Below are 115,343 nucleotides of genomic sequence, written 5' to 3' on the forward strand. Positions count from 1 at the left end.
TGGCGAAGACGGCAACACCGCCGTCGAAGCCAAGGTCAAGGCCGAGGTCGCAGACCTCTGCGCCAAGTTCCCTCTTTATCCGAACCTGTAAGACGAAGGACCCTTACCCATGAGCTTTCATAATATCGACCAAGCCCCTGCCCGCCTGAACCGCAGCGAACTGGCCGTCCCCGGCAGCCAGCCCGGTATGTTCGAAAAGGCCGCCAAGTCAGATGTGGACGTGATCTTCCTTGATCTGGAAGACGCCGTCGCGCCTGATGAAAAGGAACAGGCGCGCAAGAACATCATCGAAGCCCTGAACGATATCGACTGGGGCAACAAAACCATGTCGGTGCGGATCAACGGGCTGGATACCCACTACATGTATCGCGATGTGGTGGATGTGGTTGAACAGGCCGGCGAACGGCTGGACCTGATCATGATCCCCAAGGTTGGCACCGCTGCTGACGTTTATGCAGTCGACATGCTGGTGACGCAGATCGAGGACGCTAAAGGCCACAAGAAACGGATCGGGTTCGAACACATCATCGAAACCGCGCTTGGTATGCAGAATGTTAGCGAGATTGCAGCCGCCTCCAAACGCAACGAAAGCCTGCATTTCGGGGTGGCCGACTATGCCGCATCGACACGGGCCCGGACCACGATCATCGGCGGCGTAAACCCCGACTATTCCGTTCTGACCGACGCGGATGCTGATGGGGGTCGTATGACGCATTGGGGCGACATGTGGCACTATGCGCTGGCCCGCATGGTGGTCGCCGCGCGCGCCAACGGCCTGCGCCCAATCGATGGACCCTTTGGTGATTTTCAGGACCCCGACGGGTATCGCGCGGCGGCAAAACGTGCGGCGGTTCTGGGATGTGAAGGCAAATGGGCCATCCATCCCAGCCAGATTGCCCTGGCAAATGAGGTCATGTCGCCATCCGAGGCCGAAGTCACCAAGGCTCAGCGCATACTCGTCGCCATGGCCGAGGCTGAATCGGCGGGCAAAGGCGCTGTATCCCTGGATGGCCGTCTGATCGACTATGCCTCGATCCGACAAGCCGAAGTGCTGGTCGAAAAAGCATGCCAGATCGCAGCAGCTTAACCAGTAGGTTATTGGCTAAAAATCGAACAGCGCCAAATTGTTTTGTGGATCGACCACTGTTACAGTTTGGCGCTGCGCTTGTCGAGTCACTCAGCCAGAAGGCTCGAAAGCTTGCCAGCACCTTGCCGCAGCGTTTCCAGAAACGACATCAGGCTGCTGACATCATGGCGCTGGGTCGGAGCATGAACCGATAGCGTCCCTACCAACCTGCCCTGCCCGTCCTGTACGGGCACGGCAAGCGCCGACATCCCAGTCATGAATTCCTCATCATCCGTGGAATATTGGTTCTCAGAAACACGTTGTATTTCGGCCTTTACCGCCTCGGGCTCCGTCAAGGATCGCTCGGTCTGCGGATGTAGCTTTCCGGCCGAAAGAAACCCTTCCAGCGTTTTCTGTCGCAGCGTGGACAGGTACATCTTGCCACTGGCCGTGCAGTGAAACGGAACCTGCGTGCCCACAGGCAACTGAATACGCAGGGGCCATTTGGTTTCCACCCGATCCAGATAGATCATCCCCTCGCGGTCTGGAATGGCGAGGTTGCAAGTTTCGCCCACTTCCTCGGCCACGCTACGCAATATGGCCAGGCGCGCGGTCCGCAAATGTTCGGCAGACATAGTGTTGACGGAGAGCAGTCGCAAACGACGGCCAGGGCCATAAGACCGGCCGTCGAGATCGCGTTGCAGAAACCCCTCGGTCTCGGCCGTTTGCAACAGGCGGTGAACGGTGGGTTTTGCCAGACCCAATGCATCGATCAGGTCTGACGGTTTAACAGCTACCCCGCGCCGTGCCACCTCTTCAAGGAGCAGCAGCAGGCGCAGGTTCGTCGGGATCTGAGTTTCTTTTTCTTGTGTTTCCGCTTCGGCCATCCCGCAACATTCTAGTTATTTGGCAGCAGGATCAAGGCCAGATCGGGCACCAGCGATATCAAAATCCAGACAGACAACAGAGCCACCAGATAAGGCACCGTATAGCGCAACAGCCGGAAATAAGGCACGCCCGTCACACCCGACGCCACATAAAGGTTCAGCCCATATGGCGGCGTGATGAAACCGATAGAGGCACCCACAAGGAAGATCACCGAGAAATGGATCGGATCGATGCCAACCGAGGCCGCAATCGGTGCCAGGATCGGGGCGAGAATGATCGTAACCGGAAGACTTTCTAGCACCATTCCCGAGAAGAAGACGATAACCATCGAGGTGAACAGCACCGCGTGATACCCACCCATCGAGGTCACAAAATTCCCAATGGTTTCCTGCGCGCCAAGCAGCGACAGGATTTGCTGCATCACAACCGAAATCGCAATCAGCGGCGCAAGGATACCAGTGATCTGGGCTGAACGAATCACGATCGAGGGGATTTCAGGGATCGTGAAACCTTCGACAACAAACATCTCGGCATAGGTTTTTTCGGTCGGTGGAATGTCGTTCCTCGCGCCCATGATCCGGTTTATCGGGTAGCTGACCAATCCTGCGATGACGCAGAAACCCACGGTCACGCCCGCAGCCTCGGTCGGTGAGAATTTACCCGTGTAGATGCCCCACAATACCAGTCCGATGGCGAAAAAGCCCAACCACGCACCAAATGCGGTTTTCAGCACTCGGTTCAGCTGCAGAGGGATCAAGTAGCCCCAGCCGTTGATCCGGCAGATGATCCAACAGGCAAATTGCATGCCGAACACCATCAGCGCGCCGGGCAGGATACCCGCCACAAACAGCTCGGAAATCGGCAGGTTCATCAGAAAGCCATAGACGATGAAGATAATGGATGGCGGAATGATGATCCCAACCGTACCACCCGCCGCTGCGGTCGCGGCGCTAAATCGTTCGTCATATCCGCCCTTGACCATCTCAGGGTGCAGCATCGACCCGATGGTTGCGGTCGTAGCCGAGTTCGACCCCGAGATTGCGGCGAACAACCCGCAAGCCCCCAGCGACGCCATGGCCAGCCCGCCGCGTATCCAGCCCAGACAGGAATAGGCAAAATCGCTGAGCCGCCGTGCGATGCCGGATTTGTTGATCAAGTCTCCTGTCAGAATGAACAGCGGCATTGCCAGCAGGGCAAAGCCTTTGTTGAATACGTTCAGTAGCTCGGCCCCCATATTGTCCAGCGTCAGCCCCAGGACAAAGGAACAGCCAATGACCCAATAGCCGATAACCAGCAGCACCGGCACGCCCAGCATGAACAGAAAAGTGACCCCGATCGAGATCAGTGTGACCATGGTTCCGTCTGTCATCAGTCTGCTCCAATCACGGCTTGCTGGATCAGCGGTTCACCGGTTTTCCAGTTGTGCAAATCGTCGGCGAGGTTCTGAAACACCCGCCCGACCATCAGAAAGAACGACAGCGGCGCGGCCAGCAGGAACCACCACTGCATGATGTTGTCGGTACCCAGAACGATCTGAAAGTTTGATGCCGATAGCGCCACCAGTCTTGTGGTGGTCACGATGACGATCACCGCGAAGATGAACCATAGCACCGCGTCGAGGATCAGACAGGCCAATTGTCCTCCGCGGGGCATGGAGGTGCGGAATTCGCTAAAGCTTAGATGCGTACGTAGCCGCACGTTATAAGACGCGCCAAACCATGCCATCACCATGAAAAGGAGTGGAGGAATGGTGGTGGACCAAGGTTCCTGGTCATTAAATACGAACCGATCGATCACGCCCCAGAATATGATGAAGGCAATCGCAAGGTAGGAATAAACCATCACGGCACGTTCAAAGTGGCGGTCAACAAACGGCACTTTCCGGTAAATCCACATGATGAGGATCCCGCCCAGGGCCGAGACGATTGCGCCCACTACCCATGTTGCGTCGGATTCCAGCGCGGATTGAATTTCGAATGAATCGAAAGTGAGTAAAGCACTGAATATCGCGCCGACATCTGCCCAAAATGACATGAACCCCGTCCTCCCAGTCGGTGTTTAGTGGAACCGGCCCACATGGGCCGGTTCGTATAAAGCTTAGGTTAGGCTTCGCCTCTCCACCAACGGCGTGGCTCGACGTTTTCGGCGACAGTATCAGCGGGGATTTCACGCGCGATGTCGTAGATCTCCTGATATGTGTCGATGCCACCAGCCCATTTGTTAATCCGCTCGCGCCACTGAGCCCAAGGCTCGGGGTTGTAGTTGGGAGCACACATTTCTTCGGCCAGCTTGATCTGGTCGTCGGCCAGGAAGGCCGGGCGTACACCGTTTTCGGCGAAGATCGTGTTTGGAAGTTGCGGTTCCGAGAAGCCAACAGTGTTCAACAACGCGGCTTCGTTCGCGCCTTGGATCAGCGCCTGTGTGAAGTATGAGGACTCCATCACCGCATCCTGCAACTCACCACCCAGACCGTCAAAGACCTTGGCCGACATCGAGGTGTGTTCAGTGCCGCAGAAGAATTTCAAGTTCACCGACTGCGAGACCACCGGCGCCATGTTGGCGTAAGCCACGGCCGAGGCCCATGTCTCGGCACCGTCGATCAGACCGGTTTTCAGAGCGTCCAGTGTTTCTTCCCAAGCCACCGGAACTGGGTTCAGATTCAGCAGCTGCATGGCGATACGACCCAACTGAGTGCCCGTAACGCGGTTTTTGGTACCAAACAGTTCTTCCAGCTTTGTGACGGTTGGCTTGTCAGCAAAGTTCGCGCCCATTTGCAGGCCGCGCAGTTCACAATGGGTGAACAGGAATTTCAGACCGTGCCGTTTTTCCAGCGGATCGCGCAGGATGCGCTGGCTCGCCGGGCTGTAGAAGAAGTGATACTGCGCTGCGCGGCTGGGGAACATATAGGCATAGTCCAGCACGTTCAGATAAGGCGCGCCACCGGCCGAGTTCTGGGTCGAGGCCGCGTAGATATCGACAATTCCCTGCTGAGTCTTTTCAACACAGCTCAGCTGACCACAGATCTGATTGTCGCCGATGAATTCGATCCGAATCTCGCCGTCTGTGCGCTCTTCCAGATCACGCGCGAATTCGATGGCTCCGGCACGTTCGATCAACAGGTTGCGGGTGTTGAACCCTGATGCGCCGAATTTCAGCGTGTGCTTCGGCTCTTTCGAAAAGCGCTTTTCGTAGGTTGATTCGGCAGCCTGCGCCAGATTCGCGAGGCTCATCGCCCCACCGAACCCACCCGCAGCCAGCAGAGTCGAGCTCATGCCGTAACGGCCCGCCACACGGAAGAAATCCCGCCGCGAAATACCACTTAGTTTCCGTCCGATCTCCATTGCTTACCTCCCTGATCGCAAATAATGAGACGTTTTGTATCAAAAAAGGCTAGTATATTTCTCAACGTTTGGCTAGAACTTTTTGAAACCAGTTTCAGGGAGGTGATCATGGAAGTAGACTATGCAGTTGTCGGGGCCGGGTCTTCGGGCTGTGTCATCGCCAATCGCCTGAGCGCCGACCCCAACGTGACCGTCGCTTTGCTTGAGGCCGGTGGTCGCGACACCAACCCGTGGATTCACATCCCGGTGGGCTATTTCAAAACCATGCATAATCCCTCGGTCGATTGGTGCTACAGGACCGAACCTGATCCGGGGTTGAACGGTCGATCCATCGACTGGCCACGCGGCAAGGTGCTAGGCGGTTCGTCGTCGCTGAACGGTTTGCTATACGTGCGCGGTCAGAAAGAGGACTACGACCGCTGGCGTCAAATGGGCAACGAAGGCTGGGGCTGGGACGACGTGCTGCCCTTGTTTAAACGTTGCGAGGATCAGGAACGAGGCGAGGATGAATTCCACGGCGTCGGCGGACCTTTGTCCGTGTCTAACATGCGTATCCAGCGCCCGATCTGTGACGCCTGGGTCGCAGCCGCACAGGCCGCAGGGTATCCGTTTAATCCGGATTATAACGGGGCCGAGCAAGAAGGCGTAGGCTATTTCCAGCTGACCACTCGCAATGGCCGCCGCTGCAGCGCCGCAGTGGCGTATCTTAAACCCATCCGCGACCGGCAGAACCTCAACATCATCACGAATGCCTTGGTGACACGGGTCACCTTAGAGGGCAAAAAGGCAACAGGCTTAACCTACCGGGATCGTTCGGGTGCCGAGCAAACCCTGAAAGTCCGGCGTGAGATCATCCTGTCCGGTGGCGCGATCAACTCACCCCAGATTCTTATGCTATCGGGAATCGGCGACCCTGATCATCTAAAGGAAAACGGAATCGAGCCGCTGCACGCCCTGCCCGGTGTCGGCAAGGGATTGCAGGACCATTTGCAGGCAAGGCTGGTGTTCAAATGCAATGAACCCACACTGAATGACGAGGTACGCAGCCTGTTCAATCAGGCGCGCATTGCATTGAAATATGCTTTGTTCCGCGCTGGTCCGATGACTATGGCAGCTAGTCTTGCGACCGGGTTCATGAAGACCCGTCCCGACGTTGAAACACCTGACATTCAGTTTCACGTCCAACCTTGGTCCGCCGACAGCCCCGGTGAGGGTGTTCATCCGTTTTCGGCCTTCACAATGTCAGTCTGTCAGCTGCGGCCAGAAAGCCGGGGTGAGCTGCGACTGAACGGGCCGGACCCGTCAGAGTACGTCAAGATCATCCCAAATTATTTGTCGACCGAAACGGATTGCCGAACAATCGTCGACGGAGTGAACATCGCCCGAAAAATCGCAAAACAGAACCCGTTAAGCTCAAAGATTTCCTCGGAATTTCGGCCCTCGGCCGACCTGAGCTGTGACGATTACGACGGTACGCTGGATTGGGCCCGATCGAATTCAACCTCGATCTATCACCCGACCGGTACCTGTGCGATGGGCAGCTCTGAGGCGTCGGTTGTGGATGCGAAGCTGAAGGTGCACGGGATTGCCAATCTGCGGGTGGCGGATTGCTCGATCATGCCAGAGATTGTCAGCGGCAACACAAATGCTCCTGCAATCATGATCGGTGAAAAAGCCAGCGACCTGCTGTTGGCGGAGGCCTAACTGACAAAGCGGACTGTAGCTTCGGACGACCGGTGGCATCGGGTTACGAACAGCACTCTGGTACCGCTCTGTTTTCTAGTGATTGTCGACGATCTTCCAACCGGAGATAGGGCGACAATTGCGCGCTGCTTTGTTGAATGTCGTGAATTGTGTTCGGGCCAAGAGGTCAAATATTCGCGATTATTTTTGAATATTATGTAAAATGGGGCAAAAATTCTGGCAATGTCAGCGGATAGGTTTCATCGGTTAACCTATGTTGCGTTCGGAGGTTGGCTTGAAACCCACAATTTCGCAGGAAACCATCGCCAAATGGCAGCGGATCGTCGATCTGATCGCCCGGGTTGCCGACGTGCCTGCAAGTCTCGTGATGCGGACGCATGCGCCTCATCATTCTGTCTTTGTTACAAGCCAAAACACCGATAATCCCTACCCGGTCGGCTGCGGTTTTACCCTGAGCGAAAAACTGTATTGCTACGGTGTTCTGAAACGCGACGGCGAGTTGACGGTCGAAAACGCGACCAAGGACCCTGACTGGTGCGACAATGACGATTTAGAACTCGGGATGAGCTTCTATATCGGATATCCGCTCAAATGGCCGGACGGTACGATTTTCGGGACGATTTGCGTTTTGGATTCACGGCGGAACCAGCGTGCGCTGCTGTTTCGCGAAGGGCTACAGGAATTCGCAAGGGTTATCGAATCCGATCTTTCACTGCTGGTTGAAATCGACCGCCGCACCGCGCTCGAGGCTGAATTGCAAGCCACATTGGACCAGCTGGAGCAACGCGTGGCCAACCGCACCGCTGACCTTGAAGAGGCGAATGCCGCACTGCGAGTACTGTTGAACAGCGTCGAAACCTCCCGACAGGAATACGACGCGAAGATTTTAAGCCAGATCAAGGGGTTGGTCGTTCCGCATCTGGCAAAACTGCGCGGGCGGTTGGAAAGTGACCCTGCTGGCCGGATATATCTGGACCTTGCCGAAGAGAGTTTGAAAACCATCACGTCTGAGATGAGCGGACAGCTGACCACGGTTTTTGAAGATCTCACACCCACCGAACAAGAAATCGCACAGTTGATCATGCGGGGGCAGACAACCAAGGATATTGCGCGAACGCTGTCGCGCGAGCCCAGCACGATCGAGTTTCACCGCAACAACATTCGCGCAAAACTCGGGTTGAAACGCAGCGGAAAGAACCTGCGCAGCCTGCTGTTGTCTATTCAATAAAACATGGGGATTTACCCCATGTTTCCCCCCTGAATTTTCGATGCACTGATTATGAGGCCCCGTTGGTACCCTGTTTCTGTTCCGGCAAAGACCGGAAATAGAGACAACAGGGAATGCCAATATGGAAAGAGATGACCTAAACCTGAAGCCAACGCTGCTGCGTGGTGACAAGGACGATCTGACGCCGGGCCTGTCGCGCCGATCCTTCTTTATGGCAGCTGGTGCTGCCGGTGTTGGCGGGGCGGCCTCGCTGCTGACTACCACTTCTGCCAAGGCGCAATCCACCGACTGGACCCAACCCGGTAACAACAACGGCGTGATCGAGTTACAGAAAACCACGGGGCAATCCGTGGATGGAACTGTCGGGATCGACTTCTATGGACACTGCGCCATTAAGATCACCTCACCGGGCGGTGCAACTGTTCTGTTCGACCCCTGGCGCGACGACCCCTCGGGCGCTTGGGGTTTGTGGTTCAAGAACGAATTCCCTGAAACGCCGGTCGATATCTGCATGTCCACCCATACGCATTTCGACCATGACGCCATTCACCGCCCCGTCTCGACCATGGTACTGGACCGGATGGTTGGGAATTTTGAGTTCGCCGATATCAAGATCACCGGATTTGCGGACAAGCATGTATGCCGTGCGCCGGGTTGGTATGACTGGACCAACGCATTGGGAGAGTTCGGGGTACAAGCTTGCCCGCCAGACAATGTCAGCCACATGGACATGGTGGTGTACCTGATCGAAACCGGCGGTATTCGCACGTTGATCTGGGGTGACAACCGGCATAATCCGCCACAGGAATTCTGGGACGCAATAGGCCAGGTCGATGTTCTGACACTGCCCGTCGATGGATCGCAGCACATTCTGGACTATAAGCAAGGCAACGACATCGTCGAAAAGCTGAAACCCAAGATCATTATCCCGACGCACTATCTGAGCGAGACCACCAGCTATACGCTGACAACGCTTCAGGATGCGGATGAGTATGTGAAATCGCAGAAAAGCTACAAAATGCTGGATTCGGCCAGCCTGTCCCTCGAAGCAGGTGACGTGGCCGGAATGGATCGCGAGTTCATGTATTTCGGCAACCACGCACTCACAGCCTGACTTAGTCAAGTTGGTAGGGCGGCAACCCGCGCGCAGGCCGCCCTACCCCAAAGTCCTGAACACACCCAATTGGCTATGCCTTGGGTGTGTTCTGCTTTAGCCGTTCAGCCGCCGTTGAACATCTTCGTCATGTTCACCCGCGGCCATGCGCTTAAACGCCCTTTTCCACCCATCGGCCAATTCCGGCATCTGTGCCAATTCCTCGGCTTCGGACGGTGTCGCTTTCCTGAACAGCCGCGCCTCTGTGAGCCGCGCGACAGTCCAACCCGGTTGTGGCCGTTCGATCAGCGAAATGTTGTCCCCAATTGATACTTGCCCCTCTTCCAGCACCCTGTAATACCACCCTGTCCGGGGTGTCTTCTGGAACAAATAGGCCATCTTGGCGTTTTCCGTGTATTCGCTGACCTTCCAGCAAGGTTGCCGGCCCTGACTGATTTGCACCACAGCAGTCCCCAAACGCAGAACATCTGCCAATACACACATCCCATTCGGTCAAACCTTTCGTAGAAACGTTTTCTCCGAATGCAGCCGGGGTTGTACCTTCGGGGATTTGTCCTTCGTCTATCCAGGCCGAATAATGTTCGGCAGCATAGTGGTGAATGGCCTTGTCTACACCACCATGGTGTTCCGGGTCCGCCTGCTCATCTGACACGAAGCCAAGTTTTTGAATGTTCTGACGGTCAGGTGCAGGCAACTTGTGAATAGCTGACGGAGGGCAATCTTTCCACAAACTCTGGATTTCCCCGACAAAAAGGCCTTCAACCTTACCCGCTATGCCCTTTGAATTCATTGCCGATTACCCCGCCTAATTTTCGAAAACCTGTAATTGCATTTGCTTGGTCTTTGCGAGACATTTTCTGACTGCAAAGTCATTTGAGTGCAAGCAAGGCAAAAAATGCCTGTTTGTTTAATTGTCGGTACGATCTCCGGTACTCTATCGTCAGGCAACTCTGCAACAAGTGTGTTTTTAGACTGCCTACAATTTCGAATGCGCTAGCGAACCTATAAAAAACAAGCATCTCTGAACTGAAATTTTTATTAATCCAACTCAGTAGATTGCGTTGAGCATCACCAGAGAAACAACCAAAAACAAGATGGTCATAACCCCGCCCGAACGAACAAAGTCCATAACCTTGTAACCCGCAGGGCCCATGATCAGGGCGTTTACTTGATGGGTCGGAATGATAAAGCTGTTCGAGGTTGAAATTGCCACGGTCAGCGCAAAGACAGCGGGGTTACCTCCCGCCGCCACGGCAATCGAAATGGCTAGAGGTACAAGCAATACAGTCGCCCCGACATTTGACATGACCAGCGAAAATGCCGTGGCCAGTATCGCGACCCCGGCCTGTAGCGCCCAAATCGGCCAGCCGTTCAGAAGGACCATGATTTGCTGCGCAATCCATGCCGCCGTTCCGGTATTTTGCACCGCCTGCCCCAGCGGTATGAGACAGGCCAACAGAAACACCGTATTCCACCCCACTGCGCGATATGCCTCGTCCACGCTCAGTACGCGCGTAAGCATCATTCCGGCTGCTCCGGTCAGTAGGCACAGCGACAAACGAACGTCGGTGAACAATATCAAAGACAGGGAAATTGTAAAAAAGGCCAACGCCCAGCCGACTTTCTGCGGGCGCAACTCATCTTGCGGAAAATCCGTTGTGACGACCACAAAGTCCGGATCCCGCTTAATCCGCATCAGGTTGTCCCACCTTGTATGCGCGACAAGCATGTCGCCTGCGTGAAATTCCTCGAGCCCGATCTGAGTGGATTCGTGCGTTTCGGTCTCAACGTGGCTGAGGGTTTCTTCGCCTCGATGTATGGCAAGCAACGACATGCCATATGTCTTGCGAAACAAAAGCTCGCGCGGGCATTTTCCGATCAGCTTGCTATCAGGGGTCACGACAACTTCGGCAATACCGGCATTGGTAGGGGCGAATTCTTCTACAAAAATATCCAATTCCGGAAGAACAGTTAAATCGAACTTCTCTGCAAATTGCTCAACGACCCAGCGATTTCCAATGATGGCCAGCCTGCAGGGGGCAGCAATCTCCGCCGTCAGAACCTGAACCATTGAGGTTTTGCCGCGATAAAAGGTGGAGATGATATAAAGATGGTTTTCGTGATTGATATCGGCCAACACCTGCCCCACAAGCGGGCTTTTCTCGGGCACAATCACCTCGAAAACGTCTGCCTGAAGCCCGTAAACCCGTTGCAAGTATTCCTGCGTACCCTGCCCTGTGCCGGTGCTGTCAGATCCGGTATCCCCAGGTAACACCCATCTTCCAAGCAAAAGAAAGTATGCGATCCCGGTCAGGATCAAAGCCGCACCTATTGGTGTTACCGAAAAAAGACCAAATGGTTCGATCTTTTGCCCTTCAGGCAGTCCCTCATTTGCGGTCAAGACCAGATCATTAAGCAAAATCAACGGTGAAGAGCCAACCATCGTCATTGTGCCGCCCAAAATGGCGCAAAACCCCATGGGCATCAGCAGACGCGACAGCGGAATTCCGGACCTTGAGGAAATCCGGCTGACAACGGGCAAAAACAACGCGGCCGCACCGACATTCTGCATGAATGATGATATGACACCGACAGTGCCGGATATGATCGGAAGAACTCGGCCCTCGGCTGTGCCGCCATATTTCAAGATGACTGCCGCAACTTTGTTCATGATGCCAGTTTTATCCAGCCCGGCACCCACGATCATGACCGCGATGATAGAAATCACGGCGTTTGACGCAAATCCATCAAACAGATGCGCGACATTTGCGAGGTTCTCAAGCCCAGGTGCGTAGCTTAGCAGGCCGACAAGAACCAGAACCAATATGGCAGAAAGGTCAATTCTGACAACTTCGGATACGAACAGGAAAACGGTGAAGGCTAACAGAGCGCAAACCACTCCCATCTCAAACGTAAATACTACGTGTTCCACAGAATTCACCGAGTAAATTTTAGTCTAAAATGAACAATTAAACTATCACGCTCTCGCTGTCATGATGTTTCAGCATTAGCCGCCGAAACGACATAAAATTTCAACATACCGCTACACTCTCCCACCTTCCTATGTTTGTCGACCAACTGTTTCTAAGATCAACGGACACAGATTAGGCTTTTGAGAGTTGCTGCTCCGGGACAAGCGAAAGACGAATACATCACGCCCCAAATTTCGCGACAATAACCTATTTTTCGTCCATGAAGGCGACGCCTGTCCAATCATCCGTTGGAGGGTTAGCCAGCAAAGCAGATGCCCGTTCGATCATCAACACGGACACAGGATCACCCCCGCGCATTTTGTCCGCCGCTTCAAAGGCCGAGATCGCCTCGGACATCCGTCTGGCCCGGTAATGGGCAAGCCCCGTTTCATAGACCTCAATCCAGGGGGGCGGTTCTGCAACGCTGTCAGCCATAGCAATTAGTTCGAAAACAATCAGCTCTCCGGATCTGCCTGCGATTTCAAGTGTGTCCAGCTCTCGCGCGATAATCGCGTCCCCTGCTTGTCGCCGTGTTTCCGGGCCAATCAGGATCGCGCTGCCATAGGCTTTGTTGGCAACCTCAAGCCGGCTTGCGACATTCACCACGTCCCCAATCGCTGTGTAGTTCAATCTCTTCTCGGACCCTATGTTGCCAACCAAGGCTTCACCACTGTTCAAACCGACCCTGATATGCAAGGTATCGTCCGAGTCACTATGCAGGCCAGCACCTTCAACCATATCAACCAGCTCAAGCGCAGCACGGCAGGCATCTTCAGCATGGTTGACGTTTTCTCGAGGCGCACCCCAAAACGCCATCACCGCGTCACCAATGAATTTGTCGATCGTTCCATGATGGCGTTCAATAGTCGACGATGCGGCGCTAAAGAACGGCGCCATCAACTCGACAATCTTTGGACCATGCTTTTCAGTCAGGCCAGTGAAACCCGACACATCACAAAACAACACTGAGATCGTCTTTGTTTCACCTCCGGGCTGCGTCTTGATGCCAGCCGCAACCAGCATTCTTACTAGATCCGTTGGTACGTATTTGCGAAAGGCTGACAGGCCTGCCGCCATATTCGCTGTCGCGGCAGACAGATTGTTCAGTTCTTTCAGTCGCGAAGGACGGCTCGAAACCTGCTCGACATCAAAACGTTCGATCCGGCTCAGGTCTTCGGCGACGCGCGACAAAGGATTGGCCACAACTTTACGCATCAACCAGATGGCAAGCCCTGTGGCCACAACGACCACCCCTAGCAGCGCGTAAATCAGATTGACGAGAGTCTTGTCGATGCCCGACAGGAACGCAGCCTCGGGAATAACTGTGGCTACACGCCACCCGTAAAACCCAAGCGGGGTTAAGGCCACGGCGTAAGGCACGTCTTCATATACTACGCGGGTCGTCACACTGCCCGCGACATTTGTACCGGAGGTGGCCAGCAGTGTTTCCCCCGACATCTTAGCGACCTCATACAGCTCACCCTCACCCATCCGCGCTGGGGTAACCTCATCTGCTTCCGGATCGGGCACGGCGATAACCTTACCATCTGCGCTTAAAATATAGGCCGCACCAAACTCTCCTGGACGCAACGATCCCAAAAAGCGCGACAGGCGATCCGTTTCGATCGCCACCGTCAACACGCCTTGCCGTCTGCGGTTTACATCAATTGCCCCGGCAAAAGCATAGACCGTCTTGTCACTGCCCGGCAGGTCGCGGACCTCGATCCAGTCCGGCGTATCACGGTCTATAAAGTTCCCGTACCACGCATGATCGCGCGGGTCGTATTCCGTTGGCGAAAACGAGCGGGTTTCAAATTGGATGTCCCCAGGGATAAAGATGTAGCGATCCTTGCGTAGGCTCCGATCCTGAATCTCGTCGTTGATTTCTATCATCTCCAATCCGCTGTCACCCAATCGGTGAGCGGCGAAGAAATTGCCATCGGGCCAGCCAAAGGTAATCCACGAGATATTGGGCTGTGCCTGCAATTGCGAAAGGAAAACGAACTCGCGCTTGTCAGCTTGCCTTGTCTGGATGACATTCTGGATAAAGATTGTCCTGACCGCAGCCCAGGCCGCTTCGGCGGATCTGAGGGTCAGTCCCACTTCGATCCGGACGGTGTTGGCGATCTGACTGTTGATCTCGGCTGCCAGCATCCGACTGTTTTCGCGCGCGGTCGTCCACCACAGCGAATGCACCACAAAAGTCGACGCGCCAATCGAAAGCGCGACGAGTATTGAAACGGCAATTCCTACGCTGACTCGCACTTGGGGTCCAAAACGGTTGTTGGCGGTAAAAATTTTGGGTTAGATCGGCCTTTTGGTTAGCCGGAGCTTAGAGCGTGCAACTCCTTGTTTCCAGATGGTTGCAAGAAACATGCCGAATTGTTTACCCAGCGTTGAATACAATTGGGAAACAGCGCTCGCATCTCAATCCGACTTGCGGCCCTCTGAACAGAAAATACTCCTCAAATCGCTGCTTTCAGCCACAAGCACGTGATCGCGGCAGAGGGGGGGTTGGCACGCCCATCCCTCGTGTGTAACAGAGCGCATCCCGGTCGCAGCCTACCCGGGTATCAAAACAAGGGTTCAAAATATGAAAACGATCGTAATCTGCTCGGGCGGGCTGGATTCGGTATCGCTGGCGCATATGGTCGCCCGTGATCACCAGCTGACGGGCTTGATTTCCTTTGACTATGGCCAGCGTCACCGGAAAGAGCTGGACTATGCCGCGCTTTGCGCGCAGCGGTTGGGTGTGCCCCATGACATCATCGATTTGCGCCCGGTCGGGGCCGTTCTGACCGGATCGGCGCTGACCGACAATGTAGACGTACCGGACGGGCACTATGCCGAGGACAGCATGCGCGTGACCGTAGTGCCCAACCGGAACGCCATCATGCTGACCGTGGCGTTTGGCGCAGCGGCGGCACGCGGGGCCGATGCGGTGGCAACGGCTGTGCATGGGGGGGATCACTTTATCTATCCCGATTGCCGTCCGGAATTTACGGAAGCCTTCGAGGTAATGCAGAAACACGCGCTGGATAGCTACGCCGACGTGTCCCTGTTCACTCCGTTTGTGCACCGTAGCAAGGCCGACATCGTCACCGAAGGGGCGCGATGCGAAACACCCTTTGCCCAGACATGGTCCTGCTACAAAGGCGGCGAGCATCATTGCGGTCGCTGCGGTACCTGCGTCGAACGGCGTGAGGCATTCCATCTGGCCAATGTCGAAGACCCAACCATCTATGAAGACCCGGAATTCTGGGTCGAGGTCACGGCGCAAAAGGAATCTGCCTGATGTATCGGATCACCAAGGAATTCCACTTTTCCGCCTCGCATCAGTTGACCCATCTGCCTAACGATCACCAATGCGCCCGGATGCACGGACACAACTATATCATCGAGGTCGAGCTGGCCGCATCCACCCTGAACGCCGACGGGTTCGTACGTGACTATGGCGAACTGAAACCGCTCAAGACCTATATCGACGAAACGTTCGACCACCGGCACCTGAACGACGTGATGAACATCCTGACCACGGCGGAAAACATGGCACGTCATTTCTATGACTGGTGTGCCGCGCGCTGGCCGGAAACCGCGGCCGTCCGGGTCAGTGAAACGCCAAAGACTTGGGCCGAGTATCGCCCATGACCCGCCTGCGGATTGCCGAAATTTTTGGCCCTACTATACAAGGCGAAGGCGCGCTGATCGGGGAGCCTACTGTTTTTGTACGCACCGGCGGTTGCGATTATCGGTGCAGCTGGTGTGACAGCATGCATGCGGTCGACACCACCTTTCGCCACGACTGGGCCGCAATGTCCACGGATGCGGTGTGGGAACAGGTGCGCGCTTTGTCAGGCGGGCGACCTCTGACCGTTTCGCTGTCGGGCGGAAACCCCGCTATCCAGGATTTTGGCCCTCTGATCGCGCAGGGCCGAGCCGAGGGGTATCGGTTTGCATGCGAAACCCAAGGCTCGATTGCGAAACCGTGGTTTAGCGATCTGGATACGCTGGTTCTGAGCCCGAAACCGCCCTCGAGCGGCGAAACCGTGGATTGGGACGCGTTCACGGCTTGCCTCGACGCCGCGCAAACCGGCCCGAACGTGGTGATGAAAATCGTGATCTTCAACGAGACCGACTACGACTGGGCCCGCGCTGTAGCCGACCGTCACCCGGCGCTGCCCCTGTTTCTACAACCGGGCAATGCCGAGGTTGATCCCGATCTGCCGGTCGATCCACAAACCCTGTCGGACCGATTGTTGTGGCTGGTGGAGAAGGTAACCGCCGATGGCTGGTTCTCGCCTCGGGTTCTGCCGCAACTACACGTCCTACTGTGGGGTAACAAACGCGGGGTCTGACCCCGAAAGGAGTACATGATGGAAACCATTTACAGCGATCTGACACAGCTGGGCGGCAAAACCGAACTGCCGAAATCGCCCGAAGCGGCCGAGCTGGAGCGGGTGCAGAACCCGCAGGCCGACATTGACTATTGCGTGCGGTTCACCGCGCCTGAGTTCACCTCGCTCTGCCCGATGACAGGGCAACCGGATTTTGCGCATCTGGTGATCGACTATGTGCCGGGTGATTGGCTGGTTGAATCAAAATCCCTGAAACTGTTTTTGGGGTCATTCCGGAACCACGGCGCATTTCACGAGGATTGCACCGTGTCCATTGCCCGCCGTCTGGTCGAATTTCTGTCGCCCCGCTGGTTGCGGATCGGTGGGTACTGGTATCCGCGGGGCGGTATCCCGATCGACGTGTTCTGGCAGACTGGTGTCACACCAGAACATGTCTGGATACCCGATCAGGGCGTTCCTCCCTATCGTGGACGCGGTTAAGGCCTGAAGTAACTCTGGGAGCGGCTAGTGGATGGCCGCAGGCTCAGGCGCGCATATTGGCACCGTTGGCGTCGTAAATCGGCCCGCCCTGAACCGTGGCGTCATAGAATTCACCCAGAATTTCCACCTGCAGGATCGTTCCCGGCGCGGCATGTTCCGCTGTAACGTAACCCATCGCCATAGACGCCCCGACCCGATGCGCATAGCCGCCGGATGAGACATAACCGACGGCAGCGCCATCTTTCAGGATTGCCTCGTCATTCGACACATCAATGCCGTCGACGTCGATCGCCATGGTCACAAGTTTCTGTTTTACGCCCTCAGCGCGTGCGGCCTCAGTGGCTGCCTTGCCGACAAAATCCTTGTTCCAGTTGATAAAGGCATCCATGCCGCTTTCGAGCGCGTTGAAATCCGGTCGGAATTCAAGCGTCCAGACACCCCACCCTTTTTCCAGCCGCATCGACATCAGCGCGCGCGCCCCGTACCAGCGATAACCCAGATCTGCCCCGGCTTCTTCTACCGCTTCGGCCAGACGTAGCAGGTATTGCGGCTTGCAATAGATCTCAAAGCCCAGCTCGCCGCTGAACGAGATGCGGTTCAGGATCACGGGCACCCCAGCCACAAAGGTCTGTCGCAGATCGCGAAACTTGAAGGCTTCGGTCGTGACGTCCTCACGTGTCAGCCTCGCCAACAACGCGCGGGAATTTGGGCCAGACAGGGCAATGCCGTGCCAGTCATCCGACACATTGGCATAGGTCACATCGTCAGGCAGATCTTTTTCGAACCAGCGCCGGTGCGCTTCTTGCATGGCACCGGACCCGAACAGGATAAAGTGGTCATCGGTCAGGCAAGCCACCGTAAGGTCTCCGTAAAGCTTGCCTTTAGGGGTCAACATTGGCGTCAGCGTCAGACGACCCGGCTTGGGAACATAACCGGCCAGCACATGATCCAGAAAGGCCCGCGCGCCTGCGCCTTTAAACTCGTGCTTTGCAAAGTTGGCGATCTCGATGCCACCCACGGCCTCTTGCACAGCTTTCACTTCGCGGGCGACATAGTCGTGACTGCGGTTGCGTTCAAACGTCGGGTCTTCATGCGCGTCCTCGGGACCATCGGCAAACCAAAGCGCATTTTCTAGACCAAAGCCCTGCCCCATCCGTGCGCCTTTGGCCACCAACCGATCATAGAGCGCGGTTGTCTTTTGCATCCGGCCCTTGGGCAGCGTTTCGTTTGGGAAGGTCATCACGAAACGGCGCTCGTAGTTTTCCGAGGATTTGACCGTGCCCCATTCGGGTGTTGCGAACTCTCCAAAACGCGCCACATCCATGGCCCAGACGTCGATCGAGGGTTCACCGTCGATCATCCACTCAGCCATCGTCAGGCCCACGCCGCCGCCCTGGCAGAAGCCTGCCATGACACCCACGGCGACCCAATAATTCTTCATCCCCGGCACTGGGCCGATCATCGGGTTGCCATCGGGACCAAAAGTGAAAGGCCCGTTGATCATGTCCTTTATCCCGGCCTCACCAATGGTTGGAATACGTTCAAACGACATCTCCAAACGGTCGGCAATACGGTCGAGATCGGGTTGCAACAGTTCATGCCCGAAATCCCACGGTGTGCCACTTACCTTCCATGGAGTTGATTTGGGTTCATAGGTGCCCAGCAGCATCCCCTGCCGTTCCTGCCGGAAATAGATGTTGGCCTCATAATCGATCCCCGCCGGTAAACGCCCGGCCTCACCCATGGCTTCCATCCGCTCAGCGATCTGAGGGATTTTTTCTGTGATCAGATAATGGTGTTCCATCGGCTGCACCGGCAGGTGAATGCCGGACATATGCCCGACCTCGCGCGCCCAGAGGCCCCCACAATTCACCACATATTCAGCGTTGATCTGTCCTTTGGGCGTGGTCAGATCCCACGAGCCATCGGGACGTTGCGACATCGCGGTGACACCGCAATGGGTGAAATACTGCGCACCATGAACGCGCGCTGATTTGGCAAAGGCATAAGTCGCACCGGATGGGTCCAGATCACCGTCCTGATCATCCCACAGCGCGGCATAGTAATGTTTCGGGTCAACCAACGGGTGCCGATCGGCCAACTCGGACGGAGAAATGAACTCCTGATGCAGGCCCATATATCGAGCCTTCGACCGCTCCCGCTTGAGGTAGTCGTACCACTCCTTAGTCGAGGCCGCGTAGAACCCGCCGGTTATATGCAACCCGACCGAATGGCCCGACGTCTCTTCGATCTCTTTATATAGATCAATGGTGTAACTCTGCAGGCGGCTGATATTCGGGTCCGAGCTGATCGTGTGAATCTGCCCCGCCGCATGCCAGCTTGAGCCCGAGGTCAGTTCATCACGTTCGAGAAGCACAACATCCTTCCAGCCAAACTTGGCCAGATGAAACAGGATCGAGCAGCCAACAACTCCGCCGCCAATTACAACGACCTTTGCGTGGGACGGCAGCGGTTTGCCGGTGGCTGTTTCGTCTTTTTGAATCTCGGGCATGCGTGTTTTCCTTGGTTGACCGGCAAAGTTGAAAGGTCGAGGGATTTAATACCAAGCGTCGGGCAGACTCTCTTTGCGCTTGGCAACGAATGCCTCCAGCTCTTCTCTCAACGCCACATCTATCGGGGGCGCTTCATAGTCTTTCAGCATCTGGGTCCAGCGTTCATAAGCGCGGGTGCGCATGTCCTTGGCACCTTCATCCTCCCAGCTTTCGACGTTTTCGCTGTGGCTGAGGGCGGGTTCGTAAAACGCGCTTTGATAGTGGCGCATGGTATGACCGCAACCCAGGAAATGACCGCCGGGACCGACTTCTTCATAGGCGTCGCGGGCCAGAGCGCCGTCTGATGTGTCCAGCCCAAGGTCCAACACCTTTTGATAAGACCCAAGCCGATCCGCATCCATGATCAGCTTTTCGAACCCTGTACACAGACCACCTTCCAGCCAACCCGCTGAATGAAGCACGAAATTTGCCCCGGCCAGCATGGTTGAATGCATCGAATCCGCGCTTTCATAAGCAGCTTGCGCATCCTCGATCTTTGAGGCTGTCAACGATCCACCGCAACGGAGGGGCAGACCCACGCGGCGGGCCAGTTGTCCGATTGCGTAGTTTGAAATCACCGGTTCGGGCATGCCAAAAGTCGGCGCGCCGGATTTCAGCGACATAGAGGACAGGAAGTTCCCCAAAACAAAAGGCGCGCCCGGACGGAGAAGCTGAACATAGGCACAGACCATCATCGCCTCAGCCATCGCCTGCGCAACTGAGGCCGCGGTCGAAACCGGCCCCATCGCCCCGGACAAGATAAACGGCACCACAATCATGCCCTGTCCCCGGCTGCTGTAGACGCGGGCAGCTTCGGTCACCACCCGATCCACCAACAACGGCGAGTTGGTGTTTACGTTGCCCATAATGACACAGTTTTCCGCCATCACGTCCGCACCGAAAACAATCTCGGCCATGTCGACGCTGTCCTGTGCCCGGCTCATCTCGGTGATGGCGCCAAGATGTGGTTTGTCGCTGAGCGTCATATGGGCCAGCAACATATCCAGATGCCGTTTGCTGACCGGAACATCACAGGGTTCGCAGGTCACAAAGCCGCCGTGATGCAGGTTCGGGTGCATATAGGTCAGTCGGACAAGGTCCTCAAAGGATTTCAAATCGCCATAGCGCCGCCCACCTTTCAGGTCGCGCACGAAAGGTGCGCCATAGATCGGGGCGAAAACCTGATTTCGACCACCAATGAAAACGGACCGATCCCGATTGCGCGCCAACTGGGTAAACTCACGGGGAGCCTTGGCGCAGAGGGCGCGGATCCAATCTGCAGGGGCCCGTACGATATCACCGTCAACCCGGGCCCCTTCCCGTTTCCAAAGCACAAGTGCTTCGGGATCGTCGCGAAAGGCAATGCCCACGTCCTGCAAAATCCAATCCACCTGCTGTTCCAGACGGACGGCCTGTTCCTCATCCAGCAGATCGTAAAACGGGGCCTGACGCTGAATATAGGGCGAAGTGGGCACCGCCACGCGCGTGTCCTGCCGATTTCTGGATGCCCGAGCGCGACGTGCCATAGGAGCCCTCACCGTCTTGTTTCACCTTGAGTCATAGCGCCGAACTGCACCTCTGTGACGGTTGAAAATTTTGATGTTTTGCATAATCTGAATTTATGCAAAAACTCTGGTCCCTTCTGTCCTCACCCCGCCATCTGGTCGTCTTCGAAACTGCTGCGCGTACGGGGTCTTTCACCAAAGCGGCAGATGAATTGAACGTTCAGCAACCCGCGGTCAGTGCCTCGATCAAGCAATTGGAGACTTCTCTGGGAGTCGTACTGTTCCGGCGCAGCCATCGTAAGATCACTTTGACCAATGCAGGAGACCGCCTGTTTTCAGATGTCACCCGCGCGTTTGAGATATTGTCGCATTCCGCAGCCTCAATCCGGCAATTTGCCAGTAATGATCACGTGACACTCAGCGCGTCCTCGGCTTTCAACAACTATTGGCTCATGCCACGCATCGCGTCATTCCAGCAAAACCATCCTGATATCGAGTTGCGCCTGCAATCCAGCGATCGCGAACCGGATTTGAACGTGGAAACCATCAGCCTCGCCGTACGGCTTGGCGATGGCGAATGGCCTGATTGTGACGCGCAGTTGATATCAGATGAGATTATCTATCCCGTCGCCGCACCAAGGGTCATGGCCGCCGCCGTGACGCTTAAAAATGTACCCGGCCTGTTAAACCAGCGGCTTATTCACCTAGAGGAACCTATCCGCGAACGCCCAACATGGGAGCAATGGTTTCGAACCTTTGGCATCACCGAAGTCACCCCGCGCACAGGTCTGCGGCTGAACGACTATGCATTGGTTCTGCAGGCCGCAATGGCGGGTGAGGGTTTTGCCTTTGGCTGGCATCACGTCGTAGCGCCACTGGTGCGGCAGGGTATGCTGGCGGCGCGTCAGGATTGGGCATGGAAAACGGGCAAGGGGTTTTATCTGGTGTGGTCGAAAACCCGCCCTCTGACGCCCGAGGCCGAGATTGTGCGTGATTGGATTCTGTCCGCCCGAGCACATGATTAGAAATGACCGGATCAGGATCATGCGCTCCAACGGGCTGCGGTGGGGGCACACAGACGTAAGCTGTCGACCGCACGCGCCGCGATCTGGTCGATCACGTCGCTCAGGTCCTGCGGCTTGAGGTAAAAAGCCGGAACAGGTGGCATGATCACGGCGCCCATTTCCGTTGCAGATGTCATATTGCGCAGATGCGCAAGCGTCAGCGGCGCTTCGCGGGTCAGCAGGATCAGGGGGCGGCGTTCTTTAAGCTGCACACTGGCCGCGCGGGTCAGCAGGTTGTCATCCAGACCCAGCGAAATCGCCGCCAGCGTGCGCATCGAACAGGGTGCAACGATCATACCCGCAACCGGAACCGAACCAGATGCGATACTGGCTCCGACATCACTGGTGGCGTGGTGCCGTGTAGCCAGATTACACAGGTCATCTAAAGCATCCGCACCGCATTCCTGCGCCAACGTCAAATGAGCCGCCGGGCTGACGACCAGATCAATCTCAGCCCCCAATCCCGACAAATTGCGCGCCACCGCCAGACCAAGCGCCGCACCCGATGCACCGGACACGCCCAATATGACACGGGGGGTACTCATCGGCTCAACTCCGGCATGACCCGATCCAGCAGATCGGTAGCAAAGGCCGCGTCTGCCTCTGAGGTTCGCATGACCTCGCCCCATTCCCGGAACGTTTCCGAGCCAATCTTGGTGGTGGCGTCGATCCCCATCTTACCCGCCAATCCGGGTTGAGGTGAGGCAAAGTCGAGGTAATCCATCGGTGTATTCTCCAACACCGTCACGTCGCGCACAGGGTCCATGCGCGTGGCAAGTGCCCAGGCAATGTCGTCCCAATTTGCAGGATTGATATCGTCATCCACGACCACGATCATCTTGGTGTAGCTGAACTGCGGCAACATCCCCCAAAGCGCCATCATCACCCGCCGCGCCTGACCCGGATAGCGTTTATCGATGCTGACAACGGCCATGCGATACGAACACGCGGCAGGCGGCAGCCAGAGATCGCGGATTTCGGGGATTTGCACACGAATTGTGGGCAGCGACAGCCGGGTGAACACCTCTCCGATGATTGCAGGCTCATCCGGAGGCCGACCGGTATAGGTGGACAGGTACAAGGGTGCTTCACGATGGGTCACGGCAGTGACGTGCATTACGGGGAAAGGCTCGGCCGGATTATAGTAACCCGTGTGATCGCCAAACGGACCTTCGGGGGCAGTTTCGGTGAGCGAGACCCAGCCTTCCAGCACAATCTCGGCCTCGGCTGGCACCATCAAGGGCACGGTTTTGGCAGGTACCATTCGGGGGCGTACCCCGTTCAGAGCGCCTGCGAAGGTGAGTTCGGACACTGTTTCCGGCAGTGGCAGTGCCGCCGACAAAAGCGTTGCGGGATCGGCACTCAGAACGACGGCCACCGGCATCTTTTCAGCACGCTGGACCCAACTGCGGTGATGAGCTGCCCCGCCGCGATGGGGCAACCAGCGCATGATCAAACGGGTCCGGTCTAAAACCTGTACGCGGTAAATACCTGCATTATAACGGCTCACAGCCCCGGCATCGCTGTCATAGGGGCGCGTCACCACCACGGGCCATGTGATCAATGGCCCGGCATCGCCCGGCCAATGGGTTTGCACCGGCAACGCGGACAAATCGACATCCGCCTCTCTGCGGACCACATCCTGAACCGCAGCCGAACGGACAGTTTTCGGCCGCGCCGCAAGCACCGCCTTCAGCATCGGCCAGCGCGACAGGGCGTCGCGGAACCCATCCGGCGGAGCCGGGCTGCGCAGTGCCGCCAGAAACGACCCCAACTCATCCAGACCTTCTGGCGTAACGCCTAGCCCCGCGGCGACACGTTCGGCGGTGCCGAACAGGTTCACCACGACGGGAGTATCCGAACGGTCGCCCTGCGCAGTCACCGGGTAATCAAACTGCAGAACCGGGCCTTGCGCTTCCAAGACGGCGCGGTGCACAGCGGTCATCTGGTGGCGCAACGAGACCGGGTCGGACACCGTTTTGAATCGGCCAGCATCACGGCACCAACCAAGGAAATCACGCAGGGTGGGAAATTGCGGCAAGGTGCGAATGGGACAGCTCCGGTAATTTGTCCTTTCCCTAGCAACGAATTTGTCGCGCAGAATTGACAACCGTCAATTCTTGGGCACTTGCACCCGCTTAGGACAGCAGGACCAGTCGAAACAGCAGGAGGTCTGCTTGTCCGATCCCCACATCTCGATACCGCTCTGCCCCGCCCCAATGGCGGCGGCCCTGCGGGTGCTACCGCTTACACCACTGTCACTTTCGCTGACCGTGTTTGCGCGCAAGATTGCGCGCAAGACGCCCGGACTATTTGAGCGATTAGGAGAATATCGTCAGTCCCAATTTGTACTCGATCCTGTCGACCTGCCGATTGCCCTGTGCCTCAATCCCAACGACGGTCGGCCAAATGTGACCCTGACTCGCAATCAGGGAAACGGCGTGGCCCGGATATCGGGTCCGCTCGCGGCGCTGCTGGGTCTGGTGCACGGTGCTTTTGATAGCGATGCGTTATTTTTCTCGCGCGATCTGGTGGTTGAGGGCGACACAGGCGCAGCCCTCGCCCTGCGCAATGCCGTGGATGATGCCGAGCTGGACCTGGCACAGGAAGCCGCCGCGCTGTCCGGGCCCTTCGCTCGCCCGATGCAACAGCTGATTTCCCTAGCTCAGCGTCAGACCGGCCTCTGCCTGACCCGACCTGAGGATACCGCGATATGGTGATGGAGATCGTCTGCCCGGCAGGCACACCCGCCGCCCTGCGCGCCGCAGTCAAAGCCGGGGCGCATACGGTGTATTGTGGTTTCAACGACGAAACCAATGCCCGCAACTTTCCCGGCCTCAACTTCAATCGCACCGAAATGCGGGATGCGGTGAGTTTCGCGCATCAATATGGCTCAAAAGTGCTGGTTGCCATCAACACCTTTCCCCGCGCAGGGGATGAGGCGATCTGGCATCGCGCGGTGGCGGATGCCGAAAGCAGTAGTGCAGATGCTGTGATCCTGGCCGATCTTGGGCTGCTGGATCATACAGCCCGCACCCATCCCGGACTGCGTCGGCATTTGTCGGTGCAGGCCGCCGCAGCCAATGCCGATGTGATCAATTTCTACGCCGACACTTTCGGCGTCAAACGTGTGGTCCTGCCGCGGGTCCTGTCTGTGCCCGAGATCGCCGCCATCAATGCCGAAACCAACGTTGAGACCGAAGTGTTTGTCTTTGGTGGCCTGTGCGTGATGGCCGAAGGACGCTGCTCGCTCTCTTCATATGCTACCGGGCTGTCTCCAAACATGAATGGCGTCTGCTCACCGGCCAGCCACGTGGATTACGCCGAAGATCAGGGCGTTTTGGATGCGCGTTTGGGCGGTTATCTGATCCACCGGGTTGCCAAGGGGGAACCGGCCCCCTACCCCACCCTGTGCAAGGGGTGCTTCACCGCAGGCAGCCAAACGGGGCACCTATTCGAAGACCCAGTTAGCCTGAATGCCGAGCAGTTGATCCCTCAATTGCAAAAAGCGGGCGTCACCGCATTGAAGATCGAAGGGCGGCAGCGGTCGAAATCCTATGTCGCGCAGGTGGTACGTAATTTCCGCACGGCGGTGGATGCGCTTGAGGCCGGACGCCCGATGCCCGAAGGCATGCTTGCCCGCCTGTCCGAAGGGCAAGCCATGACGACTGGTGCCTATAAAAAGACGTGGAGGTAACGCGATGGAACTGACAGTTGGTCCCAGCCAATTCTTCTGGCCCGCTGAAATCTGGACCGGGTTTTATCAGGATCTGACCCAATCCCCCGTCGACCACGTTGTGATCGGAGAGCTGGTCTGTTCGAAACGCCTGCCCTTCTATCAGGACCGCATCCCCGATGCGATTTCTGTGCTGATCGATGCCGGGAAGCAGGTTTCCCTCACCAGCCTTGCGTTGGTCACGCTGAAACGCGAACGCAAACTGACCGCCGAACTGGCAGAGATGGGGGTGACGGTTGAGGTCAACGATCTGACTGCGCTGGCCCATCTGCCCAAGGGCTGCGCATTCACGGTGGGGCCGCTGGTTAATGTCTACAATGAAGGCACCTTGCAATGGTTGGCGGCGCGGGGCGCTCAGCGCGTGTGTCTACCCCCGGAATTACCGCTGGCTTCGGTTGCGGCACTGACGCGGAAAGCCAATGACCTGGGCATCGCGATCGAGGTCTGGGGGCATGGTCGGCTACCACTGGCCATCTCTGGCCGCTGTTATCACGCGCGTCTGCACGGGCGGACCAAGGACAATTGCCAGTTCGCCTGCGAAGATGACCCTGACGGGCTTGAGGTCCTGACCGGCGATGGCAGGCCCTTCATGGCGATGAACGGAGTACAGACCCTGTCCGACAGTTACGCCTGCTCCGACTATCAAATTGACCAATTGCGCGCCGCCGGAGTTTCGGCCCTGCGCCTGTCCCCGCAATCCAAGGGGTTTCCGCAACTTTGCGCACTGTATCGCAAACGTCTGGATCGGACCTTGCCGCAAGGTGGTATCGCACAAGAAATCATGACCGCTGACCCCAATTTGCGTCTAAGCGACGGGTTTCTGAGCGGGACGTGCGGCGTAGACTGGTCCGGGGCGTCATCATCGTGAAATCAAGCTACCCCGGTTGGCCGGTCTTCACATCCTTGTGCCCATTGCTTGCTCGCGAAAATCCCTAGTACTATTATCAGGTATTATAAACTGAAACGGCCTCAAACCCTGATGCAGGCAATCAGTCTAAAACCCGCCGAGGACCTTTGCCCTCCCCTGCCGCCCCAGCTGCGGGAGAGGACTGTTCAGATTATCAACCATCTGCGTATGGTTGCGCTGCAATGCCGCTCAGCCTCACGCGTGGATCTGGATCAGGCCTGTGCGCTATTGCTGGCCGATCCGGCAGATACCCGGATGCGCCACGCGGAAACGCTGATGCGGGGGTTCCGACATGCCGTGTCCAAACGCCCCATTTTCTTTCGCCCCGGCACGGTAGAACTGTCCTTTGATGAAGCCTGGCTGGGTAGGCTATTCGAAGCAGTCGATCAGAGTGATGATGACAGCTTCCGCTTCCTGATCCAATCCCGCGTGCCCCGCTGGACACAGCGGAATCTGGCCTTTCTAATCCGCTCGATTTCCACCCAATTTCATCAGAATTAGAATTATTCTAAAATCCTCTTGGAATTCTGTTCTGACCCTCTAAATAGGTTTCAGAAACCTGTTTTTTCTATCAGACAACATGACCAACCGAAGAATCAAAGGGATTCAATTATGACCCAAACTGCGATTGATCTGACCACCGATGCCCGGGCCACCATCGCCGACGCGCTGAACCAAAGCGTGGCCGAAACCACCGTCACCATGATGTTGGCACAGAACTTTCACTGGAACGTAACCGGCATGGCGTTTGGTCCGTTGCACGCCCTGTTTCAGGAAATCTACGAGGATCATTTCGAAGCACAGGACGATCTGGCTGAGCGCATCAAAGCACTGGATGCCCATGCCGAAGGCACACTGGCCGGGATGCTGAAACGCTCGAAAGTAAGCGAACATGAAGGCGACGCGACCGACAAAGAAATGGTCAAGATGCTACTTGAGGCTCAGGAAACTGTGGCTGCAACCCTCGCGGGTGCGGGCGAGCTGGCCGCCAGCCATAACGACTCTCTGACCGAAGACCTATGCATCAGCCGTGGTCAGACGCACGAGAAGTTCGCCTGGATTCTGCGCGCGCACCTGCGCTGAACTAGCCGATAAAGGTGATCTTCACCTTGACCTTCTTCTTTTTGAGTTTTTTCAGATAGGCCGGTCCCCAATGGGTGTACCGGCCCATTTGTTCCTGCTGACTGACAAGCATTTTCAGGAACGCCTCTTGCTGGTCAGAACGTTTGATCGTCTTGAACAGCTTTTTCTGGCTTTTGGTCATCGAACAGCCAATGCAATGACCCGCACGGTTGAACTTGCAAACGTCAATACAGGGTGAGGGGACTTTCTTGCCCATGAGAGGATCTCGCTGATGCGTTCACTTACCGGATGCGACCGGATGAACGTGTCATTTCGCAATCAGTCTACACTGTTGGGGCGGCCAAGCCGAGCATCCCGAAATTCACATTCGGGACAGAAGCGGGTCGGCACATCCTGAAACAGGTATGCCGACCCCGCAGGTCTTAGAAATGCGCCGACTTGGTGTTTTCCGGCGTTGTGGCCGGTGTAAACTTGGTCAGGTCAATGCCTTCCACAGCGGATTTGTACTCTTCGATCTTCGGCGTCCGGCCAAGGATCGCAGACAGTACAACAACCGGGGTCGAAGCCAGCAGGCTCTCGCCTTTCTTGTCGGGTGCATCAGCCACAACACGGCCTTGGAACAGGCGGGTCGAGGTGGCCAGAACCGTGTCGCCCTTGGCGGCTTTCTCCTGGTTTCCCATGCAGAGGTTACATCCAGGGCGTTCGAGGTACAGGATGTTCTCGTATTCGGTGCGTGCCTTCTCTTTCGGAAACAGGTCGTCGAATTCGAAGCCCGAGTATTTCTCTAGCACTTCCCAATCGCCCTCTTCCTTCAACTCGTCGATGATGTTGTAGGTCGGAGCCGCAACAACCAGCGGAGCCTTGAATTCGACCTTGCCGGTCTCCTTTTCGATGTTTTTCAACATCTGGGCGACGATCTTGATGTCGCCCTTGTGCACCATGCACGAACCGACAAAGCCCAGATCCACCTGTTTTTCAGCATTGTAGTACGAGATCGGACGGATCGTATCGTGGGTGTACCGCTTGGAGACGTCGGCGTTGTTGACGTCCGGGTCGGCAATCATTGGTTCGTTGATCTGATCCAAGTCGACAACAACCTCAGCGGAATACTTCGCGTTGTCATCGGGCTGCAGAGCAGGTTTTTCACCCGATTTGATCTCGGCAATGCGTGCATCAGCGATGTTGATCAGCTTCTGCAGCATTCCGTTTTCATGCTCCATGCCCTTGTCGATCATGATCTGAATGCGCGACTTGGCCAGTTCAAGCGAACCGATCAGAGTGTCATCGTTTGAAATACAAACTGAGGCTTTCGCCTTCATCTCGGCGGTCCAGTCGGTGAAGGTAAAGGCCTGGTCCGCCAGCAGCGTACCGATATGTACTTCGATTACGCGGCCTTGGAACACGTTGTCGCCATGCTGTTCCAGCATCTGCGCCTGGGTGGCGTGTACGACGTCGCGGAAATCCATGTGATCGGCCATCTTGCCCTTGAAGGTCACTTTGACCGATTCCGGAATCGGCATCGAGGCTTCACCGGTTGCCAGCGCCAGAGCTACAGTGCCAGAGTCGGCCCCAAATGCCACGCCTTTGGACATCCGAGTGTGGCTGTCGCCGCCGATGATGACCGACCAGTCATCCACGGTGATGTCGTTCAGCACTTTGTGGATCACGTCGGTCATCGAGTGGTAGACGCCTTTCGGGTCACGACCGGTAACGAGGCCGAAGTCATTCATGAACTTCATCAAGCGAGGTGTGTTTGCCTGCGCTTTGGCATCCCAGACAGATGCGGTGTGACAGCCCGATTGATAGGCGCCATCAACGCAGGGCGCCACAACTGTCGCGGCCATCGCCTCAAGCTCCTGCATAGTCATCAGACCGGTGGTGTCCTGAGAGCCAACAATATTGACCTTCACCCGCACGTCCGAACCGGCGTGCAAGGTTTTACCCGGCGTTGTGCCCACAGCGTTCTTGTTAAAGATCTTCTCAACCGCTGTCAGACCCTGACCTTCGTGACTGACTTCTTTCGACGGCGCAAAGACCAGCGGCGCCTCGACACCCAGCGTTTCGGCTGCCAATGCCTGAAGTTTCTTGCCAAAGACAATGGCGTAGGAGCCACCCGCCTTCATAAACTCCACTTTCTGCGGGGTGAAGGCCGAGGACACGTCCACCAGCTCGTCGCCCTCTTCGCTCAGCAGCTTGTGCTTTTTGGTGTTGATCTTCAGAACCGTGCCGGTTGTGACCGAATACTTCTCTTCCAAGATCGGGTTGCCATCATTATTCAGGATCGCATTGCCGTCTTCATCGACCTTCTTGACCCAGTTTTTCAGGTCCAGACCGATGCCGCCTGTCACGCCCACGGTGGTCAGGAAGATCGGCGAGATACCGTTGGTGCCAGCCACAATCGGTGCCATGTTGACGAAAGGAACATAGGGACTGGCCTGCTTACCGGTCCACAGTGCGACGTTGTTCACGCCCGACATCCGGGACGAGCCCACACCCATGGTGCCTTTTTCCGCGATCAGCATCACGCGCTTGCCGGGGTGCTGCAGCTTAAGCGCTTCGACCTCTTGCTGTGCCTTATCCGAGATAAAGCACTTGCCGTGCAGTTCCCGATCGGCACGCGAGTGCGCCTGGTTGCCGGGCGACAGAAGGTCGGTCGAGATATCGCCCTCAGCCGCGACATAGGTCACAATCTCGATCTCTTCGTCGACCTCGGGCAGTTTAGTGAAAAACTCTGCCTTGGCATAGCTTTCCAGAACGTCTTTGGCTATCGGGTTGCCGGCCTCAAAAGCGGCTTTCAGGCGGTCAGTGTCGGCGTCATATAGGAAGACCTGCGATTTCAGCACCTCTGCCGCCTGCTCAGCAAGCGCTGCGTCTTCGCCCAGTGCCATATCCAGCAGAACCTCAATCGAGGGGCCGCCTTTCATGTGCGACAGCAGTTCGAACGCAAAGGGAACCGAAATCTCTTCAACTACGGTGTCGCCCAGCACGATCTCTTTCAGGAACTTGGCTTTTTCGACTGCAGCGCTGGTTGTACCAGGCAGCGTGTTGTAGATGAAAAAGTTCAGCGCCCCGTCGCGGCGCTCGTTTCCGGCATCCTTGACCAGAGCAACGATCTCATTGACAAGAGCACCGTTGTCGATGGGCTTGGGGTGCAACCCTTGTTCTTTACGGGTCTCGATCTCGCTGAGGTAGTCTGTATATAGGCTCATGGCTATTCCCGCTGCTAGCGTTAGATAATGTGGCTTGCCGGATTCGCGGTCGTTTGACCAGATCCGGAATTTTATTGTATGCGGCGGTATACTAATTCCCCACAAACATCAATACACCTTCTTGCAGCGACTATACGGAGCTGCAATGTCGGCGACCAATTGCGCATAATTAACGATCCTCAGATCAGCCACGCATGACTAAAACAACTAATGAATACGATTCTCACTAAGTTGAGCCCCCGGCCACTTCTTCCATTTCAATCCGAGAAAGGATGAGTTGCTTAAATTATACTCTCGCAAACAAAGCTATGGCGCGATCAAACTAGTCTATCAAACGCACCTTTTGAGTTTGTCTAAACTCAAGCTGGATCGCGCCATGCAAAGGTTTCAAATGGTGCGACTGAACATATTGTGCAAGAAACTTGCTGAGCGCACGCAACGTGATTGTCTGATCTTGGATCTCAACAAGCCGGAGATCGCCACACCAACTTTTGAACAGTAGTGTTTCATACTCTGACAAACGCCGAAGTGCCTTGCTCCACGAGTCGTCAAGTTTTTGTACTTCCCGTTCAGCAGTTGAAGGGTTTTCTTGACCAAATTGAATTTGGACGACCTTTTCCATTAGTTTTCGTGATTGCGCTTCCATGCGCGACGCAAAATCAGAGCTAACATTCTGTCAAACCGGTTTGCTCAGGCGATAGATTTCCGCGTAGTTCAAACGATAGGCCGCAACACGTCCTCTCGGTTCTGTCCCATTTTTTCGGAGGCTAAAAAGATGGACAGGAAGGTCGGCTATCCTGCCAAAAACGCGAATTGTTGAAACGGCGAGTGCCTGGGTATGAATTTACCTTTTCGGATCATGTTGGACAGTTCTATTCCAGCGAGAGCGGATGCCACTGAATCAAAAGACTTGAAACCCAACATCGGCCTGATCCGGCGTTTGGATAGCATGAAGTCCAGGGTCTTGCCGTGTTTGTGGATGGCCCGGTAAAGGTACACCCACTCACCCTTCACTTTCACATATGTCTCATCCATGCGCCATGATCGGTCGGCAGGACGCTTTTTACACCGGGATGCATCAGCTATATGACCAGCGTATCGGCTCAGCCAACGGTTCAGCGTCGCGTAATCCAGTTCAACACTACGTTCCGCCGTAATTTCTCCCAGATCCCGATATGACACGCCGTATCGAGATAGAAGAAATCGGTGTACAAAATCACTTCCTTTGGAAAATGCGCACCCTGGAATGAGATTGTTACGGTCTGCTCTTGTCTTGTCCGAACACGCGCGCCCAAAAGAACGCTCGGCCCAACAAATGCGGAATAGACTTGCGTGAGACCCCCGCTGATCACAGCCGCTTCGGAGTGGAACTCCATGGCCGTTAAGGCTTTTTTCCAGAGCGGATATCCACGCCCGCTCAGGTGAGGATCCGGATGTCTGCTTTGCGGACCTTTGCAGCCGACCGCATTTTTAGTCCAAAGGATCGCAGTCAGCCCAAACCGGACATTCAATCCAAGACTTTGCAATTCCGGCTTAGCGGACAAAGCGACCTTCATTCCCCTTACTGAATGTTCTATTCACCCAGTGTCGTGTTGATTATTGGATAACAAAAAATGACCCGCATCTTTGCATTGCTTGTTCTCTTGTGCTGTTCGGCTGTGCAAGCTGACACTGGGGACGTGCCACTGTTGCCGGATGGTACAGTAGATGTTGACGCTGTTATACGGTCATTCAGCGCAGTTAGCCCCCGCACTACAGCAGGGACGTTGCCTGAATTTACCGGATCAATTCTTGGTCAAGCGTACGAGGCAAATTATGATGCTGCCGACCTTGTGAAACCATTCGACCTGACGATTAGGTCTAAAGGTCTTTCGGAGCATGCCACCTACTTAGTTGCAGTGTTACTCAACGACACAATTTGTCTGGAATCTGACCTGCGAGCTAACGTTCTAATGTGGCGTGAGACTGCTGTTCCATTAAGTGAAGGGTGGTCAGTGAAAGCATCGTGTTCGGAACGAACTAAAGACGCACTGAATTAAAATGGCGGCTAAGGGCTCTGTGCCGCCGTACTCTGCGGTTTGCATGATTGGCTAGTCGCAGCCCAAAGCGGACATCCACAATTGGGGTTTTCAGTTTCGTAGATGCGCAACTAAACGGTCCTTTTGCTTCATTCTGAGTGGCAGTCAAACGCTCGTGGCTGCCATTCGATTCATGGATTTCGCGCCCTATGCATACATCGTGTAAGAGGCGAAGAACTTCTGAAAAGTTTGCCGGCCGCCCTGTGAATGGGGCAGCCGCACTCGTATCGTTTGTAAAGTTTAAGCGAGCCTATCCGCGGCTCAGAATTTCCTCACCAAGGATCTGCATGATTTTCTGGCCGGTCTCGCCTGCCCAATTGACAGCAAGCTCTGCCAGCAGCGCGCTGGTTGTGGTGAGCTCGACACCACCGCGCTCCATCTTCCGGAACGCCATCTCATCCGTCAGCGCGGTGGAGGAGCCAGAAGCATCGACCACCGCAGTCACGGCAAAGCCTTCGTCGGCGGCGCTGATTGCAGGAGGGGCAAGGCATACGTCGGTGGTGATGCCCGCCATGATGAAATGCTTGCGCCCGGTGTTGCGGCAGGCATCTGCAAAGGCGCCGTCATCCCAGCAGTTCACTACGCCGGGACGCTTAATCCGCGCGGCGAATGCATCTGGTGCGATCTCTTCCAGCGCGGGCATCAGCGGCCCCTGCATGTTGTCTTCCATACTGGAAGTCAGCACCAGCGGCATGCCAAGCGCGGTCGCCGTCCGCGCCAGGGCGCGGGTGTTGGCTTCTATTAGTTCGCGGCCAACGGATTTAGCCCAGCTCATTGTGCCGACCTGATGGTCTATCAGAATGATGGCTGCGTTGTCGGGGGTCACTTTTTTGGAGGTCATATTGATGTCCTTTCCTGCTTAAGAGATTTCGGAAGTGGGCAGATCGAAGATCAGGATTTCGGCTTTAGCTGAGACCGAAATCTCCAGGTTTCCGGAGCGGAGCAGTCCCAGCCCATCTCCTTTGCCAAGGGGGAGATCAGCAACAGTTGCCTCGCCTTCGATCATAAAAATGTAGAGGCTGCGTTCGGGGCTGGACGGGCTGAAACTCAGCACGCCGTGGCGGTCGAATTTGCCGTAACTGAGACGCACTTCCTGCTGAACAACGAGGGAGCCATCGGCACCGTCGGCCGACAGCACCAGCTGGAACCGATTGGTGTGGTCCGCGGTTTCCAGCTCCTTGCTTGAATAGGCCGGCGCCAACCCTTTGGCCCGCGGCTCAAGCCAGATTTGCAGCGCCCGCATCGGCATCGTCCGCGAGTTGTTCACTTCGTTGTGGAGGATGCCGGTGCCAGCGGTGATCACCTGAAGGCCCTTCGCTTTTACAGTGCCGTTGTGAACGGGCACCACCGGATCGATATGCGATACCTCTCCGTCTACCATGAAGGTAACGACCTCGACATCCTGATGCTGATGCAGGCCAAAACCCTGGGCGCCTGGGGCCAGTGTCCCGTCGTCGATTGTAATCAGCGGGCCCAACCTGCGCCGCCCTGCTTCCAGATGCGGCTTGAACGACAAATGCGCCTGCATGAAGCCGAAGTCCTTAAACTCACGGGTTGCAGCGGGGTGGTAGACCATCTCTGTCTGCATTGCTCATCTCCTGACCAGTTCGCTGGGACAAAATTTAGGGATCTCCTTCGTTCTAGAAAATGATCCTTTTGTTAACTATCGTTCGTAATAATGAACGATAGATTCTATTCCTGCGCCAAGGCCCTGGTTGCGACTGTTCGTGCCGGGTCGATGAGTGCGGCAGCGGCGGAGCTGAACACCACGAAATCAGCAATCAGCCAAAAGCTTGCACTGTTCGAAGCTGAATTGGGGTTGGTATTGCTGGACCGGTCAGGTCGGGCGGTGACCCCGACCTCAGCCGGGCGCAGAATATTTGAGATCTGCGCTGGTCCTGTTGACGCAGCGCTTGAGGCCGAGGCAGAGCTTGGCTTTGCCAGAAGCGGGAAGATTGCTGGTCGAGTTTCAGTCTCGGGGCCAAACAGCCTGCTTGGCACCGTGTTTGTCCCTCTCCTAGCCGGGCTTCAATCCCGTTATCCGAGTGTCGAATTGGAGCTTCATGCAGACGATTCCAGGTCTGATTTTGCGGCAGATGACATCGATTTGGCGTTCAGGACTGGTTCCGCCGACAAAGGGCGGTTCATCTCGGCAACCTTACCGCCAGCCCGGCGTGCACCTTACGCCAGCCCAACCCTATTGGAGCAGGTGCAAGACGTTGTCCGGCCTGCTGACTTATTGTCGCTTCAATGTGTCGTACGAACTCAGGAGCCCAGCAAATGGGTGTTCAAGAACGACGACGGTCGACAAGAGGTTGTCACGCCGCCCATTGGGTTGCGGGTTAACACGATGGAGCTTGCCTATTCGGCAGTTTTGAGAGGGCATGCAGTTGCCATGCTGCCCACATTGCTGGCGCAACAGGATGAACGCGCCGGAAACCTCGTGCGCCTACTTCCTGACTGGTCTACCGAACCAGTTCCCCTGACTTTGCTTTGCCGCCCTGAACGTTTGGCCGCTCCGCAGGTCGCTGCGGTTCGGAAATTTATTTTGGAGGCATGTAAACCCGCACAGTCGTTGTAGAGAGCCAATCACGCCTGAGCTGAATGACGGTATGTGGAATCCACGTGGCTCAAATCAACAAGCCGCTAAAAATATGTTTTTGCGGAACCTCCCGGCTGACGCATTGATGCGCAGTAAAGTTGTCAATTACAGCTCCGCTTCCAGGGATGATCCACTCATCCGATAGTGCCAGCTTAGCCCACATCAAACCAGTTCGTGAGCCATCTGGCATTTGGTTGATTGGCCTAGTGTCGCCGTTCGCTACCTTTTTGCATAGTGACTGAAGGCAGCCCTATGCAGACATTCCCAACTAAACACTGCAAATCCGAATAAGCGGACCAAGCGGACATCGATTATTGTCTAACATCTTCCCGTGTTGGCCCTTGACGCACGTCTTTGTATAGAGCCCAAATCGTTGGACAGGAGCCACCGCACCGTGAGACAAAACTACGAACAAGCCCATATCTGAAGTACAATCGGTCATTGGCATTGGTTGTCGCGCCGCGATAGGTCCAAACCGGGCGGCCATTCAAAAATACCTCGATGAAACCGTCGCTTTGTCGTGACCATTTTGCATGCAGTTCGACCCTCGTCCAACGACCTAAAACTGAGTTGAGGCCTGCAAGCCGTTCTCTTCGGAACAATGGGACCGGATTCATTGGATCATCATCGAGATGATAGGGGTCTGTCAGTTTGATAAAGAAGCCTTTCTGACTTAACATAAAAAGTACTTCGGGCCCACTGGTTCCTTGTTGATGGACCTGACCCAGTATCAACGGTGTGCCACCGCCACCTGAAGGGGGCGCTGCAAAATCCGGAGGAAGGTAGAACGAGTACGCATACCAAACCTCGCTTCCTAGTTTAATTCTAGGCTTCGAATCGTAAAACTCGATTCTTTCTCTTTCGTGGATGCAATCATTAGACTTCGTTGAGCAATCACCAGCTTTCAATACAAAACGTTCAGCCACAGTGCCGTCTTTCAATTTTACTCGTGAAAGTCTTTTTGCACCGGACGCCGATTTCAATTTCATTCTTCCAAATCCTTCGGCGAGCGAATTTTGGGCCCAGACAGCCTCTGAGGTCGCGAAGAATATCGCCGCGAGGAACGCTGCACAAAAAATGACGACGGATGAAAACTTCAAAATGCCCTCCCGCGCTTTTAAATCGGGCGCGCCGACAATTCCATTTTCTACATCGTTAATGATTGCTTTCTGTGAACCGGGGGTCAAGAGTTCGCTAATGTGCACCGGTTTCCAATACGCCTCTTCTACGCAAAGGACAGGCGGCTGATAACCTGGTGAGTCATGCTTGAGGGTTGCTAGGGTAAGAGGCTACGTGGTTCTGCGGTGACTGATTTGGTAGGCTCGGTGTCGATACGTTCGCTCGCCAAAATATCGTGAGTGACGGCAGTGGGGACGGAGCTATCCTTGGCGGATCCATACGGTTGGGAGCGTTTTGTACAGAATTTCACTTTGCAGTATGCTCATCCGTAAACAGATTTCTATTTCTGGAGATTTGATGTTTCGTTTTGCTGTGATTATGGCCCTTTCTTTTGGCTTCTTTGCTTCTTCGGCAGGTGCCAATCCGCTGAATCAGTGGAGCATTTCTTGTGGTGTGGACAAAGGCTCAATCACGAAAAAGGGTCGAACGTGGACGTTTAAAACCAGCAGAAACCACTGCCCAGGTGGTATTTTCACACAGCGCGCGGAGATTTACACTGATAAGGTTTCAGCAAAACATCGGGGGTCGTACCTCTTTACGAGCCGCGTATCGATGACAGGTGAAATGGGCCATAAATTTGGCCTGTTTCAAATTCACGACGGCAGACGTGGCTGCGCACCACCACTCAAAATCGATGTCTCGAAATCAGGACACTTGGCGCTCGTTAGTGACATTAAAACGGGACCGGGGGAGTCTTGTATTCGTGGAAAGCTGACAACCGCAAAATCTCCTGACCGCTTTGTGCTGGATGGTAAGGAGCGGGAACTAAAAGTGCTGGTAGTATTCGATGGAAAGGGCAATTTTGACGCAACAGTTTGGCTGGGTGACAGAGTGCAAGTGACGGGGCGCTATGAATATTCTAAAAACGCTGGTGCATTTCAGCCTAATAAGTACTTTTTCAAGCACGGCGTTTATTCTCAATTCCCATTTCGCTACGAAATGGTTTCCCGAGACGTTCGGGTGCAGCGCGTAAAAGTCTCCAGGTAATTCCGTTAGGATCATTCTTATTTGGTTTGTTCCCAGACTTCACCGCGCTTAATGTAGACATTTCTTGCACTTTGTTCATTGTCTACCGCGCGGAAAAATCGGGCATTGAAGCTCTTATTCTGCGGCGGCATTCCTCCATGAGCGCTTATTTGGAGTAAGCAGTGCATTCGCGCTACAAAAATACCTATCGGTAACCCCAAATACAGTCTGTTGCGGTTCCCAGGCTTATTGCTTCAAACATTGGTTTCTTTCCCCTTGATACGTCTTTTGCCATTCGCCGCAATTGTGGAGCTGAGGGGCTATTCGGGTACTTGCTGACGTAGATGGGTATCCAACCTAGTGTCCAGGTGTTGTTTTTCCTCCGGTAGCCGTCGAAACCAGGTGGTCTGCTTGCGACGACACCTGTCCACCAGTTCACCGCATCATGAACGTTTCGCCCTTTGTAAGAAGCGTTGAAGGCGCCAATGCCAAGGTTTTCCAACATCGCAGCGCCCTCGATAACGTGCGCCAAGGTCTCATTATACTCGTCTTCCATACTTAGTTCGCTCAGCGGCACATTTTTGTGGTCCTTGTGTCGGGTAAGATTGCCAATACTGCCAATCAAATATGGAAGCGCTTGCTGCCAGTTTCTCTGACCGGCTTTTATCAATCGTTTGTCGTTCGTGACTGAACCCCAACTGATGAGCGCAGCACCGGATAAAGCACGGCTGTCAGCAGCACTGTTTCCCTTGAGCTGTTTTTGATTTCTCAGCATCGGTGTGCCCCACGCGATTAGAGTCGCCCGCTCCTCTGCGGAGAGTTGGCCTTTGGACTCCATGAAAGTAATATAGTAAGCAGTAAGTTTTAAAATTATGGACTGAATGGCGTAGGGAGAGTTCCCCGACACGTAATTCCCTTTAGTGTACGTTTTTGCACGAGCGACCTCCAAAATGTAGTTCTTGAAGCCCTGGACATCTCTGCCTGCCATCGTTCGCGATAAGCCTATCCCATAGTAGTGCGTGAAGTTGACTCCGTCGTCATTCGGAAATGGACGACGCACTATTCTTTGCGACAACGTAAAAGAATTCACACCTGAAAAACTGCCGCCGCATCCACTCAGATTAGAGGGCGGGGTCCAAAAAGAATTGTCCTGGGCACGGGCCGTTATCGGCAAGAGCAGCAAAACAGAAATCAAAATCGCCGAAAAATTCATGAAAGGCGAGCCTCAGCTTTTTCAATTCACCCTTCAAACTGACCCACCGCCTAAGGCAATGTCAAATATCAAACGTTCGCCACATAAAAGCTGCGGTCTGGGCTCTACGCGGTCGTGCCCTACAGATTCTTCACTGTCAGCTCTGCGGAAAACGTAGACACCTGTGCTTCGTTGGCCAAAGGGTAATTTCTTGCCAGGTGGTTGCGTAAAAAATACACTTGCAATTCTCAAGCTTGATTTACTGGGAGTCCGCCTCCGGAACGCAAGGAGTTCACTTTGCCGAAAGCTGAACCAGACGGCAGGTCAACTGGAGTGGCAAGAAAGCTGCTCACGATTTTGGCTGCTGACGTCGCAGATTATAGTAAGGCTGTTGCGGAAAACGAAGAAGCTAGTATCGCCGTATTGTCAGACCTGAGAAAGGTAATGGATAGGGCGATCCAAAAACATCGCGGGCGGATTGCTAACACTGCTGGGGATAGCGTCATTGCTGCCTTTGAAAGCGCTGTAGACGCTCTCAAAGCCGCAATAGAAATTCAGAGCTCCCACGATGAGTACTATCTTTCTAGCAATAGGCCGATAGAGCTTCGGTTCCGAATTGGGATCAACTTGGGAGATGTGATTTTAAGAGACGATGGAGACTTGCTTGGGCACGGAGTCAATGTTGCTTCTCGCCTTGAAGCTTTGGCCAGCCCAGGCGGTATCTGCCTTTCCAGCAGTGTTGTCGAACAGACGGAAGGGAAAATCGAGTTTGACCTAAGCAAACTGGGTGAGCACTATCTAAAAAACATCGAAAAACCGGTGCTGGTTTATTCAGTTGGAGTAAGAGGCAACTCAAAAATAGCACTTTTCAGAAAGGACGCTGAGAAGTTTGTTCGAAGCCCGTTTTTCATTGCTACCTTCTCCATCTTTATGGTTGTTTCCATTTTTTTTCTGTTTTGGTCTGTTTTGCGGGAGGACAAAGTTATTGCCGAAGGGTTGCCACTGACTCCATTTCTGGAAACCGACCCTGGACCACAGGAGTTGCTGAAAAAGTTTGACTTGGTAACAGAAGGCTCTTTCGAAGGATCAAATTACTACGTGATCCGGACTTGGGGAGGGAAACTGGCGGATCTAGAGAAAATTGCAGAATTACTGGGCGGCCACATGGTCGCTATAGGCTCAGACGAAGAAAACCAATTTGTTTACGACCTGACGATCAAGGAAGAAGGTCATTGGCTCGTATATGAAGGGCAATACAACGGTCCCATGATAGGACTGGTACAAGAAGAGGGTGCCAAAGAGCCAGACGGTGGGTGGTATTGGCTCAATGGCGAACCATTGGTCTACACAAACTGGAGGCCCGGAGGGCCAGATAACCACCAGGGTGACCAGTATTTGGCGTACTTTAAGACGGACTGGGGGTCGGCGCCGTCGCCTCATTGGAATGATACAAGGTCGGTTGGTCACTCATTTGTAGTTGAAGTTCCTGAGAACTAAACAAGCCCTTGCAAGTTCAACAGGACCACGAAACCCGTTCGCAATCATTCCCAACAACCTTTGAAACTAAGCAGCACTAACCGCAATGCGGCATCGATATCGGTTTCCCAAAAGTTTGGTAGGGCCGTCCGCTCGACTTTGCAAAGTCAGCTTTCTGCGCTTTGCTGTCATTGGGGCATCGCACAGCATCCGTCTTTATGGGCTCACAGCGGCCATCGGAGTAAACGCAGCATCCTGTGATATTGTATTGCTTCAACGTCGGGTTGTCGTTGTGGGCGGGCATGGCGGATCGGAAGATCAGTTATGGAAACACCAAACTTGCCAGCCATTTGCGCACTTCGCCCAACCTGGAACAAAGGACGCATCGTCGGCCAGAAGCGACCGCTGAAACCAAAGCATGTCTGGGCAATCCGAGTTCGCCTCGAGCTTGCCGAAAACCATCGCGATCTTGCGCTCTTCAACATGGCAATCGACAGTAAGCTCCGCGGCTGCGATCTGGTGAAGATGAAGGTCGCCGATGTCATGTCATCGGGTCAGATTAAGGAACGGGCTTCAGAACTTCAAAGCAAAACGCAGAAACCTGTGTGCTTTGAGATGTCCGAAGGCACACGAGTCTCCGTTGAGAAGTGGATGGAAGACGAGTTGATGGTCAGTTCCGAGCTCCTGTGGCCGGGCCGATTTCATGAACGTTTGCACATCTCGACCCGCCAATACGCACGGATTGTCCGCGAATGGGTCACGTCGATTGGCCTCGAGGTGAGCACGTACGGCACCCATTCAATGAGGAGAACCAAGGTCACTCAGATCTACAAGAAGACCGGAAACCTTCGAGCTGTTCAAATTCTGCTTGGACACACCAAGATGGACAGCACAGTCCGGTACCTGGGCGTCGAGCTTGAGGACGCGTTGGCAATCGCCGAGGCCATTGAAATCTAGCAACTACGGGTCGTCCTCGTAGGCGACCCAGAGCGGTCACTCGACCAATGTCTCAAATGCTGCGGACGCAGCTCGCATTGCCGACGTTAGCCGCGGCCGCAAAGTAAGCTTTTTTGGGACTTTGATGAAGTACGCTGTCCAGTCAAGTCAGCAAAGCTATAGGGTCTTTTGCTGGCCAAATGTGGTTAGCTTAAGGAATTGCGTGACCGTGCACCTCCGCAAGATTGGCGGCAGCTTTGCTTGAAATTGTCCACAAATCCCAAGATTGCTCTCTCCACGTCGCGGGAACTGGCATCGACAGCGTTTCAAGTTCAGCGGCGGTCACCAAAACAAGGCGGTGCTTGGCGCTGTGCAAGGGGACCAGCGTAGGATTGCACGTCCAGGCGCATTGAGGCACGGTGATCGCTCAATTTGGAAGGAACTTCATGCCCGCGGCAAAACCTACAAGCCCATGGCTCATTTTGCTGGGCCTTGCACTTGGCGTCAGCATATCCAACGCCTTTGGTCGCTTTGCATACGGCCTAATTCTGCCGTCTATGAAAAGCAGTCTTGGCTGGAGTCTCACTCAATCCGGTTGGCTAAACACGGCCAATTCGATTGGCTACATAGTGGGTTCGATTCTGACACTTTTTCTGATCCGGCATTTTCAGCCGTCGCGGTTGTTTGCATGGGGCACTGTAGCGACCGCACTGTGTCTATTGGCAACCGGGTTTGATGAAAGCCTCGTATTCCAAACTGCTTGTCGTACGTTGGTCGGATTGTTCGGTGCTCTTTCATTTGTGTCAGGCGGCGTACTGGCTGCAACGCTTTTCCAGGGCAACCCGCGAAAGAACGCGTTGGCCATCGCCTTGTACTTTGGCGGTGGCGGCGGATTTGGTATCGCATTGTGCGGCGCAACCCTTCCAAGCATGTTGGACGTATTCGGACCGCAATATTGGGACTGGGCATGGATCGGGGTCGGGTTGGCAGCCCTGATTATTTGCCCATTCTCGATTTGGGCTTCAACAAGATTGATCGAAACCGAGCACGATACTGCACTGCCGTCCATACCCCCAGTTCGCAGAATGCTTGGCGAAGTCGGTGGGTATGGGCTGTTTGGGTTGGGTTACATCGTCTACGTCACTTTCATCTCTGTCTGGATGAAGGAGCAACATTCCAGTGTCCTGTTGACCACTGCAACGTGGATGATCCTTGGCTTGAGTATTATGGCGTCTCCTTTTGTTTGGCGCGGTGTGCTGGCTCGCTATTCATCTGGAATGCCGCTGGCACTGATCTTAAGCGGAGTCGCCTTTGGTTCAGCTCTGCCTATCCTGGTTCCATCCGGATATGGATTGATTTTGTCGGCACTCGTTTTCGGACTGTCGGTGTTTATGCCGCCTACTGCTGTAACCAACTTCGTCCGCCAGAATGTGGAACAACCGGATTGGGGTCCAACCATTAGTTTTTTTACCGTAGTATTCGCTGTCTCACAGGCATTGGGGCCGATCGGGGCCGGCGTCATCGGGGACATAACCGGAGAAATAGGAGATAGCCTCGTCGTGGCCTCTGCGGTCCTGCTGCTGGGCGCCGTTTGTGCTGCGATGCAAAAGCCACTCGGGCGTGAGGTGACGTAACTGTCGCAATCAGGGCCACGCACACATGCCGTATCTCGTTCCCTACAATAGCCCCTGTGGGTTCTGAACGCACGAAGAAGAAACCTTTGGTCACTCCAACGCGGGTCTGCTTCAGGCAATCTCCTTATAATGCGGGGTCCAGAATTTCGCCTCTATCGCAGCTTTCAGGTCATCACTGGTAGATTCAGGCGCAACCCCATCCAACTGCGCCTGTTGACCAACGGCCAACGCGATAGCTTTGCTGACCTGGCGAATGTCCCCCACATCGGGCAACAAACTGGCGGTGCGATCGGACTTCGCAGGCGACAATGCGGCCAGCGCCTCAGCGGCGGCCATGAACATTCCGTCAGTGACACGGCGCGCGCGTGCCGCCAGCACGCCCAGCCCCATGCCCGGGAAAATGTAGGAGTTGTTGCATTGCGCGACATGGTGCGACTTACCGTTGTAGACAACGGGATCAAACGGGCTTCCGGTGGCGACCATTGCACGACCATCTGACCAGCGGATAATATCTGCTGGCGCGGCCTCAATTCGCGACGTTGGGTTCGAAAGCGGCAACACGACAGGATGATCCGTGTGAGCCGCCAACGCGCGAATGATCTCTTCCGAGAACAAGCCCGCCTGCCCGCTGACGCCAACTAAGATGTTGGGTTTGGCGTGATTAATCACATCCAGCAATGAGATTTCACCCTTCGACCAGCCCCCCACTCTGGCGAAGGGTTGAACAATTTTCTTTTGGAACGGCAGAAGATCTGTCATCGCATCGGTTAACAACCCACTCCGGTCCACCATGTAGACGCGCCCGCGCGCCTCGGCCTCGGATAGTCCTTGTCGAACCATGAGTTGCACCAATTGTTCGGCGATCCCCACCCCCGCAGACCCAGCTCCAAGGAACGCGATTGTTGCGTCCTTTAACGGAATGCCAGTGACGTTTGAGGCGGCCAGTAAAGTGCCCGCAGTCACAGCCGCCGTGCCCTGAATGTCATCATTGAAGGTGCAGAGCTGATCACGATACCGCTCAAGCAAAGGCGCCGCATGTTGCTGTGCAAAATCCTCGAACTGCAGCAATACATCCGGCCACTTGCGCTTAACCGCCTGTACAAAAAGATCAACAAATTCGAAGTATTCGTCCCCGCTGATGCGCTCTTTCTGCCAGCCGATATAAAGCGGATCTTCCAGCCGTTCCTGGTTGTTGGTACCGGCGTCCAGTACCACTGGGAGTGCCACAGACGGGCTTATTCCGCCCGCAGCGGTATAAAGCGAAAGCTTCCCAATCGGGATTCCCATACCGCCTGCGCCTTGATCGCCCAAACCCAAAATCCGCTCTCCATCAGTGACGACTATGGCTTCGACAGAGGGCAGGATGGCGTTCTCAAGTATGTCATCGATCCGATCACGATCTGGATAAGATATAATCAACCCCCGTGGATGATCGTAAATCTCGCTGAACTGCTTACAGGCATCACCCACGACTGGCGTGTAAATGATCGGCATCATCTCGGGCAGATGACGCACCAAAAGGGCATAGAACAGTACCTCATTGTCATCCTGTAGGCCGCGCAGATAGATGTGCTTGTCCAGGGGTGTCTCTTCACGCTCAAAGGCGGCATAGGCCCTGTCTATCTGGGTTTCGAGCGTTTCGATGTGCGGTGGAAGAAGGCCCATCAATCCGAGTTCTTCTCGTTCGCGCAATGAAAAGGCAGTCCCTTTGTTCAAGAGTGGGTTCGTCAAGTATTGCAAATTTGCAGGACTGTTATCGACCATAGGCTATCCTTTCGGATCGGCACGCACAGGTTGCACGCATCTGTCCGGTAAGGTCAGCACTATACGGCGAAAAATGCAACGAGCTTGCCACGCGAACGCTTCCTTCCGTATTGGATCGGCATGCCCGCGCGACGTCCAGCAGGATTGGCCAGGAAACCTGCGAGTCGTCTCATCACTGGGGCTGCCAATTGAACAAGCTTGGCCATAACGTTAAGCCCATGACCGCTCGCTACGTCAAACCCAATGCGTAGCTGGGGAAGAATGACGCCGTTGATGCTGAAGCGAACTGTGACGCAGTTCAGCGCCCAACCATGCATTTTGTCGCGACCAAGACAGAAGAATAGCAAGCTATTTCCTCAATCCATCGCATTGCTTTGCATCTGGTCTGGTTGCCGCCGAAGGCGAAATAGGCTTCGCAGAATGGTTCACATTAGGCAAAAATGGTGGTTTCCAATCTCCGGCCTATTATAGCGACCATGTATGGTGGTTGCTTGACACCGAAATGGGCATCTCCCGAAACAACGATGTCTTTGGCACGGGAGCAGACTGGCTCGGTGACTACAAAAAAAGACTTTCTAGAATGCCAATAGTATCACCGAACCTCGAAGCAAACCGGCAAAGATTTCAGCCTTTAGGTCCAGACTTGGCCCTCATGACCCCATTACCGACGGTCTTTTCAAAAACCACAAATCCACCGTTATCTGTGCTCATTATGCTTGGATCAGGGAACACCCTCAAATACGTCCTTCTCGAAGCTCCAGCAGCTCAAGAACGATAAAGCCGCCGTTTGTTCACAGCGCAGCATCTGGCACTTAGGCCTCAAACTGCACATTTGTGATGTCGTCAAATGCACGTTTCAGAAACCACTGGCCAGATCTTCGGCCTCATGTTTACTTGCACGCTTAAAGGCATTGAACAGCCAGGAGGCGCCCAATGACCAGGCGACACAGCTTTCCCGAAGGACACTGGAATTGGCCGGTAAAGCTGACTCACCACCATGCAGTGCGTGCAGGCGACATGGTCTTTACTGGCGGGCAGGTGGATTTGGATTCTCAGGGAACCGTACGCAACATCGGCGATCTGGATGCCCAAGTGCGCAATTCGATGGTCTATATGCAGGTTCTTCTAACCGACCTTGGCGTGGGTTTCACCGATCTGGTGCGACTGGTTGTTTATTACGTCGGTGACGCGGGTGATGAGGATCGGATGCTGAACCTGCTGGCCGACATCATCGGACATGAGGTTAAACCGGTGATCAATCTGATCAACCTGCCTGAACTCTGCTACCCTGACATGCTGTGCGAAATCGAAGGCGTCGCCATGCGCGGGCCCGACGGCAGCGTACTGCCCCGCCAGAACTACCATCTCGATGCCCAGTCGCCTCTGCCTAGCGCCTTCTCACATGTGGTGAAGTGCGGCGACATGATCTTTACAGGTGACATAACCGCCCGCTCCGCCGACGGATCGGTCACTCATCCTGGCGATATCGTAGCGCAGACCCGAGTGATGATGGAGCATCTTTCCCTCGCACTTCAGGCCGCAGGTGCGGGGATGCAGGATGTGGTCAAGGTCAACACGTTTTACCTTGGCGACGGAACAGCAGAAGATTGGGAAGTTTCGGCCCGCATTCGTGCCGACTACTTCCCTGATCCCGGTCCAACGCCCACCGGCATTCCCCTGCCGTCCTTTCCATATGACGGGCTGACCACACGCATCGCTGCAACCGCCTGTGCCCCCGGAGTGCGCCGCATTAGTCATGCCTGGCCCGACGGGCATTGGAATTGGACCACCGCTTTACCTTACAAACACGGAGTCGGCTCCGGCCAGTTAATCCATGTGGGCGGCCAAGTGGCACTGGATACGCAGGCTATGGTGCTGGAACCCGGCAACATGGTCGCCCAAACCCGGATCGCAATGGAGAATGTGGCTCGCGTGTTGGATGAGTTCGGCGCCACTCTGGACGATGTGGTCAAGGTCACCACCTTCTATCAAGGCAGTGCCTCGGCCGAAGCGCTACACGAAAACCTGCTGATCCGATCCAATTCCTACACCGCACCTGGCCCAGCGACGACAGGCATCCCAGTGCCCAATCTGGTCTACGAAGACATGCTGATCGAGATAGAGGTGATCGCGATGCTTGAGAACCATACCGATGCGTGAATATACGTCAAAAGATCCAACGCCAATCTTACTTAGATGAGGAACGGCCCATAAGAGACATTGGCCACCATCCCGGCGCTGCAGCGCGGCTTCCTAACGCCGGTCTTTCGCTGCGTGTGCAAAATCTGGGGTGGGCTGATCTCAAAAATTGCACAACAAAGTGGCCATTCCGAGTGCCAGCGTCAGTGGCCCCTTGCTTTCTCTCAACATTTTCTCATCAACAGAGCAGGCTAGAAATTACCCAATCTCTTTAGCAAATCAGACCCCAACCTCGCGCTGGTATCTTCTTGCACATTGAAGTTCAAAACCCAGTGTTAGAGATCGAAGATAGAATTTAACGCGCGCGTTCCCCAGCTGATCGCGAGATTAAGTGCAATTTTCCACAACTACATGAAATGAATAAGACTCAGTTTTAAACAAAAAATCGGGCCAGTGGATGTTAAAGTTCTGGCCCGATTTTATTGGTTTTATGCAGAGATCAGAAAGACCATCTTAGACCCGCCTGGAAAAACGGTCCCTGAGCGTCGTCGCCGATTTCCTGTTCCGCATTCGCTTCGAATTGCATGTTGGGAACGAACTCGTGTTCATAGCCGATCAACACACTTGCGCCGGTGAAATCCGTTGATGGGAAAGATAGCGACTGAGTGGTCGAGAACACTGTCACATTCGTATCGTTATCCCCTAGATCACGCCGCAGAACCCCCGACAGCTGTCCGACAAGAACACCGCCGGTATTCAGCGCCTTCTCGGCTTCTACACCCAGACGGGCTTCGATTACCTCGGTGGTGCTATCTCCGACCGTGGCATTGGCGGATGACCCGGTTTCGGTATATCCGTCATCGTCCTGGCGGGTATATCGGACATCGCCAAAACCCAGCAGCCCGAATTCGTCACTGACGTCAAATGACCGTTCGATACCTAGATAAGCCGTCAGCAGGGTGCTGTCGTAATCGGCTTCTGCGTCAGCGCTGCCGGTGATCTCTCGCGACCGCTCGGTCGACAACCAGCCATACCCCAGACCCGCTTCGATTGTGTACGACCCGATCTGGCGGCCCAGTGAGGCGTCCAGATACAAGCCGTCAGTGTCGAAATCTGTGGTGTCGGTGTCACCGTCGGACCGGAACACTCCCAGGCCCAGAGCCAGCGCCAAGCCATTGTCCAATTGCCCGGAATACCCCGCGCTACCATTGAAAATCGCGACATCGGTATCATTCCCTGGCACGTTTTCAAATTGGCGCGCCGCGCCGTCAATCGCCACATAGGGGCGGAACGGGCCGAACGTCACGCCTGAGATACGGCCCGTGGTCGAATTGCGAGTCACCTGAGCCTGTGGCGCGTAGCGCAGCGCATTCGTCGAACCGTTGACTACGCTGCCGTAGAAAGCCACGACATCGCCCGAAGTCAATACTTCGGACGAGTCGACACTGGCGTAAATCGGGGCCGCGCCGCCTTCGTCCTGAACAAACCAGGCTGAACGGCCATCCGACACCGTAGTGGTAAAGGTTCCAGACCCGGTTGCGGCGTCTTCGAACTCAAAAACCATGCTGCCACCAATGGCATCCAGATTGACGTTGTGATCCTGAACGCGGATCAGGCCATCGACCTTATCGGTGGTCACCAGGTTCAATGTTCCCGTGCCTGTTCCAAGGAAGATCGCATAGGCGTTACCGGTGTCGGACGTTGCTGAAATCTCGCCAACCCCAGTGATTTCTCCGTCAAAATTCTCGAAATACAGACCGTAGGCATTGGATTCTGCCGCGCCAGCCGCCGTCGCTGTGATCACACCGCTGTTCGAAAACGTCCCCTGCACGTCATCGGCAAGTACACCAATCGCGGTCCCCTGGAAGAAGTCCGTGTTGTTGGTGATTGTTGCCGAGGCAGTCAATGAGCCGGTGTTTGTAAAGCTGCCTGTGAACGTATCGTCCAGGAAAACCGCCTGCGCTTCGGCTTCGGTCGACCCTGTGGCAGATGCCTCAACGTTGCCAGCGTTGAGGATTGTCCCATCGGTTCCGTTGCGCACGTAGATACCCCGAGCCAAGGCCTCTTCAGCCTCCGAAGTAGTGGTGGCGGTAATCACGCCGGAATTCGACAACGTCCCGTCAAGTTCTGAAACCGTGACACCATAGGCCGTTGCAGAAGCGCTGGTGTCGCCGCGGGCGGTCACCTGTATTGTACCGGTGTTCGTCACATCACCAATGGTCGTGCCACTGGAATAAAACCCGTAAGCTTCAGCCGAACTGGTGTTATCCGTAACGAGAACTGTGATTGAGCCCGAGTTGGTGAAATCACCGTCCAGACCACTGGTAATGTAGATGCCAGCACCAGTACCTTCCGAATATCCATGGGCTTCAATTTCGATGGAACCGGAGTTCAGAACATTTCCAGTCATGCCACCGCTGACATACAAGCCATAAGCCTCAGCCTCTTCGGTCTGATCGGTGGCAATCGCAGTGATGGTGCCAGTGTTGGTGAAATCACCGTCCAGCCCGCTCGAAATATCGAAGGCGTATACCGTCGCCGATGAATATCCATCCCCTCTTACAAAGATAGTGCCGGAATTGTTGATGTTGCCGGTCATACCGCTGCTGACATCAAGGACATATGCCTCGGCTTCCTCGGTTTGGTCCGTGGCAATCACGCTGATGGTGCCAGTGTTGGTAAAGTCACCTTGCAGACCGCCCGAAATGTCAAACGCGTAGACCGACGCGGATGAGTACCCGTCACCGCGTACGGAAATAGTCCCAGTATTGGTGATGTTGCCGGTCATTCCGCTGCTGACGTCAAGGACATAAGCCTCGGCTTCTTCGGTCTGGTCGGTCGCTATCACGCTGATGGTGCCCGAATTGGTAAAATTCCCCTGCAAACCACCTGAAACATCAAACGCGATTACTGTGGCGTCCGAAAATCCATCACCTCGGACCAGGATATTGCCGGTGTTAGTGATATCCCCTGCCATCCCACCTCTGACATCCAGAAGGTAAGCGTAGGCTTCGTCATCTGCCAGATCGGTCGCATGTACTGTGATCGACCCGCTATTGACAAAACTGCCGTCGAGGCCGTTGCTAATTTCAAATGCCGACGCAGTTGCAGAGGAAACACCGTCGGCGAGGATCGAGATTGAACCGCTGTTGTTGATATCGCCGGACATTGCACCGCTAACATATAAACCGACGGCTTGAGCTTCCTCATCGGTCGAGTTCGCGGAAACTGAAATTGTGCCAGAATTGTCGAAATTGCCGTTCAGGTCACCCGACAGGTAATAGCCCGAACCCGAGGCGGAATCGGTGGCGCTGCCGCGGGCAATGATTGTGCCGGTGTTGGTGATGTTGCCGGTTGTGTCACCTTCTACATAAACCGCCGCTCCGTCTGCGCTGCCGGACGTGGTGTCTGCGATGGCGGTAATCGTGCCGGTGTTGGTGAGGTCTCCGGTTTGATTGCCTTCGACGTGATACGCCCAGGCAACTGCATCGCTTGCGGATCCTTCAGTTCTGGCAACAATTGTACCATCGTTATTCAGCGCACCATTTGCATCACCCTCAACGCGAACACCTATGGATTCTGCTTGACCGGTTGTCTGAGACGCCGTGGCCTCGATTGTGCCGGTGTTGTTAACGTCTCCGTTCAGATTGCCGGTAACCAGAACGCCGATTCCTTCCAGCGTGCTCGCGCCATTCGCAGCTGCCGTGATGGTTCCATCATTGACGATATCCGTGTCCAAATCCCCATCGGAAAGCAACCCGATGGCTGTTGCGTTGCTGGCACCCGACCCGCTGGCCCTTGCCGAGATCGAACCCGAGTTGGAAAATGATCCGGTGGCGTCGATACCGCTCGTGAAAAGAACTCCGAGGGCCGTCGCATTGGTAGAGGTCGCGCTCGCCTGGGCGGCCACAGTCCCGGTGTTCACGAAGTTACCAGCAAAGTCCCCACCCATTAGGAACCCAAGCGCCGCCGCAAACGACGAAGCATCGACATTAACGTTCACGGTGCCGTTGTTGATGATCTGTCCAGTTGCCGACAAATCGTCGGTCAAAAGAACACCGAAACCAATTGAGCTGGACGCAGAAGGACCAGAAATCGTGCCATTGTTGGTGAATGTGCTGGAATAGTCGGTGTCAATGACGACGGCCGGACCACCCCCAGTGGTCAGATTGACCGCGCCGGTAGCCGTGATCGTGTTGTCTTCGTCATTCAGAAAAACCTGCCGGGTGTTTTGCGGTGCCGAAACCACCTCGGCTGTGGCGATCCCGACAGACAACGCCGCCACAGACACGGACGCCAGGAAAACCGATGGCGCAACACTGGCCACCTGCCCTTTCCATTTCACAACACGACCCCCATGCGCCACGCGTTCCCGCGTGCGCTCAGTTGCGCAACCTTTCATTTATGAAGTCCCTTCCTTAGGAGATAACTTGTTAACTTTTTGTTCATTTTGCTACCTAGGAGCGAAGCTTGGCGCAAATGTGACCCTCTAATAAATCTTCCGAATATTTCGTGGTATTGCATCAAAAACACACAACATATCGCATTGATACTTGGGAATATTTGACCAACCCAACGGATGGACGGCAGGGAAAGAATGCTCTACCACAAGTGCGCCAGTGTTTAAGTTAAGCGGTTCTCAATCAGATTTGCGCTGGTCGGCAGGAGGCATTCTTATGACAGAACAGCAGCAGATTTCGGTGCAAGAGGCCTTCACCCGGGCGATGTCGCATTATGAAAGAGGGCAGTTACAGCAAGCCGCCGCTCTTTTGTCAGAGATTGCCAAAGCCGCTCCGCAACACGCGGATTCTCACCACATGCTGGGCCTCATAGCGTTTCAGGCTGGGCAATTGGATCCAGCTGTGAAGGCTGTTGGCCGAGCTGTTGAGTTGCGACCGGACCACGTGAATTTCCTGACCAATTACACCGAAATTCTGCGTGCATCTGGGCAACTGGAAAAGGCCCGTGCCATTGGTGAACGGGCGGTGCGGCTGGCACCCGGTCACGCGGCGGCCCATTCGAATTTGGGTCTTGTTCATTATGATCTAAAAGAGCTTGAGCTTGCCAAAACATCGCAAGACCGGGCACTTGCTCTGTCGCCCGACTTTGATCGCGCCCTCAATAATTTGGGCAGTATCGCCCGCGATCGGGGTGATCGAGACAAAGCTGCGGACCTGTACCGAAAGGCCCTACGGATTAATCCGGTCTCGTCCGAGACCGCGAACAACCTGATCTCGGTTCTGATCGAGACCGAAAACATCGCCGCCGCCCGATCCGTTGCCGAAAACCATGCTAAGCAGGCCCCGCGCGATGCGGAATTGCACCGGAACTTTGGACGGATCTTCCTGTTAGAGCACGATCTGGACAAGGCGGAAAACGCGTTTCGAAATGCGATCTCCTTGAATGGTCAAAAGGCCGAAAGTTATGTTGGCCTTTCTCAGATACTGTTCGAAAAGAACCACCCCAAATTGGCCCTGATCGAAGCGGAACACGCCCTGCGTCTGGACCCTGAAAATGCCACTGCTTGCCATCAGATGGCGTTGGTTAAGGCGCATCTTGGCGATATCGACACGGCGAAAACCCTGTATGCCAAGGCGATTGATCTTAAACCCGACATTACGGCAAGCCGCCTAGCTCTTGGACATCTGGCCATGGAACAAGGTGATTTCGACAAAGCCCGCCAATTGTTTAACACGGCTGCGGCCTCGGCAGATGACCCGCTTGGCGCGCAGATCGCATTGGCGCGGTTGGACAAAATCACCAAAGACAGCCCAGTCTTTCAAGCGCTTGAGGCTGCCCTGCCTGCAGCGGATAAGATGTTGCCGCAAAAAGCCGTTTCCTATCATTTTGCGATGGGCGACTGTTATGAAAAGCTTAAACGCCACGATGAGGCTTTTGCGCAATTCGAAAGAGGCGCTAGCCTTAAACGGTCGCTGATCGCATATGACCCGGCTGAAACAGACAAGCTGACGGATGAATTGATTTCGACGTTCGATGCCGACAGAATCGAACAGCTTCGCCGATGCGCAATCTCAAGTGACAAGCCTATCTTTGTCGTTGGTATGCCCCGTTCGGGTACGACGCTGACAGAATCCATCCTCGACTCCCACCGCCAAGTATTTGGTGCCGGAGAACTTAATGATTTGCAGAGCCTGTTTGGACGTCTGGCGGATGGTCGAACGAATGTTCCGCAGGCGATGGCCTCGGCATCCGACGATCAGCTAATTCGGCGGGCCGAGGACTACATCTCGGTTCTATCGCGCCTCGGCGGAGACGCCCCGCATGTGGTGGACAAGATGCCGGCCAACTTTCAAATGATCGGGTTAATCCACGGCCTTATGCCAAACGCCCGTATAATTCACATCACCCGTGACCCGCTGGATATCTGCTTGTCATGCTTTACACGCCTGTTCGAGCGTAGCCAGCTGCATAGCTATGACCAAGTCGAATTAGGGCGCTACTTCAACAACTATGTTCGGATGATGAAGCACTGGCAGAACACTCTGCCACAGGGCGCGTTCCACACGATCCGGTACGAGGCACTGGTGGACGATATCGACACCGTCGCGCGCAGCATCATCGACTATTGCGGGCTGGACTGGACCGAAGCCTGCCTTGAGTTCTATTCGGGCAAACGCCGTGTCCGAACCGCCAGCGTCCAACAGGTTCGCCAGCCACTTTATGCGACGTCCAAGGAAAAATGGCGGCGGTATGAAAAACATCTGCAACCACTGATCGACACGATCGGTGATAACCGCGCCTGGTGACCTAAGAACCCCGCGTGGAACGTTAGTGTCGCGTAATCTTTGAAGAGACCAGAAACGTCCACTCGTTGAGGGTCTGTCGCAAACTCCGTCCCAAACCTGTCAGGTCGAGTGCAGTTCTGGTAACGCGTGCTGGAACATGACAGGAGCAGACCGTGACGATCTCATTTAAGGACACGCATTTTCCGAAAGACGTGATCCTGCTCACGGTTTCCTCTACCTGCACTACGGAGTTTGATACCGAGATCTGGAAGAAAGTATGGCGTTGAGCTGGATCATGCAACGCAGAATCGCTGGGTCAATGCACCTTGAGATCCGCCTGATCATCCTTGGCCTCATCAACGGCATCCAGATAGGTGAAGACCACATTGCTCTCGACCTGACCGGGATCCTCTACACGCAATTAGTTCGGGTCCGTGAACAAGAGCCGGACGCCAGCGCGAATCTCGCCGGGAGTCGCAGAAAGCGAAATCGCATTGCCATCGGTCTTGGACATTTTTGCCCATCCGTCAATCCCTGGCAGTCGGCCGGATTTAGGAATGACAGCGCGTACTTCAGGCAGAACCACCGCGCCTGCGGTTGCATTTATCCGAAGGCACACGAACCTCTGTTGAGAAGTGGATGGAAGACGATCAGATGGTCAGTTCTGAGTACCTGTGGCCCGGCTGACTTCATGAACGCCTGCACATCTCGACACGCCAATACGCACGGAATGTCCGCGATTGGGTCACGTCGATCGGTCCCGAGGCGAGCGCCTAAGTTGCGCATTCAATGAGGAGAACCAAGGTTACTCAGATCTACAAGAAGACTGGAAACCTTCGAACTGCTCTGCTTCTTCTTCTCGGCCACACCAAGATGGACAGCACCGTCCAATATCTAGATTTGGAACTCGAGGATGCCTTGGCTGTCGCCGAAGTCATTGAAATCTGGGTTGGAGGGTCGTCCTCTAGGGCGACCCTTAGCCGACCTTCGACGTTAGATTCGGATGCTGCGCTTGCAGCCCGCACAGCTGCAGTTCGCTGCGAACGCAGACTTTGATAAATGACAAATGCCACCGCCGTCGTCACTGGTTGCGAACAGAACTATACGTCGGTTTATTCCCAATGGGTGTGAGCTGGCTATCCGGCGGAATTCGACCAATACATGTGTGGGTTGTTGAACTGAGACCATTCGTCTGGTAACTGACGAACCGGAAACCCTGATACAGGAGAGATCAGATATGCTGAATTGTCAGACCTCAATGCTTCGCGCGGCAGGCGCAGTAGCCCGTTAAAGCGGTCTGACAGGTTTCCAATCTGAAGGCTGCCTCGTGAGCAGCCTTTTTTGTGTTTTCCTCATGTGGCGGCTTTCCATCAATTCATGGAGAGAACAATGCCAAGCTTATCAATTTACATACCAATCAGACGATCGCGTGGCCTCTTACTGCGGCTAGCGGCTATCTTCGCCCGGCGACCCGGTGTTGAACGGCCTATTCTGCACAAAAGAGCCGAGTTGCCGGCTCATCTGAGGAAGGACGTCGGCCTTCCGCCGGAGGTTGAACACCCACCTCCTTCGCATTATCGGTTCCCGTTTTAAGGAACCAACTAAGCAAGGGCATTAAGCTGCCCTTGCTCTAAACAATCGTTCCGTGTCTGGAGTGACGCGTACCCTCCTTCCGCGCGATAAACGAACCCTGCGGCCTGCAGTTCCTTTAGACGTGTGTTCAAGGCCGCCGGAGAGATCGCTTCCCACTCGTCCAGCAACATGCGAAGACCAAGGTCGCCTGGTTCGAAGAGAAGGCTGCCGAACTGGAAGAGGAAGTCCTGTCCATTCATGAGCGGCTCAGGTCAGGTATCGAAAGCGGCAGCGTCATTGAGAGCAATAGCATGTCCGATGTGAAAACCGCCGTAGATGTCGCCTCGACCATTGAAGATACTCTGTTGTAGCCGGTCTTTCTTTTCAAACCCAAAAGGATGCCGCATCGCATCAGGATGTTGCGTGTTTGTTTGCCCTCCGGGGGTGGCAGGATATCAGGATCAGGACCAGAAAGGACAGATTCAGAACGACGTTGAAGGGCGCACCCACCAGAACGGAGCCTGAGCTGTCCACGCAAAACCAAGACCATGCCGTAATCTGAGCGGTCTTGGCCGCGGCCACCGCCGATACCGGGGCAACGTATGTTCCCAGCGCCCATTGCATTCCTCCCAGGCCAACCGTCAGGCCACCGGTTATAACCAGCAGTAAAGGAAACGGAACCGTCAGTTCCGCGGGAACGGCGTGAATTGGCCAATACGCGATTTGCAGAAAGATATGCGCGATGGGGTGCAGAAACGGCAGGGCGGCCAGAGCAAAGAGCACCCCGGTTGCAACAAGAACTCCGCCTGAAATTCGCATTGCTGACTGTTGTTGGGTCATGACCTTCTCCTTTCGGTATACGCTCTTAATGCGACTTGCGGCGGACGCAATTCAATTACCTCAGAGGTAAGTGAATTCTGTTCGGAACCTTGCTAAACTCAGATCATGACACCCTATCCCGGCATGCTGAAAGAGTGGCGAAAGCGACGAAGGATGAGCCAGCTGGACCTTGCGATCGAAGCTGAGGTCAGCGCGCGCCATATCTCCTTTCTTGAAACCGGGCGGTCCCGACCCAGCCCGGACATGATCCTTCATCTGTCCGAGGTCATGAACCTTCCGGCCGAAACCCGAAATCAGATGATGCGCGCTGAAGGGTTCGCGCCGCGTTTTGCGGCGACGCCGATTGATGACGCGGCGATGTCGCCTATCCGGGATGCGGTCGAATGGACTTTGCAGCAACATGCCCCTTACCCAGGAATGGTGTTGGACCGGCTCTGGACGGTTGTAATGCTCAACAGCGGCGCCCAAAGGCTGTTCAAGCCACTGGGGATCGGCGAGGGGCAAAGCCTGCTGGACCTGCTGACCAGCCCGCTGATGCCTGAGCTTGTCGAAAACTGGCCCGAGGTCGCGCATCACACGATGTTGCGGCTGCGCGCTGAAAGCGCCAACGCAGGCGGCATACCCGTGCTGGACGCCGCGGCGCGCGCGTTGTCGCAACAGGGGCACGCCCGCAGTGACGCGGTGATCGGGCCCACAATTTCTACGATCTACCGCTTTGGGGGTCAGCGACTTTCCATGTTTGGAACCATTACGCAATTTAGCACAGTCGCGGACGTCACGCTGGACGATTTGAAGATTGAGCTGTTTTTTCCGGCCGACGACCAAAGTGCCAAAATTCTGCGTGACCTTGCCCAAGTGGCTGCCAATTAGATGATGGTTTGACCAAAGCCTCACCGCGTTCCGGTGAAATCCCATCATTCCTAACCTCTTTAGGACTCGGCAAGCAGCCCTACAAAAGCGATCTGGACGCCGAACAATTCTTCCCCTAGAACCTAACCAGTTATCTCGTCCCTAAAAGGACCAATTTCATGGTGTTCCCGTCGCAGGGCTGAACAGCCCCTCTTCATTCTGAGCCTAAAGCTCCTTACCGCGACTTTTTCGCCGGACCTTGTCCGGCAGGTGACCCATGACAGACCAAATCCTGATTTCGCAGGCGCCCACCCGCGCCGAATTCACGCCACTGATCCGGCTTGCCGTGCCGCTGATGGTCGGGCTGGCCGCAGCGCTATTGATCGGCGTCGTAGATACGGCGATGATTTCTCCGCTCGGAACGGTCCCGCTGGCGGCGGCCGGTGTGACCACGGCTGTTCTGATCATCCTGATTTCCGCCCTTTGGGGCGTGATCACGGCTATTTCCGTACAGATCAGCCAAGCCGAGGGCGCACGCGACGCCGCGCGAGTTGCGCTGGCTTTACGTAGCGGTCTGTTGCTTTGCCTTCTGGGCGGCGGCGGCGCGGCATTGGTGATGATCGCACTTTATCCGCTGCTGGGGCCTTTGGGTCAACCGAAGGAGGTTCTGGCTATCCTGCTGCCGTACTGGATGTCGATGGCGATCTGGATCGTGCCTTTCACTTTGTTTTTTGGTCTGAAGGCTCTGTTCGACGCCGTTGGGCTGCCCTGGACAGCCGTAGCGCTGTCATATCTGGGCGTCCTGTTAAACGTACCCGCAAACTATGCCTTCATTCACGTCCTTGATCTTGGAATTCTGGGCGCTGGTCTGGCCAGTATACTCTCGCAATGTACGTCGCTGGTTGCCGGGATCTATGTATTGATACGCGCACCGGGGCTGGCCGCCTTTCGTCAGCGGGTGACTGTTGCATGGGCGGATGTCTGGTCACAGGCCAAAGACGCCCTGCCGCTCTGTCTTGGCTATGCGGGTGAGGGCGGAGCCTACGCCGTGGTTGGCCTGATGATGGGTTGGTTGGGGGCCGAGGCGCTGGCCGCCCATCAAATCGTTAACGCGCTTGCGGGGCTGGCCTATATGATCCCGCTTGGCATGGCGGGTGCCGCCTCGATCCGTGTGGGCCTTGCAGTCGGTGCAGGAAGTCGAGAAAGGCTCAGACCGATCCTGAAGGCGTCTTTTGCGATGGTCACGCTCTGGCAGGCGATTGCCGCCTTCATCTTCATTACTGCTGGCCGGATTCTTGCGGAAACCATGTCGGATGACCCGGTCGTCATTGACCTCGCGGTGACGTTGTTTTTCATCGTGGCAATGCTGCAGGTTGCGGATGGCGTTCAGGGTACTGCGCTGGGTGCGCTAAGGGGAATGTCGGACATGAACCTACCGACGATCATTACCCTGACGGCCTATTGGCCACTTGCCTTGCCGGCCACCTATGTATTGGGGTTCCTTTTCGATCTCGGAGCGGTCGGCGTGTGGATCGGCTATACTCTGGGTCTGATGGCAGCAGCCGTCGCCCTGCCCTTGCGGTTCTGGGCGCTGACACGGGCCTAAATTTTGGGGACTGTTCGATTAGGAAAACTTAGCCGCGAGCCACTTCGCGACGGAATGATATGACTTGCCAGATATTAGGGCTGCCACATCTTGGGCCTTACTCGGGTTAATTGTTGATGATCAAATCGAATTTTTCGGTGCCAACTCGATTGGAAAAGTACCAGTCTTCGGCGTTAATCCACTGTTGTTCCCAAGCACCCAAGCTGCCTTCGCGTAAGAGGAGCCGCCGTTCTCTTTCTTCACCATCCAGCATGACCAGAATTGAAATATCCACTAGGTCTTCTATTTCCCTTCGAGCAGAATAAACCCCCTCCAAAATTATCACTTTTTTGTCTTGCAAAGAATAGCATTGGAGAATGCGTGAGCCATCGAACTTCGACCAACAAAATCGGTAATGACTGCTGGTTCCACTGACCTTTAAGTCACCGATGACACGACACTGGGACCGCCAGTCGACGCACTCCTCTGCCAGCACTTCAAAAGGGTCGTCTCGAATGGCAGTTCCGCCAATAAAAAAATCGTCTCCTTCAATCACCAAAGCGCCAAGTTCGTTTCCAATTGCCTTGGAGATAGTTGATTTTCCAGAACCGCTCTTTCCATCAACTGCAATAACTGGAGGTGAGTTCAGAGTGGTTCCGTTACGCAGTAGAAGATCTTTAATTCGATCAACGATGCCGCCCATCTGATCTGGGTAGGTATAGACCTTTGAGCTGTTCAAAATCTATGTCTCCGTGTTGGGGTACGAAACTGACGTCAATGGGGCCGCAATCAGAACACTTGTACGGGGTCGTTGCAGATCGCTGACCAGCAATTGAAATAGGCTTATTTTAGGAGGACGTCAGAATAGGCATCGAAACCAGGTGTTTTCAGGCAAGTTATAGTTCGAATTCGAGGCGTGGCAGATATCTTCCTGGAATCGAACCAGATGGCACATTTCCCGCTTCGCGACAGCCCATTGCTTTGTGGAACGGAACAGCGTCGGGATCAGCTTCAACAACCAAACACATAGCTTGCCGAAGTCGCGATTTGTCCTGCACCCAAGTAAACAGGCACCGCCCAATCCCATTCCCCAAGTAGGCAGGATCGACAAAGAGTTTTTAAAGAGACGCAGTTTTCCCATAGAACGATAATTGAACAACTCCGGTGATTTCTGAACCTTGCACTGACAAGACAATGGCTTCTTCAGACAGATCGCTTTCCGTCACAGAAAGTTCTGTTCGACAAGCGTTCATGAAATCCGCATCATAATCCCAGAAGGCCTTGAATCGCATACACAGATCCGTCACCGCTTCGAGCTCACTTCGCCGTGGTGAACGTAATTCAATCAATTTTTGTCTCCTTGGCTTTACTGCGCACTCAGCCGGACGTTGGCCTGTCATAGCAAAATGAACTCTCAATAGGTCAGCAGGGGTTGTTCAGCGGTACTAAAATTTTGAGCAACCCCTGTCTTCAATAACTTTGGCTAAGTCGCTATCGGCCTCTTACGGTGATGCAAGGGTTATTGGCCGCCTAGACGCCCCATCAAGAGTCTTGCTCGGCTCCGGATGGGAGAAAGATCACCGTCTGTTGATTGGAACAGGCGAAGTAACCCTTAAGCCCATCGTTTCTGGCCGTGTCGGGCACAGAATCAGAAACGCTTTCGTCGGTACATCCCCCTCTGAACGTCGACATCATCTGGCGCTCATATCCCATCTGCAACGGCCCATGGTCGCGCAACACAAGGTGAATTTCCGCGTTAGGTTGCGCTAGTCCGTTTCCAAACCAGGCATTTGTCAGCTCGCCCAACGGCTGGAATGTCGCAAAATGGGCGGCTCCACTGAGGTCTGCAATGGTTCCATCTGCGAAACCCAGATCTGATTTTACCATGGTAGATGAGCCAAGCACGTCAGTGCTTGGACAGGGCGTTGCGCTGCAATTCGATGGGTCGTTTATTGCGACAAACCACATCGTATAGACGTGCCTCGGTGTTAGGTCTTTGGTTTTGACATCAACAAAAATGCCATTCTCAGACCGAACCATCGTTCCTGTGGCCCCTTGAACCTCCCGGACATCGCCTTGAGACCTGTGCGTGTTCACAGAGGCTTGTTGCAGATGTAGGTCCATGGCGTGAGCCTGCGTCGCCATGCTTACGGCACCAACCAAAAGCGATTGGGCCAGAATAGACTTTGTCACTTGTCTCAACTTAATTCTCCTTTGTCTCAAATCTGGTTTGGTTATCGAGGCTGATCAACGACACGCATGTAGGGTTTGATCGTTTGCCACCCTTGAGGGTAGCGCTTTCGCGCATCTTCGTCGGTGACCCATGGCAGGATCATCACCGGTTCACCCGGTTGCCAGCCCGCAGGTGTGCCCACATCATGTCGCGCTGTCAGAAGGATTGCGTCGACGATCCTGAGCACTTCTTCAAAGTTCCGACCTGCTGTCATTGGATAGGTCATCGCCATCTGAAGCCGCTTGTCGGGTGAGATAAGAAACGTGCTGCGGATGGTGAACAGGTCCTGCGCAGTCCTGCTTTTGAGATCGAACTCTGCGGATGCCGGGATCATGTCATAGAGTTTGGCTACTTGCAGAGCCGTATCCGCGATAATCGGATATCTTGGACGGGCGCCTTGAGTTTCTTCGATATCACGGGACCACTTGATGTGATCCTCTACACTGTCGGTGCCCAGTCCGATGACTTTGACACCACGCTCGGTGAAATCGGCATGGTATCGCGCCATTGATCCGAGTTCGGTTGTACAGATCGGTGTGAAGTCCTTTGGATGGCTGAACAACAGGCACCAGTCCTGTCCGATCCAATCGTGAAAGCGGATTTCACCCGCCGTGCTATCGGCCGAAAAATCCGGCACCTTGTCTCCAAGTTTCATTGTGCTTCCTTTCAGTGTCTGGGGTCCTAGTAGGCCCGGATACGAGGTAGACCTTTTGGAATTTCTGCTGAATGATCGTCTGACCGGAATTCATTGCCGACTTGCCGGAAGTCAGATCGTGAGGACGTTGATGGATGCTTTGTCGGAAATTCTTCGTTCAGCACGGCTGACAGGTGGCGTTTTTCTTCATGCGGAGTTTTCCGAACCCTGGTGTGTGTCCTCAGCTCTGAAAGCATCCGATTGCAGTCACTATCTGGGTCCCGCAGATCAAATGGTTCTTTTTCACTATGTATTGGAAGGCTGTCTGACCGTAATCGATGCGGAAAAATACGCCCACCTATTCTTGCCTGGTCAGGCGGTTATTCTTCCCCGTAATGACCCTCACCTTTTAAAAGGTCAGCAACCGGCTACAACCGTTCCGGCATTGGATGTGACTGACCGAAATGGGCCTGAAGAGCTTATGGTCATTAGACATGGCGGAGGTGGTGAACAAACCAGAATTGTGTGCGGGTTCCTGGGAGGGCGCGGGCTTCAGCATGATCCGCTCTTGAACGCTTTGCCACCCGTGTTTCGCTATAATGGCCCGGAGTGTCGTTCCGGGTCCTTGGTGGAAAAAACCTTAAAGTATGCGGCAACGGAAATGTCCGACGGTCAGCTTGGATCAGAGGCCACGCTCACAAAGATATCCGAGCTTCTGTTTGTCGAAGCCGTGCGAGACCACATCTCAAATTCCAAGAGTGGTGGTTTGCTTGACGCTCTCAAAGACCGTGCTGTCAGCAGAGCTATTGGATTGATCCACCGGTATCCAGGGAGGAGATGGGTTGTCGAAACGCTAGCGCAGGAATGCGCGGTTTCGCGTACCGTGCTGACCGAAAGATTCAATCAACTGCTTGGCTGTTCACCTGGGGAATTTGTACAAAACACATGTATGCAGCTTGCGGCACGCGGTCTTGCTGAACAGCAGCTGAACATCGCGGATGCAGCAGAGCGGGCCGGATATGCATCAGAAGCGGCGTTTAGCCGGGCCTTTAAGCGTCATTTTGGCGTTTCACCTTCTGAATGGAGAAAGCGCAATTGTTAGCTCTTTCAGGAGCTCTCTTTGACGGCCTTTCTTTGGAAACAGATGCAGACTTGGTCTGCACGCACAAGAACGTCCATCTAGAGTTGGGGCGCTTCTGCCATCTTGGCCCAAAATCCGCTCTCTGCATTCATTCCAAAAGGCCTGATCTCAGGACCACAAACTCGAGCGCCAGTATTCTTCACTCAGGCTCCCAACCTCACACTAGGCCGGTTCCCAAAGCTCTATTGGATTTCCTTCCGGATCATTGAGCCACGCGAATTTGCCATTCGGATATGGCGATTCCGGATCTCGGCGGACGTCAACACCATTGGATTCGAGCTGCGCGATCATTTTCTCAATATCACGAACACGAAAATTCAGCATGAACGCCTTTTCCTGGTTCCCGAAATACTCTGTTACTTTTTCGAACGGGGCGAATACTGTCTCGCCTGCTTCTTGTGTCCAACACGGCGTTTCATAGTCGTTTGGTACAAGGTCGATGCCCAAATTGTCACGGTACCATTCCGCCAAAATAGCAGGCTCGTCTGCCCTGAAGAAAAACCCGCCAAATCCAAGTACTTTTTCCATCTTCGATTTCAAACCCGGATACGCTATCGGAAAAGACTACTCCAATAAGTGGAATTTGATAAGCACGGCCCATTCCCGACCTTCGCCGAGCATTCAAGATGCTGCAGTCGCAATCCGCATAGCCCTCGATCGCTGCGCTCGTTCGATATTTTCAAAGGCAGACGAAGCTGCATTCGAACTTCATTTGATCAATGTCGACTTTGATAAATTGCAAATCGAATGTCGCCCATCTGTTAAAGAGCGCGCAGGCCTGTCCTTAACAGGTTTTCTGGCGATGTTTGCACTGGCCATTCAACCAATCATTTGGGACGTTTTCCAACTCAGCTCAAATTAGTTTCTTCACGCGGCGCAGTTCGGTACCCTCTCTGAGCAGATGTTTTTTAGGATGTTGGTGATGCACGGCAAAGGTGGCGGGATTCTATGACGGCGATTTTGCGCATAGCAAGACGCGCCGCACTGCTCGCCGCTCTCGTTTTCGTGCTTATCTGGTCCGCTTTAGCTTTGCCTGTTTTCTCCGGGCTTCGAACTCCGATTTTGGAGAAGATACTTTCAGAACAAATCGGTCAGGCGGTGTATATTAAAGGGGATGTCAGCATCATTCTGGGTGCGACAAGTCACGTTCGCGCAACCAAAGTCGAAGTGCCCAGCGAGACTATTGAAAATGTGAACCTGGCAGCATTGGAGATTCTGGAACTGGAATTCAACTTCCCAGCGTTGATATCGGGCCAGATTGATATCGACAACTTGATCATCGACGGTCTTAACGTTCAGCTGCTGACCGACACAGCTGGAACGCAAAGCTGGGTAACGGCCGATCGGCCTGAGGTCAGTGCGACAGCGTTGGGGATACAGAATGACACGGATGGTATTCTGGATTTCTTGAGCGACAAAACTGTGACTTTCTCTTCGGTTGAACTGATCGTGGACAATGAGACAACAGGTTTCGAATTCGATTTCCAATTGACAAACCTGCACTTGGATCAACTGGGCGATAATTCTGGTGCAACGGTAACAAGTCGCGGAACCGTGAACGGGCAGAGCTTTCAGATCAAAGGCGACTATCCACGAGGCCAATCGTTCACGACAGATGCGAACTTCGGCGCGATGACTCTCGGTTTCAACGGACGCCCAATCACTTCGCAGAATGGTGGTGGTTTCGAAGGCAAACTGACGTTGGATACTGGTGAAATTGGAGATCTACTCGAGCTTCTCCGACTCGACCGCGATATTGAAGGTCAGGCAACTTTGGCGGCCGATGTAAAAAACCAAAACCCAATACTGAAGGTCTCGGATTTCAGCACAGCATTGAACCTTTCGAACGGTCAATTGCTAACTGCGACGGGCTCTGTCGATGACCTGATCGGTTTCGAAGGCATCGATATTGCTATCGACGGGCGCTTTTATCCGCAGGGCGATCCACCTGAAACAGCCACAGATCTGAAGGATTTAATACTGACCGGCCTTTCGACCCACATCGTCGGTGCAGAGGACGCGCTGGAAATTCAGGATCTGACCCTCACGACCAACGCGTTTGACAACGAGCTAAAGCAGATCGGTCCGGTTCGTTTTGGCCGCTTGTTTCGTGCTGACAACGGTAACCTGATGCTGGAAAACATCGCGTTGAAGGCAGGACCGCAGGATCGACCCTATTTCCTTGCCAATGGCAACATCAAAGACCTGTTGCGCCTAAAAGAGATCGACTTCAGCGGCACTATGTCGATACCGTCATCGTTGTTTTTCCGAGACCTTAGTGCAGAGTCTCTAGGCAGCGTCGAAGGCAGCTTTTCTGTGGATGATTTACATGGGTTCCTCAGTCTCAACGAATTCGATGCGCAGACAGTTGATACCGAAATTTGGGAACTGAGAACCAAGGCCAAACTCGGCAAAGTAAACAACTTTGAAAACCTGTCCTTCGATTTCAATCTGGCTGTCAAAGACAGCGCCGAATTCCTTGCGGCTATCGGCCAGAAATCAGTGATTGCCGGACCGTTGAAGGTCAGCCTAACCGCGAGCGGAAAACAAAACGGCCTCTCAAGTGTAATTGCGCTGATATCCGGCAAGTCGGAGCTGAGCGCCAATCTTGAGACATCCACCGCTGGTGCGCGCGCGCTAACGAAAGGCAAGATTTCCAGCCAAAGCATCGCATTGCAGGACATCAAAAACGCTGTTGCCGTTGTTTCGCGTATCGCGACAAGCTTTCGCCAACCCGGCACCCGGGGCGCAAAACGCAGCGGGTCGAACGGGAAACCTACCGATCTAATTGAGGCAGAAGATTTTCTGCTCGATCAGGATGTCGATGTGTCCATTGACATCAAGAAAATCAAGGGCGAACAGGCGATAACCAGTTTATCCAGCCACCTGAAAGCAAAAAACGGCCTCGCCCAGCTTGGGCCCGTCGATGTCGCCTATGATGGCGGTCATTTCTCCGCTACGGCAAAAATGAATATGGTGAAGAGCCCGCAGTTGCTTTCACTTAAGGGCACAATAAAGGACTGGAATCTGGCAACCCTGTTCAAAGAGTTCGAGACCAAATATTCGGCTGTCGGGCGGCTGCATGGAAGTTTTGAGCTCTCCGGAAACAGGCGCTCGTTGAATTCCTATATTAACTCGATGAAAGGCTCGGCATCTATCCTGATGTCAAATGGCGGAATATCAACCAGTCTTCTCGAATTGTCCGGTCTTGGCATCTTTCCCTGGTTGATTTCCGAAGAGCTGAGAAAAGGGTACAGCAAGATCACCTGCCTCGCCGTGCCCATCAAAATCGATGCTGGCAACGTTTCATTCAGCTCGTTTGTTGCGGAGACCCAAAAGGTACAGCTAGTTGCCCACGGCGATCTGGATTGGATAAAAAATACGATTTCAGTTCAGGCCGAGGCTCGAAAGCTCGGCAGGCCCTTATCGCGGAGCGCATGGCCGTTCGAAGTCGTAGGGACGTTGACCCATCCAAAAATCAAACTTCTTCATCACAACATCTTTCAAAAGCGCGCGGATGGAGCCACAGAGTTACCCGAACACCGAAAGTCCTGCGTTCCGGATATTAATCAGCTAAGAAAGTAGATTATGGTTACCGCGCCCTCTGGCCGTATGGATGATGTGCTGATCCGATCTCACAGAGAGGCCCGTCCAGCCTGGACCCTGGTGTTAGCTGCCAGGGCCCGGTGTCGATTGGCGGCGCATAGCGGTTCTCTGGGAAAACTTGTCTGGACCAACTTAAGGCTACCGTTCGTAAATCCAGGTTGCCTGATCTGTCAGGTTGTTACCTGCCGTGGTGCCACCAAGGAGGCCCTACTGGAATGATTGTGAATTCAGAAGTTGAACCATTCGATCCCGGGATGACTGATACACTGGGTAGTTCCAAGTTCCAGCTCGTGCCATATGTGCTCTGCTGCCGAGTCGAGGAGAGGTTGGATTGACCCAGACCGTACTTCGCCAACGCATCGAAACCGCAGTCAGTCCGTTTACTGCTCTGGAGGTCAGTGGCCTTTCTGTAAGTGTGGTCGAATGCTTGCGAAACTGACGACCGCGCATCAGATGTAAAACCGCCGTGGCCGTGGTCACGCAACGGACCGGCCACGGCCATTCCAGCGCTCAAAACAATGGCGAACGCGGTGATGGATGTATTCAGTGTCTTTTTCATTTCTTGGTCCCTTTCGGTTTGGCGCTGTTGATGCGCTGTGTGTGGAACCAATCTGGCAATCTGTGGTTCAAATTTATTGCGCTGGCACGTCAAGGTTTTGAGAAATGCCATCAAGCTGACGTCCGTTTGCGGAATCGTTCATAGTACGACGGCCTCAGTCAGGTGAACATTGAATTCGCTACAGTCATCCGCGATACTGAATAGGTGGAAATCAACACTGCGCAAACAGCCGACATTTGGGCCAAGTGCAGCATCGAACAGAAAGGGCTCAAACCAGCCATTCTTCCCGCTGCGGCTACCATGTGAGCGTCCTTCAGGCCCTGGTGGCGAGGTCGGCTCAATCCAGCCGTTGGCCAAGGCTGAATTATGCTGTGGCGCGGTTCGTCGAACCTGCCTTTCGTTGCGCCCGCAAGCTCAACGCTTGCCGAAAGTCGCGAGGCGGACGAATCTGTCGTTCGTTACGCGAACCGCAATGTCTGTTTTTTGAGGAATTGCTAAGGCCGGGCACCTTCGGAGAGGCCATAAAATATCGGATGCGGTCGGGCAATCGAGCTACCTGTAGTATAGGTTGCAGAGTTCGGCTTTTAGGTTTGCCGAGCGGTTGCGCTAAGCTTATTGTTATAGCAACTAACCGCGGCACGGCGGAGGGCCCAAATTGAAAACGCGGCTGACAGACCTGACAGGATGCAAATATCCAATTGTCTCGGCTCCAATGTCAGAAGACAGCGGTGGCGATCTCGCGGGAGCAGTATCAGCGGCAGGCGGTCTCGGTACCTTCGGCGCGATTTTCTCAGGCGATGCGAACGGGTATTTGCACGACAACATCGAGCGTGCCCGCGCGGTGACCGACCGTGCCTTTGGTGTCGGGTTCATCACACCCTACCTCCAGGACCAGCCCCGGCTGCTTCACACGGCCATCGAAGCCGGAGTGCAAGTCGTGACCCTGTCTTTCGCCGATCCTCGACCTTGGCTGGGGAAGATCAAGGCGGCCGGGCGCATCGCGATCTGCCAGGTTCATAGTTTCGAGTTGGCGCGTATCGCCGTGGAAGAAGGGGCTGACGTGATTGCCATTCAGGGGTGCGAGGCAGGCGGACACTCAGGCGACCAAAGCCTGCTGCCATCACTTGCCCGAGCGCTCGACGCCTTCCCCGACACACCGTTGATTGCTGCGGGCGGTATCGCCGACGGTCGCACCCTCGCCGCTGTATTGGCAGCGGGGGCGGATGGGGCATGGATCGGCACAGGCTTCCGCGCGGTCACTGAGTGCCGCGAGATCAGCAAAGAAGAGCGTGCGGCAATCCTAGCTACCGACGGGCTGAACACGATCAGAAGCCGCGTCACAGACATCATCAGTCATGGGACGCAGGGCGGGCATCCGTGGCCCGAGGTCATCGCCAACCGGACGGCCCGCACCCCCACGGTGGCGCGTTGGCACGGCCGTGAAGACGAGTTACAGGCGGCAATCGCAGAAGACAGCGCGGCCTTTGTCGAACCACCCGCCGGAGAAACGCCCTATCTCTACAGCGAAGCCGCAGGGTTTGTGCGCGAGGAAGAAACAGCGGCGGCTTTTATGGCGCGCATTTGCGCGGATGCGGAAGAATACTTGCAGGTGGCCGCCGAACAGATCGGTTAAGCTTGCCCATCTAGATCTTACACTCCCTGCAGACATCATTGCGGCGAGCTGCGACAGCCCCAAAAATTCATGAAACCCATCATGGAACACCCAGTCAACGACTCCGCGCTACAACCGGCTCTGGTTTTGTCATGTACTCCGCATTGAGGAAAAAGCCGACTATTGTGCGAGACGCAGCATCAGTCGCTTTGGGCTCATCGCGGACCTCGGAAGCAGCGCAGCATGCTGTGATACAATTTTCCGGTCAACGTCGGGTTGTCGTTGTCGGAGGGCATGGCGGATCGGAGAATCAACCATGGAAACCCCAAACTTACCTGCCATTCGTGCACTTCGCCCAACCTGGAACAAAGGACGCATCGTCGGCCAGAAGCGACCGCTGAAACCAAAGCATGTCTGGGCAATCCGAGTTCGCCTCGAGCTTGCCGAAAACCATCGCGATCTTGCGCTCTTCAACATGGCAATCGACAGTAAGCTCCGCGGCTGCGATCTGGTGAAGATGAAGGTCGCCGATGTCATGTCATCGGGTCAGATTAAGGAACGGGCTTCAGAACTTCAAAGCAAAACTCAGAAACCTGTGCGCTTTGAGATATCAGAAGGCACACGTGCCTCTGTTGAGAAGTGGATGGAAGATGAGCTGATGGTCGGTTCGGAGTACCTTTGGCCCGGCCGATTTCATGAACGCCTGCACATCTCGACACGCCAATATGCACGGATTGTCCGCGATTGGGTCACGTCGATCGGCCTCGAAGCAAGCGCTTACGGAACCCATTTAATGAGAAGAACCAAGGTCACTCAGATCTACAAGAAGACCGGAAACCTACGCGCTGTTCAGCTTCTTCTTGGCCATACTAAGATGGACAGTACAGTCCAGTATCTTGGCGTTGAACTTGAGGATGCCTTGGCCATCGCCGAAGCCATTGAGATTTAACGCTCACGGGTCGCTCTCGCGGGCGGCCCATTGCGGACCTTCACCCCATAGTCTCCATACTGCGGTGCAGCCCCTCGAACCTGCCGTATGCTGCGAGCGCAATATCCAAAGACTGCCAGAATTCGCGAAATGCGGACAAAGCCACCTCAGGCCGACGCTGCAGATTTCGCATTTCCACCGACAACCCACAGGCAAAGTAGAGCAAGAAAAACCTCTATCGCAAATGCGGCAAGTATGCTGTCAGATGGCAAGCCATCAAGGACGAAACTAATTGTCCTACCGAGGGCAAAAGCAGAAAATACCGTGACCCCAAGCAAGGCTGAGGTCTGGACCAACTTTTGGTAACATGCACCGCACGAGATGATCAGGCCAAGAACCGCGAGATTGGCAGCAGGTGCGCGCAACTCGCTCATCAGGTTTGGCTGCGGCAAGAGTACGATGCCGTAGTTGACGTAGAAAGACTGTGGGTCCAGTGTGATGGCCAGACCTATGGCAAATGCCGTTAAACCGGACATGCCCAAGATAAGTCTGTGTTTAAGTTCAAGTTTCATGATTGTCTCCAATGTCCTTTGGTCTGGCTCAAGCGGCTCTGGTCCACGCGCCAGACATTGAAGCCTTGTTTGCGAAGTCGGCGAAGTCGCGTGGCGCGCGTCCAAGCGCACGCTGGACACCGTCCGCGAGGTTCGCATTGCGCCCGTCCAGCGTTTCACGCGCGATGTCCGTGATCACATCAGCAATCATCTCGCCATTCGCGTGCGCGATTTCCGCGTGGAAGTCTTCGAATGAAATTGGCAGGTATTGCACTGTCCTTCCCATGGCGCGCGAAAGCTCTGCAGCCATGTCGGCAAACGTCATGAGACGTGGTCCCGTGACCTCGTACAGTTTACCTTCGTGTCCTTCTTCTGTCAAAGCAGCTACGGCAACATCGGCGATGTCGTCCACGTCGATGATCGGTTCGCGTACATCGCCGGCGGGCATCGGCAAGACACCTGCCTTGACCGGACCAAGTAATGCCCCTTCAGAGAAGTTTTGTGCAAACCATGCTGCACGAACGATAGTGAACGGAACTCCGGAATTGCGTACGACTGCTTCCGCTCGTTCCGCTTGAAACTCGCCACGCCCGGTCAGCAGCACAAGCCGCTGTAATCCCTTTTCACGAGCCAATGTTGTGAAGGCTTCGACTTTCTCAACCGCGCCTGGAAAAGCAATGTCAGGAAAGTAAGAAAGATAGGCAGCCGAAACGCCTTCCAGGATTGCGGGCCAGGTCTGCGGTTGTTCCCAGTCAAATGGCGTTTCACTGTTCCGCGATCCGCGCCGGACTGTCTGCCCTTTTTCTTCCAGACGTGTCGCGATCCGCGATCCGGTTTTGCCTGTTGCGCCAAGTACGAGAATGGATTGCTGTGTCATTGGTCCTCTCCATGAGTTCAGTTGATGGCCCGAAATTAAGCAATCATATGAGATGTTCTATTCTTCTAAATCTCGCATTCTTATCCAATCGTCCAAAATAAATAGACGTACAGGTGAATTTCGTCCAATCTCATGACATGAACCAGTTTGACCCTCATGTCCCCGACCCCGATGCGCTGGCGCAGCCGATTGGCGATCCGCTGGGGGAAATCCTTCATCTTCTGAAGCTCACCGGCACATTCTACTGCCAGTCGCGCATGTCCGCTCCTTGGGGCGTGTCCATACCAAGCTTTCCCGACGTACTGAGCTTCGCGGTCATCACACACGGGCGGTGTTTGTTGAAGGTCGGTGACGATGACCCCTTTGAGGCCGAAAAAGGCGACTTGGTCTTGATGACCGACGGTGCGCCCATCGGTTTTTTCAGCTCGGAAGACACGCCGCTTTTGAATCTGGAAGAGTTGCCCATTCGCAAGGTGACCGAGCTCTATGAAACACTGGAATACGGTGGTGGTGGAGCGGAGACGGGCATCATGTACGGCCTCGTTCGGATCGATCACGCCGCCAGTGGTATGTTGATGGGCTTGCTTCCGGGTGTTCTCAAAATCGACCCGTGGGAAGAGGATGCCGGAAGCTGGCTACAGGCAACGTTGCAATTCATCGCAAAAGAGGCGCGGGAATTGAGACCGGGTGGCGAAACCGTGATTACGCGCCTGGCAGATGTCGTTGTCATCGAGGCCATTCGTCGTTGGCTGAACAGCGCACCAGACGCAAACCGCGGCTGGCTGAAAGCGGCGCGAGACCCGCAGATCGGGCGCACGATAGTCGCAATTCACCGTACGCCTGCTGCGGCTTGGACAGTCGAGTCTCTCGCGGAGGTTGCTGGTATGTCCAGATCCGCTTTCGCGGCACGGTTTACTGAGTTGGTAGGCGTTCCAGCAATCCAGTATCTTGCAACGTGGCGAATGCACCTGGCCAGCGAAAGGTTGGTGTCCACCGATCAACCAATCTCGCAGATTGCCGCTGACATCGGATACTTGTCAGAGCCTGCGTTCAACAAAGCCTTCAAAAGGGTATTTGGCGCACCACCGGGAAAAATCAGGAAGAACAGAGTTCACTCCGTATCCAGGCGAAACTTGAGAAACTGAGCATCTTCGTATTCGATCTCGCCGATGTGTTTAGCACCGAGTTTCCGGAGTGCACCCAGATTTTTTCTACTTGGTGGCAGCAGAAACGTGACAAAGGGGATACGTTTGTCAGCGATCGCAAAGTCGATTGCCATCTTGGAAATCCGTTTCCCAAGTCCAAAGGCGTCGGGCCGCAAAACCAACCCGAAATCCCACTCGTCGCCTTCTTTTTGAAAGCCCCCCCAACCAACATACCGACCGCCTGACAAAAACGCCCAATGTCCAAGACCGTCCCGCGCCCAGTAGCCTTCCTTTTTGGCGATAAATTCTCTTGCGACCTAAACATTCCATTTGAACGTCAAAAGCGGCATATGCTCTGCTACCCGGGGGTCGGACATGTGAACCGAAATGTCATTCGGATCGATTTCCGAAAGGCGCGCAAATGAAATCCCATCTTTCATCATTGTACTCATTTGATGGCCCGAGATGTCCCTTGCATGCAGCGTAATTATGGCGCGAATACTGTTTCACAGCTTTCTCGCGACAATGTACCGGCTCGGCAACAACCCGGCTTGATCCGCTGTCTCAACGATATCGAAGCCCGCACGTTCAATAGCGTTCTGGAGTTCAGCTACGGATACAAAATTTACGAACGGAGCTTTCCCGAGCACCTGCATAATCGGGATCGCTATTCGACTGATTATGCCATATTTGAACCCTCCACTCTCTGGAGCGCAGACGGTCTTGGAAATGAAAACCCCACCGGGTTTTGTAAGGGTCGCAATGTGTTCGAGTGCATGGCCCAAATCGGGTACAAGATGCAGTAGATTATGTGCGAGGATAGCGTCGTAAGAACCGTCGTCAGGATCGTGCTGCAGAACCTCGGCCACTTTGAAAGTGACATTCTCCAGCTTTTCTTCAGCGAGTTTCTCGTTTGCGATTTCGATCATCCCCGGTGCGAGATCGGAGGCAGTGACTTGAGCCACATGCGGTGCCAGTAGCAACGCGGTTGACCCCGTCCCACACCCGATTTCCAACACACTGTCTTCGGCTTGCAGGTAGGACTTTGAACGTTCGAGCGTGTTCAGATACCCTTCCATGTTCCGGATAGGATCAGCCGCATATTTGCGCGAAATCTTGCTCCAGAACTCGGCATCATTGGACAATGCAGCCATCTTTAATCTCTCTTTCAAACTTTTCACAGCAGCCAGTAAATTAAAACACGATTTTATGGAATTGCCAGATATTGCAGAACTGTTATGCATTAATGCATGAATTGGAACGCTATCAATTTCGATTGGAACCAGGCTCGGTCCTTTCTTGCAACGGCAGAAGAAGGTTCGTTTTCCGCGGCGGCGCGCGTGCTTGGGCAGACCCAGCCAACCGTCGGTCGGCAAGTCGCCGCGCTGGAACAGGCGCTCGGCGTCACCTTGTTTGAAAGGGTTGGAAAGTCGCTTAATCTGACAACCGCTGGTGCTGAGCTGTTGGTACATGTCAGTGAAATGGCAAATGTTGCGAACAGGATTTCTCTGACCGCGACAAGCCAGTCGCAAGCCATTGAAGGGCAAGTCAGGATCACTGCCTCCGACGTGATGTCAGCTTATCAGCTGCCGCCCATTCTTAAGCAAATCAGGCTCGCGGCACCGCGGCTCGAGATCGACGTGGTCGCAGCAAATGACATACGGGACATACAGCGGCGCGAGGCAGATATCGCCATTCGGCATATACGCCCAACACAGCCGGACCTGATTGCAAAGCTGGTGGCAGAAGCGACGGCACATTTTTACGCTGCCCCTTTGTACCTCGAACAAGTTGGACGACCAAGAAATGAAGACGAACTTGCCAAGTTGGATTTCGTCGGTTTTGGCGACATTGACACGATGATTGGATTTCTCAATCCGGCTGGCATCGAAGTAACCCGCAAGAATTTCCGCATTGGATCGCAGAGCGGGATAGTGTCATGGGAGCTTGTGCGCCAAGGCTTCGGCATTAGTGTTATGTCAGACGATGTGGCGGCCCTGACACCCGGTGTGGAGCGTGTTCTGCCCGAACGCGAGCCATTCAAGTTTCCTATCTGGTTGGCCACACACTCTGAGTTACAAACAGCGCGAAGGATCAGGTTGGTATTCGATCAGCTTGCAGACCATCTCGGCAAGCGAACAATTCTCTGAACCCGAGGTCGTCTGATGTCACGAACTGGAGTCTGCTTCGGGTTCATTTCGGAGCTCGGTGCTGTTGCAGCAGAAACCCCTGCCCCGCTGCCAGCTGATCACGCAGACGGTCCTAACCAGCCGTTGGCCTCACCACTCGAAGCCGCAGAGCAGCCTGCGCATTGCTGCCGTTCGTGCACCTTGCAGCATTGTCGAATAGCGGGTGACGGCAAATTCTCGGAATACTCTGCCGCAGTTAGAACCTTAGTTAGGACCTTTCTTTCGGCCAATAATCCTGAAGCAAACCTATGGCTGTGCGCCCTGCCTCCAGCGCTCGGTCTGCCTTTTCTTCGGATTCCGTCAGACGAGCCAAGGTAATCGTGCCCATCAAGAGCGCCATCGCGGCCAGGCCCTGACCTGACCCGATTTCCGACGTGTCCTGCAAAAGGGCCGCCATGCGATCTGACGCTTGTACGCCCGCCTGATGGGGTGCGCCCGTTGTGCGGGCAAGCTCTGTTCCCATCGCCGCCAACGGGCATCCGTTCCGACTATCTTGAGCGTGAGCTTGGGAAAGATACTTGGCTATGTAGTCTTGGCGCTCCTTCTTTCGCCCTTCGCTGGTTTCTTCGCGCTCCATGTCGGAAACCACATCGTCGACTGCGTGCCGGAAGGATGCCGCGGTCAAATCCTCTTTCGAATCGAAGTGTCGGTAGAAACCGCCATGTGTCATTCCGGCTGTCTTCATGACGTCCGCGACACTGGTCGCTTCGACACCGCGTTCGCGAAACAACTGCGCTGCAGCATCCAGTATCCTGCTGTGACTGCGTTGTTTTTCCGCTTCCGACATTCTTGGCATACTCGCGCTCCCTGGTGGGGTTGACAATTAAGATTATATCTATCATCTATATTATAGATTGCAAGCATCATCTAAAAGGAGCGTGCCTATGCCTGCTAAGCCTAAGATTCTCGTCACAAGCGCAAGCGGTAAAACCGGACTCCAAGTCGCGCTTCAGCTCAGAGCTAAGGCTTATCCTGTCCGCGCGTTCATACGGCGGAGAGATTATCGCTCTGACCTACTTGAGCGTGCGGGTGCCGAATTATTCGTAGGTGACCAGTATTCCCTGAGTGACATGCGCAATGCCTTGAAAGGCGTGCAGCGGGCTTATCAATGCGCCCCAACAGCACCCAATGGGCTGCACTTCAATGCGGTCTTCACCGTTGCGGCTTACGAAGCTAAGATTGAGCACGTTGTTACGCTAAGCCAATGGCTTTCGAGCGTAGATCACCCATCACTGTTTACACGCGAAGTCTACCTGAGCGACATCCTGATCAGCATGCGCCCCGAGATGTCTGTGACTACAGTGAATGTCGGCTGGTTTGCTGAAAACTACCTAATGGTACTGGGTATGGCGGCCCATCTTGGGCAGTTCACAATGCCTCTTGGCGACGGCGGCGTGAAGAAGAATGCGGCCCCCTCGAACGAAGACATTGCCCGTGTGGCGGTCGGTGCCTTGACGGATCCGGCACACCATGCGGGAAGGAGCTATCGCCCAACAGGTCCAATGCTGCTGTCACCCATCGAGATCGCCGACGCAATGGGCCGCGCGCTGGGGCGGCGGGTACGCTATGTCGACATTTCCGAACGGATGATGGTCAAGGCCCTGAAAGCCCTGCGCCCTGCAAACTATTCGGAAGCGGCTGTCACCCAGCTGGCGATTTATTCAGAAGAGTACAGGCGAGGTACCTTCGCGTTAAACGCCCCGACCGAGGATGTGTTCCAAGTCAGCGGGCACGCACCTGAAGCCTTTGAAAGCATCGTACGGCGCAAGGTCGCTGAACAACCCGATCTGGTGCGCAGCATGTCCGGCAGCCTCAATGCGATCGGCAACTTCCTGAAGATTCTCACTATGCGCCCCTTCGACCTCGACCGTGCCCAGGCGCAACGCGATTACGTGCGGCTTTCGTCCCCTTCGTACTGCCAGGACGATGCAGCTTGGTCTGAAAGGCACCAACCCACCGCCAGAAAAACCGCTTCGATACGCGTCGCTTGATATTGCGTACTATGAAGGATTGAGCCTTCAGACGAAAGGACCTCCGAATGAACGTTCAAAACGAACTCATCTCTCGAAACCAAGAATTCGCGGCGGGCTTTAACAGTGCTGACCTACCGATCCTGCCAAAGTTGCGAACGGTTGTTCTGACCTGCGGCGATGCCCGGGTCGATCCCGCGCACATCCTCGGACTGGAGCTTGGCGACGCGGTTGTGATTCGAAACAATGGCGGACGGGTTACACGCGCCGCAATCGAAGAAATCGCCACCCTCGCCTTTCTAATGAGCGCTATGACGGAGGGCCGCGAACAAGGGTTCAACGTCATCCTTATGCAGCACACACAATGTGGAGCCGAGCGGCTGTCCAATCCGGACCTTCAGGACGCGCTGCAGAAAAATCTCGGGATCGACGTATCCGAATACGCGATCACGGATCAGGAAAGCGACCTTTCAACAGATATCAATCGCTTAGCGGCGGCACAGGAAGTGCCGGACGCAATAACCGTCTCGGCCTTGCTTTACGATGTCGCTACTGGAACAGCCCATAAGATCGCTCCGTCCGTTTCACTGGGGTCGATCCGGGCCGAGGCGAGCGTATCGCAAACTGCGGCTCGAGGATGAAGGCCTGCCACCTACATCTCACGTGAACAGAAGCATATCGAAAGGATCGATCAGATGACCCCCACAGTAATATTCCTTCTTCAATTCGCGATGAGTCTCTTTGTCTTTGAACTGATCGCGGCGTGGTACGTTGCACCCTGGCTTGCACGTCTGTCGGCGGCGGCGGCGCTCTCAATCCTACTGCTGCCGCATGCTTTCCGACACATTGGAATGAGCTTCTTGGTGCCAAATCTCAACAACGGAGGGTTGCCCGAGGCGTTTGCAACCAGCGCCAGCTATGGCGATTTGCTCTCTGCGTTTCTGGCAATCGTCGCGCTTATCGCTTTGCGACGGAGGTCAGTGGTCGCCCTTCCGTTGGTGTGGGGCTTCAACATCCTTGGTACTGTTGATCTGGTGAACGCCTTGCGCCAAGCCGAGGCAATTAACTACTTTGGACCCACATGGTTCATACCAACATTCTTTGTGCCGGTACTCTTGGTAACGCACGTGATGATCTTTGCGCGACTGCTGAAGGCAGATAGGCCCCAAATCGCATCGGCGTGAATAATCACGTATCCTTGCAGAGCAGGCAGCGCCAATGCCTGCCCACTGGGTCTCACGGCCCATTGCCGACATTAAGCACTGTCGTCTGATGCTGCGGTTGCAGTCCGCATTTCGGACATTCGCGACACCAACTCGATTACGGTAAAGGTGGGCGATCAGGCAACGGGCTAAGTTGTCGACAGGGTCTTACAGTATTGCCAACAATTGTACCAAAGTAAGTAATACGAGCGAGCATCGGAGTTCTCTAGCCATGGTACTTGAATGTTGGTGTGCTCTGAATTTTTTGAGCACACCTTGACGCTAAGGGGTAAGCGTTCCCTTTAAGACTCGCTCAAAGCCTAAAAGGTCAAAACCTCCAATTTGCATCACGTCCATAGCGCAAATCCTTGTGGTAGAGTTCCGAGTTCAGGCCAATGTCTTTCAGCATTCGTTTATCAAGCTGAGACACATGCCGGAGATCCCGCCTAAAGTGATATTCACGAATTACGGCGCCTAGCAAACGTGAAAACAGCTTGGCGAAAACCTCAGCAAATGGGACGCTACTCTTTCCCCTTTTATCTGGCACCTTGGCGCCAATCGGTTGAAACGCCACGCTGGGCGGGACAGAAAAAGAACTCCGTTCGGTTGTCATAATAATCTCCTATGTTCGACGTGATCGCCCCGAAATTTCCCGAACCGCTGAGCCAGGCTGCTTTGCGGCTACTTGAGCCTATTGCGATGACAGTCTGCTTTTTACGGTCCGGGGTTCTGTGATTTAAGTGGTCGATCAGACGGTTACGGTGGTCGGTTGCTGGGTTGCCTTGCAAACGTGCTCGACATGACGATGATCGGTGCCGCAGCACCCGCCGATGACGCTCAGATTGGGCAGAATTTTTGCAAGCTCCTGATGAAGCTCACCGAATTCCTGCGGGTTCCCGTCATCCAACTCTTCAGCTTCGTCCAACTCGGCATGGGACAGGCGCGACGCGTTGGCCCGCACGCCCATGATCCGCTTCGTCCAATCGCCGCCCTGCTCTAAGACAGAACGGAAATGATCGGGATGCGCGCAGTTGATCATGAAGTATGCCGCTGCACCTTTTGTGGTGACGTCGACCTGCTCTATGGCAGAGCGCAAATCCTGACCCGAAGGCAGCCGGCCGTCGGTCTCGACGGTGAACGAAATAACCACTGGAATATCAGCGGCCTGTGCGGCGCGCACAATGCCGATTGCTTCTTCGACATAGGTCATGGTGATGGCCGAAACCATGTCTGCACCCATCTCGGCGAACCAACCCACCTGTGTCTGGTGATAGGCTTCGGCTTCGGTCACGCTCATTATTTCTGTCGGAGCGTAACCGTCGCTGTGCGGCCCGATTACTCCGTTGATCACAAAGGGCGACTCTGTGGTTTCGTGCTCATCCCGCATCTTGACCAGCGTTGCGACAACCTCGCGATGGACCTCTTTAAGCTCACCCCGGTCCACCCCGAGTTCAGCCGCCCAACGGGGGCTTGCTCGCCAGGTCGGAGTGTCCATTATGAACCCACGGCGATGGTTTACAGCCAGCCGGGCGAACCCGCGCATGTATCTGTCTATGGCGTCGATACCCTCCTGACTTTCCAGCGCTTTAAATGCCGCAAACAGAGGCAGGTCGATCCCGTCGTGAAAGACGAGTGTGGTTTCAAGGCCGCCATCAGCCACCATCTGGATGCCGTTCAACTGCGGTAACGCATTGCGATATTTCATTGCTATTCTCCTGCTTCCAGGCCCCAAAGCGGACCGTTAAGGATGAAATGGGAATAGCGGCGGCACGGATTCGAAACTCGGGCCGCATCTGAGCTTTTCCTGAGAAAGTATGAGGGCTAGGCTTGTTTCAAACGAGAATTGTTTCAAACATGATCGGTTCCAGGCCATGAAATACGCGTTCAATGAATGTACGATTGATACCGATCTCTTCCAGATATCGCGGGGCGAGGCCTGTAACAGTCTGACCCCACAGACCCTGCAAATTCTGGAATACCTCATTGCCAACCGGGACCGAGTGGTTCTGAAGGACGAGTTGGTCGAGCAGGTCTGGCAAGGCCGGTTCATCACTGACGCCACTTTGTCGACCGCGATGAAAGAAGCTCGCCAGGCGGTTGGAGACACAGGCCGGGACCAACACACAATCAAGACCATACATGGAACAGGGTTTCGATTTGTCGCTGATATCGACATGCCCGTCACTAAAACTCAAGACACACCGGCACTTGACGGTATTGTGCTTGCGGTACTTCCCTTCAAAAGTCTCGGTACAAGCTCCGACGATGGATTTCTGGCCGAAGGTTTGACCGAAGACACGATCACCAATCTGTCCCGGTTTCGCGAACTTACCCTGCTATCACATCGCACAACCGCCCAGTTGGCAGCCGAGAAGGCTTCAAACTCGGACATGTCAAACCGATATGCGGTCACACATTTCGTCGAGGGCAGCGTTCGAAGGTCTCAAAACCGGCTACGGGTGACAGTGCAAGTGACCGAGGCCATCAACGGCACGCTAGTCGCGACCGAACAATTTGATCGTGGTAGCGGACCAGAAGAGCTGTTTGATATTCAGGAAGAAATTGCGACTCTCATTGCCGGCCGCCTTGGAAGTCGCCATGGCATGGTGGCAAAAAACATCGCTCGATCTCTGCCCGACGGGCGCACTCAGTCCTGGGAAACTTATTTTCTCGTTGCGCAGTTTTATGAATACTACCGGTCCTACGATCATTCCATACATGCAGATATTCGGGACAGGTTAAAGGACGCGCTCGAAACGGATCCTCAATCTTCGGATGGGTGGGCGGCCTATGCCATGCTGCTGCTGGAAGAGTATCGCTATCACGTCAACCAGCGCCCCGATATCGACGCCTTGGCGCTCTCGGCAGAAGCTGCGCGCAAGGCCGTGAAATGCGACGGCCTGAATGCCTTCGCGCAAATGACACTGGCGCTGACTATCTTCTATCAGATGGATATTGCGGGGTTTCGGGTCGCCGCCGAGCGTGCGCTAGAGTTGAATTCCGGCCATTGCGATGTTCTGGCCGAGATTGGGTCCTGTCATCTGTTTCTGGGAGAATATGATCGAGCAGTCGAATTGTTGGATCGGGCGATGGACCTGAGCCCAGTCCACCCCGGATGGTATCACTACGCGCGATGCTGGCTATACGCGTCGCAAGGCTTCACCGAGGCCGCTCTGGTAGAGATTGAGAAGTTTCCCATGCCCGATTTCTTCTGGTACCAGGCACACCTTGCCTGGCTCCACGGCGAATTGGGCAATACCGAAAAAGCCCGCGCAGCCGCTGCGGTCATGCGAGAGATGTTTCCGATCTTCGAGGACGTCGTCTATGAAGAACTCGCGATGACCGGTATCACTCCGGAGCGCGGTGAAATGGCTATCCACGGATGGCGCAAGGCGGGCCTTAGTATTCCGGAATATCCGTCTTAGGTCTTCGACGCGTCATAGAAGGTACGGCAATTAAGCCCGAGAGGACGACAAAGGCGGCCAATGCCCTGTAACCTCCCATAGCTATCGCAAGGCTCCCGATCACGCCACCTAATGCAAAACACAGAAGGTAGCGCGCCATACCTGCCGCTGGAGTATCCGTCCGATCCAGATAGAGCGGGAAGAACAGAAAAAGTCCGAATGCATTTAGTAGTATAGTCATGCCAACCAAAAACTCGGTTTTAGACAAGTAGGTGAGTCCGCCCGCAAATGCCGCGAGTAGTAAGCCTATTACCTTGGCGCGCAGGCCCAATCGCTTGGGCACAATACCGGCAAGGTAGGACCCCAAGCCGGACAGCAACAAGCTGCCGGCCAACCAGGCGCTGAGACTGCCAAGATCTTGCTCTGCCGAAAATACTTCGAGAAAGGCCCAATAGGCACCCATACAGATGAAAAAGGGCAGCAAGCCAATGTCCCGCTTCCAGTTGAAATGCCCTCTATTGCGATAGTTTTGCGCAGGCATTTTCTGAAACAACAGGATTACCTGTATCGCTGAAAGAAGGGCCAAAAATGTCAGTAGAGACCACTCGGCTACGTGAATTACAACCAACAGAATGAACGAAGCGGCACACCCGATCGCCATTCCGTTGCCAATAGTTTGCAGAACCTTTGCCTCTGTGAAACTGCGAGACAGGGGCAAAGCCAAAACAACGCCAAACGCCAAACCAACACCGCCCGCCCCGACAAACAAAACCGCCGTTGAAATACCCTGTACCGTCGCAGCACCGGTAATGCCGCTGAACGCAACGATCCCGGCTCCACGCAGCAAAGCCTTATTTCGCGTGTCGGCCCCAATCGCACATCCGACCGCGGAGCACAGCATGACGAGGCTTGCCAACAGGCCAACCGCCACGTCGGAAATCCCGCTTTTTTCGGCCAGTTCAGCCAGCCAAATTGGCATCGTATTTAGAACGGTAACGGCCAAGGCGATTATGAATAAACGTGTCAATCAACCACACCCGCCAAGTCAGCTTCTGTTCTTTTTCAATGTTTGCTCACCCTAAACATTTGGTCAATGTTACCGAAAATAAGCTTTTGCGCTCGCTTGAGGGCTTTAAGAGTTTTCTAAGAAATTTCTCCAAACAAACCATGGTATCTAGGGACTAGACAGTCAAAAAATCCTCAGTTTCAATAGTGCAACTTGAGTCCTGCGGATTACAACCTGGTCGCCTTCGTTGACGGATATCAAATACTGTTCAAACTCGTGTTTGGTCTGCGCGCTAGAGGGATCGACTTTGAGTGTTTCCAAAAATGTATCTCTTCTAAAAAAGAACTTTAGTCGATCAGGCTATCGAGGACGATTTTTGTCGGCTGAGCTTCGCAGCTCCGATACAGCAAACTTTCGTAATTTCCATCAGTACTGAGCCCTCTCTACGCTCATCGGCCCATTTCCGACCTTGAGCGCGGTTTTCGAATGCTGCGTTCGAAGCCCGCTTTGCTGACCTTCGCTGCGGGTGCACTGTCTCGGCTTTGACCGTTGACTGCTTTTGCGTACCAAACCAGACATCCGAGCGAGAATACTGAATGTCTGGATTTCCTTTGACGCGTACGAGTCACGGTTTTAGTGCCTCATCGAAACTTCCTACGCGAGTAATCCGCAGGTATGCTGAACGAATTGATGCATGGTGCCAGTTGTATCTAAACGGAGATTAAATGGTGTTTTTCGGCCGACGTGGCTTTGTGATCTGTGGTGTGGCGCTGTTGACCTCGTGCAGCGGGCTGCGCCTGCATGCTGCGCCCAGCATTGATGCCGATGGCTTTTTGGTACTATCAAAAAAGCTGTTGCAACGCGAAGACCTGGACCCGGATGCTGCTGCGAAGTTTTTGCAAGGCTTTTTGGCAATCGGGGATGGCGAGGCCCTGCATGCTCTTTCAGAGGGTCAACCGCAACCGGAGCTTGAGGAAAAGATACTCACGGCGTGGTACACGGGGCTGTCCCCCAATCCCACAAATCCCGAAGCTGTGACCTATGGTTCTGCGCTGGTGTGGCAAGCCATGTCTTATACAAAAGCACCCGGGTTCTGCGCTGTTGAAGATTGGAGCGAGACACCCACACGCTAAGCACACAAGAAAGGAGAAGCCCCGTCACTACTGCGGTCGATATCGAAGCGGACATTTTGGTCATCGGCTCTGGCGTTGCCGGGGCGCTCACGGCGTCCGAACTTGCGTCACGAAGCATGCGCGTCGTAATTTTTGAGACCGGTCCGAGTATCGAACGCGGTGAGGCCTACAGTAAATTCCTGAGCGCTGCCGTAAAGGATTTGGCGAGCCCTTACTCCGCAGAGGCCGCCCCGTCATACAAAAACGCCGAGGGGCAGGAAACGATTTATCACCAGATCGGCCCGCAGCCTTTCCTCTCAGATTATCTCAAGGTAGTTGGCGGCACCACCTGGCACTGGTTAGGCAGTATACCAAGATTTCTGCCGCAAGACTTTATACTCCGTACGACCTATGGCTTGGGAGAAGATTGGCCGTTTAGCTACGAGTCATTGGAGCCCTACTATGGGTGGGCAGAGCGCGAATTGGGGGCGTCCGGCGACAGTGATAATGATCGCGGATCGCCGCGCTCCACCCCATATCCTATGCCACCGATCCCACAGTCTTACCTTGACCAGAAAGTCGCCGCAGCACTGACAGGCAGCCGCTATGAGTTTTCGGCCGTGCCACAGGCTCGCAATTCCATTTCTCATGACGACCGCCCCGCCTGTTGCGGAAGTGCATCCTGTATCCCGCTTTGCCCGGTTCAGGCAAAATATGATGCGACGGTCCATGTCGCCAAAGCCGAAGCCGCCGGTGCAGTCCTATTCCCTGAGACAACGGCGACTATGCTTCATCTTGATGAAGCTGGGGCCCTTAAGTCGGTCGAATATCGACGCTCTGATGGTACCAGCGGCCAAGCGCGTGCAAAGATTGTTGTCCTCGCCGCCAACGGCATCGAAACGCCGAGGCTGATGCTGAATTCTGCGCAAGAGCGTGCCCCCGGCGGGCTTGCCAACTCATCCGATCAGGTCGGCCGCAATCTGATGGATCATCCGGTGAAACTCAGCTGGGCCATGGCCCCAGACCCTGTGTGGCCATTTCGAGGCCCGCTCATCACCTCAACGTGTGACACCCTGAGAGATGGGTCGTTTCGCTCCGATCACGCCGCGCTTTTGATTGAAATAGGCAACCAGGGCCAGGCTTGGTCCAGGCATGCACCCTTCTCAAATGTACAGCATCTCATCGCCAAAGGGTTGCGGGGCGCAGAGCTGGACCAAGCAATCTTTGACGTAACTTCTCGACAGATCGAAATATCCTCCATGGTCGAACAGCTTCCGGTACCGGAAAATCGTGTAACCGTGGATCCAGACCGCCGTGACGAAAATGGTGTGCCCGAAGTCAATATCTTTTTCAGCATCGACCCTTACACCGAAGCAGGGCTTATAGCGGCCGAGGCTGCGCATACAGATATCTTTAGCGCGATGAGCGCGTCCGAAATTGGCCACGATCCCGTGGCAAGAGGTGCGGGCCACATTATGGGTACGGTACGGATGGGAACTGATCCAAAGACAGCCGTATTGGACGAGGACTTGCGCAGCTTCGATACAACTAACCTTTTCGTCGTGGGTTCCGCCGTTTTTCCCTCTGGCGGTACAGCCAACCCGACACTGACAATTGCAGCCTTAGCGCTTCGGGCATCGGAAGCCATTTCGGCACAACTGGCTCAAATGGATTAGGATCGACCAGCCAAGACGCATTGAACCTGTTCGCCCAAAACTTTTTTCCTAGGCTGGGTAACCAACGGTGAAAATACAGGCGATTTTCTGTGAGGGCCTTGCGCTGCGGAGAAGTAAGGGCGAGACCTCCGTCGAGCCAGTCATGAAATGAATGAGTGCAACCTCAATCAACAGGTAGCAACAAAACTATAGCTGTTGGTTTTCCTGAACAGTGCAGGTTTCTGATTGATCACGGCTAATGCCAGCTTTCGACTTATTTCGTTGAAAAACTCGCGCTTGTTTCAGTGGCAAGTCGCCGCTTCAATTCTTCCTGTAGAGATGGATTGCCAATGATAGTGTCGGAACAGGAAGCGCCGGCGTCATTGTTCTAGGAGTTCTCGCTTGAAAGACACGTTCCCCAGAACCAGCTGCTGCGGTCGATTGATCGCTTCTTCTCCAACGGGTACGGACTAGGGTTTTGGCGATATACTGTATTTGTCACAATCGGTCGTTCATTTATACGCTACGACTGCGCGTGTGATACCGGTTAGCGAAAAGGTTTCAAACCGTTTGAAGCCGATCTCTCGCGCCCAGGTTTCGAACTCCGCAGCGCTAAAATCAAAGGCGCGGTCGCCGAACTCCATCAACATGGTCAGAGACATGAACAACCCATAGGTGTTTTCACGCCGTGCGTCATCGATGAGGGCTTCAATCACGACAAGGGCGCCGCCAGGCTGAAGCGTTTCATATGCCTTTTGGATCAGGTGATGTTTCTGCTCCAGATCCCAATCGTGCAGGATCATGCCCATGGTGATCACATCGGCAGGTGGAAAATGATCCTTGAAAAAGTTCCCAGACACGCATGTTATGCGGTGTTCAAGATTATCCTCCACCACGCGTCTCTGAGCGATTGCAGTGACTTCAGGCAGATCGAACGAAGCACATGTCAGGTGATCGTGCGCCCGGGCCAACAGACGCGAAAGCAGCGCGTCTGCACCCCCGATATCTGTCACGTTCTGATAGTTTTCAAAAGGAAAGGCGCGCGCCAATTCCGTAAAGGCGTGCAGCGACGATCCGTTCATGGCCGCCATGAAGGCCTCCAGCCGCGCGGGTTCGGCGTAAAGCGTTTCAAAGAAACCGGTTTCCTGGGATTTGCTTTCGTTCTGAGCTTCGCCCGTCTGCGCGGCTTCAAAGATCGTATCCCAAAATCGATAGTTGCGCTTGTCCCAAAACTCCAGGATACCGCCAATGTATCCGGATTTGGCGGGATCAAGGTATGTCGCTGTTTCGTCGGTATTGCTGTAAACGGCGCTCGGCCCATCGCCTGTACGGTTGAGAAGTTTCACCGAGACGAGCAAATCCAACATGTCCATAGCCGGGCGTTCCCGCAGGTTATAAGCCGCGCGGATCTCGGACAGCGTCATGCCAACTTGCGCCAACCGGCCGAAGAGACCGGCCCCTGTTGCTGCCAGCAAAACACGTGACACACCATAGCCCGACGCAACGGTCATAATGTGATCAAGTGTCGGTTTGGTCATTCTTGCCTCCCATTGGTGCGTTCTTTGTCAGGTCGAGAGCCTTTCGCGACCAACCGCATGCACACTGCTAACACGTATGGGTGCACATTTTTGTTTCCAACTGTCCAAGCGGATCAAACAGGTTGGCCATTCTACAAGGAATCAGAAAACCACAAAGCGTGTGAACGATATCCGATCTGCGTCCAGATCGAATAGTGGTCAAAAAGGACAGCATCTATTTAACGGACCAAGTTGCTCGCATAGATGCCGTTCGTGCGTGCTCAAGTCTCAAGACTTTGGACTCTTTCCGGCCCTTCTCTTCACGTTGAATAAAGGACTGCTTCGCCTCCCAAAAACTTGCTGCCAAATAGTAAGAACCATGGGTGGCATGCCAGCAGCTGAGGATTGGCGTTACCGGGGTCTGAAGACAAATGTGACTCCAGCATGAAAATGTCCAATAATTGCGGTAGTACTCTCAGAGGAATTCGCGAACTCTGCAATGACGCCCGCCTTGCCAATAGCTATCCTGCTGACTTTCATAGCCTTCTCGTCGAGAGCTCAGGAACTCGTTCCTCATAGCTACAATGAGGATTGCTTCAGTCCGAGATGTCAATCGACAGGTCTTTTCTTTCCAGATCCTTTGGGCCCAATTCCCAATCCTGGACCCCCTGCCAATATTTGCGTCGTATTGGAAGGGTATTGCAATTTACTTGGCCCTGAACATCCCGGTGCAGCGTGTTCTTGTTTCAACAGCCAGTCCGGATTTCCTATTCAAGGTAGGGCTTTCTATGATGCAGGCATTGCCAAATTGTTGGAGATTGATTGAGGAAATATGGGCTCTTAACAGACCTCGAAGCTGACGCAGCACAGGCCCCTGCCACGAATTCGGCCCATAACGGACCTCCGACCGACCCTGAAGTTGCTGCGTTGCGGCTCGTCGGACCGGCCATTCGCTGCGATTGAAAACTGGGATCGAAGTCGGCCTCGGGTTAGACGTCGTATCTGTGTCAGTCAGGCACCTTATGATACCTAATTTTCCAAGTCGCAGCGTTCTGAAGCTATCCACCCGTCGCCAGTTTCGCGTACCCGTCCCTCGTTTGCGGCGTTTTAATGCCCAATAAACTACCTGCGATCTGTGTTTTCAGGATCTGCGCAGTTCCACCTCCGATAGTGAACATACGCACGTCGCGATACATGCGCTCGATCGGCTCCTGCGCACCGTATCCACGCGCACCAAATATCTGCAAGGAGTCGTTCACGACTTTGATCGCCTGTTCAGACGCAAAGGACTTTGCCCGCGCTGCTATCATCATATCAGGAAACCCAGTCGAACCAAGGGTTCCAGCGGCTTCGTGCAGCATCAGACGGGACGCATGGACCGCCGTATCCATGTCTGCAAGCATCCACTGCAGACCCTGAAACTCTTGCAACGGGCGGCCGAACTGATGACGCTCGCGCAGGTATCTTTTCGAATGCTCCAGCGCACCGGCTGCAATTCCCATGGCCACCGTCCCGGCCCCGACGCGCTGGCTGTTGTAGGCGGTCATCAAATCCGCAAAACCACGTTTTATGCCCGATGGCGTTATCAGAGCGAAACGCGCATCAACTTCCAGATCGGTAAAACGAAGCTCAGTTTCGGGCATTCCGCACAGCCCCATGGTCCGTTCGCGACCGACCACATCGAACCCTTTGGGGGCGATACCGTTTTCGGGATCGTAGTGAACCAGAAAACCGGTGATCCCCAGATCGGTTCCGTCTTCATCCAGAACACGTGCAAAAATCAGGTAGAGTTTCGAAACGCCGCCGCCCGTGATCCAGTGCTTGGTGCCGTTGATCAGGTATTTCCCGCCAACACGCTGGGCCGTTGTCTGCATCTCGGTCGCCGCGCTGCCGGCGTTGGGTTCAGTTATGCAGATTGCAGGCTTGTCCCCCGACAGGACCAGCGGGGCCACAAAGTCTCGTTGCTCATCTGTGCCATAAGCCATGATTGCGCTGATGCCGCCCATATTGGCCTCAACAACAATCCTGGCACTCAACGCGCAGGCTTTAGCGATTTCTTCGACAGCTAAAACCACGTCAAGGTATGAGGCCCCAAGCCCTCCGAACCTGGTTGGGATTGTCATGCCCATAAGTCCGGCATCGGTCAATTCACGTACGTTTTCCCAGCAATAAGTTCGGGTTTCGTCCCAGTGACCGGCGCGTTCCGCAAATCCTGGAGCCAGTTCGCGGGCGATTTCCTGATACGTCTTTGTTCCCTGATCAAGCATTGGGGCATCCTCTCTCCTCACAATTATGTGAGAGCCCGCATGTTATTTTCAATCGAATTTACTTTGTGCTTAAATTAAGATTTATTGAAGTTATGCAGATTTCAGCTTTTGAAACACTGGTTGCGATTGCGCAGCACAGCTCATTTTCCCGAACCGCAGAAGTGCGCAACATGACGCTGTCTGCCGTCAGCATGCAGATGAAATCACTGGAAGAAGAGCTTGGCGCAGCGTTGTTCGATCGCCGGTATCGGCCGCCCAAACTGACGCCACTCGGAGTGAGGGTTGCTCAGGACGCCAAGACAATAGTTGATGCCTATTCAGTTCTGAAATCAAGATGTGTGCCCACCGATCAACTGACCGGAACGTACCGGGTCGGGTTTGTCCCCTCTGCTGCTGCTCGCATTCTGCCCCTGTTTCTTGGAACGGCAGAACAACTGGCTCCAAAAACAATGTTGAGCACAAGGACTGGATTGTCAGAGACTTTGTGCGAACAGGTCCGGAACGGTCAACTGGATGCCGCAATCGTAACTGAAATCGCAGACGCGACATTTGATCTTTGCTGCGAAACTTTGATCCATGAGGAAATGGTTATCGCAGCGCCGCTGCACAGCAAGGTAAAAGGACTAACCGGACTTTCCCGATCACACCCTTTTTTGCATTTCATTCCATCGTCGGGCATCGGCAAGCTGATCGCCCAATACCGTGATCAGATGCAATTGAAGTCGAAGGAAGTGATTATCCTCGACAGTATCGAGGCAATCGTAAACTGCGTAAAAAGCGGCATCGGGTACGCGCTTTTGCCAAAAACAGACGTATTGCGGTATGGCGCTGATCAGGTTCTTGTCCTGCCGTGTAAGCCGCAGCCGTTGTTTCGCAACATCTCACTGGTGACACGCGAAGACGCCCTGACTGAAATATGGCGCCCAAAGCTGAAGACACTGCTCGATGCCAGCATAAGCGGTCTGGAAAACGCGGAAAATTAAGTTGCTCACACCGTTTGGTTCATCGCCTGCAAAACCCAAACAAGAAACCTGCAGATGACATAAGGCAGATGTTTGCCCTAATCTGACAAAAGGCGCGGCCATGAGTGCTGCGTAGACATATCGTCGGGATTGTTACGCCGAGGGTTGGTTTAATGCAGGAGCTTCAGGTCCACTCAGTCCGTTCCCGTTGGCGTGTATTCCTGTCGCTATTGGCCGGCCCAATACTGTTTTTCCTCGTTCGTTCGTTTGATCCACCGCCTGGAATGTCCGAGGCGGGCTGGACGTTGCTGGCCTTGCTGGCGTGGATGGTTGCATGGTGGCTTAGCGAGGCGATACCCCTAGCCGCCACTGCCTTACTGCCGGTTGTCGTCATGCCTCTCGCCGGAGTTGCCGAGATTGGTACGGTAACGCAGGCCTATGGCCATCCCCTCATATTCCTGTTTCTGGGTGGGTTCATGCTGGCCATGGCGATTGAAGCTGTGGGCCTTCATCGGCGCATTGCGCTTGCAATCGTTTCAAGGGCCGGTACAGGGCCACGCAATCTGACCCTGGGCTTCATGATTGCCACTGCATTCCTTTCGATGTGGATCACGAATACGGCCGCAACAATCATGATGTATGCCGTTGCACTTTCTGTCATCGACTTCATTAAATGCAAAGTTACGCCCTCGGATGAGCTGCGTCGGTTTTCTGTCGGCCTTATGCTGGCCGTGGCCTACAGCGCATCTATTGGGGGAATGGCCACGTTAATCGGATCACCCGTCAATGCTTTGCTGGCGACAATCATGTCCGGCGAATACGGCATTACGGTCGAGTTCGTTGACTGGCTGATGATCGGTCTTCCGGTGACATTGGTCATGTTGTTCATCGCCTGGGCATTATTGAGCTTTGTCTTGTTTCGGTGCGACGGCCTGGCAGATAACAACCTTGCCGACGCGGTTCGCATTGAACGGGAACGGCTTCCGCCGATGGGCCGCGCAGAGAAAACCGTCGCGGCTGTCTTTGTTCTGGTCGCCACCGGTTGGATTTTCGGAGACCAGATTACGCATTTCACCGGATTGCCGATCACGGATACCGGCGTAGCGTTGATCGCGGTTTTGTTGCTATTCGCGACCCCGGTGAACGCAGATATGACGAAATTCGCGCTGGATTGGGAAACCGCTGTGAGATTGCCGTGGAATGTATTGATCTTGATCGGCGGTGGGCTCGCCGTGGCATTGGCGTTTCAGATCACCGGACTGGCGGATTGGATCGGAGAACAGGTGTCAGCAATTGACATCACGGTTTTCGCTATGGTGTTTCTGGTGGTTGCGATGATGGTCTTTCTGACCGAGATCATGTCAAATCCAGCCTCGGCCGCAACGATACTTCCGGTGGTTTCTGCCGTTGCTGTCGGATTCGATTGGAGCCCGCTTTTATTGGCAGTGCCGGCCGCGCTTGCAGCCAATATGTCTTTCATGATGCCCGTCGCAACGGCCCCAAATGCGATCGTGTTTTCGAACCCTGATCTTAAAATCACCGATATGGCGCGAGCAGGGTTTTGGCTCAATTTGTGCGGTATTGCCCTGTGCACTCTAGCGGTCAACTTCGTCTATCAACCCATTTTTGATTGGTAGTAACTCAGGAAAACACGGCCCAAACCGGTCATTGAGCTTTACCGAACGATGCGGCGACGCGGCGCGTCAAAGCAGCAGTTCGCTACGAGCGCAAAATCAGAGATTGGCTGAACTAACGCAGTGCAGGACAATGATGACAATTTGGGTGTTGCTGTGAATGACCACCTCAAAACACTGTCAGATTTTCTACCCAAGGCAATCAAACATGCAATTCAACTAATTGGATGAGATTTCCGCAGGTGTCGTCAAACACCGCCATCGTTGCACCGCCAGCTTTTACAGGAGGCTGTGTGAACTCAACGCCTACTGACACCAATTTGGCAACTTCAGCCTCAATATTGTCTGCGCTGAACGCCGAAACGGGAATCCCATCAGCCATAAGTGCCTCTTGATAGGCCCGGCTCGCCGGAAGCACGTTTGGCTCTAGACCTAACTCCACTCCTTCGGTTTCCTCTTTGGATACCAGTGTCAGCCAACGGTGCTCACCCATCGGGATATCGTGTTTCACAACAAACCCAAGCTTGCTCGTGTAGAAATCGAGTGCTTTTGATTGATCGTCTACAGCTATGCTCTTCATGTACATTTTCATTTCGTGTCTCCTTGAGAATATAGTGCCACCCAGGGGTTGATCGCATCCAAAATTGATGCTGCTGCAAGGGTGTGAATCTTGGTGCGCCCCTGCCATGCAGTGGTGATTAAACCAGCCTGCTCCAGGGTATTCAGATGCCTGGTTATGCCTTGTCGGGATATCGTGATTGAATGCTCTTCGAACAGTCGCGCGCAGAGTTCGAAGAGTGATTGGTCGTCACGTTTTCTCAGTTCATCAAGGATCAACAACCGCGTTGTGTCACCGAGGGCGCTGAAAACGATATTCAGCTGCGGGTCGCATTGAACACTCATGCTTCTTTATGCAACAATATTGTTGCACGTCAAGTCGAACCTGCAGGTCAATCGACCTGCAGCATTCGTCCCCAAGGGCTCAAAGCCGACTTGAGTCGGCGCGGCACCAGATCTTGCAAAGATGACGGCTCTGCGGACAGAGTTGCCGTCCACTCAGCACAAGGCAATGACCGCCCTATCAGCCCAAAACGGACATTCATCGCCGAGCTTTGCAAACTCCGAGATGCGGATAATTCTGGCCTCCAGCACCTAATACAAAGCCCACCCCTGTTTCCGGGCCTATCATTGCGTTGTGACTCCAGAAAGGAAGACTTGCGTCGCCCTTGTTGCGTGCTCTTCAAGTTCCGCTTTGGTTGGACGATGCACGTCCAACAGGGCCTCATCCTGAAACGCAAATAACATCGCGGTCCACAAACGGATCATGGGGGCCGGGTCCTGAATTTCAAGCCGCTCGGTGAAGAACCGCCGCAATCGCTCTTCGGTTCCGGCAGGGCCCACCGAGAAGAAAGCCTGGATCATTTCAGGAGCGCGGGCACTTTCCGAGACAAGTAAACGGAAAGTGCTCAGGTGTTCTTTGGACAGGTGGGCCTGCATGAAACTGATAGCAAAGCGGCGCAGGGCCTCTTGGGGGTCGGGAAGGTCGAGATGATCACTTGCGTCATCATCATGACGCGCACCCATCTCCTTTAACGTTTCCCGGAACAGGTCAGCCTTGGACGGGTAATAGCGATACACCGTTTGCTTGGTCACACCGGCCTGCGCGGCAATAGCGTCCATGTTGGCGTCGGAAAACCCGTCAGTCAAAAACGCCTGTTCCGCAGCCTCAAGGATGGCGCGGCGCTTTTGCTCTCGTTTGGCTTCCATCTTGCCCATGTGTCGTCCCTTCAAATTGTCATACCAACAAGTATGACAATATTGACTCCACCTCAAGAATCGTTATGCATACTGGAAAGTATGATTTTGGAGTCTCGAAATGACCAACACGTCAATCCGCTCACCATCCGGCAATGCCCAGATGACCGGCATCCTGATCGCCATGGCCGGGGCCACATTGATGAGCTTCGACGCTATCTTTATTCGGGTGTCCGGCGTGGGCGGTTTTGACACGGCCTTTCTATTTGGCCTGTTCACTGCCCTATCTATGTCGATCTTCATTCAACTGCGCGAGGACAAGGGGCTGATCGGAACACTCAGGGCAAGCGGTTGGCCCGTCATCGTTTCAGGCCTCCTGATGCTGGGAAGCGCGACTACTTTGATTTTCAGCCTCAAGAACACCTCGGTCGCCAATACCATCGTAATCCTCAGCACATCCCCCGCCTTGGCCGCGATGTTCAGTTGGGTCTTCCTGGGTGAGGTGGCACGGCGCGCCACCTGGATCGCCATCGCAGCGGTGATGGTCGGCATTGCCATCGTCGTGTCTGGTTCATTCGGATCGGGCAACCTTCTTGGAGGTGCACTGGCGCTGATCGCCGTCAGCTTTATCTCTCTGAACATGGTGCTTCTTCGCCGATTTCAGTCGGTCAGCCGATTGGCGAGCGTCGGAATGGGCGGTTTCTTTCTGGCCATCGTGATGGTGTTCCTGGCGACACCGTCGACCTACAGCGGAAGCACTTGGGCGGTCATGGCCGTGATGGGACTGTTCACCGCGCCGTTCGGGCGGGTCCTGTCGCAAGTAGCAACCCGTTACATCACCGCACCCGAGGTGGGCATGATCCTTGTGGCCGAGGCGGTTCTGGCCCCGCTTTTCGCCTTTGGGGTCTTCGGGGAAATCCCGCCGCTGGCCAGCTTTGTAGGCGGGGGCGTCATCCTTGCTACACTGCTGGCTTACAACATGCTGACCAACGGACCTTCGAAGTGAAGGGGCAGACAATGACATTTGACCTGACGTTCATCGGCCACATCGAAACCCCCTATCAGTCCTTGGACGATTGCCCAAACAATGTGCAGGCCGATGGCCCGCGATGCGATATCATTTTGGGTTCTCGTTTTTCAGAAGGGCTTTTAGGCCTTGAAGCCGGGCAAACTATCCTCGTGCTTTACTGATTGGAAAGGGTCGATAAGAACCTGTTTTTGCAGCATCGGGGCGGCCGGAGCGATAGTCTCACGCGTAGCGTCTTTGCGCTGCGCTCTCCTCACCGCCCCAAGCCTATTGCAATGGCGCGCGTCCAGATCGAGGCGATCACGGACAGGCGCATCAAGGTGTGGGGCATGGATTGTCTGAAAGGGACCAAGCTGCTCGACATCAAGCCGGATACGAAGTGATGCCCTATTGTCTGGACGATAAACCGGATGAGCCCATGGTTCTTTGCAACGTCTCGACCTGATGGTCGATCTTGTCCAGCTGCGCCTGTTTTTCAGAGTCGTTCAAGAACGAACCGGCGAAGGAATTCTTAGCCAATTGAATGACGTCTTTTTCGCTGAGGTTCAGGTTCCTCTGAACGGCGCGATAATTGTCATTGATATAGCCGCCGAAATAGGACGGGTCATCCGAGTTGATTGTTACCAAAAGACCTTCATCCAATGCCTTTTTGACCGGGCTCTTGGTCAAATCCGGGATAACTTTGAGCCGCCAATTGGAAATAGGACACATTGTCATCGGTGTTTTCTGACGAGCCAAGCGCGACACCAGCGCTGGATCATCCAGAGCATGGTTTCCATGATCCACACGCTTGATTTTTAGCAGGTCGAGCGCTTCCTTGACGTTTTCAGAGGTGCCTTCTTCGCCCACATGGGCAACGGGCACAAACCCCTCTTCCCGCGCCGCCTTGAAAACACGCTCAAAAGTCGCAGGAGGGATGCCACGTTCTGTACTGTCCATGCCGAAACCGTGGATGTGCTCTTTATGTTTCTTCGCGCATTCCAATGCGGTGAAAGCATGCTCTTCCGGCAAGTGGCGCACGATGCACATGATCAGCTTGGACGAAATACCTAACTCCTTTGCCCCGGCCTCAAGCGCGCGCGTGATCCCTTCGACAACAGTTTCAAAGGCGACGTTTCTATCCATGTGCGGCTGGGGGTCAAAGAACAGTTCAACATGGGTCAGACGGTCTGCATGCACCCGGGTCAGGTAAGCCCAAGTCAGATCAAAGAAGTCCTGCTTAGTTACAAGCACGGACATTCCGAGGTAGTACAGATCCAGAAAATCTTGGAGGCAGTCGAACTCGTAAGCTCTTCGCACATCCTCGACCGTCTCATAGGGCAGCGATACTTTGTTTCGACGGGCTAACTTCAGCATCATCTCGGGTTCCAGGGTCCCTTCGATATGAACATGCAGTTCTGCTTTGGGCAGATTATCGATCAAAGCATTCGCTAAATTGCACATTTCACACGGCTCCCAATTTACCTTTCTGAAAAGGCATAATGATCATTTACCTTTCTGTAAAGATAAATTACGTTTGAAAGCGTAATAGGGGGATGCTCATGGCCGACCAGGTTCCAATTCGATCACTTCTCGAGCGGATCAAGCTCAACTGGCCTGAAGCAGCCTCGCCGGAAACCGACATTATTTTCTCGGTGATCCGTTTGAACGAACTGATCCGGGCGCGCACGGAGGAAGCCTTGGCCCGTTTCGATCTCACTCACGCAGCCTTCGAAGTCTTGGTCGCGCTTCGAGCGCAGCCGAAACCCCGCCAACTTACGCCATCAAATCTCTGTAAGTCCGCGCTTCTGACTACAGGTGGTGCAGCCAATATTTTGGTCGACCTTGAGCGCAGAAGTTTGGTTACACGGGCCCCCAACCCACGCGATGGTCGCAGTAAGATTGTGCAACTGACCGAGGCAGGCGAACACCTCATCGAGCGTGCAATGAAAGAGGTAATGGAACACGACAAGCTACATTTTGAAGAGTTTCGCCCCCCGGACGAGATTGAAAACATACGCTGCGCGCTTCTTTCCGCGATGAGTAAGATTGAAGCTTGAGTGTCGATTGATGGGTAATGTGAATTCAGCTGGCCATCTAATTCGCACCGGCAGCGAACGACCGAAGTAGACCTTCAGAACCAAGCCTCACAGTTTCCCAGATGCGCAACTTTGCCCCCAATGGTCGAATTATTGCGAGGCACGCTTTGAACTCAATCCGCCCATACATTTTGCGGAATATTGAAGAGCTGGCTCTGTACCCACTGACCTGCTTTGCCCAGAACGTGTTGCTCTGTCCAGACAAGGTCGATGCCTTCCAGTGCATCGCTTTGCTGGAACGTGTAATCCATTTGAGCCAGCTTGTTCGATCTCAGCAATTCTCTGACAACTGGCAATGGCAATTCGGCCCATCCTAAACCACGCAAAACCAGTTCAAGGATCATGTGGGGGTTTTCCGCATACCAAATCGATGCGCTCTTGATTTCACCGACCTGGCCAGGGACTTCACGTGAACGGCTCCTGAGTACCAATTGCCGATATTGTCTGAGGTCTCGGTGAGCAACGCGATCCAGTCTGGCCAGCGGATGAGATGTACCGCAGACCGGAACCAAAGCTGAATATCCGACGCCCCGAACCTGAAAGCCCGTCGGGTAACTTTCCTGTTCCGTCATGAGGCCGAGTGTTACACGCCCCTCTTTGAGCAAGGTCGCCGTATCGTTTGGGCCGGTGGTCAGGATTTCAAGCGAGACGTCGGGAAACTCATTTGAAAAATCGCTCAACACATCCAAAACCGGAGTCAGATTGACCCCCTGTTCGACTGCAATGCTCACCTTGTCCTCTACCCCTTCCGACATCGATGTCGCCTTGGCGTGAAATTCCTGGTTTCCGAGCAAAATGCCCTTGGCATATGGTAACAGCGATTGGCCCGCCTGTGTGAGCGTCGGAGACCTGCTGCTTCTGTCAAAAAGTTGAAGATCGGTATCGATTTCAAGGTTAGCGATTGCAGTTGATACCGCAGACTGGGCTTTCTTCATCTTCCGCGCGGCCGCAGAGAAGGAGCCAAGCTCTGCGGCCAGTACGAAGGCCTGCAAACTCTCAGGTGACGGCATAGTAAACCTATCTGATATTTAGATAGTTATTAACTATAAATATCTGAAAACCTCAATAGAACACAATCCAGCAATGGAGTTGGAAATGTCGGACAAAGTCATTCTCAGAACGGGCAAGGATCGTCTTCGTTATACAATCAGCTTTGAGCTGTTGTTGATGGCTTTCTTAGTGCCTGTCGGCGCCGCTTTTTTCGACAAACCGATTGCTGAAATTGGCGAGCTCGGAGTGGTCCTCGCGGTCAAGGCGATGGTTCTAAACCTTGTCTATAACTGGTTTTTTGACAGGATTGATGCCCGTGCCGGGCGCGTTGCCAGTCAACGCTCGCATTTTGGGCGGATATTGAACGCGATAGGGTTTGAGGCTTCGCTGGTAACAACGTCACTTCCTATCTACGCTTGGTGGCTCGGCATTGGGTTAATGGAAGCCCTAATGACGGATGTCGTCGTTACGTCTTTCGTCGTTGCCTATACCTATGTTTTCACTTTGGCATATGACAGGTTATTCCCGCTGGAAACCAAATCGGTTTAGATGGTTCATTGGTTTCAGCTTACCAACATATTTTCGCAAAGCATTATCCACATTGCGCTCAGCGTTGCTGTTCTCCGCGTCGCACGTTTGTGACAGATCGCAGCCCTAAGCAGGCATTTGAAACTAAACTTTGCAATTTCAGAGATGTGGACATAGCACCAATTCGCGGCTGTTACTTGGGGTGGAACCACATCCTCAGTGCGGCCTTCGAATTTTGCTAATCATTATTAGGCTATCACGAATGTTCAGTCTCATCATCGTGAGGTTGGCCGCCCCGGCGATTAGTTCAATCACCTGAATCGTATAAAACGTGCTGTCGAATTCGCAGCAGTGGCTTTATCCGCCAGAAACCAGGTGGCGGGTACGAGGATCAGCAAACCATTCCTCGCGATGACAAGCATGCGGGTTTTCTTGGCTTTCGTTAGCGCGTCCTTGCGTTTCCAGCCCATTGCCATGCCCGATCCGCCAGCAATCGCCATTGCCGGTATGAAGATGAACATGCAATTTAGGATCGACGATCTCGATCCAGGCACTCGTGAAGCCATTCAAAAACGGCGTCAACTTTTCCGAAGCGACGGCTTTGACACATTCTAAGTGATCAATCGGAAGCAAATTATTCGTGTATTGAGGTAGATGTTCGACGACATGCAAAAACGTGATTTGATCATCGTCAGAGTTGAGCACCTGCGCAACTTGCAAAGTGCGCGCCGTATCTCGGTCTACATCCAAGGAAATCGGAACGAGGATATTCTGATACATTTTTGCAAGCTCCTGAAGAGAAAAATCAACGGCTTGAAAGCATGGATTTCGAACCCTCAGGCCGTTGAAGTTTGGCCCGCAGCATTGTCGAGAAGAGAGCTTTCGGGCCGGGGAGTGTTATCCTATGCGGCGACGAACAGGTCTTTAAATTGTTCGCGCAAGATGTTCTTTTGAACCTTACCCATGGTGTTGCGGGGCAGTTCTTCCATCAGGATCAACTGGCGCGGGTGTTTGAACCGCGCGAGACTGTTGCAAACTGCAGTCTGCATCTCTTCAAGGTTAGGGGACTCACCCGGTTCGGCTACAATCACACCAAGAACCGTTTCACCGAAGTCCGGGTGGGGTACACCGACTACCGCACTCTCAAGCACTCCCGGCTGGTCATCCAGCACAAGCTCAATTTCTTTGGGGTAGATATTGTAGCCACCCGAGATGATCAGGTCCTTGTTACGGCCAACGATGTGGACATAGCCATCCTCATCGACCCGACCCAAATCGCCCGTGATGAAGAATCCGTTCTCGCGCAGCTCGGCGGCGGTTTTTTCCGGCATTTGCCAGTATCCCTTGAATACATTAGGGCCGCGCACCTCAATCTCTCCGATCTCGCCTTGCGGAAGGGCATTACCATCAGAGTCGCAGATTTTCAGTTCGACACCCGGAAGCGGGAACCCAACGGTGCCCGCTCGACGGTCACCGTCATACGGATTTGAAGTGTTCATGTTGGTCTCTGTCATTCCGTAGCGTTCCAGGATGCGATGGCCGGTGCGCTCTTCGAATTGCACATGGGTTTCCGCCAGCAGTGGAGCGGAACCGGAAACAAATAAGCGCATGTGTTTGGTCAGTTCATTTGTGAACCGATCGTCATCCAACAGGCGGGTATAGAAGGTCGGTACGCCCATCATCGCCGTGGCATGCGGCATCCGCCCTATGATCTCGTCCAGATCGAATTTAGGTATGAATACGATGCTGCTGCCCGCAGCCAGTGTGACATTAGTTGCCACAAAGAGTCCGTGAGTGTGAAAGATCGGCAGCGCGTGCAGCAGCACGTCGTCGGATGTGAAACGCCATTCAGTGACCAGCGTATTTGCATTCGACAACAGGTTGTTCTGGGTCAGCATCGCACCTTTAGAACGGCCCGTCGTGCCCGAAGTATAGAGAAACGCCGCCAGATCCTCACCGTCCCGGTCTACTGTCTCAAAGCTGGCCGGCATGGCCGCGGCCTGATCCATCAGGCTACCGCTGCCATCAGCGTTCAGGGTCTCGACTTGCGCCCCCAATTGCGCTCCGATGGGGGTAAGACTCTCCTCACTTCTGGCGTCACAGACAATTAGCGAAGACCCGCTGTTTTCAATAAAGTAAGTCAATTCATCCACCGTATAGGCAGTGTTGAGCGGCAGGAACACAAGACCCGCCTGCGCGCAGGCGGCATAGAGCGCCAATGCTTCGGGTGATTTTTCAATCTGCGCCGCGACCCGGTCACCGGGCTTCAGACCCAGTTGGGTTGCCACATTGGCGATCTGCGCGACTGTGCTCAGAAAGTCCTGATGCGTAACAGTTGACCCGTCGAGCAGATGCAAAAAAGGTGTGTTTTTACCGGCGTGAGCGCCGAACAAACCGTCATAGAGAGGATTGGCCATTAGGGTTACCTTTCCTGTGTCGTAGTGAGAGAGGCCGACGCAGCTAGCGACTTGGCCTCGGGCGAAGCGATGACCCCGCGGGTATTGGCGAACTGCTCGTGGTTCTGGGCAATGCGGCTGAGGTCATACAGGTAGTTCACCATCGTGCTGCCGGACTGCGCCCGACCCTTGTCCGAGATATCAGCATCGGCATGAACCGCATGGACCAGCGCACCATTGCCCAGATGGAACCGCGCTACCGGATCGAACGGTAGATCGCCCCGGCCTTTGGCATTTAACAGATAATGAGCCGCTAGAGCCTTCATCTGATCGCGATCTTCGATGTCCCATTCAATGCCTTCCTGCGCCAACCAATTGGTCAGGCCTGGAATGGGTGACAGGGTGACAAAGGTCTTCAGCCCAGTCAGTTCCGCCGCTAGATCCGAGGCCACCTGCTTGATCAGGGAATTGCCGAAAGAGATGCTGGCGAGCCCCGCCTGACAGTTCGAGATCGAATAGAACACTGCCGTATCGGCCTGATCTTCGAGGAGAGGATCGCGGTCTTCGGCCAGCAGTGCCTGAACCGAGCCGGGTATCCCAATATTCAGCGCCACCTCGACAAAGATCAGAGGCTCGTCGGGCATCGAGGGGTGGAAGAAGGCAAAGCAACGCCGGTCGGTAGGCTCCAGCCTGCGGCGCAGGTCGTCCCAGCTATCGATTGCATGGACGGCTTCATAGGCGATGATCTTTTCCAGAATATGCGCCGGGCTCTCCCAGTTGATTGGGCGCAGGACCAGAAAGCCCCGATTGAACCAACTGGCGAACAAGTGGCGGAAGTCCAGATCCAGCGCTTGCAACTCGGGTTCTTTACCACCCAACCGCAGAAGATCGGCGCGCATCTGAACAAGCGCGCCAGTGGCACCCGGCACTCGGTTCAGGCGGCGGATCAGCTCTTGCCGAGCGGGTTCCGCCGCAACCGCGAAGCTGCGATAAGTCGCTTTCGAAGGCGCGCGCTCGTATTCGTCCAGCGATGACCGAACCGCTTCGGGGTCGATGTTCATAACGGTGGCGAGATAACGGAAGAACTTAAGCTTTTCGCCATCCTCCATTTTGTCGAAGCGGGTCAAAATCTCTTCCGCCAGAGCAAGTCCAGAGGTCTCCCCGGCTGAGCCTACCAACGCGTCAGCGAGTTCGGTTAGCGGGCGGCCATCGAGGGCCGCTGCGCCGGCGCGGCGATAACGTCGCTCAAACACGGTTGAGAGAAGATCGGCGAACAGGGTCATACCGCTGCCCCCATCACCAGATCAGGCAGCCATGTTGCGAGGCCCGGGAAGAGGCAAAGCAGGACAATCGCGAGCACCATGCAGGCCACGAAAGGCAGCGATCCGGTCAGGATGGTTTTCAGCGAGATGTCCGGTGCGATGCCGTTGATCACATAGAGGTTCAGCCCGACGGGGGGGGAGATCAGGCCGATCTCCATGTTGATCGTCAGCACAACCGCGAACCAGATTGGGTCAAAGCCGGCGGTGGTGATGATCGGCAGCAGGATCGGGGCCGCCATCAGGATCACGGCCACAGGTGGCAGGAAGAACCCGGCGATCAGCAGGAACACGTTGACCGCACCCATCAGAACCCAACGGTTCACATCCAGCGTACCAATCCATTCGGCAATCGCCTGCGTTATGAACAGTGAGCTAAGCATGTACGAGAACACTCCGGCAGCCGCGATGATGAACAGGATCATCACGCTTTCCTTGGTGCTGTCGCGCAATACGACCCAGATGTCCTTGGGGTTCCACAGCTTGTAGATGATCATGGCGATCAACAGGCACAACAGCGCACCAACGGCGGCGGTTTCCGAAGGGGTGGCGATACCGCCATACATGGCATAGAGCACACCGAGAATGATGCCGAGGAAGGGCAGCACGCGCGGCAGGATCTCGAACCTTTCGCCCCAGGTGTAGCTGCCTGAACCCAGACGGGTGGCGTCGCCGGATTTCCAAGTTGAATAGAGCGACCAGGCCATGAACAGGCCGACCAACATCAGGCCCGGGATTACGCCGGCCAGAAACAGACGGCCAATCGAGGTCTCGGTGGCGATGCCATAAACGATCATGGTAACCGAGGGCGGGATCAGGATGCCCAAAGTACCGCCCGCGGCGATGGAACCCGCGGCAACGCCATCGGGGTAACCACGCTTGCGCATTTCGGGGATGCCCATCTTTCCAATGGCCGCACAGGTTGCGGGTGACGATCCGGACATGGCAGCGAACAATGCGCAGGCGCCAAGATTTGATACGACCAGCCCACCGGGTACACGGGTCAGCCAGCGCTCAAGCGCTTCATACAGGTCGGCCCCCGCCCGTGTCGAGGCAATCGAGGCCCCCATAATGATGAACATCGGGATCGACAAAAGAGCAAAGTTATCGAGCTTACCGAATAGGATTTCCGGCATCAGTTCAAGCGACCGAGGGCCGTCGAAGACGATCAGAAACCCGGCCGAGACGATCAACAGGCCGATGGCCACGGACACGCCCGAGAACAGAACTAGGATGGTTGCGATGGCGACAATTGCGCCGAGCAGAAGGGGATCCATCGGCTTTACTCCAGTCCGAAGGGTTTATCGATGCCAAGAAGGACGGCGACGAGGTCGGCGATCAGCTGCAACAGTAGCAGTCCAAAGCCGACCGGGATGGACAGGTAGGGAATCCACAGGCGAACACCCCAGACGGTGTCGGATTTCCAGCCGCGTTCCCACGCGAAGTGCCAGTAATCGTAGCCGTAGAACAACATGACCGAGACGATGGCGATGGACAGAGCCGAAGTCAGGATCGCCATGAAAAAGCGGGCACGCGGGGCAAGCGAGATCGGGATCAGGTCGACATTTACATGCCCGCGCAGGCGCTGCACATAAGGCAACCCAACCAACGTAGCGGCGATGACCAGATAGATGACCGCTTCGGTTTGCCAGATGGTTGAGCCATTCAGGACAAAGCGCACAACGATCATCTGGCAAGTGATGGCGACGGCGGCGACGATCATACCTGCGGAACACCATCCGGCCAGAGTTGAGAGCGCCGCGACAAAGCGAAGAAAGGGATTGTTCCCGGTGTGGGAAGCAACGGCAGAGCTATGGCCGGCCATTTGCGCCTCCTGTGATTGAGATGCAATTAAGTCTGAAGATCAGAACTGAGATCAGGTGCCGGGCGGCAACGAAGTCGCCCGGCAAAAGGGGATCATTCGACTGCCAGAGCCTTGTCCAGTAGGTCCTGCCCGTCAGGAACCTCTTCCACGAAGGCTTTGTAGGAAGTTTCCATCGCCAGCGCGCGCCAGGCTTCGAAATCCTCTGGGGACATTTCAGCAATTTCGACACCAGCCTCTTCGAACACCTTGGCCGAGTTGGCGTCCTGTTTCTTAGCCTCTTCCAGATAATAGGCCTGTGCCTTTTCAGATGCGGCTAACAGTGCGGCCTGCTGATCTTCGTTCAGCCCGTCGAAGGTGGTTTTGTTCATCAGCAACGGCTGATACATGAACCACAGCGCCACATCGCCCGCAGGCGTATAGCAGCTGACCTGTTCGTAGATACGATAACTGACAAAGGAAGAGGACGAGGTATTGGCCGCCTGCAGAACACCGGTCTGCATGGCGTTGTAGATTTCCGACGACGCCATCGACGCGATCGAGGCATCGGCCCCAGCCAGCATCTGTTCGAACGATTTACCTGCCGCGCGGGTCTGCAGGCCTGCGACATCCTCGGGGTTGGTGATGCACTTATCCTTGCCCGCAAAGCCACCGGCCAGATAGCCATGGACCAGAACCATCACGTCATCCTCGGCCATCTTCTCTTCCAACGCTTCCATGAAGGGCGAGTCGGCCAGACGTGCAGCGTGATCGTGGTTTTTCACCAGACCGGGCATCAGGGTCAGGTTATAAGCAGGCTGCTGACCACCGGCATATGACAGCGGCAGAACCGTCATATCCAGCTGACCCCGACTAAGTGGCTTGTACTGCTCGCGCGGTTTGAACAAAGATTTCGAGCCGAAAATCTTGATTTCCAGATCGACATCGGCTGCGGCAACCTCGTCCGCAACGATCTGGGCGACCTGATGTCGGATGTCCTTGTTCGACCACTGGTGCGATAGGCGTAGCTCTTCTGCGGAACTCAGTGTGCCCACGGCCCCGAGCGCCAAAGCAGCGACGGCTGTTTTGAACATGGCTTTCATATTCTCCTCCCTTTTTTACCCGGACTTATCGGGGATGAGCAGAAGCATAGGGCGGTTATGTTTTTTAAGTCAACATTTTTGTATACAAGATTTGATTTCTTGAGTTCTCTCCTGATCGTGAGTAAAACAGAAACCTATGGACCAACGACTTTCCGATAGCATCGCTCAGGACTTAGAAGAGCTTATCTTTGACGGAACTTTTTCAGACGGAGACCGCCTGGACGAAGTCAAACTGGCAGAGCAATTCGGTGTCTCAAGAACGCCACTTCGGGAAGCAATTCAGAGGCTTGCTCTGTCTGGGCTGGTAGAGCTCATCCCGCGCAGGGGTGCTTTTGTGCGACAGCCCGGCCCGGTAGAACTGATGGAAATGTTTGAAGTCATGGCTGAGTTCGAAGCCGTTTGCGGTCGACTTGCCACTCTACGAATTTCCGAGGAGGCTTTGAAGGACCTCATCGACGCCAACAATAGATGTCAGATGGCGGTCGATGCCGACGACCCGGACACATACTACTACGAAAACGAACGGTTCCATCGAATCATATACAATCAGTCTGGCAATTCATTCTTGGAACAAGAGGCGTCTAAGCTGCACAGACGGCTCAAGCCCTTCCGACGGCAACAGCTTCGGCTTCGGGGCCGTATGGCACAGTCGATGTCCGAACATGAGGACATTGTACGGGCTCTCGAAAGCGGCAACCCTGAAGAATCAGCAAATGCGCTACGCGATCATGTCGCTGTGCAGGGCGAAAAGTTTCACAATCTGATGGCGTCTTTGAAGCGTGCATCTGAGTAGATCTGTGAGCGACGGATTATTCGGCATTAGTGTTTGAGTAGACGGCTCCTTATCGACCCGTCGCGCAGACTTTCTGCGCGACGGATTAATTCGATTACTGGACGACTTCACTGTAGTCGCCGCGGACCTGCACCATCACTGATACATCGCCGGAATCGCGGTTGCGCCAGAACCAGCCGTGCTCACCGGAAAAGGCCGCTTCAATGGTGCCTTCCGCACCTGCTGATCCTCGTCCCTTTTCATAGGTGATCGACTGCCCGCCGCCATGGCCGTGCAGGTCGAAGTTTATCCGCCCGCCTGTTACAACCATGCGGTACTCAGCCGCTGCACCTTCCTCCATGACCAGCTTCCACTCAGCCGACTCTCCAGGTGTGAGAGTAAAGCTGGTTTCATCCTGCCAGACCTCGGCCTCTTGCGCTTGAGCCGAACTGACAAAGAGCCCAAGAACTTCGTTCAGCAGGCTCGATTGATCCTGGTTTTCAAGTTCTCGATCTGCTTCGGCCTCGTCCGCAAGCTGTGTTTTGATTTCACCCATCTCCTGCAGCCCCAGCACACGGCCCACACCGGTCGGGTCGATCCCGTATTCGGCCGGCAGAACCACCGTGACAAGGATCACAGCAGCGGACGCACCTGCGATGATGGTCGAGCGGATAAGCTGTGCCGAGCTCGGCAGTTCCTCAAGACTTGGTCTTTCTGTGTTGAACATTTTTTGAACTCCGTTACGTGGCGGCAAGATAGCCGGTGATCTGATAGCCCATCAGGATGAACCCGAGGGTCATCATGACGACGTTTACGTTGTATGCTTGTTGGAAGAAGTACGGGCTTTTGCGCCAGAACCCCATGACGATGAGGATGATCGCAAGGGCCGTAAGTTGGCCAAGTTCCACACCCACATTGAACGCAAGCAGATTGGCAAGAAGCCCTTCCGGAGCGATATCGTAGTCGAGGATTTTGGTTGCGAGCCCCATGCCGTGAAACAGACCAAAAATCAGCGTCGCGGCTTTTGTATTTGGCTGGAATCCCAGCCAGCGCTGGAACGCGCCAAGATTGTCGAGAGCCTTGTAGACGACTGAAAGCCCGATAATCGCGTCGACAATATACGCGTTTACGCCCCAGCCAAACCACACTCCCAAAAGCATTGTCGTCGAGTGACCGATCGCAAAGAGGCTGACATAGATGCCAACATCTTTGGCTCGGTAGAGAAAAAACACGACGCCAAGCAGGAACAGGATGTGATCGTAGCCTGTGACCATGTGCTTGGCCCCAAGATACATGAAGGGGATGATGTTCACGCCCCAGATTTCCTGGATGTAACCAGCATCGCCTTCAGTGACGTTATGAGCCAGCACCTGAGACGAACTCAGCGCCAGATTGGTTATGATGAGGGCCAGCAGGAGCGTCGCGCGCCTGTCCAGACCCCGAGAGAATAGATTCATGGATGATCTCCGTTGTTGTGTGATGTCGAAAACCCCGATTGGGGCGACGTCACACGCGCGGAGGTCGTTCTATACCGTTACTCCTGAACGGACCGCCCGGCACCCTGTCGAAGGCCCAGTCATCTGGGAGCGAGGCCAGTGAAAGCGCATTGCCCGATTCCGGTATAACCATTTGGCTGTGATCATGATCTGCACCATCATGACTGTGCCCGTGCATCGCCCACAACAAATCTTCTTCAAATCCGTGAGTATGCCCGTGCTCTGCAATTATCTGCAAATGCTCCTGCACGGTTTCGATCACTGTCGGAGCATGGCCCGAGTTGGGCTGAAGCGACCACACGATCAAAGACAGGCAGACCAAAGCTGCCATCGCATTTTGCGCATATCTCTGAACTGCTCTCACGCTTACAGGTGCCTCTGCGACCTTGTTATATCCTCCCCCGGGGGTTATCTCGGCTTATATGACAAAACCACAAATTCACGCAAGCCATCCCGCACTCATAGCCCGGCTAAAACGCGCCGAGGGGCATCTGCGATCTGTTATTGCGATGATTGAAGACGGCAAACCTTGCGTTGAAGTCGCCCAACAACTGCACGCCGTTGAAAAAGCCGTGACCAATGCCAAGCGGGTATTGATACACGACCATATGAATCATTGTTTGGGTGGCGACAGTCCCCATGATCTGGACGAGTTGCGCGCCATTTCCCGGTACCTCTGAAATGTTTGACATCCTGAAAGATCGCACCTTTCGCCACCTTTTCGCGGCGCAAGTCGTGGCACTACTGGGAACAGGGCTGGCCACCGTGGCACTTGGCTTGCTTTCCTTCGATTTGGCCGGGGATCAGGCCGCCATGGTGCTTGGAACAGTCTTTACGATCAAGATGATCGCCTACGTGGGCGTGGCTCCGATAGCAGCCGCTGTTGTGACTCAGTTCCCCCGCCGTGCGGTGTTGGTCGCGCTCGATTTGATCCGCGCGGGTGCGGCTGTGTGCCTGCCCTTTGTGACAGAGATCTGGCAGATTTATGTGCTGATGTTCCTGCTACAATCAGCTTCGGCTGCTTTTACTCCGACATTTCAAGCCACGATCCCGAGTGTACTGCCAGACGAGGCGCGCTATACCCGCGCCTTGTCGCTGTCGCGGCTGGCCTATGATCTGGAGAATATCATTAGCCCGACCCTTGCAGCTTTGCTGCTTGCCGTATTGAGTTACAACACGCTCTTTTTCGGAACAGTTTTTGGCTTTGTCGCCTCGGCTTTGCTTGTGGTTTCGATTCTGTTACCCGATCCCGAACCTGCCGAAGGCAAAGGTATCTACGACCGCACCACACGGGGCATCCGTATTTATCTTGCGACACCACGATTGCGCGGATTGCTCGCTTTAAACCTCACTGCCGCCGCTGCTGGGGCGATGGTACTTGTGAATTCGGTTGTGCTGGTACGCGGCACGTTAGGCCTGTCAGAAAGCGCGTTGGCCTGGACCATGTTTGCTTTTGGGGCAGGTTCCATGTTGTCCGCCCTTGTCTTACCGCGACTGCTTGATCGCATAGCTGATCGCCCTGTGATGATTGCGGGAGCTACCATGGCGATGGCGACACTTATGGTACTGGCGATACTGGTGATGAGCTTCGGCGTGTCATGGCCCATCTTACTCGGGGCGTGGTTCCTTGTTGGCATCGGCTATTCTGCGGTACTAACACCCTCTGGCCGCTTGTTGCGACGATCGTCTCAAGAAGCCGACCGCCCCGCCTTGTTCGCCGCGCAATTCGCACTGAGCCACGGTTGTTGGCTGGTCGCCTACCCTTTGTCGGGGTGGCTAATGACCCGGCACGGTACCGTTGAAGCTCTGCTTGTTCTTGCTTTGACTGGTGCCATTGGCATTGTTTGCGCCCTGCGCCTTTGGCCTCGTGACGATCCTGAAACGCTTACGCACACTCACGAAAATCTTCCACTGGACCACCCACACTTGCAAGGGCAACGGACGCACACGCACGCCTTCGTCGTTGACGACGAACACCCGCGTTGGTCGCCAACTCTTTGAGTTGAAGCCGTGGATTAAAAGCCCGACGCGAAGAGAAATTAATGATGCCATTGGCTCTGGTCGCATTCTCCGAACTTTGGAGTCGATGAAGAGACAAGACGACACATAAGCTCTAAAGGATTGGTTTTGGTCTGAATGCTGCTTTTGGTCCGTCGCCTCAAGTGTTTGCCATTGCCGCGAAGATCAGCATTCCGCCCCACGACGTCCCAAAGTAATAAACGGCCCGTTGCGCACCTTAGAACAATCAATCAACGCTGCAATGCTGCTTGTCTGAAACGGACGTTAACTGATTCTGCTGCACGCCTATTGAACATCAACAGACGGTCACAATGCAGGCATTCGCCGCTCATTTTGCCCAACGCTGGTTTCGCTGTTGCTTCCTAAGTCAGTTCTTTCCTGATGTGCTCGGCAACGAGTTGCGAAAACCGCTGTGTGGCGATCGATCTGTATTGCGTCGGCGGATACACCGCGAATATTCCTCCGGACGGAAGAGGCCAGTCCGGGAGAAGCTGGACAAGGGATTTTTCCGCAAGCTCTTTTCGAACGTAGAAATCCGGAAGGATAGAGATACCCGCGGATTCAAGTGTCATCGCTTTGATTGCTGGTGTTACGTCGGCCGACAGGGCCCGCGTCATTTCAACATCGACCGAGTCGCCAGAGCGCCCTAAAAACCGCCATCGGAGCGGAGTAGATAACGCCTGATGCTCGATAAACGGAAAATCCGCCAAATCGCTTGGCGTTTTGGGGTCGCCAAACTCATCAACCACTCTTTCAGAGGCGACGACGATCTGCCTGAAATCTCCCAGTTTGCGCGCAATGTTTGCGGAATCGGCCAACCAGCCGACCCGATATGCGATGTCGAACCGCGCCTCGACCGGATCAATTCGTGCATCACTCAGCGTCAGCTCTATGGTTACTGCCGGGTACAATCTACGAAACGTCGCCGCGACCGGGGCAACATAATCAGCGCCAAAATCAAGTGGTGCAGTGATGCGCAATGACCCAGAAGGTTCAGTGCTGCCGCGGCGCACCATGGCATAGGCTTCTTCTGCTTGTGCAACAGACGCCTGCGCCGCCGCGTAAAATGCTTGACCGATTTCCGTCAGGTTCAGATGGCGGGAATTTCGAACAATCAAAGTTGCTCCCAGCTCTTCTTCAAGAAGCTGCAATTGCTTGCTTACAACTGCCTTGCTGACACGCAAGCGATCAGCCGCCGCCGTAATGGTTCCGGCCTCGGCTATGGCCACAAAGTACTCCAAACGATTCAGGTTTGGTTTTGCCATTTAATGTCATCTTTTAACTGACGTTAAGTCCATTTAATGCGCATTTAGCTGACAACGTCGACTCCTTATTTGAAACACACAGGGCAACCGTGACGGCTATTTAAAGCTGCCCCCTGACAAAGGAGATGAGTATGAAAGCAATCCTGACCGCTACAGCAACTGTGATGATCTCGACGGCTGCAATGGCAGCCGACCTAAAGATCACTCATTTCACCCCCAACGAAGACAGCTTGTTTCCGGTTTCTTCAAATCTGATTGAAGGGCCTAACGAAGTACTTCTGATCGACGCGCAGTTTGAAAAGGACGACGCCGAGCAATTGGTCACCATGATCAAGGCCACCGGCAAACCGCTCACGACCGTTTTCATCAGTCACAAAGACCCCGATTTCTATTTCGGGCTGGATACGATCCGCGCAGCCTTTCCCGATGTCAAAATCGTCGCCACGCCGGAAACCGTGAAAGGGATCGAGAAGACGATCCAGCTCAAGTATGATTTCTGGGGGCCGATCCTGAAAGACAATGCCCCAACCGGATTAATCATCCCTGACGTTCTGGAAGGAGACAGCTTGAAAGTGGACGGCGAAACTATTCAGGTTGTCGGCCTCGATGGCCACGATCCTGCCCATACCTTCCTTTGGGCACCCTCTGAGAAAACTGTTCTGGGCGGTGTGGTTCTTTACGAAAACGTCCATGTCTGGCTTGCTGACAATCAAACGCCTGAAAGCCGCGACAAATGGCGTGCGACCTTAGACCAGATCACCGCACTCAACCCTGGGCGTATAATTCCCGGGCACGTCATCGGAGTAAGCGCCGAGGATGAGAGCATCGTTGATTTTACCAGAGAATACGTCGCCGCTTTCGAGGGCGCATCGGAGAAGGCGGAGAACTCCGCCGAGTTGGTAGCGGCGATGCAGGAAACCTACCCCGATTTTGAAAACGTGGGTGATCTTGAACTCAGCGCGCAAGTTATCGAGGGCGAACGCTCGTGGCCCTAAGGTCAAGTTTAGTGCCAGGGCGCGAGATCATCGGGCCTTGAATTCCTAACAAACAGAGCGCCGGACCCTTCAATCCGGCGCTCTGCCTTTGAAAAGTGCGGAAAAATGGAGAGCGAACTAACCCTCATCGACTACCAGATTTAAAGACATCCGCCCGTGTACTTCGCGACGCTTGAAACTTGGGGTTTGAAGCGGGCTTTAAACATGGCGTAAGGACATGGTTCTAGAAATCAGTACCTCCGGTCGATCGGCCCTAAACAGACACTCGCAAGACTTTCAAACATTGCTGCGCGGCCTCCCCAATCAAGCCATTCGAGTTCAGTGCCACATGTCCGGCAACTTTTCCTTTTTGCGAGCCATAAAGGTTTGTAGCTCTTCGTCAGTTCCCTCGTCGAGCGGCGGTGCCTCGTAAGCCTTGAGGCAGGCCTTCCATTTTAAATTGGCCCGCCGCGCCATGTCGGTCGCGCCCTGTTCGGACCAGTTTTCGAATGCCTGCGTGTCCGACAATTCGGCATCATAAAATGCAGTCTCGTAGTGTCTAAGCGTATGGGCGCAACCAAAGAAATGCCCGCCCGGGCCGACTTCGGCAAAAGCGTCCATGGCAAAGTCTTCATCATCTAGAATCAGGCCGGTCAGAAACCTATGCATGGCGCCTAAGTAGTCCGCATCCATAACCAGCTTTTCGTAGGATAGGGTCAATGCGCTTTCCAACCAGCCCGCTGATTGCAGCACAAAATTCGCGCCGCTGAGAACCGAAGCATGCAAGGCCGTCACGCTTTCCATCATCGCCTGCGCATCGGGCAATTTGGAACTGGTGAAGGCGCCTGAACACCGAATTGGAAGACCTATCCGCCGCGCAAGCTGGCCGGCCACGTAAGACGCCAGAGCGGATTCCGGAGTGCCGAAAGAAGGTGAGCCGGTCTTCAGATCAACCGAAGTGACAAAATTGCCAAAGATCACCGGTGCGCCCGGGCGGACAAGCTGGGCCAGCGCGCACCCCACCAATACTTCGGAATAGGCCTGTGTCACTGCGGCAATCATCGACACCGGCGCTGTGGCACCTCCCAGAACGAAGGGCACAACAACCGGGCACTGCCCCGCAGCAGCATAAGTGCGGATCGCCCCTGACATCGCATAATCGAATACCAGCGGCGAATTCATATTGATATTTGCCATGATTACGCAGTTCCGGTCCACGAAATCTGCACCGAAGACTATGCGCGCCATTTCGATGCTGTCCGCAGCCCGTTCGGGAGCAGTTACCGATCCCATGAAGGGTTTGTCGGTCCATTTTAGATGTGCATAGACCATGTCCAAGTGGCGCTTATTCACCGGCAAATCGGTAGGTTCGCAGGTGGTTCCGCCGGAATGGTGCAGCCAAGGCGACATGTAAACGAGCTTTGTCAGGTTCTCGAAATCCCGGATGGTGCCATAGCGACGACCGTGGTCGAGGTCGCTTACAAATGGCATGCCATAGGCCGGAGCAAATATCACGTTGTTGCCACCCAGTTCGATGGTCCGTTCCGGGTTTCTGGCGTGCTGTCGAAAGACCCTGGGCGCTGTTTTGAGTAGTTTTTGCAACAGGCCCGGCGGGAAACGAACCCGATCTTCCGACACATCCGCACCCGCTGCATGCCATAGTTTCAACGCCTCGGGATCATCGAGAAATTTCACCCCAACCTCATGCAGGAGTTGCTCGGATCGAGCCTCAATCAGTTCTAGCCCTTCGTCGCAAATCAGGTCGTAGGTGGGGATCTCGCGGCGAACACCCGTAATCAGCGGCGCCTTATTTGGCGTCGAATCTCGGCGGGCTTTGCGTCGACGCGTGGCTGGCATGAAGTGTCCTGCAATTCACGGTTTCACTACCGCATCGTTCTCCAAAAAAGTAGAACAAACTGCTCTGGAAACGACAAGGGCAGCCGATACCGACGCCAACCCATTCGTTGTCTATTGAAACTTGAAAACCGCACCGGTCTAAAAGACAACGCCCAAATGCCTGACCGGCTTTCAGAGACATGGCTGGCCCAAAGCCGGTGTTGATCAGCCCCCTAGATGCTGCGATTGAGGCCTGCTTTCCAAACAATCACCGCGAGTAAAAACCTTGTTGGGGCTTGACCGGGGAAACGCGACCATGACCATCTGCGGATGCGACACATGGGGTGAATGGAACCCGCAATGCTTTGAAAGCTGATTTAAGCAGTCGCCTAACCTGCGGTAAAAGCACTATGTTTGCCGTTTTTATGCCTGCGGACAAGGCTCCTCTTTCTCGTGAAGTTGTTTTGATTGCTCAATGACTAAGTCACCTATCTCTGGGCGACACGAACCGCAGTTCGTTCCAGCCTGAAGAGCATCTCCGATATCGTCCACACTGTTCAAATGCTTGTCGTGAATTGCGCGGATGATGGTTCTTAGCCCGACTCCGAAACACGAACACACGATTGGTCCGCAGTCTTCTGAAGCTGCAGATGAACGCCCAGACAAGATTTGTTGCAGCGCGACCTTGGGCAAGGTTGCCAAGTAATCTCGCATCAGTGTGATAGGCTCGCGGGATATGAAGAGCACCGCCAATACGCGCTGCCCTTCTGATAACGCAATTCTGTACGACCCACGCTTGGAATCTTCTACTGAAGTGGCCACGGCATCAGGTAGTCCAAACCAATCTCGGGCAGTGATTTCCCAATCTTCTATAATTTGTTTACCGGCCAACTCCATCCTGTAACCCTTGGTTGTTTTGGCGCTTGCCCAATACTCAGCGCTAGGTGTTGCAGCAACAACAGAAACGGCGAAACCGTACCATGCGGCATTCATACGTCGTACAGATACCGCTGTAGACTTGCTTTCCGGTTGTCCGGATATCGGATCAGAAACACTTGGAACTAGCGCTCCCACACGTGCTGATGGAGCGGTTTCACCCGTCCAATGAATAGGAGCAAACACTTGACCTGATGCAACAGTTTCCGTGATGCGAAGCCGAAAGATGCCGCTTCCAACAGAACTATTGATTTCGACCAAATCGGCAGTACTGAGGCCCAGTCGATCAACGTCCTTAGGGTTAATCTCCACATAAGGCTCGGCAAGGTGGGCCGATAAACGAGGCGACATGCCGGACCGGGTCATAGTGTGCCACTGATCCCGATTTCGCCCTGTGTTTAATAGAAACGGATACTGTTTCGAAATTTCCGCCTCGGGTGGTCGATGGATGACAGGAACAAAACGAGCTTTGCCATCTGGATGAAAAAACTGCCCGTCGCCGAAAAAACGGGTGTCTGATGCGCGCGATCTCGCCGGCCACCGTGTCGGGTTCAACGCCTCATAGTCGTCGTCATCAATGTCCGAGAGTCCTGCAATGTCGAAGTCTTTGCCAAATGAGACGGCGAGCGTGGTCATATTGGCGTATTCTCGAAATATCTGCGCCGGAGATTCATAACTGAAAGCCTCTGTCCATCCCATGCGGCGCCCAACCTCGGCAATTATTTCCCAATCCATGCGTGCTTGTCCCGGAGGTGCCAATACGGAGCGCTGTCTGCTGATCGTGCGGTCTGAATTAGTTACGGTCCCCGATTTTTCAGCCCACCCAGCTGCCGGCAGCAAGACATCTGCGAGGCGAGCGGTATCAGTTTTGGCCGTTATGTCGCTGACGACTGTAAATGGACAATTTTGGATGGCAGCCCTCACTCTGTCTGCGTCGGGCATTGTAGCAGCAGGGTTGGTGTGGATGACCCAGAGCGCCTTAATCTGACCGTCCTCGATGGAACGAAACAGATCGACCGCTTTAAGACCCTGCTTCTGCGGAATGGTTGGGGCGTTCCAGAACTGTTGGACTGCATCGCGATGGTTTTCGTTTTCGATATCCAGATGACAGGCCAACATATTGGCCAAACCACCAACCTCTCGCCCGCCCATTGCATTGGGCTGACCAGTGACCGAGAACGGTCCCATACCTGGGCGTCCGATCCGACCTGTTGCCAGATGGCAGTTCAAGATCGAGTTAACCTTATCTGTCCCGCTTGAAGATTGGTTTACGCCTTGGCTGAAAATGGTTACGACCCGCTCAGTGCCAAGCCAGAGGTTGCAAAAAGCTTTAAGCTTGGCTGGATCAATGCCAATTGCCGTATCTTCGTCCTCTTGCGCGGCCTTCAACGCATCCGAAAACCCAACCGTATGAACCAGGAAGTCCGGCGCGATACGCCCTTCTTCGTGGATTTTTCTTAGAAGTCGATTGAACAAGGCAACATCACTACCAGGGTTCAGTGCCAGATGGAGATCGGCCTGATCGCAGCTTGCAGTTCTGCGAGGATCCACAACGACAATCTTGGTGTCACGTGCCTTGCGCGCGGCCAGAATCCGCTGATACAGGACAGGATGACACCAGGCGAGGTTCGAGCCGACCAAGACAACCAGATCAGCCTGATCCAGATCCTCGTAGGTGCCTGGCACCGTATCTGCCCCGAATGCTCGTTTGTGACCTGCCACCGTCGATGCCATGCAAAGCCTTGAGTTGGTGTCGATATTGGCGGACCCGATGAACCCTTTCATCAGCTTGTTGGCGACATAGTAATCTTCGGTCAGCAACTGCCCTGAGACGTAGAATGCCACGCTGTCCGGACCATGTTCCGCAATTGCTGTTGAAAACCGATCAGCAACCAATTGCAGCGCGTCTACCCACTCGGCGTCTTGCCCAAAAACCCTAGGAGCCAGCAAGCGGTGTTCCAGCCCTACCGTTTCCCCCAACGACATGCCTTTCGAGCACAACCGACCGTGATTTGCCGGGTGGTCCGGGTCGCCCCGAACTGTCAGTCCTCCGGCTCCGTCAGGGCGCAGCAGGACACCACA

The 115,343-nt window shown here is 54.5% G+C and carries 101 protein-coding genes and 4 pseudogenes (1 of these 105 running past the window's edge); 47 read left to right on the top strand and 58 right to left on the bottom strand.

Annotation, left to right across the window (positions count from 1 at the left end):
* The first annotated feature begins 109 nt into the window (after positions 1 to 109).
* On the top strand, positions 110 to 1,087 hold the full coding sequence (locus tag ACR0DT_RS20875; RefSeq protein WP_480712603.1) for an HpcH/HpaI aldolase/citrate lyase family protein: 978 nt from the start codon (positions 110 to 112) through the stop codon (positions 1,085 to 1,087).
* A gap of 86 nt (positions 1,088 to 1,173) precedes the next feature.
* On the opposite strand, the gene ACR0DT_RS20880 is transcribed toward ACR0DT_RS20875, so the two are convergent.
* The 4 genes from ACR0DT_RS20880 to ACR0DT_RS20895 form a co-directional block, all read right to left on the bottom strand.
* Positions 1,174 to 1,953: an IclR family transcriptional regulator gene (locus ACR0DT_RS20880; protein WP_480712604.1), complete on the bottom strand. Its 780-nt coding sequence runs from the start codon at positions 1,951 to 1,953 to the stop codon at positions 1,174 to 1,176.
* An 11-nt stretch (positions 1,954 to 1,964) separates the two neighbouring features.
* Positions 1,965 to 3,323: a TRAP transporter large permease gene (locus ACR0DT_RS20885; protein WP_480712605.1), complete on the bottom strand. Its 1,359-nt coding sequence runs from the start codon at positions 3,321 to 3,323 to the stop codon at positions 1,965 to 1,967.
* Positions 3,323 to 3,988 carry a TRAP transporter small permease gene (locus tag ACR0DT_RS20890; RefSeq protein ID WP_480712606.1) on the bottom strand — a complete coding sequence of 222 codons (666 nt, stop codon included), beginning with the start codon at positions 3,986 to 3,988 and terminating at the stop codon, positions 3,323 to 3,325. Before ACR0DT_RS20890 ends, ACR0DT_RS20885 begins: the two co-directional genes overlap by 1 nt.
* A 68-nt stretch (positions 3,989 to 4,056) precedes the next feature.
* On the bottom strand, positions 4,057 to 5,295 hold the full coding sequence (locus ACR0DT_RS20895; protein ID WP_480712607.1) for a TRAP transporter substrate-binding protein: 1,239 nt from the start codon (positions 5,293 to 5,295) through the stop codon (positions 4,057 to 4,059).
* Between the two features lie 108 nt (positions 5,296 to 5,403).
* Between ACR0DT_RS20895 and ACR0DT_RS20900 the strand changes: the two genes are divergently transcribed.
* The 3 genes from ACR0DT_RS20900 (at position 5,404) to ACR0DT_RS20910 (ending at position 9,341) form a co-directional block, all read left to right on the top strand.
* Complete coding sequence (locus tag ACR0DT_RS20900) at positions 5,404 to 6,999, top strand: GMC family oxidoreductase (protein WP_480712608.1); 1,596 nt, start codon at positions 5,404 to 5,406, stop codon at positions 6,997 to 6,999.
* Between the two features lie 274 nt (positions 7,000 to 7,273).
* Entirely contained in the window at positions 7,274 to 8,227 is a 954-nt protein-coding gene (locus tag ACR0DT_RS20905; protein ID WP_480712609.1) for a LuxR C-terminal-related transcriptional regulator, read from the top strand.
* A gap of 121 nt (positions 8,228 to 8,348) precedes the next feature.
* The gene (locus ACR0DT_RS20910; RefSeq protein ID WP_480712610.1) at positions 8,349 to 9,341 is read left to right on the top strand and encodes an MBL fold metallo-hydrolase; all 993 of its coding nucleotides are present in this window, start codon (positions 8,349 to 8,351) and stop codon (positions 9,339 to 9,341) included.
* Positions 9,342 to 9,437: 96 nt separating this feature from the next.
* Here the strand turns inward: ACR0DT_RS20910 and ACR0DT_RS20915 are convergent, their stop codons facing one another.
* From ACR0DT_RS20915 to ACR0DT_RS20930, 4 genes and pseudogenes are all read right to left on the bottom strand, one after another.
* Positions 9,438 to 9,815 carry an MOSC domain-containing protein gene (locus ACR0DT_RS20915; RefSeq protein ID WP_480712611.1) on the bottom strand — a complete coding sequence of 126 codons (378 nt, stop codon included), beginning with the start codon at positions 9,813 to 9,815 and terminating at the stop codon, positions 9,438 to 9,440.
* Positions 9,816 to 9,849: 34 nt separating this feature from the next.
* Positions 9,850 to 10,131: pseudogene (locus ACR0DT_RS20920) on the bottom strand (MOSC domain-containing protein); the annotation flags it as partial.
* Positions 10,132 to 10,389: 258 nt separating this feature from the next.
* Positions 10,390 to 12,273 carry an SLC13 family permease gene (locus tag ACR0DT_RS20925; protein ID WP_480712612.1) on the bottom strand — a complete coding sequence of 628 codons (1,884 nt, stop codon included), beginning with the start codon at positions 12,271 to 12,273 and terminating at the stop codon, positions 10,390 to 10,392.
* Between the two features lie 247 nt (positions 12,274 to 12,520).
* The gene (locus tag ACR0DT_RS20930) at positions 12,521 to 14,578 is read right to left on the bottom strand and encodes an adenylate/guanylate cyclase domain-containing protein (RefSeq protein WP_480712613.1); all 2,058 of its coding nucleotides are present in this window, start codon (positions 14,576 to 14,578) and stop codon (positions 12,521 to 12,523) included.
* 328 nt (positions 14,579 to 14,906) lie between these two features.
* Between ACR0DT_RS20930 and queC the strand changes: the two genes are divergently transcribed.
* Genes queC through queF form a run of 4 tightly spaced genes read left to right on the top strand, consistent with a single transcriptional unit; the run spans position 14,907 to position 17,148 of the window.
* Positions 14,907 to 15,608, top strand: coding sequence for a 7-cyano-7-deazaguanine synthase QueC (gene queC, locus ACR0DT_RS20935; protein WP_480712614.1), 702 nt, complete (start codon positions 14,907 to 14,909; stop codon positions 15,606 to 15,608).
* Entirely contained in the window at positions 15,608 to 15,961 is a 354-nt protein-coding gene (gene queD / locus ACR0DT_RS20940; RefSeq protein WP_480712615.1) for a 6-carboxytetrahydropterin synthase QueD, read from the top strand. Before queC ends, queD begins: the two co-directional genes overlap by 1 nt.
* Positions 15,958 to 16,668: a 7-carboxy-7-deazaguanine synthase QueE gene (gene queE, locus ACR0DT_RS20945; RefSeq protein ID WP_480712616.1), complete on the top strand. Its 711-nt coding sequence runs from the start codon at positions 15,958 to 15,960 to the stop codon at positions 16,666 to 16,668. The genes queD and queE overlap by 4 nt, the downstream gene beginning before the upstream one ends.
* Before the next feature lie 15 nt (positions 16,669 to 16,683).
* Positions 16,684 to 17,148 (top strand): preQ(1) synthase, encoded by a 465-nt coding sequence (gene queF / locus ACR0DT_RS20950; protein WP_480712617.1) that lies wholly within the window; start codon positions 16,684 to 16,686, stop codon positions 17,146 to 17,148.
* A 43-nt stretch (positions 17,149 to 17,191) separates the two neighbouring features.
* On the opposite strand, the gene ACR0DT_RS20955 is transcribed toward queF, so the two are convergent.
* Together ACR0DT_RS20955 and ACR0DT_RS20960 are read right to left on the bottom strand one after the other, a co-directional pair.
* A complete protein-coding gene (locus tag ACR0DT_RS20955; RefSeq protein ID WP_480712618.1) occupies positions 17,192 to 19,660 on the bottom strand; it encodes a GcvT family protein in 2,469 nt (822 codons plus the stop codon).
* A gap of 45 nt (positions 19,661 to 19,705) precedes the next feature.
* Positions 19,706 to 21,226, bottom strand: a complete 1,521-nt coding sequence (locus tag ACR0DT_RS20960; RefSeq protein WP_480712619.1) for a trimethylamine methyltransferase family protein — start codon at positions 21,224 to 21,226, stop codon at positions 19,706 to 19,708.
* A gap of 95 nt (positions 21,227 to 21,321) precedes the next feature.
* Here ACR0DT_RS20960 and ACR0DT_RS20965 point away from each other — a divergent pair, with 95 nt between their 5' ends.
* Entirely contained in the window at positions 21,322 to 22,230 is a 909-nt protein-coding gene (locus ACR0DT_RS20965) for a LysR substrate-binding domain-containing protein (protein ID WP_480712620.1), read from the top strand.
* Positions 22,231 to 22,247: 17 nt separating this feature from the next.
* Here ACR0DT_RS20965 and ACR0DT_RS20970 read toward each other — a convergent pair whose 3' ends face one another.
* Positions 22,248 to 22,814 carry a UbiX family flavin prenyltransferase gene (locus ACR0DT_RS20970; protein WP_480712621.1) on the bottom strand — a complete coding sequence of 189 codons (567 nt, stop codon included), beginning with the start codon at positions 22,812 to 22,814 and terminating at the stop codon, positions 22,248 to 22,250.
* Positions 22,811 to 24,319 carry a UbiD family decarboxylase gene (locus tag ACR0DT_RS20975; RefSeq protein WP_480712710.1) on the bottom strand — a complete coding sequence of 503 codons (1,509 nt, stop codon included), beginning with the start codon at positions 24,317 to 24,319 and terminating at the stop codon, positions 22,811 to 22,813. Before ACR0DT_RS20975 ends, ACR0DT_RS20970 begins: the two co-directional genes overlap by 4 nt.
* A gap of 127 nt (positions 24,320 to 24,446) precedes the next feature.
* On the opposite strand from ACR0DT_RS20975, the gene ubiT reads away from it, so the two are divergent.
* From ubiT to ACR0DT_RS21000, 5 genes are all read left to right on the top strand, one after another.
* Positions 24,447 to 24,989 carry a ubiquinone anaerobic biosynthesis accessory factor UbiT gene (gene ubiT / locus ACR0DT_RS20980; protein WP_480712622.1) on the top strand — a complete coding sequence of 181 codons (543 nt, stop codon included), beginning with the start codon at positions 24,447 to 24,449 and terminating at the stop codon, positions 24,987 to 24,989.
* Positions 24,989 to 25,966 (top strand): ubiquinone anaerobic biosynthesis protein UbiU, encoded by a 978-nt coding sequence (gene ubiU, locus ACR0DT_RS20985; protein WP_480712711.1) that lies wholly within the window; start codon positions 24,989 to 24,991, stop codon positions 25,964 to 25,966. Before ubiT ends, ubiU begins: the two co-directional genes overlap by 1 nt.
* 4 nt (positions 25,967 to 25,970) lie before the next feature.
* Positions 25,971 to 26,873 (top strand): ubiquinone anaerobic biosynthesis protein UbiV, encoded by a 903-nt coding sequence (ubiV, locus tag ACR0DT_RS20990; RefSeq protein WP_480712623.1) that lies wholly within the window; start codon positions 25,971 to 25,973, stop codon positions 26,871 to 26,873.
* Positions 26,874 to 26,984: 111 nt separating this feature from the next.
* Complete coding sequence (locus ACR0DT_RS20995; protein ID WP_480712624.1) at positions 26,985 to 27,413, top strand: hypothetical protein; 429 nt, start codon at positions 26,985 to 26,987, stop codon at positions 27,411 to 27,413.
* A gap of 111 nt (positions 27,414 to 27,524) precedes the next feature.
* The gene (locus ACR0DT_RS21000; RefSeq protein WP_480712625.1) at positions 27,525 to 27,995 is read left to right on the top strand and encodes a Dps family protein; all 471 of its coding nucleotides are present in this window, start codon (positions 27,525 to 27,527) and stop codon (positions 27,993 to 27,995) included.
* Position 27,996: 1 nt separating this feature from the next.
* On the opposite strand, the gene ACR0DT_RS21005 is transcribed toward ACR0DT_RS21000, so the two are convergent.
* The 6 genes and pseudogenes from ACR0DT_RS21005 to ACR0DT_RS21030 form a co-directional block, all read right to left on the bottom strand.
* Positions 27,997 to 28,251 (bottom strand): DUF1289 domain-containing protein, encoded by a 255-nt coding sequence (locus ACR0DT_RS21005; protein ID WP_480712626.1) that lies wholly within the window; start codon positions 28,249 to 28,251, stop codon positions 27,997 to 27,999.
* A 166-nt stretch (positions 28,252 to 28,417) separates the two neighbouring features.
* Positions 28,418 to 31,204, bottom strand: a complete 2,787-nt coding sequence (locus ACR0DT_RS21010) for a bifunctional aconitate hydratase 2/2-methylisocitrate dehydratase (RefSeq protein WP_480712627.1) — start codon at positions 31,202 to 31,204, stop codon at positions 28,418 to 28,420.
* A 322-nt stretch (positions 31,205 to 31,526) separates the two neighbouring features.
* A complete protein-coding gene (locus ACR0DT_RS21015) occupies positions 31,527 to 31,826 on the bottom strand; it encodes a DnaA N-terminal domain-containing protein (protein WP_480712628.1) in 300 nt (99 codons plus the stop codon).
* A gap of 170 nt (positions 31,827 to 31,996) precedes the next feature.
* Positions 31,997 to 32,457, bottom strand: a pseudogene (locus ACR0DT_RS21020) (IS6 family transposase).
* A gap of 1,075 nt (positions 32,458 to 33,532) precedes the next feature.
* On the bottom strand, positions 33,533 to 34,123 hold the full coding sequence (locus ACR0DT_RS21025; RefSeq protein ID WP_480712629.1) for an isochorismatase family protein: 591 nt from the start codon (positions 34,121 to 34,123) through the stop codon (positions 33,533 to 33,535).
* Positions 34,124 to 34,141: 18 nt separating this feature from the next.
* Complete coding sequence (locus ACR0DT_RS21030) at positions 34,142 to 34,870, bottom strand: pirin family protein (protein ID WP_480712630.1); 729 nt, start codon at positions 34,868 to 34,870, stop codon at positions 34,142 to 34,144.
* A gap of 90 nt (positions 34,871 to 34,960) precedes the next feature.
* On the opposite strand from ACR0DT_RS21030, the gene ACR0DT_RS21035 reads away from it, so the two are divergent.
* Complete coding sequence (locus tag ACR0DT_RS21035; protein ID WP_480712631.1) at positions 34,961 to 35,863, top strand: LysR family transcriptional regulator; 903 nt, start codon at positions 34,961 to 34,963, stop codon at positions 35,861 to 35,863.
* Between the two features lie 332 nt (positions 35,864 to 36,195).
* On the opposite strand, the gene ACR0DT_RS21040 is transcribed toward ACR0DT_RS21035, so the two are convergent.
* Entirely contained in the window at positions 36,196 to 37,071 is an 876-nt protein-coding gene (locus ACR0DT_RS21040) for a polysaccharide lyase family 20 protein (protein WP_480712632.1), read from the bottom strand.
* Between the two features lie 289 nt (positions 37,072 to 37,360).
* Between ACR0DT_RS21040 and ACR0DT_RS21045 the strand changes: the two genes are divergently transcribed.
* Positions 37,361 to 38,050 carry a hypothetical protein gene (locus ACR0DT_RS21045; RefSeq protein WP_480712633.1) on the top strand — a complete coding sequence of 230 codons (690 nt, stop codon included), beginning with the start codon at positions 37,361 to 37,363 and terminating at the stop codon, positions 38,048 to 38,050.
* 184 nt (positions 38,051 to 38,234) lie between these two features.
* On the opposite strand, the gene ACR0DT_RS21050 is transcribed toward ACR0DT_RS21045, so the two are convergent.
* A complete protein-coding gene (locus ACR0DT_RS21050) occupies positions 38,235 to 39,242 on the bottom strand; it encodes a hypothetical protein (protein ID WP_480712634.1) in 1,008 nt (335 codons plus the stop codon).
* Between the two features lie 276 nt (positions 39,243 to 39,518).
* Between ACR0DT_RS21050 and ACR0DT_RS21055 the strand changes: the two genes are divergently transcribed.
* The 3 genes from ACR0DT_RS21055 to ACR0DT_RS21065 all read left to right on the top strand — a co-directional run bounded on the left by ACR0DT_RS21055 (position 39,519) and on the right by ACR0DT_RS21065 (position 43,267).
* Entirely contained in the window at positions 39,519 to 40,718 is a 1,200-nt protein-coding gene (locus tag ACR0DT_RS21055) for an adenylate/guanylate cyclase domain-containing protein (RefSeq protein ID WP_480712635.1), read from the top strand.
* 303 nt (positions 40,719 to 41,021) lie between these two features.
* Positions 41,022 to 41,654, top strand: a complete 633-nt coding sequence (locus ACR0DT_RS21060; protein ID WP_480712636.1) for a tyrosine-type recombinase/integrase — start codon at positions 41,022 to 41,024, stop codon at positions 41,652 to 41,654.
* 425 nt (positions 41,655 to 42,079) lie between these two features.
* Positions 42,080 to 43,267, top strand: coding sequence for a YbfB/YjiJ family MFS transporter (locus ACR0DT_RS21065; protein ID WP_480712637.1), 1,188 nt, complete (start codon positions 42,080 to 42,082; stop codon positions 43,265 to 43,267).
* A 111-nt stretch (positions 43,268 to 43,378) separates the two neighbouring features.
* Here the strand turns inward: ACR0DT_RS21065 and ACR0DT_RS21070 are convergent, their stop codons facing one another.
* Positions 43,379 to 45,031, bottom strand: a complete 1,653-nt coding sequence (locus ACR0DT_RS21070) for an NAD-dependent malic enzyme (protein ID WP_480712638.1) — start codon at positions 45,029 to 45,031, stop codon at positions 43,379 to 43,381.
* A 933-nt stretch (positions 45,032 to 45,964) separates the two neighbouring features.
* On the opposite strand from ACR0DT_RS21070, the gene ACR0DT_RS21075 reads away from it, so the two are divergent.
* Positions 45,965 to 47,191 (top strand): RidA family protein, encoded by a 1,227-nt coding sequence (locus ACR0DT_RS21075; protein ID WP_480712639.1) that lies wholly within the window; start codon positions 45,965 to 45,967, stop codon positions 47,189 to 47,191.
* A gap of 478 nt (positions 47,192 to 47,669) precedes the next feature.
* Here ACR0DT_RS21075 and ACR0DT_RS21080 read toward each other — a convergent pair whose 3' ends face one another.
* Positions 47,670 to 51,572 (bottom strand): hypothetical protein, encoded by a 3,903-nt coding sequence (locus ACR0DT_RS21080; protein ID WP_480712640.1) that lies wholly within the window; start codon positions 51,570 to 51,572, stop codon positions 47,670 to 47,672.
* 274 nt (positions 51,573 to 51,846) lie between these two features.
* On the opposite strand from ACR0DT_RS21080, the gene ACR0DT_RS21085 reads away from it, so the two are divergent.
* Positions 51,847 to 53,937: a tetratricopeptide repeat protein gene (locus tag ACR0DT_RS21085; protein ID WP_480712641.1), complete on the top strand. Its 2,091-nt coding sequence runs from the start codon at positions 51,847 to 51,849 to the stop codon at positions 53,935 to 53,937.
* 400 nt (positions 53,938 to 54,337) lie between these two features.
* Here the strand turns inward: ACR0DT_RS21085 and ACR0DT_RS21090 are convergent, their stop codons facing one another.
* On the bottom strand, positions 54,338 to 54,535 hold the full coding sequence (locus ACR0DT_RS21090; RefSeq protein WP_480712642.1) for a hypothetical protein: 198 nt from the start codon (positions 54,533 to 54,535) through the stop codon (positions 54,338 to 54,340).
* Here ACR0DT_RS21090 and ACR0DT_RS21095 point away from each other — a divergent pair.
* Positions 54,517 to 54,861, top strand: a pseudogene (locus ACR0DT_RS21095) (tyrosine-type recombinase/integrase); the annotation flags it as partial. The gene ACR0DT_RS21090 and the pseudogene ACR0DT_RS21095 sit on opposite strands and share 19 nt — an antisense overlap.
* A gap of 1,038 nt (positions 54,862 to 55,899) precedes the next feature.
* On the opposite strand, the gene ACR0DT_RS21100 reads toward ACR0DT_RS21095, so the two are convergent.
* Positions 55,900 to 56,328 carry a hypothetical protein gene (locus ACR0DT_RS21100; RefSeq protein ID WP_480712643.1) on the bottom strand — a complete coding sequence of 143 codons (429 nt, stop codon included), beginning with the start codon at positions 56,326 to 56,328 and terminating at the stop codon, positions 55,900 to 55,902.
* Between the two features lie 123 nt (positions 56,329 to 56,451).
* On the opposite strand from ACR0DT_RS21100, the gene ACR0DT_RS21105 reads away from it, so the two are divergent.
* Entirely contained in the window at positions 56,452 to 57,198 is a 747-nt protein-coding gene (locus tag ACR0DT_RS21105) for a helix-turn-helix domain-containing protein (RefSeq protein WP_480712712.1), read from the top strand.
* Between the two features lie 256 nt (positions 57,199 to 57,454).
* A complete protein-coding gene (locus tag ACR0DT_RS21110) occupies positions 57,455 to 58,783 on the top strand; it encodes an MATE family efflux transporter (RefSeq protein WP_480712644.1) in 1,329 nt (442 codons plus the stop codon).
* A gap of 106 nt (positions 58,784 to 58,889) precedes the next feature.
* On the opposite strand, the gene ACR0DT_RS21115 is transcribed toward ACR0DT_RS21110, so the two are convergent.
* From ACR0DT_RS21115 to ACR0DT_RS21135, 5 genes and pseudogenes are all read right to left on the bottom strand, one after another.
* The gene (locus ACR0DT_RS21115) at positions 58,890 to 59,501 is read right to left on the bottom strand and encodes a hypothetical protein (RefSeq protein ID WP_480712645.1); all 612 of its coding nucleotides are present in this window, start codon (positions 59,499 to 59,501) and stop codon (positions 58,890 to 58,892) included.
* A gap of 157 nt (positions 59,502 to 59,658) precedes the next feature.
* Positions 59,659 to 59,865, bottom strand: a pseudogene (locus tag ACR0DT_RS21120) (hypothetical protein); the annotation flags it as partial.
* 15 nt (positions 59,866 to 59,880) lie between these two features.
* The gene (locus tag ACR0DT_RS21125) at positions 59,881 to 60,111 is read right to left on the bottom strand and encodes a hypothetical protein (protein ID WP_480712646.1); all 231 of its coding nucleotides are present in this window, start codon (positions 60,109 to 60,111) and stop codon (positions 59,881 to 59,883) included.
* 193 nt (positions 60,112 to 60,304) lie between these two features.
* Positions 60,305 to 60,964 (bottom strand): hypothetical protein, encoded by a 660-nt coding sequence (locus ACR0DT_RS21130; protein ID WP_480712647.1) that lies wholly within the window; start codon positions 60,962 to 60,964, stop codon positions 60,305 to 60,307.
* A gap of 32 nt (positions 60,965 to 60,996) precedes the next feature.
* Positions 60,997 to 61,650 (bottom strand): peroxiredoxin, encoded by a 654-nt coding sequence (locus ACR0DT_RS21135; protein WP_480712648.1) that lies wholly within the window; start codon positions 61,648 to 61,650, stop codon positions 60,997 to 60,999.
* A gap of 55 nt (positions 61,651 to 61,705) precedes the next feature.
* Here ACR0DT_RS21135 and ACR0DT_RS21140 point away from each other — a divergent pair, with 55 nt between their 5' ends.
* On the top strand, positions 61,706 to 62,731 hold the full coding sequence (locus tag ACR0DT_RS21140; RefSeq protein WP_480712649.1) for an AraC family transcriptional regulator: 1,026 nt from the start codon (positions 61,706 to 61,708) through the stop codon (positions 62,729 to 62,731).
* A 201-nt stretch (positions 62,732 to 62,932) separates the two neighbouring features.
* Here ACR0DT_RS21140 and ACR0DT_RS21145 read toward each other — a convergent pair whose 3' ends face one another.
* Positions 62,933 to 63,298 carry a VOC family protein gene (locus ACR0DT_RS21145; RefSeq protein ID WP_480712650.1) on the bottom strand — a complete coding sequence of 122 codons (366 nt, stop codon included), beginning with the start codon at positions 63,296 to 63,298 and terminating at the stop codon, positions 62,933 to 62,935.
* A 420-nt stretch (positions 63,299 to 63,718) separates the two neighbouring features.
* Here ACR0DT_RS21145 and ACR0DT_RS21150 point away from each other — a divergent pair, with 420 nt between their 5' ends.
* Positions 63,719 to 66,355: an AsmA family protein gene (locus tag ACR0DT_RS21150; RefSeq protein WP_480712651.1), complete on the top strand. Its 2,637-nt coding sequence runs from the start codon at positions 63,719 to 63,721 to the stop codon at positions 66,353 to 66,355.
* Between the two features lie 199 nt (positions 66,356 to 66,554).
* On the opposite strand, the gene ACR0DT_RS21155 is transcribed toward ACR0DT_RS21150, so the two are convergent.
* Complete coding sequence (locus tag ACR0DT_RS21155; RefSeq protein WP_480712652.1) at positions 66,555 to 66,935, bottom strand: hypothetical protein; 381 nt, start codon at positions 66,933 to 66,935, stop codon at positions 66,555 to 66,557.
* Between the two features lie 655 nt (positions 66,936 to 67,590).
* Between ACR0DT_RS21155 and ACR0DT_RS21160 the strand changes: the two genes are divergently transcribed.
* Both ACR0DT_RS21160 and ACR0DT_RS21165 read left to right on the top strand, forming a co-directional pair.
* The gene (locus ACR0DT_RS21160) at positions 67,591 to 68,568 is read left to right on the top strand and encodes a nitronate monooxygenase (RefSeq protein WP_480712653.1); all 978 of its coding nucleotides are present in this window, start codon (positions 67,591 to 67,593) and stop codon (positions 68,566 to 68,568) included.
* 295 nt (positions 68,569 to 68,863) lie between these two features.
* Positions 68,864 to 69,496, top strand: coding sequence for a tyrosine-type recombinase/integrase (locus ACR0DT_RS21165; protein WP_480712654.1), 633 nt, complete (start codon positions 68,864 to 68,866; stop codon positions 69,494 to 69,496).
* A gap of 146 nt (positions 69,497 to 69,642) precedes the next feature.
* On the opposite strand, the gene ACR0DT_RS21170 is transcribed toward ACR0DT_RS21165, so the two are convergent.
* Together ACR0DT_RS21170 and ACR0DT_RS21175 are read right to left on the bottom strand one after the other, a co-directional pair.
* Entirely contained in the window at positions 69,643 to 70,047 is a 405-nt protein-coding gene (locus ACR0DT_RS21170) for a DUF4345 domain-containing protein (RefSeq protein WP_480712655.1), read from the bottom strand.
* A gap of 28 nt (positions 70,048 to 70,075) precedes the next feature.
* Complete coding sequence (locus ACR0DT_RS21175) at positions 70,076 to 70,903, bottom strand: NmrA family NAD(P)-binding protein (RefSeq protein WP_480712656.1); 828 nt, start codon at positions 70,901 to 70,903, stop codon at positions 70,076 to 70,078.
* Between the two features lie 113 nt (positions 70,904 to 71,016).
* Here ACR0DT_RS21175 and ACR0DT_RS21180 point away from each other — a divergent pair, with 113 nt between their 5' ends.
* The gene (locus ACR0DT_RS21180; RefSeq protein ID WP_480712657.1) at positions 71,017 to 72,048 is read left to right on the top strand and encodes an AraC family transcriptional regulator; all 1,032 of its coding nucleotides are present in this window, start codon (positions 71,017 to 71,019) and stop codon (positions 72,046 to 72,048) included.
* On the opposite strand, the gene ACR0DT_RS21185 is transcribed toward ACR0DT_RS21180, so the two are convergent.
* On the bottom strand, positions 72,015 to 72,182 hold the full coding sequence (locus tag ACR0DT_RS21185) for a hypothetical protein (RefSeq protein ID WP_480712658.1): 168 nt from the start codon (positions 72,180 to 72,182) through the stop codon (positions 72,015 to 72,017). The two genes, ACR0DT_RS21180 and ACR0DT_RS21185, sit on opposite strands and share 34 nt — an antisense overlap.
* 372 nt (positions 72,183 to 72,554) lie before the next feature.
* Positions 72,555 to 73,202, bottom strand: a complete 648-nt coding sequence (locus tag ACR0DT_RS21190; protein WP_480712659.1) for a class I SAM-dependent methyltransferase — start codon at positions 73,200 to 73,202, stop codon at positions 72,555 to 72,557.
* Positions 73,203 to 73,298: 96 nt separating this feature from the next.
* Between ACR0DT_RS21190 and ACR0DT_RS21195 the strand changes: the two genes are divergently transcribed.
* On the top strand, positions 73,299 to 74,198 hold the full coding sequence (locus tag ACR0DT_RS21195; protein ID WP_480712660.1) for a LysR family transcriptional regulator: 900 nt from the start codon (positions 73,299 to 73,301) through the stop codon (positions 74,196 to 74,198).
* 247 nt (positions 74,199 to 74,445) lie between these two features.
* Here the strand turns inward: ACR0DT_RS21195 and ACR0DT_RS21200 are convergent, their stop codons facing one another.
* Positions 74,446 to 75,033, bottom strand: a complete 588-nt coding sequence (locus ACR0DT_RS21200; RefSeq protein WP_480712661.1) for a TetR/AcrR family transcriptional regulator — start codon at positions 75,031 to 75,033, stop codon at positions 74,446 to 74,448.
* Positions 75,034 to 75,121: 88 nt separating this feature from the next.
* On the opposite strand from ACR0DT_RS21200, the gene ACR0DT_RS21205 reads away from it, so the two are divergent.
* Genes ACR0DT_RS21205 through ACR0DT_RS21215 form a run of 3 tightly spaced genes read left to right on the top strand, consistent with a single transcriptional unit; the run spans position 75,122 to position 77,391 of the window.
* On the top strand, positions 75,122 to 76,228 hold the full coding sequence (locus tag ACR0DT_RS21205; protein ID WP_480712662.1) for an NmrA family NAD(P)-binding protein: 1,107 nt from the start codon (positions 75,122 to 75,124) through the stop codon (positions 76,226 to 76,228).
* 47 nt (positions 76,229 to 76,275) lie between these two features.
* A complete protein-coding gene (locus ACR0DT_RS21210; protein ID WP_480712663.1) occupies positions 76,276 to 76,848 on the top strand; it encodes a carbonic anhydrase in 573 nt (190 codons plus the stop codon).
* Positions 76,849 to 76,902: 54 nt separating this feature from the next.
* Entirely contained in the window at positions 76,903 to 77,391 is a 489-nt protein-coding gene (locus ACR0DT_RS21215; RefSeq protein WP_480712664.1) for a hypothetical protein, read from the top strand.
* Positions 77,392 to 77,737: 346 nt separating this feature from the next.
* Here ACR0DT_RS21215 and ACR0DT_RS21220 read toward each other — a convergent pair whose 3' ends face one another.
* On the bottom strand, positions 77,738 to 78,022 hold the full coding sequence (locus ACR0DT_RS21220) for a YjiS-like domain-containing protein (protein WP_480712665.1): 285 nt from the start codon (positions 78,020 to 78,022) through the stop codon (positions 77,738 to 77,740).
* Positions 78,023 to 78,157: 135 nt separating this feature from the next.
* Positions 78,158 to 79,114, bottom strand: coding sequence for a homocysteine S-methyltransferase family protein (locus ACR0DT_RS21225; RefSeq protein ID WP_480712666.1), 957 nt, complete (start codon positions 79,112 to 79,114; stop codon positions 78,158 to 78,160).
* A 166-nt stretch (positions 79,115 to 79,280) separates the two neighbouring features.
* Between ACR0DT_RS21225 and ACR0DT_RS21230 the strand changes: the two genes are divergently transcribed.
* Entirely contained in the window at positions 79,281 to 80,834 is a 1,554-nt protein-coding gene (locus tag ACR0DT_RS21230) for a winged helix-turn-helix domain-containing tetratricopeptide repeat protein (RefSeq protein ID WP_480712667.1), read from the top strand.
* Here the strand turns inward: ACR0DT_RS21230 and ACR0DT_RS21235 are convergent.
* The gene (locus tag ACR0DT_RS21235; protein WP_480712668.1) at positions 80,809 to 81,840 is read right to left on the bottom strand and encodes a hypothetical protein; all 1,032 of its coding nucleotides are present in this window, start codon (positions 81,838 to 81,840) and stop codon (positions 80,809 to 80,811) included. The two genes, ACR0DT_RS21230 and ACR0DT_RS21235, sit on opposite strands and share 26 nt — an antisense overlap.
* Positions 81,841 to 82,544: 704 nt before the next feature.
* On the opposite strand from ACR0DT_RS21235, the gene ACR0DT_RS21240 reads away from it, so the two are divergent.
* Both ACR0DT_RS21240 and ACR0DT_RS21245 read left to right on the top strand, forming a co-directional pair.
* Positions 82,545 to 82,952: a sugar dehydrogenase complex small subunit gene (locus ACR0DT_RS21240; RefSeq protein WP_480712669.1), complete on the top strand. Its 408-nt coding sequence runs from the start codon at positions 82,545 to 82,547 to the stop codon at positions 82,950 to 82,952.
* A gap of 56 nt (positions 82,953 to 83,008) precedes the next feature.
* A complete protein-coding gene (locus ACR0DT_RS21245; protein WP_480712713.1) occupies positions 83,009 to 84,607 on the top strand; it encodes a GMC family oxidoreductase in 1,599 nt (532 codons plus the stop codon).
* A gap of 491 nt (positions 84,608 to 85,098) precedes the next feature.
* On the opposite strand, the gene ACR0DT_RS21250 is transcribed toward ACR0DT_RS21245, so the two are convergent.
* Together ACR0DT_RS21250 and acdA are read right to left on the bottom strand one after the other, a co-directional pair.
* Positions 85,099 to 86,124, bottom strand: a complete 1,026-nt coding sequence (locus ACR0DT_RS21250) for a methyltransferase (protein ID WP_480712670.1) — start codon at positions 86,122 to 86,124, stop codon at positions 85,099 to 85,101.
* A 1,037-nt stretch (positions 86,125 to 87,161) separates the two neighbouring features.
* On the bottom strand, positions 87,162 to 88,370 hold the full coding sequence (gene acdA / locus ACR0DT_RS21255; protein ID WP_480712671.1) for a 3-sulfinopropanoyl-CoA desulfinase: 1,209 nt from the start codon (positions 88,368 to 88,370) through the stop codon (positions 87,162 to 87,164).
* Here acdA and ACR0DT_RS21260 point away from each other — a divergent pair.
* A complete protein-coding gene (locus ACR0DT_RS21260; RefSeq protein WP_480712672.1) occupies positions 88,352 to 89,353 on the top strand; it encodes a LysR family transcriptional regulator in 1,002 nt (333 codons plus the stop codon). The genes acdA and ACR0DT_RS21260 overlap by 19 nt on opposite strands.
* A gap of 152 nt (positions 89,354 to 89,505) precedes the next feature.
* Positions 89,506 to 90,969, top strand: coding sequence for an SLC13 family permease (locus ACR0DT_RS21265; RefSeq protein ID WP_480712673.1), 1,464 nt, complete (start codon positions 89,506 to 89,508; stop codon positions 90,967 to 90,969).
* Between the two features lie 199 nt (positions 90,970 to 91,168).
* On the opposite strand, the gene ACR0DT_RS21270 is transcribed toward ACR0DT_RS21265, so the two are convergent.
* From ACR0DT_RS21270 to ACR0DT_RS21280, 3 genes are all read right to left on the bottom strand, one after another.
* A complete protein-coding gene (locus tag ACR0DT_RS21270) occupies positions 91,169 to 91,558 on the bottom strand; it encodes a VOC family protein (protein ID WP_480712674.1) in 390 nt (129 codons plus the stop codon).
* Complete coding sequence (locus tag ACR0DT_RS21275) at positions 91,555 to 91,869, bottom strand: ArsR/SmtB family transcription factor (RefSeq protein ID WP_480712675.1); 315 nt, start codon at positions 91,867 to 91,869, stop codon at positions 91,555 to 91,557. The genes ACR0DT_RS21270 and ACR0DT_RS21275 overlap by 4 nt, the downstream gene beginning before the upstream one ends.
* A gap of 282 nt (positions 91,870 to 92,151) precedes the next feature.
* Positions 92,152 to 92,742, bottom strand: a complete 591-nt coding sequence (locus ACR0DT_RS21280) for a TetR/AcrR family transcriptional regulator (protein ID WP_480712676.1) — start codon at positions 92,740 to 92,742, stop codon at positions 92,152 to 92,154.
* A 100-nt stretch (positions 92,743 to 92,842) separates the two neighbouring features.
* Between ACR0DT_RS21280 and ACR0DT_RS21285 the strand changes: the two genes are divergently transcribed.
* The 3 genes from ACR0DT_RS21285 to ACR0DT_RS21295 are packed head-to-tail and all read left to right on the top strand — an operon-like array spanning position 92,843 to position 94,131.
* On the top strand, positions 92,843 to 93,727 hold the full coding sequence (locus ACR0DT_RS21285) for a DMT family transporter (RefSeq protein ID WP_480712677.1): 885 nt from the start codon (positions 92,843 to 92,845) through the stop codon (positions 93,725 to 93,727).
* A gap of 11 nt (positions 93,728 to 93,738) precedes the next feature.
* Entirely contained in the window at positions 93,739 to 93,912 is a 174-nt protein-coding gene (locus ACR0DT_RS21290) for a hypothetical protein (RefSeq protein ID WP_480712678.1), read from the top strand.
* Positions 93,913 to 93,939: 27 nt separating this feature from the next.
* Entirely contained in the window at positions 93,940 to 94,131 is a 192-nt protein-coding gene (locus ACR0DT_RS21295; protein ID WP_480712714.1) for a TrmO family methyltransferase domain-containing protein, read from the top strand.
* A gap of 4 nt (positions 94,132 to 94,135) precedes the next feature.
* Here ACR0DT_RS21295 and ACR0DT_RS21300 read toward each other — a convergent pair whose 3' ends face one another.
* Entirely contained in the window at positions 94,136 to 95,191 is a 1,056-nt protein-coding gene (locus ACR0DT_RS21300) for an adenosine deaminase (protein ID WP_480712679.1), read from the bottom strand.
* A gap of 98 nt (positions 95,192 to 95,289) precedes the next feature.
* On the opposite strand from ACR0DT_RS21300, the gene ACR0DT_RS21305 reads away from it, so the two are divergent.
* Positions 95,290 to 95,787, top strand: coding sequence for a MarR family winged helix-turn-helix transcriptional regulator (locus ACR0DT_RS21305; RefSeq protein WP_480712680.1), 498 nt, complete (start codon positions 95,290 to 95,292; stop codon positions 95,785 to 95,787).
* 152 nt (positions 95,788 to 95,939) lie between these two features.
* Here the strand turns inward: ACR0DT_RS21305 and ACR0DT_RS21310 are convergent, their stop codons facing one another.
* Complete coding sequence (locus ACR0DT_RS21310) at positions 95,940 to 96,836, bottom strand: LysR family transcriptional regulator (protein ID WP_480712681.1); 897 nt, start codon at positions 96,834 to 96,836, stop codon at positions 95,940 to 95,942.
* An 85-nt stretch (positions 96,837 to 96,921) separates the two neighbouring features.
* On the opposite strand from ACR0DT_RS21310, the gene ACR0DT_RS21315 reads away from it, so the two are divergent.
* Positions 96,922 to 97,365 carry a PACE efflux transporter gene (locus tag ACR0DT_RS21315; RefSeq protein ID WP_480712682.1) on the top strand — a complete coding sequence of 148 codons (444 nt, stop codon included), beginning with the start codon at positions 96,922 to 96,924 and terminating at the stop codon, positions 97,363 to 97,365.
* Positions 97,366 to 97,701: 336 nt separating this feature from the next.
* Here the strand turns inward: ACR0DT_RS21315 and ACR0DT_RS21320 are convergent, their stop codons facing one another.
* The 6 genes from ACR0DT_RS21320 to dctP all read right to left on the bottom strand — a co-directional run bounded on the left by ACR0DT_RS21320 (position 97,702) and on the right by dctP (position 103,963).
* Entirely contained in the window at positions 97,702 to 98,124 is a 423-nt protein-coding gene (locus tag ACR0DT_RS21320) for a hypothetical protein (RefSeq protein ID WP_480712683.1), read from the bottom strand.
* A 122-nt stretch (positions 98,125 to 98,246) separates the two neighbouring features.
* Entirely contained in the window at positions 98,247 to 99,761 is a 1,515-nt protein-coding gene (locus ACR0DT_RS21325) for a malonate--CoA ligase (RefSeq protein ID WP_480712684.1), read from the bottom strand.
* Positions 99,762 to 99,766: 5 nt separating this feature from the next.
* Positions 99,767 to 101,023, bottom strand: a complete 1,257-nt coding sequence (locus tag ACR0DT_RS21330) for a malonyl-CoA decarboxylase (RefSeq protein ID WP_480712685.1) — start codon at positions 101,021 to 101,023, stop codon at positions 99,767 to 99,769.
* Complete coding sequence (locus ACR0DT_RS21335; protein ID WP_480712686.1) at positions 101,020 to 102,336, bottom strand: TRAP transporter large permease; 1,317 nt, start codon at positions 102,334 to 102,336, stop codon at positions 101,020 to 101,022. The genes ACR0DT_RS21330 and ACR0DT_RS21335 overlap by 4 nt, the downstream gene beginning before the upstream one ends.
* Positions 102,337 to 102,341: 5 nt before the next feature.
* A complete protein-coding gene (locus ACR0DT_RS21340) occupies positions 102,342 to 102,884 on the bottom strand; it encodes a TRAP transporter small permease (protein ID WP_480712687.1) in 543 nt (180 codons plus the stop codon).
* 92 nt (positions 102,885 to 102,976) lie between these two features.
* Positions 102,977 to 103,963 carry a TRAP transporter substrate-binding protein DctP gene (gene dctP, locus ACR0DT_RS21345; RefSeq protein WP_480712688.1) on the bottom strand — a complete coding sequence of 329 codons (987 nt, stop codon included), beginning with the start codon at positions 103,961 to 103,963 and terminating at the stop codon, positions 102,977 to 102,979.
* A gap of 136 nt (positions 103,964 to 104,099) precedes the next feature.
* On the opposite strand from dctP, the gene ACR0DT_RS21350 reads away from it, so the two are divergent.
* Positions 104,100 to 104,756 (top strand): GntR family transcriptional regulator, encoded by a 657-nt coding sequence (locus ACR0DT_RS21350; RefSeq protein WP_480712689.1) that lies wholly within the window; start codon positions 104,100 to 104,102, stop codon positions 104,754 to 104,756.
* A gap of 94 nt (positions 104,757 to 104,850) precedes the next feature.
* Here ACR0DT_RS21350 and ACR0DT_RS21355 read toward each other — a convergent pair whose 3' ends face one another.
* From ACR0DT_RS21355 to ACR0DT_RS21365, 3 genes are read right to left on the bottom strand one after another with little or no spacing between them, the layout of a single operon-like run.
* On the bottom strand, positions 104,851 to 105,462 hold the full coding sequence (locus ACR0DT_RS21355) for a transmembrane anchor protein (RefSeq protein WP_480712690.1): 612 nt from the start codon (positions 105,460 to 105,462) through the stop codon (positions 104,851 to 104,853).
* Between the two features lie 13 nt (positions 105,463 to 105,475).
* A complete protein-coding gene (locus ACR0DT_RS21360; RefSeq protein ID WP_480712691.1) occupies positions 105,476 to 106,192 on the bottom strand; it encodes a HupE/UreJ family protein in 717 nt (238 codons plus the stop codon).
* Between the two features lie 49 nt (positions 106,193 to 106,241).
* On the bottom strand, positions 106,242 to 106,562 hold the full coding sequence (locus tag ACR0DT_RS21365; RefSeq protein WP_480712692.1) for a hypothetical protein: 321 nt from the start codon (positions 106,560 to 106,562) through the stop codon (positions 106,242 to 106,244).
* Positions 106,563 to 106,653: 91 nt separating this feature from the next.
* Between ACR0DT_RS21365 and ACR0DT_RS21370 the strand changes: the two genes are divergently transcribed.
* Together ACR0DT_RS21370 and ACR0DT_RS21375 are read left to right on the top strand one after the other, a co-directional pair.
* Positions 106,654 to 106,911 carry a metal-sensing transcriptional repressor gene (locus ACR0DT_RS21370; protein WP_480712693.1) on the top strand — a complete coding sequence of 86 codons (258 nt, stop codon included), beginning with the start codon at positions 106,654 to 106,656 and terminating at the stop codon, positions 106,909 to 106,911.
* A 1-nt stretch (position 106,912) separates the two neighbouring features.
* Complete coding sequence (locus ACR0DT_RS21375; RefSeq protein WP_480712694.1) at positions 106,913 to 108,232, top strand: MFS transporter; 1,320 nt, start codon at positions 106,913 to 106,915, stop codon at positions 108,230 to 108,232.
* 380 nt (positions 108,233 to 108,612) lie between these two features.
* Here the strand turns inward: ACR0DT_RS21375 and ACR0DT_RS21380 are convergent, their stop codons facing one another.
* Positions 108,613 to 109,515 (bottom strand): LysR family transcriptional regulator, encoded by a 903-nt coding sequence (locus ACR0DT_RS21380; protein ID WP_480712695.1) that lies wholly within the window; start codon positions 109,513 to 109,515, stop codon positions 108,613 to 108,615.
* Positions 109,516 to 109,646: 131 nt separating this feature from the next.
* Between ACR0DT_RS21380 and ACR0DT_RS21385 the strand changes: the two genes are divergently transcribed.
* Complete coding sequence (locus ACR0DT_RS21385) at positions 109,647 to 110,510, top strand: MBL fold metallo-hydrolase (protein ID WP_480712696.1); 864 nt, start codon at positions 109,647 to 109,649, stop codon at positions 110,508 to 110,510.
* Positions 110,511 to 110,828: 318 nt separating this feature from the next.
* Here the strand turns inward: ACR0DT_RS21385 and ACR0DT_RS21390 are convergent, their stop codons facing one another.
* Both ACR0DT_RS21390 and ACR0DT_RS21395 read right to left on the bottom strand, forming a co-directional pair.
* Positions 110,829 to 112,346, bottom strand: a complete 1,518-nt coding sequence (locus tag ACR0DT_RS21390; protein WP_480712697.1) for a trimethylamine methyltransferase family protein — start codon at positions 112,344 to 112,346, stop codon at positions 110,829 to 110,831.
* 402 nt (positions 112,347 to 112,748) lie between these two features.
* Positions 112,749 to 115,343, bottom strand: the 3' portion of a protein-coding gene (locus ACR0DT_RS21395) for a molybdopterin-dependent oxidoreductase (protein WP_480712698.1). 57 nt of this gene lie beyond the right edge of the window; the window shows 2,595 of its 2,652 coding nt (coding positions 58–2,652); the start codon falls outside the window, past its right edge — the gene reads right to left on this strand; it ends in the stop codon at positions 112,749 to 112,751.

This window comes from Ruegeria sp. BI11 (assembly GCF_056538005.1).

What these genes read in the sequence shown, in the direction of transcription:
- ACR0DT_RS21240 (WP_480712669.1), top strand. Translation starts at nt 82,545, where the DNA reads ATGGTGTTTTTCGGCCGACGTGGCTTTGTGATCTGTGGTGTGGCGCTG.
- ACR0DT_RS21060 (WP_480712636.1), top strand. Translation starts at nt 41,022, where the DNA reads ATGGAAACACCAAACTTGCCAGCCATTTGCGCACTTCGCCCAACCTGG.
- ACR0DT_RS20875 (WP_480712603.1), top strand. Translation starts at nt 110, where the DNA reads ATGAGCTTTCATAATATCGACCAAGCCCCTGCCCGCCTGAACCGCAGC.
- ACR0DT_RS21080 (WP_480712640.1), bottom strand. Translation starts at nt 51,572, where the DNA reads ATGAAAGGTTGCGCAACTGAGCGCACGCGGGAACGCGTGGCGCATGGG.
- ACR0DT_RS20890 (WP_480712606.1), bottom strand. Translation starts at nt 3,988, where the DNA reads ATGTCATTTTGGGCAGATGTCGGCGCGATATTCAGTGCTTTACTCACT.
- ACR0DT_RS21010 (WP_480712627.1), bottom strand. Translation starts at nt 31,204, where the DNA reads ATGAGCCTATATACAGACTACCTCAGCGAGATCGAGACCCGTAAAGAA.
- ACR0DT_RS21250 (WP_480712670.1), bottom strand. Translation starts at nt 86,124, where the DNA reads ATGACCAAACCGACACTTGATCACATTATGACCGTTGCGTCGGGCTAT.
- ACR0DT_RS21370 (WP_480712693.1), top strand. Translation starts at nt 106,654, where the DNA reads ATGACAAAACCACAAATTCACGCAAGCCATCCCGCACTCATAGCCCGG.
- ACR0DT_RS21360 (WP_480712691.1), bottom strand. Translation starts at nt 106,192, where the DNA reads ATGAATCTATTCTCTCGGGGTCTGGACAGGCGCGCGACGCTCCTGCTG.
- ACR0DT_RS21050 (WP_480712634.1), bottom strand. Translation starts at nt 39,242, where the DNA reads ATGAATTTTTCGGCGATTTTGATTTCTGTTTTGCTGCTCTTGCCGATA.
- ACR0DT_RS21380 (WP_480712695.1), bottom strand. Translation starts at nt 109,515, where the DNA reads ATGGCAAAACCAAACCTGAATCGTTTGGAGTACTTTGTGGCCATAGCC.
- ACR0DT_RS20900 (WP_480712608.1), top strand. Translation starts at nt 5,404, where the DNA reads ATGGAAGTAGACTATGCAGTTGTCGGGGCCGGGTCTTCGGGCTGTGTC.
- ACR0DT_RS21210 (WP_480712663.1), top strand. Translation starts at nt 76,276, where the DNA reads ATGAACGTTCAAAACGAACTCATCTCTCGAAACCAAGAATTCGCGGCG.
- ACR0DT_RS21390 (WP_480712697.1), bottom strand. Translation starts at nt 112,346, where the DNA reads ATGCCAGCCACGCGTCGACGCAAAGCCCGCCGAGATTCGACGCCAAAT.
- queF (WP_480712617.1), top strand. Translation starts at nt 16,684, where the DNA reads ATGATGGAAACCATTTACAGCGATCTGACACAGCTGGGCGGCAAAACC.
- ACR0DT_RS21015 (WP_480712628.1), bottom strand. Translation starts at nt 31,826, where the DNA reads ATGGAAAAGGTCGTCCAAATTCAATTTGGTCAAGAAAACCCTTCAACT.
- ACR0DT_RS21280 (WP_480712676.1), bottom strand. Translation starts at nt 92,742, where the DNA reads ATGGGCAAGATGGAAGCCAAACGAGAGCAAAAGCGCCGCGCCATCCTT.
- ACR0DT_RS21105 (WP_480712712.1), top strand. Translation starts at nt 56,452, where the DNA reads ATGCTGAAAGAGTGGCGAAAGCGACGAAGGATGAGCCAGCTGGACCTT.
- ACR0DT_RS21265 (WP_480712673.1), top strand. Translation starts at nt 89,506, where the DNA reads ATGCAGGAGCTTCAGGTCCACTCAGTCCGTTCCCGTTGGCGTGTATTC.
- ACR0DT_RS21070 (WP_480712638.1), bottom strand. Translation starts at nt 45,031, where the DNA reads ATGGTCGATAACAGTCCTGCAAATTTGCAATACTTGACGAACCCACTC.
- ACR0DT_RS21065 (WP_480712637.1), top strand. Translation starts at nt 42,080, where the DNA reads ATGCCCGCGGCAAAACCTACAAGCCCATGGCTCATTTTGCTGGGCCTT.
- ACR0DT_RS21290 (WP_480712678.1), top strand. Translation starts at nt 93,739, where the DNA reads ATGACATTTGACCTGACGTTCATCGGCCACATCGAAACCCCCTATCAG.
- ACR0DT_RS21035 (WP_480712631.1), top strand. Translation starts at nt 34,961, where the DNA reads ATGAACGATAGATTCTATTCCTGCGCCAAGGCCCTGGTTGCGACTGTT.
- ACR0DT_RS21350 (WP_480712689.1), top strand. Translation starts at nt 104,100, where the DNA reads ATGGACCAACGACTTTCCGATAGCATCGCTCAGGACTTAGAAGAGCTT.
- ACR0DT_RS21045 (WP_480712633.1), top strand. Translation starts at nt 37,361, where the DNA reads ATGTTTCGTTTTGCTGTGATTATGGCCCTTTCTTTTGGCTTCTTTGCT.
- ubiU (WP_480712711.1), top strand. Translation starts at nt 24,989, where the DNA reads ATGGAGATCGTCTGCCCGGCAGGCACACCCGCCGCCCTGCGCGCCGCA.
- ACR0DT_RS21355 (WP_480712690.1), bottom strand. Translation starts at nt 105,462, where the DNA reads ATGTTCAACACAGAAAGACCAAGTCTTGAGGAACTGCCGAGCTCGGCA.
- ACR0DT_RS21150 (WP_480712651.1), top strand. Translation starts at nt 63,719, where the DNA reads ATGACGGCGATTTTGCGCATAGCAAGACGCGCCGCACTGCTCGCCGCT.
- ACR0DT_RS21190 (WP_480712659.1), bottom strand. Translation starts at nt 73,202, where the DNA reads ATGGCTGCATTGTCCAATGATGCCGAGTTCTGGAGCAAGATTTCGCGC.
- ACR0DT_RS21005 (WP_480712626.1), bottom strand. Translation starts at nt 28,251, where the DNA reads ATGGGCAAGAAAGTCCCCTCACCCTGTATTGACGTTTGCAAGTTCAAC.
- ACR0DT_RS21325 (WP_480712684.1), bottom strand. Translation starts at nt 99,761, where the DNA reads ATGGCCAATCCTCTCTATGACGGTTTGTTCGGCGCTCACGCCGGTAAA.
- dctP (WP_480712688.1), bottom strand. Translation starts at nt 103,963, where the DNA reads ATGAAAGCCATGTTCAAAACAGCCGTCGCTGCTTTGGCGCTCGGGGCC.
- ACR0DT_RS21300 (WP_480712679.1), bottom strand. Translation starts at nt 95,191, where the DNA reads ATGTGCAATTTAGCGAATGCTTTGATCGATAATCTGCCCAAAGCAGAA.
- ACR0DT_RS21025 (WP_480712629.1), bottom strand. Translation starts at nt 34,123, where the DNA reads ATGACCTCCAAAAAAGTGACCCCCGACAACGCAGCCATCATTCTGATA.
- ACR0DT_RS21215 (WP_480712664.1), top strand. Translation starts at nt 76,903, where the DNA reads ATGACCCCCACAGTAATATTCCTTCTTCAATTCGCGATGAGTCTCTTT.
- queC (WP_480712614.1), top strand. Translation starts at nt 14,907, where the DNA reads ATGAAAACGATCGTAATCTGCTCGGGCGGGCTGGATTCGGTATCGCTG.
- ACR0DT_RS20895 (WP_480712607.1), bottom strand. Translation starts at nt 5,295, where the DNA reads ATGGAGATCGGACGGAAACTAAGTGGTATTTCGCGGCGGGATTTCTTC.
- ACR0DT_RS21225 (WP_480712666.1), bottom strand. Translation starts at nt 79,114, where the DNA reads ATGAAATATCGCAATGCGTTACCGCAGTTGAACGGCATCCAGATGGTG.
- ACR0DT_RS20910 (WP_480712610.1), top strand. Translation starts at nt 8,349, where the DNA reads ATGGAAAGAGATGACCTAAACCTGAAGCCAACGCTGCTGCGTGGTGAC.
- ACR0DT_RS21230 (WP_480712667.1), top strand. Translation starts at nt 79,281, where the DNA reads ATGAAATACGCGTTCAATGAATGTACGATTGATACCGATCTCTTCCAG.
- ACR0DT_RS20960 (WP_480712619.1), bottom strand. Translation starts at nt 21,226, where the DNA reads ATGGCACGTCGCGCTCGGGCATCCAGAAATCGGCAGGACACGCGCGTG.
- ACR0DT_RS21305 (WP_480712680.1), top strand. Translation starts at nt 95,290, where the DNA reads ATGGCCGACCAGGTTCCAATTCGATCACTTCTCGAGCGGATCAAGCTC.
- ACR0DT_RS21000 (WP_480712625.1), top strand. Translation starts at nt 27,525, where the DNA reads ATGACCCAAACTGCGATTGATCTGACCACCGATGCCCGGGCCACCATC.
- ACR0DT_RS20995 (WP_480712624.1), top strand. Translation starts at nt 26,985, where the DNA reads ATGCAGGCAATCAGTCTAAAACCCGCCGAGGACCTTTGCCCTCCCCTG.
- ACR0DT_RS21175 (WP_480712656.1), bottom strand. Translation starts at nt 70,903, where the DNA reads ATGACACAGCAATCCATTCTCGTACTTGGCGCAACAGGCAAAACCGGA.
- ACR0DT_RS21335 (WP_480712686.1), bottom strand. Translation starts at nt 102,336, where the DNA reads ATGGATCCCCTTCTGCTCGGCGCAATTGTCGCCATCGCAACCATCCTA.
- ACR0DT_RS21085 (WP_480712641.1), top strand. Translation starts at nt 51,847, where the DNA reads ATGACAGAACAGCAGCAGATTTCGGTGCAAGAGGCCTTCACCCGGGCG.
- ACR0DT_RS21155 (WP_480712652.1), bottom strand. Translation starts at nt 66,935, where the DNA reads ATGAAAAAGACACTGAATACATCCATCACCGCGTTCGCCATTGTTTTG.
- ACR0DT_RS21205 (WP_480712662.1), top strand. Translation starts at nt 75,122, where the DNA reads ATGCCTGCTAAGCCTAAGATTCTCGTCACAAGCGCAAGCGGTAAAACC.
- ACR0DT_RS21195 (WP_480712660.1), top strand. Translation starts at nt 73,299, where the DNA reads ATGAATTGGAACGCTATCAATTTCGATTGGAACCAGGCTCGGTCCTTT.
- ACR0DT_RS20880 (WP_480712604.1), bottom strand. Translation starts at nt 1,953, where the DNA reads ATGGCCGAAGCGGAAACACAAGAAAAAGAAACTCAGATCCCGACGAAC.
- ACR0DT_RS21310 (WP_480712681.1), bottom strand. Translation starts at nt 96,836, where the DNA reads ATGCCGTCACCTGAGAGTTTGCAGGCCTTCGTACTGGCCGCAGAGCTT.
- ACR0DT_RS21165 (WP_480712654.1), top strand. Translation starts at nt 68,864, where the DNA reads ATGGAAACCCCAAACTTACCTGCCATTCGTGCACTTCGCCCAACCTGG.
- ACR0DT_RS20955 (WP_480712618.1), bottom strand. Translation starts at nt 19,660, where the DNA reads ATGCCCGAGATTCAAAAAGACGAAACAGCCACCGGCAAACCGCTGCCG.
- ACR0DT_RS21185 (WP_480712658.1), bottom strand. Translation starts at nt 72,182, where the DNA reads ATGGCAATCGACTTTGCGATCGCTGACAAACGTATCCCCTTTGTCACG.
- queD (WP_480712615.1), top strand. Translation starts at nt 15,608, where the DNA reads ATGTATCGGATCACCAAGGAATTCCACTTTTCCGCCTCGCATCAGTTG.
- ACR0DT_RS21315 (WP_480712682.1), top strand. Translation starts at nt 96,922, where the DNA reads ATGTCGGACAAAGTCATTCTCAGAACGGGCAAGGATCGTCTTCGTTAT.
- ACR0DT_RS21200 (WP_480712661.1), bottom strand. Translation starts at nt 75,033, where the DNA reads ATGCCAAGAATGTCGGAAGCGGAAAAACAACGCAGTCACAGCAGGATA.
- ACR0DT_RS21330 (WP_480712685.1), bottom strand. Translation starts at nt 101,023, where the DNA reads ATGACCCTGTTCGCCGATCTTCTCTCAACCGTGTTTGAGCGACGTTAT.
- ACR0DT_RS21135 (WP_480712648.1), bottom strand. Translation starts at nt 61,650, where the DNA reads ATGAAACTTGGAGACAAGGTGCCGGATTTTTCGGCCGATAGCACGGCG.
- ACR0DT_RS21320 (WP_480712683.1), bottom strand. Translation starts at nt 98,124, where the DNA reads ATGTATCAGAATATCCTCGTTCCGATTTCCTTGGATGTAGACCGAGAT.
- ACR0DT_RS21220 (WP_480712665.1), bottom strand. Translation starts at nt 78,022, where the DNA reads ATGACAACCGAACGGAGTTCTTTTTCTGTCCCGCCCAGCGTGGCGTTT.
- ubiV (WP_480712623.1), top strand. Translation starts at nt 25,971, where the DNA reads ATGGAACTGACAGTTGGTCCCAGCCAATTCTTCTGGCCCGCTGAAATC.
- ACR0DT_RS21375 (WP_480712694.1), top strand. Translation starts at nt 106,913, where the DNA reads ATGTTTGACATCCTGAAAGATCGCACCTTTCGCCACCTTTTCGCGGCG.
- ACR0DT_RS21170 (WP_480712655.1), bottom strand. Translation starts at nt 70,047, where the DNA reads ATGAAACTTGAACTTAAACACAGACTTATCTTGGGCATGTCCGGTTTA.
- ACR0DT_RS20885 (WP_480712605.1), bottom strand. Translation starts at nt 3,323, where the DNA reads ATGACAGACGGAACCATGGTCACACTGATCTCGATCGGGGTCACTTTT.
- ACR0DT_RS21030 (WP_480712630.1), bottom strand. Translation starts at nt 34,870, where the DNA reads ATGCAGACAGAGATGGTCTACCACCCCGCTGCAACCCGTGAGTTTAAG.
- ACR0DT_RS21075 (WP_480712639.1), top strand. Translation starts at nt 45,965, where the DNA reads ATGACCAGGCGACACAGCTTTCCCGAAGGACACTGGAATTGGCCGGTA.
- queE (WP_480712616.1), top strand. Translation starts at nt 15,958, where the DNA reads ATGACCCGCCTGCGGATTGCCGAAATTTTTGGCCCTACTATACAAGGC.
- ACR0DT_RS21145 (WP_480712650.1), bottom strand. Translation starts at nt 63,298, where the DNA reads ATGGAAAAAGTACTTGGATTTGGCGGGTTTTTCTTCAGGGCAGACGAG.
- ACR0DT_RS21385 (WP_480712696.1), top strand. Translation starts at nt 109,647, where the DNA reads ATGAAAGCAATCCTGACCGCTACAGCAACTGTGATGATCTCGACGGCT.
- ACR0DT_RS21365 (WP_480712692.1), bottom strand. Translation starts at nt 106,562, where the DNA reads ATGGCAGCTTTGGTCTGCCTGTCTTTGATCGTGTGGTCGCTTCAGCCC.
- ACR0DT_RS21275 (WP_480712675.1), bottom strand. Translation starts at nt 91,869, where the DNA reads ATGAGTGTTCAATGCGACCCGCAGCTGAATATCGTTTTCAGCGCCCTC.
- ACR0DT_RS21270 (WP_480712674.1), bottom strand. Translation starts at nt 91,558, where the DNA reads ATGAAAATGTACATGAAGAGCATAGCTGTAGACGATCAATCAAAAGCA.
- ACR0DT_RS20965 (WP_480712620.1), top strand. Translation starts at nt 21,322, where the DNA reads ATGCAAAAACTCTGGTCCCTTCTGTCCTCACCCCGCCATCTGGTCGTC.
- ACR0DT_RS21100 (WP_480712643.1), bottom strand. Translation starts at nt 56,328, where the DNA reads ATGACCCAACAACAGTCAGCAATGCGAATTTCAGGCGGAGTTCTTGTT.
- ACR0DT_RS20970 (WP_480712621.1), bottom strand. Translation starts at nt 22,814, where the DNA reads ATGAGTACCCCCCGTGTCATATTGGGCGTGTCCGGTGCATCGGGTGCG.
- ACR0DT_RS21340 (WP_480712687.1), bottom strand. Translation starts at nt 102,884, where the DNA reads ATGGCCGGCCATAGCTCTGCCGTTGCTTCCCACACCGGGAACAATCCC.
- ACR0DT_RS21285 (WP_480712677.1), top strand. Translation starts at nt 92,843, where the DNA reads ATGACCAACACGTCAATCCGCTCACCATCCGGCAATGCCCAGATGACC.
- acdA (WP_480712671.1), bottom strand. Translation starts at nt 88,370, where the DNA reads ATGCTTGATCAGGGAACAAAGACGTATCAGGAAATCGCCCGCGAACTG.
- ACR0DT_RS21110 (WP_480712644.1), top strand. Translation starts at nt 57,455, where the DNA reads ATGACAGACCAAATCCTGATTTCGCAGGCGCCCACCCGCGCCGAATTC.